The 115343-nt window shown below is 60.2% G+C and carries 109 protein-coding genes, 1 tRNA gene and 1 pseudogene (1 of these 111 running past the window's edge); 37 read left to right on the forward strand and 74 right to left on the reverse strand.

The window, feature by feature from the left end; genetic code table 11:
* Positions 1-123, forward strand: a 123-nt coding sequence (locus tag AC13F2_RS13625; protein WP_482963953.1) for an IS3 family transposase, incomplete at its 5' end; no start/stop codon positions are given.
* A 24-nt stretch (positions 124-147) separates the two neighbouring features.
* Positions 148-438 (forward strand): annotated as a pseudogene (locus tag AC13F2_RS13630) (EAL domain-containing protein); the annotation flags it as partial.
* Between the two features lie 80 nt (positions 439-518).
* On the opposite strand, the gene AC13F2_RS13635 reads toward AC13F2_RS13630, so the two are convergent.
* The 4 genes from AC13F2_RS13635 to grxC form a co-directional block, all read right to left on the reverse strand.
* Positions 519-595, reverse strand: a tRNA-Arg gene (locus AC13F2_RS13635).
* A 38-nt stretch (positions 596-633) separates the two neighbouring features.
* Positions 634-1095: a DUF1178 family protein gene (locus AC13F2_RS13640; RefSeq protein WP_103023792.1), complete on the reverse strand. Its 462-nt coding sequence runs from the start codon at positions 1093-1095 to the stop codon at positions 634-636.
* A 9-nt stretch (positions 1096-1104) separates the two neighbouring features.
* A complete protein-coding gene (locus AC13F2_RS13645; RefSeq protein WP_482965523.1) occupies positions 1105-1923 on the reverse strand; it encodes a carbon-nitrogen hydrolase family protein in 819 nt (272 codons plus the stop codon).
* Positions 1924-2187 (reverse strand): glutaredoxin 3, encoded by a 264-nt coding sequence (grxC, locus tag AC13F2_RS13650; RefSeq protein WP_482965524.1) that lies wholly within the window; start codon positions 2185-2187, stop codon positions 1924-1926.
* Between the two features lie 166 nt (positions 2188-2353).
* Between grxC and AC13F2_RS13655 the strand changes: the two genes are divergently transcribed.
* Positions 2354-2827: an Hsp20 family protein gene (locus tag AC13F2_RS13655; RefSeq protein WP_103023841.1), complete on the forward strand. Its 474-nt coding sequence runs from the start codon at positions 2354-2356 to the stop codon at positions 2825-2827.
* 320 nt (positions 2828-3147) lie between these two features.
* On the opposite strand, the gene AC13F2_RS13660 is transcribed toward AC13F2_RS13655, so the two are convergent.
* The 3 genes from AC13F2_RS13660 to tpiA form a co-directional block, all read right to left on the reverse strand.
* Positions 3148-4782: a CTP synthase gene (locus tag AC13F2_RS13660; RefSeq protein ID WP_196846095.1), complete on the reverse strand. Its 1635-nt coding sequence runs from the start codon at positions 4780-4782 to the stop codon at positions 3148-3150.
* A gap of 104 nt (positions 4783-4886) precedes the next feature.
* The gene (secG, locus tag AC13F2_RS13665; protein WP_482965525.1) at positions 4887-5261 is read right to left on the reverse strand and encodes a preprotein translocase subunit SecG; all 375 of its coding nucleotides are present in this window, start codon (positions 5259-5261) and stop codon (positions 4887-4889) included.
* A 78-nt stretch (positions 5262-5339) separates the two neighbouring features.
* Entirely contained in the window at positions 5340-6101 is a 762-nt protein-coding gene (gene tpiA, locus AC13F2_RS13670) for a triose-phosphate isomerase (RefSeq protein ID WP_272020104.1), read from the reverse strand.
* Positions 6102-6297: 196 nt separating this feature from the next.
* On the opposite strand from tpiA, the gene AC13F2_RS13675 reads away from it, so the two are divergent.
* From AC13F2_RS13675 to lexA, 8 genes are all read left to right on the forward strand, one after another.
* Positions 6298-8232 carry a peptidylprolyl isomerase gene (locus tag AC13F2_RS13675; RefSeq protein WP_482965526.1) on the forward strand — a complete coding sequence of 645 codons (1935 nt, stop codon included), beginning with the start codon at positions 6298-6300 and terminating at the stop codon, positions 8230-8232.
* A gap of 7 nt (positions 8233-8239) precedes the next feature.
* The gene (gene trpE, locus AC13F2_RS13680) at positions 8240-9739 is read left to right on the forward strand and encodes an anthranilate synthase component I (RefSeq protein WP_482965527.1); all 1500 of its coding nucleotides are present in this window, start codon (positions 8240-8242) and stop codon (positions 9737-9739) included.
* Entirely contained in the window at positions 9736-10569 is an 834-nt protein-coding gene (locus AC13F2_RS13685) for a phosphodiester glycosidase family protein (RefSeq protein WP_482965528.1), read from the forward strand. The genes trpE and AC13F2_RS13685 overlap by 4 nt, the downstream gene beginning before the upstream one ends.
* Positions 10566-11528: a prolyl aminopeptidase gene (pip, locus tag AC13F2_RS13690; protein ID WP_482965529.1), complete on the forward strand. Its 963-nt coding sequence runs from the start codon at positions 10566-10568 to the stop codon at positions 11526-11528. Before AC13F2_RS13685 ends, pip begins: the two co-directional genes overlap by 4 nt.
* A 75-nt stretch (positions 11529-11603) precedes the next feature.
* Positions 11604-12218 (forward strand): anthranilate synthase component II, encoded by a 615-nt coding sequence (locus AC13F2_RS13695; protein WP_482965530.1) that lies wholly within the window; start codon positions 11604-11606, stop codon positions 12216-12218.
* Positions 12215-13207, forward strand: coding sequence for an anthranilate phosphoribosyltransferase (gene trpD / locus AC13F2_RS13700; protein WP_482965531.1), 993 nt, complete (start codon positions 12215-12217; stop codon positions 13205-13207). The genes AC13F2_RS13695 and trpD overlap by 4 nt, the downstream gene beginning before the upstream one ends.
* 1 nt (position 13208) lies before the next feature.
* On the forward strand, positions 13209-13994 hold the full coding sequence (gene trpC / locus AC13F2_RS13705; RefSeq protein ID WP_482965532.1) for an indole-3-glycerol phosphate synthase TrpC: 786 nt from the start codon (positions 13209-13211) through the stop codon (positions 13992-13994).
* A gap of 308 nt (positions 13995-14302) precedes the next feature.
* Positions 14303-14992 (forward strand): transcriptional repressor LexA, encoded by a 690-nt coding sequence (gene lexA, locus AC13F2_RS13710; RefSeq protein WP_103023779.1) that lies wholly within the window; start codon positions 14303-14305, stop codon positions 14990-14992.
* A gap of 15 nt (positions 14993-15007) precedes the next feature.
* On the opposite strand, the gene AC13F2_RS13715 is transcribed toward lexA, so the two are convergent.
* On the reverse strand, positions 15008-17191 hold the full coding sequence (locus AC13F2_RS13715; RefSeq protein WP_482965533.1) for a ComEC/Rec2 family competence protein: 2184 nt from the start codon (positions 17189-17191) through the stop codon (positions 15008-15010).
* Positions 17192-17219: 28 nt separating this feature from the next.
* Between AC13F2_RS13715 and gltX the strand changes: the two genes are divergently transcribed.
* From gltX to AC13F2_RS13730, 3 genes are read left to right on the forward strand one after another with little or no spacing between them, the layout of a single operon-like run.
* Positions 17220-18668 (forward strand): glutamate--tRNA ligase, encoded by a 1449-nt coding sequence (gene gltX / locus AC13F2_RS13720; RefSeq protein ID WP_482965534.1) that lies wholly within the window; start codon positions 17220-17222, stop codon positions 18666-18668.
* A gap of 10 nt (positions 18669-18678) precedes the next feature.
* On the forward strand, positions 18679-19965 hold the full coding sequence (locus AC13F2_RS13725; protein WP_103023776.1) for a citrate synthase: 1287 nt from the start codon (positions 18679-18681) through the stop codon (positions 19963-19965).
* 1 nt (position 19966) lies between these two features.
* A complete protein-coding gene (locus AC13F2_RS13730; protein WP_103023775.1) occupies positions 19967-20158 on the forward strand; it encodes a hypothetical protein in 192 nt (63 codons plus the stop codon).
* Here AC13F2_RS13730 and AC13F2_RS13735 read toward each other — a convergent pair whose 3' ends face one another.
* Genes AC13F2_RS13735 through AC13F2_RS13745 form a run of 3 tightly spaced genes read right to left on the reverse strand, consistent with a single transcriptional unit; the run spans position 20159 to position 23738 of the window.
* Positions 20159-21559: a sensor histidine kinase gene (locus AC13F2_RS13735; protein ID WP_482965535.1), complete on the reverse strand. Its 1401-nt coding sequence runs from the start codon at positions 21557-21559 to the stop codon at positions 20159-20161.
* Between the two features lie 2 nt (positions 21560-21561).
* Entirely contained in the window at positions 21562-22515 is a 954-nt protein-coding gene (locus AC13F2_RS13740) for a hypothetical protein (RefSeq protein WP_482970473.1), read from the reverse strand.
* A gap of 41 nt (positions 22516-22556) precedes the next feature.
* Positions 22557-23738: a hypothetical protein gene (locus AC13F2_RS13745; protein WP_482965536.1), complete on the reverse strand. Its 1182-nt coding sequence runs from the start codon at positions 23736-23738 to the stop codon at positions 22557-22559.
* A gap of 199 nt (positions 23739-23937) precedes the next feature.
* On the opposite strand from AC13F2_RS13745, the gene AC13F2_RS13750 reads away from it, so the two are divergent.
* Positions 23938-26556: a coiled-coil domain-containing protein gene (locus AC13F2_RS13750; RefSeq protein ID WP_482965537.1), complete on the forward strand. Its 2619-nt coding sequence runs from the start codon at positions 23938-23940 to the stop codon at positions 26554-26556.
* A gap of 3 nt (positions 26557-26559) precedes the next feature.
* Here the strand turns inward: AC13F2_RS13750 and AC13F2_RS13755 are convergent, their stop codons facing one another.
* The 22 genes from AC13F2_RS13755 to AC13F2_RS13860 all read right to left on the reverse strand — a co-directional run bounded on the left by AC13F2_RS13755 (position 26560) and on the right by AC13F2_RS13860 (position 46960).
* A complete protein-coding gene (locus tag AC13F2_RS13755; RefSeq protein ID WP_482965538.1) occupies positions 26560-26832 on the reverse strand; it encodes a DUF1467 family protein in 273 nt (90 codons plus the stop codon).
* 11 nt (positions 26833-26843) lie between these two features.
* Positions 26844-28493: a ribonuclease J gene (locus tag AC13F2_RS13760; protein WP_482965539.1), complete on the reverse strand. Its 1650-nt coding sequence runs from the start codon at positions 28491-28493 to the stop codon at positions 26844-26846.
* Complete coding sequence (locus tag AC13F2_RS13765; protein ID WP_103023769.1) at positions 28490-29263, reverse strand: type III pantothenate kinase; 774 nt, start codon at positions 29261-29263, stop codon at positions 28490-28492. The genes AC13F2_RS13760 and AC13F2_RS13765 overlap by 4 nt, the downstream gene beginning before the upstream one ends.
* 3 nt (positions 29264-29266) lie before the next feature.
* Positions 29267-29989 (reverse strand): biotin--[acetyl-CoA-carboxylase] ligase, encoded by a 723-nt coding sequence (locus AC13F2_RS13770; protein WP_397490970.1) that lies wholly within the window; start codon positions 29987-29989, stop codon positions 29267-29269.
* Positions 29986-31449, reverse strand: coding sequence for an NADH-quinone oxidoreductase subunit NuoN (gene nuoN, locus AC13F2_RS13775; RefSeq protein ID WP_482965540.1), 1464 nt, complete (start codon positions 31447-31449; stop codon positions 29986-29988). Before nuoN ends, AC13F2_RS13770 begins: the two co-directional genes overlap by 4 nt.
* Positions 31449-32993: an NADH-quinone oxidoreductase subunit M gene (locus tag AC13F2_RS13780; protein ID WP_222828079.1), complete on the reverse strand. Its 1545-nt coding sequence runs from the start codon at positions 32991-32993 to the stop codon at positions 31449-31451. Before AC13F2_RS13780 ends, nuoN begins: the two co-directional genes overlap by 1 nt.
* Positions 32993-35053, reverse strand: a complete 2061-nt coding sequence (nuoL, locus tag AC13F2_RS13785) for an NADH-quinone oxidoreductase subunit L (protein WP_103023765.1) — start codon at positions 35051-35053, stop codon at positions 32993-32995. Before nuoL ends, AC13F2_RS13780 begins: the two co-directional genes overlap by 1 nt.
* Positions 35054-35059: 6 nt before the next feature.
* Positions 35060-35365: an NADH-quinone oxidoreductase subunit NuoK gene (gene nuoK / locus AC13F2_RS13790; RefSeq protein ID WP_103023764.1), complete on the reverse strand. Its 306-nt coding sequence runs from the start codon at positions 35363-35365 to the stop codon at positions 35060-35062.
* Positions 35362-35982 (reverse strand): NADH-quinone oxidoreductase subunit J, encoded by a 621-nt coding sequence (locus AC13F2_RS13795; RefSeq protein ID WP_103023763.1) that lies wholly within the window; start codon positions 35980-35982, stop codon positions 35362-35364. The genes nuoK and AC13F2_RS13795 overlap by 4 nt, the downstream gene beginning before the upstream one ends.
* Before the next feature lie 26 nt (positions 35983-36008).
* Positions 36009-36494 (reverse strand): NADH-quinone oxidoreductase subunit NuoI, encoded by a 486-nt coding sequence (nuoI, locus tag AC13F2_RS13800; RefSeq protein WP_050601230.1) that lies wholly within the window; start codon positions 36492-36494, stop codon positions 36009-36011.
* Positions 36491-37537, reverse strand: a complete 1047-nt coding sequence (gene nuoH, locus AC13F2_RS13805) for an NADH-quinone oxidoreductase subunit NuoH (protein ID WP_103023762.1) — start codon at positions 37535-37537, stop codon at positions 36491-36493. Before nuoH ends, nuoI begins: the two co-directional genes overlap by 4 nt.
* Entirely contained in the window at positions 37534-37698 is a 165-nt protein-coding gene (locus tag AC13F2_RS13810; protein ID WP_158246629.1) for a hypothetical protein, read from the reverse strand. The genes nuoH and AC13F2_RS13810 overlap by 4 nt, the downstream gene beginning before the upstream one ends.
* Positions 37698-39707: an NADH-quinone oxidoreductase subunit NuoG gene (gene nuoG / locus AC13F2_RS13815; protein WP_482965541.1), complete on the reverse strand. Its 2010-nt coding sequence runs from the start codon at positions 39705-39707 to the stop codon at positions 37698-37700. Before nuoG ends, AC13F2_RS13810 begins: the two co-directional genes overlap by 1 nt.
* Positions 39707-40999: an NADH-quinone oxidoreductase subunit NuoF gene (gene nuoF, locus AC13F2_RS13820; protein ID WP_196846070.1), complete on the reverse strand. Its 1293-nt coding sequence runs from the start codon at positions 40997-40999 to the stop codon at positions 39707-39709. Before nuoF ends, nuoG begins: the two co-directional genes overlap by 1 nt.
* Entirely contained in the window at positions 40999-41139 is a 141-nt protein-coding gene (locus AC13F2_RS13825) for a hypothetical protein (RefSeq protein WP_158246628.1), read from the reverse strand. Before AC13F2_RS13825 ends, nuoF begins: the two co-directional genes overlap by 1 nt.
* A complete protein-coding gene (gene nuoE / locus AC13F2_RS13830; protein ID WP_375245601.1) occupies positions 41139-41807 on the reverse strand; it encodes an NADH-quinone oxidoreductase subunit NuoE in 669 nt (222 codons plus the stop codon). Before nuoE ends, AC13F2_RS13825 begins: the two co-directional genes overlap by 1 nt.
* Positions 41807-43012 carry an NADH-quinone oxidoreductase subunit D gene (locus tag AC13F2_RS13835; protein ID WP_369828427.1) on the reverse strand — a complete coding sequence of 402 codons (1206 nt, stop codon included), beginning with the start codon at positions 43010-43012 and terminating at the stop codon, positions 41807-41809. Before AC13F2_RS13835 ends, nuoE begins: the two co-directional genes overlap by 1 nt.
* Positions 43013-43020: 8 nt before the next feature.
* Entirely contained in the window at positions 43021-43554 is a 534-nt protein-coding gene (locus tag AC13F2_RS13840; RefSeq protein WP_222828075.1) for a hypothetical protein, read from the reverse strand.
* On the reverse strand, positions 43554-44444 hold the full coding sequence (locus AC13F2_RS13845) for an NADH-quinone oxidoreductase subunit C (protein ID WP_482965542.1): 891 nt from the start codon (positions 44442-44444) through the stop codon (positions 43554-43556). The genes AC13F2_RS13840 and AC13F2_RS13845 overlap by 1 nt, the downstream gene beginning before the upstream one ends.
* 6 nt (positions 44445-44450) lie before the next feature.
* The gene (locus tag AC13F2_RS13850) at positions 44451-45017 is read right to left on the reverse strand and encodes a NuoB/complex I 20 kDa subunit family protein (RefSeq protein WP_173830024.1); all 567 of its coding nucleotides are present in this window, start codon (positions 45015-45017) and stop codon (positions 44451-44453) included.
* Between the two features lie 4 nt (positions 45018-45021).
* Positions 45022-45396, reverse strand: coding sequence for an NADH-quinone oxidoreductase subunit A (ndhC, locus tag AC13F2_RS13855; RefSeq protein WP_103023755.1), 375 nt, complete (start codon positions 45394-45396; stop codon positions 45022-45024).
* 133 nt (positions 45397-45529) lie between these two features.
* On the reverse strand, positions 45530-46960 hold the full coding sequence (locus AC13F2_RS13860; protein ID WP_482965543.1) for a coniferyl aldehyde dehydrogenase: 1431 nt from the start codon (positions 46958-46960) through the stop codon (positions 45530-45532).
* Between the two features lie 89 nt (positions 46961-47049).
* Between AC13F2_RS13860 and AC13F2_RS13865 the strand changes: the two genes are divergently transcribed.
* Genes AC13F2_RS13865 through AC13F2_RS13875 form a run of 3 tightly spaced genes read left to right on the forward strand, consistent with a single transcriptional unit; the run spans position 47050 to position 49170 of the window.
* Positions 47050-48246 carry an acetyl-CoA C-acyltransferase gene (locus tag AC13F2_RS13865; RefSeq protein ID WP_482965544.1) on the forward strand — a complete coding sequence of 399 codons (1197 nt, stop codon included), beginning with the start codon at positions 47050-47052 and terminating at the stop codon, positions 48244-48246.
* A 54-nt stretch (positions 48247-48300) separates the two neighbouring features.
* On the forward strand, positions 48301-48723 hold the full coding sequence (locus AC13F2_RS13870; protein WP_482965545.1) for a hypothetical protein: 423 nt from the start codon (positions 48301-48303) through the stop codon (positions 48721-48723).
* Positions 48724-49170 (forward strand): hypothetical protein, encoded by a 447-nt coding sequence (locus tag AC13F2_RS13875; RefSeq protein WP_482965546.1) that lies wholly within the window; start codon positions 48724-48726, stop codon positions 49168-49170.
* Between the two features lie 3 nt (positions 49171-49173).
* On the opposite strand, the gene AC13F2_RS13880 is transcribed toward AC13F2_RS13875, so the two are convergent.
* On the reverse strand, positions 49174-49635 hold the full coding sequence (locus tag AC13F2_RS13880; protein WP_248284378.1) for an SH3 domain-containing protein: 462 nt from the start codon (positions 49633-49635) through the stop codon (positions 49174-49176).
* 113 nt (positions 49636-49748) lie between these two features.
* On the opposite strand from AC13F2_RS13880, the gene AC13F2_RS13885 reads away from it, so the two are divergent.
* Positions 49749-50765: a 2-hydroxyacid dehydrogenase gene (locus AC13F2_RS13885; RefSeq protein ID WP_482965547.1), complete on the forward strand. Its 1017-nt coding sequence runs from the start codon at positions 49749-49751 to the stop codon at positions 50763-50765.
* A gap of 4 nt (positions 50766-50769) precedes the next feature.
* On the opposite strand, the gene AC13F2_RS13890 is transcribed toward AC13F2_RS13885, so the two are convergent.
* The 7 genes from AC13F2_RS13890 to AC13F2_RS13920 all read right to left on the reverse strand — a co-directional run bounded on the left by AC13F2_RS13890 (position 50770) and on the right by AC13F2_RS13920 (position 58606).
* On the reverse strand, positions 50770-51234 hold the full coding sequence (locus tag AC13F2_RS13890; protein ID WP_482965548.1) for a GNAT family N-acetyltransferase: 465 nt from the start codon (positions 51232-51234) through the stop codon (positions 50770-50772).
* Positions 51227-52633, reverse strand: coding sequence for an NAD(P)H-dependent flavin oxidoreductase (locus AC13F2_RS13895; RefSeq protein ID WP_482965549.1), 1407 nt, complete (start codon positions 52631-52633; stop codon positions 51227-51229). The genes AC13F2_RS13890 and AC13F2_RS13895 overlap by 8 nt, the downstream gene beginning before the upstream one ends.
* 4 nt (positions 52634-52637) lie before the next feature.
* Complete coding sequence (locus tag AC13F2_RS13900) at positions 52638-53357, reverse strand: class I SAM-dependent methyltransferase (protein ID WP_222828224.1); 720 nt, start codon at positions 53355-53357, stop codon at positions 52638-52640.
* Between the two features lie 32 nt (positions 53358-53389).
* Positions 53390-54517: a peptide chain release factor 2 gene (gene prfB / locus AC13F2_RS13905; RefSeq protein ID WP_196846060.1), complete on the reverse strand. Its 1128-nt coding sequence runs from the start codon at positions 54515-54517 to the stop codon at positions 53390-53392.
* 77 nt (positions 54518-54594) lie between these two features.
* Entirely contained in the window at positions 54595-55137 is a 543-nt protein-coding gene (locus AC13F2_RS13910; protein ID WP_103023746.1) for a peroxiredoxin, read from the reverse strand.
* A 43-nt stretch (positions 55138-55180) separates the two neighbouring features.
* Positions 55181-57679: a penicillin-binding protein 1A gene (locus AC13F2_RS13915; RefSeq protein ID WP_222828067.1), complete on the reverse strand. Its 2499-nt coding sequence runs from the start codon at positions 57677-57679 to the stop codon at positions 55181-55183.
* 63 nt (positions 57680-57742) lie between these two features.
* A complete protein-coding gene (locus AC13F2_RS13920; protein WP_482965737.1) occupies positions 57743-58606 on the reverse strand; it encodes an N-acetylmuramoyl-L-alanine amidase family protein in 864 nt (287 codons plus the stop codon).
* A 450-nt stretch (positions 58607-59056) separates the two neighbouring features.
* On the opposite strand from AC13F2_RS13920, the gene AC13F2_RS13925 reads away from it, so the two are divergent.
* On the forward strand, positions 59057-61747 hold the full coding sequence (locus tag AC13F2_RS13925; RefSeq protein ID WP_482965550.1) for an Rne/Rng family ribonuclease: 2691 nt from the start codon (positions 59057-59059) through the stop codon (positions 61745-61747).
* Between the two features lie 39 nt (positions 61748-61786).
* Here AC13F2_RS13925 and AC13F2_RS13930 read toward each other — a convergent pair whose 3' ends face one another.
* Positions 61787-62410, reverse strand: coding sequence for a class I SAM-dependent methyltransferase (locus AC13F2_RS13930; protein WP_247714433.1), 624 nt, complete (start codon positions 62408-62410; stop codon positions 61787-61789).
* A 153-nt stretch (positions 62411-62563) separates the two neighbouring features.
* On the reverse strand, positions 62564-63289 hold the full coding sequence (locus AC13F2_RS13935; RefSeq protein ID WP_482965551.1) for an SDR family NAD(P)-dependent oxidoreductase: 726 nt from the start codon (positions 63287-63289) through the stop codon (positions 62564-62566).
* Between the two features lie 154 nt (positions 63290-63443).
* On the opposite strand from AC13F2_RS13935, the gene AC13F2_RS13940 reads away from it, so the two are divergent.
* From AC13F2_RS13940 to AC13F2_RS13955, 4 genes are all read left to right on the forward strand, one after another.
* Positions 63444-64226, forward strand: coding sequence for a succinate dehydrogenase iron-sulfur subunit (locus tag AC13F2_RS13940; RefSeq protein ID WP_103023741.1), 783 nt, complete (start codon positions 63444-63446; stop codon positions 64224-64226).
* Positions 64227-64230: 4 nt separating this feature from the next.
* Positions 64231-64698 (forward strand): PaaI family thioesterase, encoded by a 468-nt coding sequence (locus AC13F2_RS13945; protein WP_482965552.1) that lies wholly within the window; start codon positions 64231-64233, stop codon positions 64696-64698.
* Positions 64695-65807 (forward strand): cell division protein ZapE, encoded by a 1113-nt coding sequence (gene zapE, locus AC13F2_RS13950; protein ID WP_482965553.1) that lies wholly within the window; start codon positions 64695-64697, stop codon positions 65805-65807. The genes AC13F2_RS13945 and zapE overlap by 4 nt, the downstream gene beginning before the upstream one ends.
* A gap of 102 nt (positions 65808-65909) precedes the next feature.
* Entirely contained in the window at positions 65910-66608 is a 699-nt protein-coding gene (locus AC13F2_RS13955) for a pirin family protein (protein WP_196846052.1), read from the forward strand.
* Here AC13F2_RS13955 and AC13F2_RS13960 read toward each other — a convergent pair.
* The 12 genes from AC13F2_RS13960 to AC13F2_RS14015 form a co-directional block, all read right to left on the reverse strand.
* Positions 66605-68503 carry an XrtA/PEP-CTERM system amidotransferase gene (locus tag AC13F2_RS13960; RefSeq protein ID WP_482965554.1) on the reverse strand — a complete coding sequence of 633 codons (1899 nt, stop codon included), beginning with the start codon at positions 68501-68503 and terminating at the stop codon, positions 66605-66607. The two genes, AC13F2_RS13955 and AC13F2_RS13960, sit on opposite strands and share 4 nt — an antisense overlap.
* A 12-nt stretch (positions 68504-68515) precedes the next feature.
* A complete protein-coding gene (gene xrtA / locus AC13F2_RS13965; RefSeq protein ID WP_482965555.1) occupies positions 68516-69505 on the reverse strand; it encodes an exosortase A in 990 nt (329 codons plus the stop codon).
* Positions 69495-70733: a TIGR03087 family PEP-CTERM/XrtA system glycosyltransferase gene (locus AC13F2_RS13970; protein WP_482965556.1), complete on the reverse strand. Its 1239-nt coding sequence runs from the start codon at positions 70731-70733 to the stop codon at positions 69495-69497. Before AC13F2_RS13970 ends, xrtA begins: the two co-directional genes overlap by 11 nt.
* A complete protein-coding gene (locus AC13F2_RS13975) occupies positions 70720-71781 on the reverse strand; it encodes a FemAB family XrtA/PEP-CTERM system-associated protein (RefSeq protein WP_482965557.1) in 1062 nt (353 codons plus the stop codon). Before AC13F2_RS13975 ends, AC13F2_RS13970 begins: the two co-directional genes overlap by 14 nt.
* Positions 71778-72635, reverse strand: a complete 858-nt coding sequence (locus AC13F2_RS13980; protein WP_482965738.1) for an XrtA system polysaccharide deacetylase — start codon at positions 72633-72635, stop codon at positions 71778-71780. Before AC13F2_RS13980 ends, AC13F2_RS13975 begins: the two co-directional genes overlap by 4 nt.
* A gap of 30 nt (positions 72636-72665) precedes the next feature.
* A complete protein-coding gene (locus AC13F2_RS13985) occupies positions 72666-73865 on the reverse strand; it encodes an XrtA/PEP-CTERM system-associated ATPase (protein ID WP_482965558.1) in 1200 nt (399 codons plus the stop codon).
* Between the two features lie 14 nt (positions 73866-73879).
* Complete coding sequence (locus AC13F2_RS13990) at positions 73880-75550, reverse strand: preprotein translocase subunit YajC (protein WP_196846047.1); 1671 nt, start codon at positions 75548-75550, stop codon at positions 73880-73882.
* Between the two features lie 4 nt (positions 75551-75554).
* Positions 75555-76592, reverse strand: a complete 1038-nt coding sequence (locus AC13F2_RS13995; protein ID WP_482965559.1) for a P-loop NTPase family protein — start codon at positions 76590-76592, stop codon at positions 75555-75557.
* A 13-nt stretch (positions 76593-76605) separates the two neighbouring features.
* Positions 76606-78123, reverse strand: a complete 1518-nt coding sequence (locus AC13F2_RS14000; protein ID WP_397490948.1) for an XrtA system polysaccharide chain length determinant — start codon at positions 78121-78123, stop codon at positions 76606-76608.
* Positions 78124-78137: 14 nt separating this feature from the next.
* Entirely contained in the window at positions 78138-78782 is a 645-nt protein-coding gene (locus AC13F2_RS14005; protein WP_103023730.1) for an XrtA/PEP-CTERM system exopolysaccharide export protein, read from the reverse strand.
* Between the two features lie 160 nt (positions 78783-78942).
* Positions 78943-80169: a pyridoxal-dependent decarboxylase, exosortase A system-associated gene (locus AC13F2_RS14010; protein ID WP_482965560.1), complete on the reverse strand. Its 1227-nt coding sequence runs from the start codon at positions 80167-80169 to the stop codon at positions 78943-78945.
* Positions 80166-81680, reverse strand: coding sequence for an acyl-CoA ligase (AMP-forming), exosortase A system-associated (locus AC13F2_RS14015; RefSeq protein ID WP_482965561.1), 1515 nt, complete (start codon positions 81678-81680; stop codon positions 80166-80168). The genes AC13F2_RS14010 and AC13F2_RS14015 overlap by 4 nt, the downstream gene beginning before the upstream one ends.
* Positions 81681-82028: 348 nt before the next feature.
* On the opposite strand from AC13F2_RS14015, the gene AC13F2_RS14020 reads away from it, so the two are divergent.
* Genes AC13F2_RS14020 through AC13F2_RS14035 form a run of 4 tightly spaced genes read left to right on the forward strand, consistent with a single transcriptional unit; the run spans position 82029 to position 84475 of the window.
* The gene (locus AC13F2_RS14020; RefSeq protein ID WP_375246475.1) at positions 82029-82667 is read left to right on the forward strand and encodes a GNAT family N-acetyltransferase; all 639 of its coding nucleotides are present in this window, start codon (positions 82029-82031) and stop codon (positions 82665-82667) included.
* Between the two features lie 46 nt (positions 82668-82713).
* Entirely contained in the window at positions 82714-83016 is a 303-nt protein-coding gene (locus tag AC13F2_RS14025; protein ID WP_103023727.1) for an acyl carrier protein, read from the forward strand.
* 8 nt (positions 83017-83024) lie between these two features.
* Entirely contained in the window at positions 83025-83702 is a 678-nt protein-coding gene (locus AC13F2_RS14030) for a hypothetical protein (RefSeq protein WP_482965562.1), read from the forward strand.
* Positions 83699-84475 (forward strand): hydrolase 1, exosortase A system-associated, encoded by a 777-nt coding sequence (locus AC13F2_RS14035; RefSeq protein WP_482965563.1) that lies wholly within the window; start codon positions 83699-83701, stop codon positions 84473-84475. Before AC13F2_RS14030 ends, AC13F2_RS14035 begins: the two co-directional genes overlap by 4 nt.
* On the opposite strand, the gene AC13F2_RS14040 is transcribed toward AC13F2_RS14035, so the two are convergent.
* The 7 genes from AC13F2_RS14040 to AC13F2_RS14070 form a co-directional block, all read right to left on the reverse strand.
* Positions 84472-85668, reverse strand: coding sequence for a class I SAM-dependent RNA methyltransferase (locus AC13F2_RS14040; RefSeq protein WP_482965564.1), 1197 nt, complete (start codon positions 85666-85668; stop codon positions 84472-84474). The two genes, AC13F2_RS14035 and AC13F2_RS14040, sit on opposite strands and share 4 nt — an antisense overlap.
* Positions 85665-87050, reverse strand: a complete 1386-nt coding sequence (locus AC13F2_RS14045) for an NAD(P)H-hydrate dehydratase (protein ID WP_482965565.1) — start codon at positions 87048-87050, stop codon at positions 85665-85667. The genes AC13F2_RS14040 and AC13F2_RS14045 overlap by 4 nt, the downstream gene beginning before the upstream one ends.
* Positions 87043-87399 (reverse strand): hypothetical protein, encoded by a 357-nt coding sequence (locus AC13F2_RS14050; protein ID WP_446117617.1) that lies wholly within the window; start codon positions 87397-87399, stop codon positions 87043-87045. The genes AC13F2_RS14045 and AC13F2_RS14050 overlap by 8 nt, the downstream gene beginning before the upstream one ends.
* A 38-nt stretch (positions 87400-87437) precedes the next feature.
* Positions 87438-89285 carry a dihydroxy-acid dehydratase gene (ilvD, locus tag AC13F2_RS14055; protein WP_482965566.1) on the reverse strand — a complete coding sequence of 616 codons (1848 nt, stop codon included), beginning with the start codon at positions 89283-89285 and terminating at the stop codon, positions 87438-87440.
* A gap of 90 nt (positions 89286-89375) precedes the next feature.
* A complete protein-coding gene (locus tag AC13F2_RS14060) occupies positions 89376-90101 on the reverse strand; it encodes an N-formylglutamate amidohydrolase (RefSeq protein ID WP_482965567.1) in 726 nt (241 codons plus the stop codon).
* Positions 90098-90928, reverse strand: a complete 831-nt coding sequence (locus AC13F2_RS14065) for a 4-(cytidine 5'-diphospho)-2-C-methyl-D-erythritol kinase (protein WP_482965568.1) — start codon at positions 90926-90928, stop codon at positions 90098-90100. Before AC13F2_RS14065 ends, AC13F2_RS14060 begins: the two co-directional genes overlap by 4 nt.
* A 90-nt stretch (positions 90929-91018) precedes the next feature.
* Complete coding sequence (locus AC13F2_RS14070) at positions 91019-92665, reverse strand: electron transfer flavoprotein-ubiquinone oxidoreductase (protein WP_482965569.1); 1647 nt, start codon at positions 92663-92665, stop codon at positions 91019-91021.
* 79 nt (positions 92666-92744) lie between these two features.
* Here AC13F2_RS14070 and AC13F2_RS14075 point away from each other — a divergent pair, with 79 nt between their 5' ends.
* The 5 genes from AC13F2_RS14075 (at position 92745) to AC13F2_RS14095 (ending at position 98070) form a co-directional block, all read left to right on the forward strand.
* A complete protein-coding gene (locus tag AC13F2_RS14075; RefSeq protein WP_482965570.1) occupies positions 92745-93527 on the forward strand; it encodes a uracil-DNA glycosylase family protein in 783 nt (260 codons plus the stop codon).
* Positions 93527-95245 (forward strand): lytic transglycosylase domain-containing protein, encoded by a 1719-nt coding sequence (locus AC13F2_RS14080; RefSeq protein WP_482600672.1) that lies wholly within the window; start codon positions 93527-93529, stop codon positions 95243-95245. Before AC13F2_RS14075 ends, AC13F2_RS14080 begins: the two co-directional genes overlap by 1 nt.
* Before the next feature lie 11 nt (positions 95246-95256).
* Positions 95257-95784: a molybdenum cofactor biosynthesis protein B gene (gene moaB, locus AC13F2_RS14085; RefSeq protein ID WP_482965571.1), complete on the forward strand. Its 528-nt coding sequence runs from the start codon at positions 95257-95259 to the stop codon at positions 95782-95784.
* 156 nt (positions 95785-95940) lie between these two features.
* Complete coding sequence (locus AC13F2_RS14090) at positions 95941-96912, forward strand: hypothetical protein (RefSeq protein WP_482965572.1); 972 nt, start codon at positions 95941-95943, stop codon at positions 96910-96912.
* 60 nt (positions 96913-96972) lie between these two features.
* Entirely contained in the window at positions 96973-98070 is a 1098-nt protein-coding gene (locus AC13F2_RS14095; protein WP_103023830.1) for a PA0069 family radical SAM protein, read from the forward strand.
* A gap of 21 nt (positions 98071-98091) precedes the next feature.
* Here AC13F2_RS14095 and AC13F2_RS14100 read toward each other — a convergent pair whose 3' ends face one another.
* The 7 genes from AC13F2_RS14100 to AC13F2_RS14130 form a co-directional block, all read right to left on the reverse strand.
* A complete protein-coding gene (locus AC13F2_RS14100) occupies positions 98092-98523 on the reverse strand; it encodes a DUF1330 domain-containing protein (protein ID WP_482965573.1) in 432 nt (143 codons plus the stop codon).
* A gap of 12 nt (positions 98524-98535) precedes the next feature.
* Entirely contained in the window at positions 98536-100134 is a 1599-nt protein-coding gene (locus AC13F2_RS14105; RefSeq protein ID WP_482965574.1) for a long-chain fatty acid--CoA ligase, read from the reverse strand.
* 30 nt (positions 100135-100164) lie between these two features.
* Positions 100165-103641 carry a DNA polymerase III subunit alpha gene (gene dnaE / locus AC13F2_RS14110; RefSeq protein WP_482965575.1) on the reverse strand — a complete coding sequence of 1159 codons (3477 nt, stop codon included), beginning with the start codon at positions 103639-103641 and terminating at the stop codon, positions 100165-100167.
* 75 nt (positions 103642-103716) lie between these two features.
* Positions 103717-104196, reverse strand: coding sequence for a glutathione peroxidase (locus tag AC13F2_RS14115; RefSeq protein WP_482965576.1), 480 nt, complete (start codon positions 104194-104196; stop codon positions 103717-103719).
* Between the two features lie 50 nt (positions 104197-104246).
* On the reverse strand, positions 104247-104522 hold the full coding sequence (locus AC13F2_RS14120; protein ID WP_196846024.1) for a hypothetical protein: 276 nt from the start codon (positions 104520-104522) through the stop codon (positions 104247-104249).
* Between the two features lie 46 nt (positions 104523-104568).
* The gene (locus AC13F2_RS14125) at positions 104569-105255 is read right to left on the reverse strand and encodes an ABC transporter ATP-binding protein (protein WP_482965577.1); all 687 of its coding nucleotides are present in this window, start codon (positions 105253-105255) and stop codon (positions 104569-104571) included.
* The gene (locus AC13F2_RS14130; RefSeq protein ID WP_103023708.1) at positions 105248-106489 is read right to left on the reverse strand and encodes a lipoprotein-releasing ABC transporter permease subunit; all 1242 of its coding nucleotides are present in this window, start codon (positions 106487-106489) and stop codon (positions 105248-105250) included. Before AC13F2_RS14130 ends, AC13F2_RS14125 begins: the two co-directional genes overlap by 8 nt.
* 169 nt (positions 106490-106658) lie before the next feature.
* On the opposite strand from AC13F2_RS14130, the gene purF reads away from it, so the two are divergent.
* From purF to AC13F2_RS14145, 3 genes are all read left to right on the forward strand, one after another.
* Positions 106659-108131 (forward strand): amidophosphoribosyltransferase, encoded by a 1473-nt coding sequence (purF, locus tag AC13F2_RS14135; RefSeq protein WP_482965578.1) that lies wholly within the window; start codon positions 106659-106661, stop codon positions 108129-108131.
* Entirely contained in the window at positions 108131-108841 is a 711-nt protein-coding gene (locus tag AC13F2_RS14140) for an SDR family NAD(P)-dependent oxidoreductase (RefSeq protein ID WP_482965579.1), read from the forward strand. Before purF ends, AC13F2_RS14140 begins: the two co-directional genes overlap by 1 nt.
* A 112-nt stretch (positions 108842-108953) precedes the next feature.
* Positions 108954-109301 carry a PilZ domain-containing protein gene (locus AC13F2_RS14145; RefSeq protein ID WP_221598312.1) on the forward strand — a complete coding sequence of 116 codons (348 nt, stop codon included), beginning with the start codon at positions 108954-108956 and terminating at the stop codon, positions 109299-109301.
* Between the two features lie 123 nt (positions 109302-109424).
* On the opposite strand, the gene AC13F2_RS14150 is transcribed toward AC13F2_RS14145, so the two are convergent.
* The 3 genes from AC13F2_RS14150 to AC13F2_RS14160 are packed head-to-tail and all read right to left on the reverse strand — an operon-like array spanning position 109425 to position 113305.
* Positions 109425-110627: a serine hydrolase domain-containing protein gene (locus tag AC13F2_RS14150; protein WP_397490927.1), complete on the reverse strand. Its 1203-nt coding sequence runs from the start codon at positions 110625-110627 to the stop codon at positions 109425-109427.
* Positions 110624-111874: a class I SAM-dependent methyltransferase gene (locus AC13F2_RS14155; RefSeq protein ID WP_482965580.1), complete on the reverse strand. Its 1251-nt coding sequence runs from the start codon at positions 111872-111874 to the stop codon at positions 110624-110626. Before AC13F2_RS14155 ends, AC13F2_RS14150 begins: the two co-directional genes overlap by 4 nt.
* A 39-nt stretch (positions 111875-111913) precedes the next feature.
* A complete protein-coding gene (locus AC13F2_RS14160; protein ID WP_482965581.1) occupies positions 111914-113305 on the reverse strand; it encodes a cryptochrome/photolyase family protein in 1392 nt (463 codons plus the stop codon).
* A gap of 41 nt (positions 113306-113346) precedes the next feature.
* Between AC13F2_RS14160 and AC13F2_RS14165 the strand changes: the two genes are divergently transcribed.
* The gene (locus tag AC13F2_RS14165; protein ID WP_196846018.1) at positions 113347-114102 is read left to right on the forward strand and encodes a phosphatase PAP2 family protein; all 756 of its coding nucleotides are present in this window, start codon (positions 113347-113349) and stop codon (positions 114100-114102) included.
* Here AC13F2_RS14165 and AC13F2_RS14170 read toward each other — a convergent pair.
* Both AC13F2_RS14170 and AC13F2_RS14175 read right to left on the reverse strand, forming a co-directional pair.
* Complete coding sequence (locus tag AC13F2_RS14170; protein WP_482965582.1) at positions 114017-115045, reverse strand: metal-dependent hydrolase; 1029 nt, start codon at positions 115043-115045, stop codon at positions 114017-114019. The genes AC13F2_RS14165 and AC13F2_RS14170 overlap by 86 nt on opposite strands.
* A gap of 247 nt (positions 115046-115292) precedes the next feature.
* Positions 115293-115343: the 3' end of a hypothetical protein gene (locus tag AC13F2_RS14175; protein ID WP_482965583.1), read on the reverse strand. 540 nt of this gene lie beyond the right edge of the window; only the last 51 of its 591 coding nucleotides appear in the window; its start codon lies off the right edge, out of view — the gene reads right to left on this strand; its stop codon occupies positions 115293-115295.

The following is a 115343-nucleotide window of genomic DNA, read 5'->3' on the forward strand; positions in this document are numbered from 1 at the left end:
AGACAGGATGTGTTCGATTACATCGAGATGTTCTACAACCCGATACGCAAGCATGTGAGAAACGGGATGCTGTCACCCGTAGAGTTCGAACGGCAGCAGATGATGAGCACCGAGGGCGTCTAGAAAACTAGGGGCTATTCACTTTCCACACTGGCACGTCTCCCTGTTACAAGGCTGAAAATCGACCGTTCCTTCGTTCAGGATCTTTGCAACCGACCTCAAGGCGCAGCGATTGTATCAGCCGTGATTTCACTCGGGCGCAGCCTCAACTTGGAGGTAACTGCCGAAGGCATCGAAACCGACGAGCAAAGAATTCGCCTGCTGGCTCTCGGTTGCCGGGAAGGACAGGGGTATCTATTCGGTAAACCTGTTAGGGCGAGCGATGATTCCTGGCTTGGTCGTAAGTGGCTCCCAGCAAGATCAGCTTCAAGAACGTAGTTTCGGCTGGAGACTCAACTGCCGGTTCACCGGTTCGCGCCTGAATCGACAAATCCGAGAATTCTGCAAGTTTTCGAGAATGGTGCGCCCGACAGGATTCGAACCTGTGGCCCCCAGATTAGGAATCTGATGCTCTATCCTACTGAGCTACGGGCGCGCCGATGCCTCGTATAGCGGCTCGAACCGCCGAGGCAATCAGTTGAGTTCTTCTGGTGGGGCTACTGGTACGAGAAGAGGTGCTACGGAAATTCCTTCGGCCATCATGTCTTCCGCCTCGTCTCTGGTGGCGCGACCGTGAATCGGGGCCTCATCGGCTTCGCCGTAATGCATTTCGCGGGCCTTCTCGGCGAATTTGTCGCCAACCCATGTGCTGCTCTCCAGCGCTTTCGCCTGAGCTTTCGCCAGCTTTTCCAGCGCTTTTTTCACCTCGACTGGCATTTCGCCTTTGACTACCTGAGTGGTTTCGACGGGCGCATGCGATCGGGTATTGCTCTTGGCTGGCACTGACGGGGCCATTGGCGCCTTACCGATTTCCTCGCTGCCGCACTGCGGGCAGACGAGCAAACCGCCTGCTTTTTGGTCGGCATAATCATCCGACGAGCCGAACCAGCCTTCGAACCGATGGCCTTCGCTACAAGAGAGATCGAACACTATCATTGAGGCGGCCTATTTCGCTATTTCTCGTCTATTGGCAAGGCTTGGCACCTGTGCGCGAACTTCAGCAATTCTGGCAAGATCGATATCGCAGTAAGCAAGCGCCGCGTCGTCGCCCTCCATTTCAACCAAGACGTCGCCCCAGGGGTCCACGACCATGCTATGGCCATAGGTCCGACGCCCGTCGGCGTGTTCACCCACTTGCGCCGCGGCAACGACGAAAGCGCTCGCTTCAATTGCCCGGGCCCTTTGGAGAACATTCCAATGGGCCCTTCCGGTCGGTACGGTAAAGGCGGCAGGGATGGCAATGCAATCGCACTGCGCCCTACCCAACTGCTCGTAAAGTGCTGGAAAACGAATGTCGTAGCAAACCGACAGTCCCAGTCGCCCAACCGGAGTTCCGGGGACCGTGACCACCTCTTGCCCAGGCTCATAAGCGTTCGATTCGCGCCAGCTTTCCCCGCTGTCGAGATCGACGTCGAACATATGTATCTTGTCGTAGCGGGCCGCGATGTCTCCGTTTGGATCGATCACGAATGCGCGGTTTGCCCACCTGTCATTTGGAGACTTTACGGCAAGCGATCCGAGCGCAACCCAAATGCCCGCCCGATGTGCAGCATCCTGCGCCCTGGCCAGCGCAGGAGTGTCGCTTTCCAAGACTATCGACTTCGCTGCCCGCTTTCGATCGCGATCGAGCAGGCCCGACATTTCCGGCGTGAATATCATGGCAGCGCCATTGTCCGCGGCGGAAACAATGGCGTTTTCAATGGCTGTGGCGTTCTCTTCAGGATCGATACCCGAAGTCATCTGCAAGATGGCAATGCGGGGCATTCAACCCGTCAGCATAGCGTCGAGTTTTCCATCACGCTCTAGCGCAGAGAGGTCGTCCGATCCACCCACATGGGTATCGCCGATAAATATCTGCGGCACGGTCGTGGCCCGCGGTGCCCGAGCCAGCATTTCGTCACGCTTTGACCCGCCCATGGTGATGTCGAATTCGTTATACTCGACACCTTTTTCATCGAGCAGGCGCTTGGCGCGAAAACAGAATCCGCAACCAAACTTGGTGTAGATATCGACTTGCGGCTGAATCATGAAATTCCTCTATCTTTCCAACGCCCGAAATAGCGTGCGCCTGGTCTACTTGAAAGCCCGATCCGTGAACCTATTTCGGAATCGTTGCCATGCCTCGCATGGCGACGACGGGGTGCCGAATGCGGGCCTCGTCTGGTTAAAATCGCTCACAAGAGGATTTGTTTCGATGAACCGTATGGACCTTACACCTTTCCGCCGCTCCACCGTAGGTTTCGATCGTGTATTCGACCTAATGGAACGACAGGCGCGCAACGCTGGCGGAGATAACTACCCCCCCTTCAATATCGAGCGCCGCGGCGATGACGATTATCGCATCACGTTGGCGGTGGCAGGATTCCGCTCGGGGGATCTCGACATCGTCGCGCAGCAAAATCTGCTGGTCGTAACCGGCAAGAAGCGTGACGAATTCAACGAAGGCGAAATGCTGCATATCGGCATTGCCAACCGTGGATTCGAACGCCGGTTCGAACTGGCGGATTACGTGCGGGTGGACAATGCGGATCTTGCTGATGGACTGCTTGTCATCGACCTCGTTCGCGAAGTCCCCGATGCGATGAAGCCGAAGAAGATCGCTATCGGCGGACAGCAACCGCTCGAAGTAGTCAAGACCGACAAGGAAGACGGCACCAAGGCCGCCTGATCATCTGGTCGATCTGGTGAAAATGTAGGGGGCGGAACATACGTTCCGCCCCCGCGACGCTTTACGCCGCCCAGCCCCGAAATCGGCCGTCCGGGTCGCAGAAGACGACCGTCATCGGGGCAAGCCCCACCGCTTGTTGGCGAAGCGCATCTCTCTACCCTCTGTCCTCTGATGCGGATCTGACAGGATTTTGCACCAGATGTATCAAAAGATAAAGCGTCGACGGCTGGGCGCGATGATTTTGTCGCCTCGTTACAAGCGCCCGAAAATCATTGATCTGCGATTTCAGTCAGTTGCCGGATCGGCTGCTTTTTACCCCGTCAGACCAGCCTGGCCTGTTCGAGCGCAGCGCCAACAAAACCGGCGAACAGCGGGTGCGGATCGAACGGCTTGGACTTCAGTTCCGGATGGAACTGTACGCCTACGAACCATGGGTGATCCGGCCGTTCTACGATCTCGGGAAGCAACCCGTCCGGCGACATTCCCGAAAACACGAGACCCTGACTTTCCAGGGAATCGATATAGGCGCTGTTGACCTCGTACCGATGACGATGGCGCTCGGAAATCATCGTATTGCCGCCGTAAATTTGCGACACATGGCTGTTCGCGGAAAGCTTAGCATCATACGCGCCCAAGCGCATCGTTCCGCCCAGATCGCCGCCTGCCTCACGCGTTTGCAGGCCTTCTTCTGTCATCCACTCGGTAATGATGCCGACGACCGGCTCGGCCGTTTCGCCGAATTCCGTTGAGCTGGCGCTGGCATAGCCTGCGGAACGCGCCGCTTCGATGCAGGCCATCTGCATACCCAGACAAATGCCGAGAAACGGCACCTTGCGTTCGCGTGCGAAACGGACCGCGGCGATCTTGCCTTCGCTGCCACGCTCGCCAAAGCCACCGGGCACCAGGATAGCGTGCATGGGCTCCAGCTTCGCGGCTATATCGGCGTCGTCGCCTTCAAATATTTCCGCATCGATCCACTTGGTGTTGACCTTCACCCGGTGGGCCATACCGCCGTGAACCAACGCTTCATTGAGCGACTTGTACGCGTCCTGCAGGCCGACATATTTCCCGACCACGCCGATCGTGACTTCGCCTTCCGGATTGGAATGGCGGTCCACTACATCGTACCAGCGCGACAGATCGGGGTCTGGCGCATCGGTAATGCCGAAGGCGCGCAGCACTTCGGCGTCCAAGCCTTCGCCGTGATATTGCAATGGCACGGAATAGATCGAGGGTGCGTCCAGTGCCGGAATCACGGCCTCCTGTCGCACATTGCAGAACTGCGCGATCTTGCGCCGTTCGCTGTCGGGGATTGGGTGTTCCGCCCGGCAAAGCAGGACATCGGGCTTGATCCCGAGGCTCGCCAGCTCGCGTACCGAATGCTGGGTCGGCTTCGTCTTCAACTCACCCGCAGCAGCGATATAGGGCACGAGGGTGACATGGACGCTCAGCGTCTGCCATGGCTCAAGCTCATTTCGAAGCTGGCGGATGGCTTCCATAAACGGCAGCCCTTCGATATCGCCGACAGTGCCGCCGATCTCACACAGGATGAAATCGTGATCGTCCTGCCCGGCAAGCGCGAAGGCCTTGATCTCGTCCGTGACGTGCGGAACCACCTGCACCGTCGCGCCGAGATAATCCCCCCGCCGCTCTTTGGCGATGATGTCCTGATAGATACGACCGGATGTAATGTTGTCGCCCTGATGCGCCGACACCCCGGTAAAGCGTTCGTAATGACCCAGATCCAGGTCCGTTTCCGCCCCATCGTCCGTCACATAGACTTCGCCATGCTGATACGGGGACATCGTCCCTGGATCGACATTGAGATAGGGGTCGAATTTTCGAATACGGACCTTGTAGCCACGCGCCTGGAGGAGAGCAGCAAGCGATGCTGCCATGAGACCTTTGCCGAGCGAGGAGACCACGCCGCCGGTGATAAATATATACCGCGCCATGGGAGTCGGGCCTTAAGCTTAGTGTTTGAGTCGGGGCAAGCGCAAACAGCTGCAAATCGCGCCGAGGATGCGGCGCAATCCACAAGCCTGCGATGTTCTGAAGATTATTCGGCTGGGGTTGCCAGCGGGTCGGGATTCGCGGGCGCGTCCTGTCCGGTGGCGGCAGGCTGATCAGTGGTTGCCGGGCCGAGCGGGTCGGCGGGCGCGACCGGAGCGACCGTACGATCAAGTGTCGATTCGATCGCATCGCCGCCCGTCGTCTCGACCGCAACTGCAGCAAGACCGATCGACAGGACGACAAAAAGAATGGCAAGCCACTTGGTGGACCGGGTCAGAAAGTCCGCAGCACCGCGGGCACTCAGCATGCCGGACGGGCTGCCTCCCACTCCGAGGCCGCCGCCTTCCGAACGTTGCATCAGGATGACGCCGACTAGCGCGGCTGCGACGATCGCCTGAACGACGGTAAGGAAGAGGAACATGCGAGTACTCTTGGAATGTGATTGGCTGGGCTCACGCGCATTTAGGCGCGCGAGCGGAAAACGGCAAGGCGGGCCTGCTTATACCTCTTCGGCTTCCGAGGCGCCCACAACGATGCCGAGGAAGTTTTCGGCCGAAAGGCTGGCACCGCCGACAAGCGCGCCACCCACTTCCGGCACCGCGAGAATTTCGCGCGCGTTATCCGGCTTCACCGAACCGCCATAAAGAATGCGGACCTTGGCAGAAACATCTTCGCCAAACGTCTCATCCAGTAGAGCGCGTATAGCGCGGTGCATGGCGGCAATGTCTTCGACCGTCGCGGTACGACCCGTGCCGATGGCCCAGATCGGCTCATACGCGATCGTGAGCCGGTCTGCCGGATCCTGAAATATCGGCAACGCCGCGCGAAGCTGACCCAGAACGAAGCTTTCCGCCTCTCCCGCATCGCGGGTTTCCAGCGATTCGCCACAGCAAAGTATCACGCGAAGGCCGGCTTCCAGCGCCGATTCGATCTTCGCGTTGATCAACTCGTTGGTTTCGGCATGGTCCTGGCGCCGTTCGCTATGTCCCAGTATGACGAACTTCGCGCCGGCATCGGCTACCATCGATGCGTTGATATCACCGGTGTGCGCGCCTTCGGCGCCGGAATGGCAATCCTGTGCACCGATCCCGATCTGTTCGGCTTCCTTATGAACCGCGTGAATCAGAGTGTAAGGTGGCGCCACGGCAACCTCGACCTTCATGTAGCGCTGGGCCGCACGATCGATGGCGCGCGCTTCCGAAAGCATGGCGCGCGTGCCGTTCATTTTCCAGTTTCCAACGATGTAGGGCCGTTCGGCCATAGGTACGTCCTGCAAATTGTCTGAGTGAGGGCCCCGCTATATGGGGCAAGAGTTGCGCTCCGCTAGACAAGGTTTCTTCCCGCGTCAAAACCCTTTGCAGCCTGTTGCTCATGGGTCGCAGGGCGGATAAAGCGCCCCAACCCGTTCCGGCCCCGCCAGAACGAAAGCAGCAACCCGATGGGATCGCCCGCAGATCATGTTCCAGTTCTTCCGCAACTTCTTCAAGACCAAACTCGGCCTTGCCATTTCTCTGGCATTCCTTGGACTTATAGCCCTCGCCTTTGCCAGCGCAGACGTTTCCAGCACCGGCACATTCGGTGGAATCGCAGGCGGTGATCGCGTCGCCGTGGTCGGCGATGAAAAGATTGGGACTGCCGATCTTGTAGTGGCTGCGAATAATGGCCTCGACCGTCTTCGGCAGGAAGATCCCACGCTTTCCATGCCGGAATTCGTTGGCAGCGGTCAGCTGGAACTGGTTCTGGAAGCCCTGATCGATCGCAACGCGATCCAGGGATACGCCAGAAAATATGGGTTCCGTGCCGGAGAGAATCTGCTGAATAGCGAAATTCGCATGATTCCCGCCTTTCGCGGCGCGGACGGCAATTTCGACGAACAGACATATCGCCAGGCGCTGGCCATGCAACGGATCAGCGATGCTCAGGTCCGCAGCGATCTCGGTGTCGGCCTGCTTTCGCAGCAATTGCTGATACCGGCCAGTTTCGGGGCTTCGGTGCCGAACAAGCTGGCCTACCGCTATGCACAGTTGTTCAAAGAACGCCGTCAGGGTTCCATCGCCCTTCTGCCCGCTGCAACATACGCCCCGTCGGGCGCCGCCGATCCTGAAGTTCTACGTGCTTATTACAACGCCAACCGGGAAGCTTTCGTCCGCCCCGAGCGCCGCGTCATCCGCTACGCAACGTTCGATTCTGATGCCTTGGGCGACCGCATCGAACCGACCGAGGCCGAGATCGCAGCCCGCTATAAGCGCGACGCCGAACAATATGCCGCAAGCGAAACACGGAACTTCACGCAATTGATCGTACCCACCGAAGCGGCGGCAAAGTCGATTCGCGACCGCGTTGCTGGCGGCGCATCCTTCGAACAGGTCGCACGGGAAGCGGGTCTGCGCGCGTCGCCTGTGGTGGACGTCACACGCAGTGCTTTGGCCGCGCAATCCTCTCCCGCCGTTGCCGCAGCATATTTCGCCGCGGCTGATGGCGCGATGACAACGCCCGCCCGCAGTTCGCTTGGCTGGCACGTTGCGAGCATTGATTCGGTGGATGCTACCCCGGCCCGCAGCCTTGCCGATGTCCGCGGAGAAATCTCCGACACGCTTCGCGAAGAAAAGCGCGTTCGCGGCCTCGCCGATCTCGCTACCGAGATTGAGGAGCAGTTGCGTGACGGTGCTACGCTCGCCGAAGTTGCCGACGATCTGGATCTTCAACTGTCGAACACCGGGCCGACGCTCGCCGACGGTCGCATGTTCGAAAATCCGGAACAGTCCGTGCCAGACGTCCTGCGCCCCGCACTTGCCACGGCTTTTCAGATGGAAGTGGAAGAGCCCGAGATTGCACCGGTCGATGGCGGACAGACCTATCTCGTCTATGAAGTAGGCGACATCGCCGGGGCCGCTGTCGCCCCCTACCAGGAAATCGAACAGCTCGTCGAAGCGCGCTGGCGTGCAACCGAGGGCATGAAGGCGGCCCAGGCCGCTGCCGATCGGGTGATGGCCCGGGTGCGTAAAGGCAATACGATGCAGGCAGCCCTTGCTGCAGAAGACCGCCGCGTGCCCCCGGCTCAATCGGTTGATATGACGCGCGAGGATCTCGCTCGCCAGCGCGAGCAGCGCGTACCGCCGCCTCTCGCCCTCCTGTTCAGCATGGCCGAAGGCACCACGAAAAAGCTCGATGCCGGCGGCAACACCGGGTTCTTCGTGGTCAAGGTCAACGACATTACCATGGACGACATCGCCAAGGACGACCCGCTGATCGAACAGGCGACCCGTCAGATGGGCCCCCTGATCGGCGAAGAATATGCCGAACAGCTCCGCCTCGCCATGCGTGAAGAGCTGGGTGTATCGCGCAATCCGTCGGCTATCGATGCTGTTCGCAAGCAGCTGATCGGCAACTGAGGCGCATTTGAGCACAAGTCTCAAAGGCGTCGACCAGGCGCGTAAAGCGCTGGCTGACGGCAGGCCTGCGCTGGTCTGGCGGCAGGTGGTCGCAGATACCGAAACGCCTGTCGGGGCGGCGCTCAAGCTATTTTGCGAAGGCCGCGGCGATTTTCTGCTCGAGTCGGTGGAAGGCGGCGACGTGCGCGGCCGTTACAGTCTCATGGGTCTCGATCCGGATCTCGTGTTCAGGGCGACCGGCGATCGGGCGGATATCAATCGCGACTGGCAGAACGATCACCATGCCTTTGACGCTTGTGAAGGTGGCACGCTCGAAAATCTTCGCGCATTGGTGGAATCCTGCCGCTGCGATGTGCCCGATGAATTGCCGCCAGCCCTCGCCTGCCTCGTCGGCCATTTTGGCTACGAAACGATCGGCCTCGTGGAGAAGCTGCCCCGCCCTCCCCACGGCGAACTCGATCTGCCGGACATGCTGTTTGTCCGGCCCACGGTCCTGCTTGTTTTCGACCGGCTGAGCGACGCGCTGTTCTGCGTCGCGCCCGTCTGGGACGAATTGGCGATGGAACTTGCTGGCGAACGGATCGACGACGTTCTGCGCAAACTTGCTCAGCAATTACCACCGTCTGCAAACACCGTAACGGACCATCCCGATCCTTCTCTGGCCCCGACCATGTCCGCCGCGGATTACGAAACGATGGTTCTCAAGGCTCAGGACTACATTTCGGCTGGCGACATTTTTCAGGTCGTCCTCTCTCAGCGCTTCACTTCGCCTTTCACACTCCCGCCGATGGACCTCTATCGTGCATTGCGGCGCGTGAACCCATCGCCTTTTCTCTATTTTCTCGACATGCCCGGCTTTGCCATTGTCGGCTCCAGTCCGGAAATCCTCGTGCGCGTGCGCGATGGCGAGGTCACCATTCGGCCGATTGCCGGCACACGGCCGCGCGGCGCCAATTCTGCGGCAGACCGGCTTGCCGAACAGGACCTGCTGGCCGATCCCAAGGAACGCGCCGAACATCTGATGCTGCTCGATCTCGGACGCAACGATGTCGGCCGCGTCGCCGCGTCCGGGACCGTTACCGTGACTGAGAGTTTCACTGTCGAACGCTACAGCCACGTCATGCATATCGTCAGCAATGTCACCGGGCGGCTCGATCCGTCGAAGGATGCGATCGATGCAATGTTCGCCGGCTTCCCTGCGGGCACCGTCAGCGGGGCGCCCAAGGTCCGCGCCTGCGAGATCATCGCCGAACTCGAACCGGCGACGCGCGGCCCCTACGCTGGTGGCGTCGGCTACTTCGCCCCTGACGGTTCGGTGGACAGCTGCATCGTATTGCGGACAGCCGTGGTGCAGGACGGCATGATGCATGTGCAGGCTGGCGCAGGTATAGTCGCCGACAGCGATCCCGCCTATGAACAGAAAGAATGCGAAGCGAAGGCGAGCGCCCTGCTCGCTGCGGCCAAGGAAGCCGTACGCCTCGCGAGGGAGCCCGGATTCGGTCAATGAGAATTACAATCGCCGCCCTCGCCCTCTTGGCATTGACTGCTTGCGAAGCGCAGCCCGAAGGCGAACCCGTCGCCCGCGCGCGCATCGATGGCCAAGCGCGGGTGGATCCCACGCCAGATCCGACCCCGACCGAAACGCTCGCAAGCCAGGTCGAAAGCGCCTGCCGTTCGATCATTTTCGAAGATACGCCGGTCACGCATTGCCTTGCCGTCCCGGCGCGTCACAGCATCAGCATGGCACTTGGGCGTGACGGCAAGTTCTATCGCAGCCTGACCGACTTCGCGGCGGCCGCCGATGCGCAGACCGTCGCCTTTGCCATGAATGCAGGCATGTTCGACGATGACGGCGAACCGATCGGGTATTTCGTGGAAGATTCGGAACGGCTGCATCCGCTCAATACCGCCGATGGCGAAGGCAACTTCCACATGAACCCCAACGGCGTTTTCTACGGCACCGATGGCGAATGGGCCGTGCGCGCCACGGATTGGTTTCTGGAAAATGTGACGGAGCGTCCTCAATTCGGGACGCAATCCGGCCCCATGCTGGTCGTCGATGGCAAGATTCACCCGGAAATCACGCGCGACGGACCGTCTAAATTCGTGCGTAACGCCGTGGGCGTGGACGATGAAGGCCGCGCGCATTTCGTGATCTCGAATGCGCCGATTTCGTTCGGCAAGCTCGCCCGTTTCTACAAGGACGAGCTGCACGTGAAGAACGCGCTGTATCTGGATGGGAATGTTTCTCAGCTCTGGAACCCCGCCACGGAACGGCTCGATACCGGGGCCCCGATCGGACCCATCGTCGTGGTTAGAAAGAAAGCTTCCGAATGACCGATACGCGCTGCGCCCTCTATCCCGAGATCGAACCCTATCAAACCGGGATGCTCGATGTCGGCGAAGGCCATTCGCTCTATTGGGAACGTGTCGGCACCAAGGGGGCAAAACCGGCCGTCTTCCTTCACGGCGGTCCGGGTGGCGGGATGTCGCCTGCCCATCGCCGCCAATGGGACCCCGAACTCTATGACGTGCTTCTGTTCGACCAGCGCGGCTGCGGCAAATCGCTTCCTTTCGCTGAAATCGAAAATAACGATACCTGGCGCATAGTCGAAGATATCGAACGTCTGCGCGAAATGTGCGGGCATGAAAAATGGCAGGCTTTCGGCGGTAGCTGGGGCTCCACCCTTGCCCTCGCCTACGCCCAGAAATATCCCGAGCGGGTAAGCGAGCTCGTATTGCGCGGTGTGTTCCTCGGCCGACAAAAGGAAAAGGACTGGCTCTATTCCTACGGCGCCAGCGAAATAATGGCCGAACAGTGGGACGACTTCACCGGCCTCATTCCAGAAGCCGAACGCGGCGACCTCGTGAAGGCGTATCACAAGCGTCTGACCAGCGATGACGAAGACACGCGCCTTGCCGCGGCAAGGGAATGGTCGCTGTGGGAAGGAACCGTCGCCACACTTCTTCCCGATCCCGCCCTGCTCGACAGTTTTGCCGATCCTTCCAAGGCCGTTCCCTTTGCCCGCATCTGTGCCAAGTTCTTCCTCGAGGATTTCTTCCTCGAAGAGGCGCAGTTGTTGACGAACGTCGACAGGCTCGCCGGCATTCCCGGTATCATCGTCCAGGGCCGCCACGACATCTGCACTCCGCCAGTCTCCGCGTGGGAGTTGAAAAAGGCCTGGCCGGAAGCCGACCTTTGGATCGTTCACGATGCCGGACACAGCGCGGGAGAAACCGGGATCGTCGACGGTTTGGTTAAGGCGACGGACAAGCTGGCAGGCAAGAAAGCCTGACGTCACGCCGACGTTTCGCATCCCGCAGCTTTCCTTGCTTGAAAGCCGCGCATCGCGCCTCCATTGACGCCACGAATGACCGACCGCCGATCAATCCTCGTAATCGACAATTACGACAGCTTTACCTTCAACCTGGTCCATTACCTGATGGAACTGGGGGCTGAGGTCGAAGTCGTGCGTAACGACGCCGTCACTGCCGATGAAGCTCTGTTGGCAGGTCACGCAGGTTATCTCATATCGCCGGGCCCCTGCACGCCCAATGAAGCCGGCGTCAGCCTTGATCTGGTGGCAGCATGTGCAGACGCCGGAAAGCCGTTGCTCGGTGTGTGCCTCGGCCATCAATCCATCGGCCAGTTTTTCGGCGGACGCGTGGTCCGCGGGGGGCTGATGCACGGCAAGACGTCACCCGTCACGCACGATGCCACTGGCGTATTTGCCGGACTGCCGTCTCCGTTCAGGGCAACGCGCTATCATTCACTCGTGGTCGAAGACATTCCCGCCTGCCTGGACGTGAATGCCACCAGCGAAACACCGGGTCTCGACGGCAGCAGCGTCATGGGGTTCCGCCACCGCGATCTGCCCATTCACGGGGTCCAGTTCCACCCGGAAAGTATCGCGACCGAACATGGTCACGCCCTGCTCGCCAACTTCCTCGAAATCTGCGGCATCGCCGCCAAGGTCCCGGCATGAAAACGCTTCCCGACGCAAAGCAACATCTTGGGGAAGCGGAAGCCGAAGAGGTTTTCGGCTGGATCCTCGACGGTGAAACCGATGACGATGCGATCGCACGGTTCCTGGTCGATATGTCCGCTCGCAGCGAAACATCTGACGAGATCGCCGGCGCTGCGCGCGCGCTGCGGCAAAGGCTCATTCCCGTCGACGCGCCCGAAGGCACGGTGGATTGCTGCGGAACCGGGGGTGACGGACACCACACCCTCAACGTCTCGACTGCTGTCAGCCTCGTCGTCGCAGCTTGCGGCGTGCCCGTCGCCAAGCACGGCAATCGGGCCGCCAGCAGCAAATCCGGCGCGGCCGATACGCTCGAGGTACTAGGCCTCGACATGGAAGCTGCAGGAAAAAGTGCCGAGAAGACGTTGGCGGAACTCGGGATCTGCTTCCTTTTCGCCAAGAACCACCACCCGGCCATGGGACGGATCCAGCCCATTCGCCAGAAGCTTGGCGTTCGTACGATCTTCAATCTGATGGGTCCGCTTTCGAATCCGGCCGGCGTGAAGCGGCAGCTTATCGGTATCGCGCGCCCGGCCTATGTCCCCATCTATGCCGCAGCCAAGGCAAAGCTGGGCACCGACCGCACTTTCATCGCCTCGGGCGACGAAGGGCTGGACGAACTGAGCCTTGCCGGCGGCAACGAACTGGCTGACGTTCAGGGCAACGATTTCGAGATGCGCCGGGTGCTCGCGGTACATGCCAATCTGCCCCACGCACCGGTCGAGGCTATTCGCGGTGGCGATCCCCGTCACAATGCCCGCGCGTTGGAAGCCCTGCTTGCGGGCACACCCGGACCTTATCGCGACGCGGTACTTTTCAACGCCGCGGCCACTATGATCGTCGCCGACCGTACAGACGACTGGACGGAAGGCGCCGAAATCGCCGCCGAAGCACTGGATTCCGGCAAAGCCAGGACCTTGCTCGAAAGCTGGATCGCAATGGCCGCCTGATATGAACAAGCTAGAACAAATCTGCGCCACCAAAAGAGAAGAAGTGGCCGCACGCAAGCGCATGCGGTCGCTGGCCGATCTCGACGCTTCCGCTCGCGAACAGACCGCCCCGCGTGGTTTCCGCTCTGCGCTCGAACGTGCGGAACGGTCCGGCTTCGGCCTCATCGCCGAAATCAAGAAGGCTTCACCCTCGAAGGGCGTGATCCGGGAAGATTTCCATCCCGCTGCCCATGCCCGCGCCTATGCTGCAGGGGGCGCTGCGTGCCTTTCGGTTCTCACCGACGCCCCGTATTTTCAGGGTCACGAAGATTATCTGGTCGAAGCGCGATCGGCCTGCGAATTGCCCGTCCTGCGCAAGGATTTCATGGTCGATACTTGGCAGGTGGCCGAAGCGCGCGCACTCGGCGCTGATGCGATCCTGATCATAGTCGCCGCACTCGATGATGGTGCGATGGTGGAGATCGAACGGGCCGCGGTGGAATATGGCATGGACGTATTGGTAGAAGTCCATGATCACGCAGAGATGGAACGTGCAGCATTGCTACAGTCGCGCCTCATTGGCGTGAACAACCGGGACCTGCGGACCTTCTCGACCGATCTCGTCACGACCGAAGCCTTGGCGCCTCTGGCACCTGAAGGTTCGCTTCTGGTCGGCGAAAGCGGCATTTCTCGGTTCGAAGACTGCCAGCGCTTGTCACACGCCGGGGTGAACAGCTTCCTGGTCGGCGAAAGCCTGATGCGCCAATGCGATGTCGAAGCGGCAACTCGCATGCTGCTCGGGAACTGATCTGTCCTACACGCTGCTGACCGGTTAAAGGTATCAGCTCCAGACCAAGCCCGCTGCGTTCTGGCACGATTTCGGCCTCGGTGCGGGGTGACTTTTTATCCCCTTGGACAGTGGTCCATGTGGTCCATGTCTCCCCTGCCCGTCCGAAAAGCTTAACGTCAGCGGTTTCTCAGCGTGCTGATCCGGATCGAACCATGAACGGTTGTTCCGCAAGGAACGGCTGAATTGCTTGACTTTGCAATTTTGGTTGCTTAATTGTTCCGCATTCGTTCACGGCTTTCGTGAACACGCGATACGGAGTTCGCACAATGCTGACCGCCAAGCAGCACGAATTGATCCGGTTCATCCAGCAACGTCTGGAAGACACCGGCATTTCCCCCAGCTTCGAAGAAATGAAGGAAGCGCTCGATCTGAAGAGCAAGTCGGGCGTACACCGCCTGATCTCGGCGCTCGAAGAACGTGGCTTCATCCGGCGCCTCCCCAATCGGGCGCGTGCGCTGGAAGTAGTCAAGCTTCCTGAAAATGCCGTGATGGGGTCGCCCGCTCCGGTGGCGGCAAATGATGCCGTATCGGCTGCTATCCCGGCAAAGGCGGTGGCGCCCGAACCGGCCAACGATATCATCGATGTTCCGCTTCATGGGCGGATTGCCGCCGGCGCCCCGATCGAAGCGATCGAAGGTCAGTCCAGCATGCCCGTGCCGGCCGCGCTGCTCGGTCCGGGCGAACATTATGCCTTGGAGGTTTCCGGAGATTCCATGATCGAAGCCGGGATCTTCGATGGCGACTTCGCTCTGGTAAAACGCACGGACACGGCCCGCGATGGCGAGATTGTCGTGGCGCTGGTCGACAACGAAGAAGCGACCCTGAAATACCTTCGCAAGGATGCAGGCCGCGTCGTGCTCGATCCGGCCAACGGCGCATACGAAGCGCAAGTTTATGAACCCCACCGGGTTCAGGTTCAGGGAAAACTGGCGGGCCTGCTCCGCCGCTACCACTGATTTGCTGGCGCGCGCCTACTCACGCGGCGCGCGCCACCATCCATGCTCGCCCTGATCCTGGGCGACCGTATCGATCCGTTGATCTGCCAGGTAGATCGAAGCGCCCCCTTCCCGGTCGAGAAATCTTCTGTCCGCTTTGAGCCAGCGCGGCCGACAACTGTACGGCAGATACCGGTCGGCAATGACGATGTCGGCCCGCATGCAAGCCGCGGCCAGTGCCCGCTCTTCCACGAGATCTCTATTGCGGGCGACGAGGACGGACCAGGGTCGCCCACCCCGTTCTAGGGAGAAGACGCAAAACTGGTCGCTGCACCGGCTGCGCAGCCAGTCGGCAATCTCGATAGGGATCTGATCCGTACCGGCCAGTTCGAGCAGATTGTCCTGAGCATATCCGCCTTCACGATCGTGCAGAACCAGCAACCGTTCGGCCTCGTTGGCAACGCCTATGTCGCGTCCGTCACGCGTAATGAGGATATCGGGTATCGGGGCGGTGATCATCAGCACGGCAGAGGCGATAATTGGCCCAAAACCCAGCAGGCGCGCCCTGCCGTGCCATAACGCCAGCCAGAGCGCCCCGCCCACGTATAACCCTATCGCTCCCATGCCGATACGCGGCGCAAGTTTGACCGACCCCGGCTGCTCGGCGAAGAAATGGGCAATGGCCAGCAGCAGGTCGAGCGACTTGCCCACCAGCCACCACGCCGGCGCGCCCGCTCCGATCAGATCGAGCGCCAAAGCAAGCGCCACCAGCGGCATCGATATGAATGTGACCAGCGGAATGGCGATCAGATTGGCCGCCGCTCCATAAACGCCGGCGCGATGGAAATGGAATAAGACGATTGGCATCAAGGCCAACTCGATGACCAGTCCGGTCAGGAACAGCATTGCCGCCCGTCTCGACATGCGACGCAGCCAGCTCTCCTGTCGCGGTGCGAGAAAGTCCCGTACCGCACGCACATTGTGGAGCGATACGATGGCGATGACTGCCGCAAAACTCATCTGGAAACTCGGCCCGACGAGCGATTCCGGCCACAACGCGAGCACGACTCCCGCCGCGACGGCGATCATCCGCATGGACAGTGGTTCTCGTCCTACAGCCAAAGCGACGAGTACGAGCAGAGCTCCGATACAGCTACGCACGGTCGGCACTTCGGCGCCGGTAAGCAGTGTATAGCCAATACCAGCGATAGCCGATGCCCCGGCGGCCACCAGCGGCAGCCGGATGCGCAGCGTCAGCCAAGGCCAGAAGGCCAACAGCTTCAGAACCAGGAAATAGGTCGCAGCTATGATCGCGCTCACGTGAAGGCCGCTGATAGACAGCAAATGGGTCAGCCCGGAATCTCGCATCGCCTCTTCGTCCGCTTCGGGAATGGCTCCGCGGTCGCCGCTCGCCAGGGTAGCTGCGATGGCGCCTGACGTTCCTTCGAGATTGGCTCGAACATATCGCGAGAGCTGTCTCTGAGCGGATGCTATGGACAGTCGGGATGCGCCAGGCGGCTCGATGATCTCAACATCGCCGACAGCCGATCCAGTTGCGGCAAGCCCATCGAACCAGGCTCGTCTGGCGAAGTTGTACGCACCGGGAACGATCGGCGGTGACGGAGGCATGAGGCGTGCCGACAGCCTGACCCTGGCACCTTCTCGCAATTCCGGGCTGTCCGCAGACAGCGGCACATTGACCCGATATGCGTGCGCTTTTCCCGTCTCGCCGTCGCGCGCGGCCAGGACCAGCCTAACCCTGTCTTCGGCCGGCTGCTCTTCCCGGCTCAGGACCCGCCCATCGATCCGCTCGAAACGTGGATAGGCAATCGGTTCTGCGCCCACCATCGCCGATCGGGCCCACACGACCGACGCGCCTGCAGCAACGGCCAGAGCCAATGAAATAACTGCGGCAAGAGTGAATGCGCGGCCGGGCTGATGGCGCCAACCCGCCCACGAGAGAACAGCCATTCCCAAGAATGCTGAAATCATCGCGACCCACTGCCACGGTGCGGCAAGATAGAACCACAGTCCGATCCCGCACCCGAACGCAACGGTAAGCCAGGGCCCGCGGTCGAACTCGGCGGCCTCCAGAAACGCTTCAAACTTGTGCGCGGAACTGGACAAGACACCGTGCGTACGCCAAGTGCGCGGCACTGTCTCGTGGGCCGTATCGCCCGCATCCCCCATAGGTATTGAAGGCGTCCCCTGCCTCGCCATGCAAGTGTTTGAAAGGAAATGAGAGAAAATGGCAAGCGATAGTGACCGCAAGGATTCCCCGGTCGTCACCCGCTTCGCTCCCTCTCCTACCGGTTATTTGCATATCGGAGGTGCGCGGACGGCACTGTTCAACTGGCTCTATGCGCGCCATCACGGCGGCCGCACGCTTCTGCGGATCGAGGATACCGACCAGAAACGCAGCACCCAAGACGCTATCGACAAGATTATCGAAGGCCTGGACTGGCTTGGTCTCAACTTCGACGATGCCCCCGTATTCCAGTCCGATCGGGCCGAACGCCATGCCGAAGTTGCCCACAAACTGCTGGAAGCCGGCCACGCCTATAAGTGCTTCGCCACTCCCGAAGAGCTGGAGCAAATGCGAGCCGAACAGCGGGCAAACAAGCAGCCCATGCGGTATGATCGCCGCTGGCGTGACCGCAGCGAAAGCGAGGCGCCGGACGGCGCGCCGTTCGTCGTCCGCCTGAAGGTTCCGACCGACGGGGAAACCACGATCCACGACGCGGTTCAGGGCGAGGTTACGGTCAAGAATGCCGAGATCGACGACTATGTCCTGCTGCGTGCCGACGGGACCCCGACCTATATGCTCGCCGTTGTGGTGGATGATCACGACATGGGTGTAACCCATGTGATCCGCGGCGACGATCATCTCAATAACGCATTCCGCCAGTTGCCGATCATCCGCGCCATGGATGAAATCGAGGGCGGTTGGCCCGATCCGGTCTATGGTCATGTTCCGCTGATCCACGGGCCCGACGGTGCGAAGATGTCCAAGCGCCACGGTGCTGTCGGCGTCGAAGGCTATCGGGACGAAGAAGGTGTCCTTCCCGAAGCGCTGTTCAATTATCTCCTTCGCCTCGGCTGGGGACATGGCGACCGTGAAGAAATCACCAAGTCGGAAGCGATAGAACTTTTCGATCTCGACGGCGTAGGCAAAGGCCCGGCGCGCTTTGACATCAAGAAGCTCCAGAACCTCAACGGCCATTATATCCGTGAGGCGGACGACGCGCGCCTTGCTAAAATCGTGGCTGCGAGAATGGACAGGCAGGCCGATCTCGATCTTCTGACCCAGGCCATGCCGGTCCTCAAGACGCGTGCGAAATCGATCAACGAACTGGTTGAGGGCGCGGCGTTTCTGTTTGCGGAACGGCCATTGGAAATGACCGACAAAGCCACTGGCCTGTTGGACGATGAAGCGCGCCAGCGCCTCGCCGGATTGTCGGAAATGCTGCATGTGCAAAATGACTGGACAAGCGAGGCTCTGGAAGCCACTACGAAATCGTATGCTGAGAAGCTCGAACTGGGCCTTGGCAAGCTCGCGCAGCCCATGCGCGCAGCGCTGACGGGGACTACCACGTCCCCCGGCATTTTCGATGTGCTGGTCCTGTTGGGCAAGGAAGAGTCGCTGCTTCGCATAGACGCGCAGGCCTCGCCCACAGGCACCGAAGAGAACGACTGAGGAGACACGCGTGGCCGATAAGCAGGCAACTCTTGATCTGGGTGGACAAACCCAGGAATTTCCCGTGCTGCAGGGCAGTGTTGGCCCGGATGTGGTCGATATCCGCAAGCTTTACGGAACGACGGGCAAGTTCACTTACGATCCCGGCTACAAGTCGACGGCAAGCTGCGAAAGCGCGCTGACCTATATCGATGGCGAAGAAGGGGTCCTGCTCCATCGCGGCTATCCGATCGGCCAGCTTGCCGAAAATTCCAGCTTCATGGAAGTCAGTTACCTCCTGCTCAACGGCGAACTGCCGTCGCAGGACGAGCTCGACGATTTCACCTACACGATCACCCGCCACACCATGGTGCACGATCAGCTGCGCCAGTTTTACCAGGGTTTCCGCCGCGACGCGCACCCCATGGCCATCATGTGCGGTGTGGTCGGCGCGCTGTCGGCGTTCTACCATGACAGCACCGACATTTCGGACCCCGAACAGCGCAAGATCGCAAGCCACCGCCTCATCGCGAAGATGCCGACGATTGCGGCAATGGCCTACAAATATTCGGTCGGCCAGCCCTTCATGCAGCCGAAGAATTCGCTGAGCTACACCGGCAACTTCCTGCGCATGACCTTTGGCGTTCCGGCTGAAGAATACGAAATCCATCCTGCAATCGAGCGCGCGATGGACCGAATTTTCATCCTTCACGCCGACCACGAGCAGAACGCGTCGACATCGACCGTACGTCTAGCCGGCTCCTCGGGTGCAAATCCCTTTGCCTGCATCGCGGCCGGCATTGCCTGTCTGTGGGGCCCTGCGCATGGCGGCGCGAACGAAGCCGCGCTCAACATGCTGCAGGAAATCGGCTCGCCGGACAAGATCCCGCATTATATCGAACGCGCCAAGGACAAGAACGACCCGTTCCGTCTCATGGGCTTCGGTCACCGCGTCTACAAGAACTACGATCCGCGTGCGACGGTCATGCAGAAAACGCTTCGCGAAGTGTTCGAAGCGCTCAACGTCAGCGATCCGGTTTTCGAGACCGCGCTCCGGCTCGAAGAGCTCGCGCTCAACGACGATTACTTCAAGGAAAAGAAGCTCTTCCCCAATGTGGACTTCTATTCCGGCATCATCCTGAACTCGATCGGCTTCCCGACCACCATGTTCACGGCCCTCTTCGCCCTTGCTCGCACGGTCGGCTGGGTCGCGCAGTGGAACGAGATGATTTCGGATCCCGCACAGGTTATCGGCCGTCCGCGCCAGCTCTATACCGGTCCGACCCAGCGCGACTATGTCGCCATCGGCGATCGTTAAGATGCGCTTCGTCCTCATGGTCTTCGGAGTAGCTCTCATGCTCTCCGGAGGCCTGTGGGCACTTCAGGGCCTCGGGATTGTCATGTGGCCTGCAGAAAGTTTCATGCTCGCCGAGCGGCAATGGGCCATCTACGGCAGCATCACCTTCCTGATCGGGTTGTTCTTGTTCTGGCGGGCGTCTGCCAGACGCTGATCAACGCGGTACTTCCCGCATTTCATCAGCCGCAGGTACCGACAGGGTAAAACGCGCGCCAAGACCCGGCGCGCTTTCGACCGTCAGGTCGCCATCCATCGCGCGCGCGATCCGGCGTGAGATATACAGCCCCAAACCGGAGCCCCCATCCCCGCTGCGGCCAAGGCGTTCGAATTTCTCGAAAACCTGCTCCTTTTGCGCATCTTCAAGACCGTGCCCCTGGTCGGCCACGGTGATCAGCGCGCGGTTTCCAATCCGATCGAGCCTGATCCAGACCTGGCTTTCCTCCGGCGAATACCGGATCGCATTGCCGACAAGGTTCAGCAGAATCTGCAGCACGCGGCGGAATTCGGCGATCGCCAACTGGCTTTCCCCTTCCGGAGGCGCCACGAGCGTGATCCCTTTTTCGCGCGCCCTCACCCCCAATATGCCGCAGGCTCTGCGAGCGACGTCGGCCAGTTCGATCCTGTCTGGTGCCGTGGCAAAATCGTCCGATTCGACGACTTCGAGATCGGACAGGTCGTCGATCAACGCCAGCAGGTGTTGGGCCGCAGTCGCGATGTCGGCAGCGTAGGAACTGTATTCGTCGGCCAGCGGTCCCGCCAGCTTCGTACGGATGGTTTCCGCATTGGCGATGATCCGGTTGATCGGTTGGCGCAGGACAGGTGTCAGATCTCGTCCGAAGGAGGGGCCGTCGGGACCTGCAGCCTGTTCGTTCGTCAGGCCTGCCGACAACGGGCTGTCGGCCGTCAGGTATAGGACGAAACCCGCGCTGCCCGGTTGTGGCTGCCCCAAGGGCTCGAGGTGTGCCGTCCAGCTACGGCTCGATCCCTCGACGGTGCACTTCGTACCGTCGAGCAGACGCCAATGGAGCGGCTGCTGATGGCTGTTGCCTGGTAAACTGACTAGCTCCGTCCAGGGCTTGCCGACATTAGCAAGGGCCGCATCGGCAAATTCGGTTAGATCGGGGGCCTGCGTATCGACGGAGAGCAGCCGCTGGCTGGAATCGAGCCTTGCGGTACAATCGGCAAGATAGCGGTTTATCTCGACACGCCTGCGCGCAGCCTCGATGTCGTTTTCCGGCGGAAGACCCTCGCTATGCCAGCTGACCACATCGATGGTACTGCCGGGGTCTCCATCCTCGTCACTCGACTGTGGCGCTATTTCGACCCACGCCGTGACCCGATTTTCACCGTCCACAGCCTCGAACTGACGGGCGAGGCGCAAACCATATCTCTGGGCCTTTTCGACAAGGGCGAGAAGCTCCGGAATGGCGATGCGGGAACCGATGGTCCCGCCACAGGCTTGCTGCAGCCGCGCCAGCACCTCGTCCGCTTCGATCAACCTTCCTTCGGCGTCGGCCTTGGCAGTTGCGATATACCGGCTTTCGACAGAGGCCATGATCACACGACTCCAGCGCTTGCAGATTCGGACAGGATCTGTCGGGCGGCTTCAGGTGGCATTTCGGCGATCTCGCGAGGGGGCACCGCCTTCGGATCGATCCGGAGAACCTGCCGCTCCACTTCCGCGCTGTCGAGACCGGCGCCGCGCAGTCCCAGGGCTAGACGCGCGGTCTGCTCGTGATTTGTCGAAAGCACGGCCGCCACCCTCGATTGTCCGGTTCGCGTTGCCAATGCTGTAAGATAGAAGGCTGCCCCGCCATGATCGATAACGAGCGCCCGCCTGCCCTCGCCGCCCATGCTGGCAATCACCCGGGACATCAGTGCGATCCTTCCGGCCCCTTCATCGAAGGCGTTGCGTAACTTCGCTTCGGCCCGGATCATGGCATCGGAACGAAGCTGCCCGCTATAGGCACGCCAGTTCATCAGCAAATCGTGAAAGATGTCCCCCGGCAGTTCCGCCAGCGGTAATTCCATTCGGCGCTGCGCCTGGGCGAAACGCGCCTGTGCCGTCAGCGATGCCATTGCCGAACTGGCCAGCCCGCTGTCTTCGGATGCGATCAGCTCCTGCACCAGCGGCGACAGTACAGGATCGATGCCGTATTGCGTTTCGAGCCGTTCCGTCAGCTGCCATTCCAGCGCCAGGGCGTGGCAATGCGCCAGCAGACCCGGAGTGGCTAGCATATGCTCCGCCAACGCCGCGCCATGTCGTTCGGCAAAAGCCTCGCGGCCTGCCTGACCTGCCGCCTCGGCCTGCGCTCGCAGGACCTGCCACGCGAGGTGGTGACACATTCCCCGGATACGCGCGATGATCTCGTCACTGAAAAGGGAGTGGTCCGGCGTCGCCATCAGGTGGGCAAGAATGGGACCGATACGCGCAAGGGTCGCATTCCCGCGAACGAGGGCATCGCGCAGGCTTTCGTGGTCGGCGGCGACCGGGGTGGATGCATCAGGCATCGGCATGGTTCGTCGGTAAAGCTAACATGGTTAAATCCGCGTTAGTCGCGCGGACCGGAAGTAAGAAAAAGTGTTACCAGAATGGCGAGGGAAAGAACCGCCACCACCGGTTGTGTCACACCCAGGATCACCGCGGGAAGCAACATTACCGTCAAAAGAACCCTGTCGGCATAACTGCGCCGCCAGCGCGGTACGCTGATCCGGTCGCCAAGATGCAGCAGGCCGAACAGCATTGCTGGCACGAAAAGCCGCAGCCAACCGGTGTCTTCAGGTGAAGCCAGAGCTATCAATATGACCAGCAACGGGTCGAACAGGATCGTGATCGCCTGAATTAACGGCGGCACGCGGGGTTTGACCTGCCCTGCATTGGATACGCGCCTCACCACTTCTTCCATCGCGAAAAGCAAGGCCGCCAGGATCGCCAGGCCGAAGGCAGGCAGCAGCCAGCCCCCGATCGCCGACGACAGCGCGAGAAGCCCGGAGAGCGCGGCACTTAGGGCGAGAATTCTCGGCAAGCGCCCGCCGATCGTGTCCTGCGCAAGCCGCACTCCCATGCGCTCGGCGATGGCGAGGCCGGGTGCGGTAAACGCAGCAACATCCGCATGGCCCGAAACCCAGCTTTTTTCGCGGAAGGCTAGCTCTTCGGGAGACGGATCCCGCAACCAGATATGTTCTTCCAGGAGCCGCGTTTCCAGCGGGACGGTCCTCATTCCGCTCTGCAACGCTATCCGCAAAAGAGCCGAAGGCGCATCAATGTCGCCAGGAAGCTGTGCGAGGGTTTCAACCGCATTGCCCTTCGTCAGCAATGCACCTGCCCAGGCGAAATGCGCATCGATGCGTTCGTAGCCCCGGTTGATTGCCGGATCTTCTGGAAAAGCGAGAATACACGGCTTCGCCAGGTGGCGCAGGATGACCTCGTCATCGGGCAGGATACCGGGCGCGATAACGAGCAACTCGTCGCTCGCAGTCACCAGTCCGGACAGTTTCCGCGGTTCGCGAATTGCTATGAACCGCGCCCCGGCGGCCTCTGCGCGGTGCTGCAGGTCCATCACCTCCCGGCCGACCACATTGACGAGGCACGCGATGCTCTCGCATCCGGCCGCCAGCGCGATGTCGAGCTGTCGTTCGACTAGCCGCGCGCCTGCCAGCCTGCGAAAAGGGGCTGGCACTTTGCGCGGATCGGATTGGCCATCAAGCACAGACAGCAGGGCGATGCGCAACATTAACTCCGGACAGGTTCTGAATGACGAAAGCCGCTTCTAGGGGCGGTAATGGGTGGTCGCCAACCCAGTCGTTACATTTTCTGTGAGAGCAAGCGACAGATAGTCTGGTAAGGGTAAGTGATACGTCGCGGTCACACTCCCCGGTAAAGAGGTTAATTAGAGTTTAAGGCTGTGCGGATTGGTGATAGATTTAACCTCGATGACAAAGCACCCATTGATACAGGCAGTCGATCACCCGGCTGAAGTAGATGCTCCGGAAATGGCTAATTCCCAGGGTGTTATTGATGAAACCTCCGTCGAAGATGAACCTCTCTTCGAAGAAGATTGGTCGGAAGACGAGCCTGGCCAGGCGAGACGGTGGGTTGCACCTGCCTTGGCAATTTTCGCCGTGCTTGGCTGGACTGCCTTCTTCCTCTGGGCACGTCAGGCCGAAATAATGGCCGGCACCGACCCCGCCGCTTGGACCGCACTCGTATCGCAATGGGCCGTGCCTGTATTGCTCGTAGTTGCGCTGTGGCTTGTCGCCATGAGGAACTCGACCCGGGAAGCGCGACGGTTTTCACAGGTCGCTTATTCCCTGTCGACCCAATCGGCAGAGCTTGAAGCTCGACTGGCCGTCATCAACCGGGAATTGAGCCTCGCGCGGGAATTCCTCACGAGCCAGACGCGGGACCTGGATTACCTTGGCCGCACTGCGACGGACCGTCTTTCGGAACATGCCGATCGCCTGCAAGCTCTGATCGTCGAAAACGGTGACCGGGTGGAAACGATCGCCACTGTCAGTGCCAACGCTTTGGACAATATGGACAAGTTGCGGAACAACCTGCCCGTCATAGCGAATTCGGCAAAGGATGTGTCCAACCAGATCGGCGGCGCCGGTCGTCAGGCGAGCGGCCATCTCGACGACCTGATCGAAGGCTTCCAGCGGCTCAACGAATTTGGCGCGGCCAGCGAAAGGCAGGTCGCGTCACTGCGCAAACGTGTCGATGCGTCTCTCGAAGCATTCGCGGCGCAGGCCGATCAGCTTGCCGATATTACGGAACAGCGGTTTAGCGAACTTCGTGAAAACAGTGAGATCTTCCGCGGCGAACTGGACAGCAGGGAAGTCGACGCACTGGCGTCGATCCGCAGTCGCTTCGAAAGCCTGCGGCATGAAATGGCCGATACGGAAGCCGCATCGGCTGCCGAACGCGAAGCGGCGATGGATGAACTCAACCACCGTCTGGAGAAGATTCGGCGCGAAAGCAGCGAATTTGCCGATGAAGTGCGCGATGGCGAAGCTGCTGCTCTTTCGGCTTGGGCAAGTCAAATCGAAGCCATGCAGAAGCGCCTCAGCGAAGCGGTTGCTGCCGTTGCCCGTATCGACCAGGAAGCGCTCGATTCTGCCAATTCCAAATTGCAGGAATTGTTCAGCGAAGCAGAAGCTGTCGACGGCAGGATTGCCGAGCGGAACCGGCTCTTCGCAGAAGAAACGGGTAAACGCCAAGCCGCATTCCGAGAGGCGGAAGAAGCCGCGCACGCCAGCCTGACCGACCATTTCGCCCGGCTCGACGAAGCGATCTCGGATCGTCGCGCCCAGCAGGCAGAACAGCTTTCGCTCCTGGCAGCGGAAGGCGAAGAGCTCGGTGACAGAATTGCAGCCCTCAGCACGACGTTCGAACGGGTTTCGTCGCACGGACGTGAAGCACGCGTCGAACTCTCCGAAGGGATCGAAGCGCTCAATGCGAAACTGGCCGAAAGCCGCGATGCGCTGGACGGAACGGACATGGCTGTTTCATCGCTGACCGATGCCAGCGTGCGCCTGCTCGAACTGATCCAGGCGAGCGCCAAGCATAGCCGCGAAGACCTTCCTGTCGCCATGGAAGCCAGCGAAACGCGCTTGGCCAACATCGAACACCGCGCCGACGAGGTTCGCAACCTGCTCGATCAGGCAAAAGCCTCTGGCGAGATGCTGACGTCCAGCATGGCAGCTGCCGAAGCCCGCAGCCGTGACGCGATGAACGGTGTCGATGAATTCCAGGCTCGCTTTGGCGAAACTGCCGCCGCTCAGGTCGATGGGATTGAGCGTTTGCGCGCAAGTGTTGCAGCTCTCAGCGACGAGAGCCGGGAACTCTCAGCCCATGCGCAGGGTGAACTGCGCGACGCGATCGCCTCACTGGAAAGCAGCGCGCGCAACGCGCTGACCGCGATCGAGGCCGAACAGGCTGAGCGGATCGCACGGATCGCTGAAAAGGTAGGCGAGCAGAGCGCCGAGGCGATCGACAGGTCCCTTCAGGAACACACCGAACAGGCCATCGCTTCGCTCGATGCTGCGACCGAACGGTCGGCAGAGACCGGGCGCGAGGTCATGCGTCAGCTCCGCGATCAGCTGGCGAAGGTCAACGAACTCACGGGCAATCTGGAAAGCCGCATAGCGCATGCCCGCGAACGGGCGACCGAGGATGTCGGCAACGACTTCTCGCGCCGCGTCGCGCTCATCAGCGAAAGCCTGAACTCGAATGCGATCGATATCGCCAAGGCGCTCTCCACCGAGATTACCGACACCGCCTGGGCCAGCTATCTGCGGGGCGATCGCGGGATATTCACCCGCCGTGCCGTGCGCCTCCTCGATAATGCCGAGGCACGCGAGATCGCCGATCTGTACGACAGCGACCACGACTTCCGCGAACACGTCAGTCGCTACATTCACGACTTCGAAGCCATGCTCCGCACCATGCTCTCCACCCGCGACGGCAACGCCGTCAGCGTTACGCTGCTCAGCAGCGATATGGGTAAGTTATACGTAGTTCTCGCCCAGGCGCTGGAGCGCTTGCGGTAGAGGTCAGTCCGCCCACGGCCCCCAGAACATGATGTCGTTCACGGTGATCCAACCGTAGATGTAGTTCAGCACATAGGCCGTCGTCACGAATGCCGCGAGGACCACTGCGCGCAGCAGCAAGCGTCCTCCGCGGAATTCAGCCGGTGCGCTGTCAGCCTGCCCCGGCACCATCTCGAGCCCCGCCTCGTCATGTGTCCGCACGCCGAAGGGCAGCAGGATGAACGCGCTGAACACGAAGAACAGGAAATAAATGGCGAGGACGCTCGTCCACTGCATCGCCTTGGCTCCTATAGATTGGGGACAATCACACGGACTTGCGGCCGCTTGCCCGACCACCGTTGCGCAGCCCGCCGTGCTGCAAGCCGTGCGGCTTCGTGCACGCTCTGTTCGTTGCGTCGATCCGCACCGCGCAATTTGCCGATGGCGCTTCTGATATCTGACGTCGCTTCGGTGACGAAATCGGCATAATCTTCGTCGAGCGGCAATCCGAGACTGTCGATCCTGGGATTGAGGTCGCCGTCCAGCGCGACGATCACGACGCCTTCGCGCATGATGCGCCGCCGCATGGCAATCGCCTCTCCGTCGGCCGGTACGATTATATCGCCGTCGAGGACGAGGCGGCCGGTGCGGACATCTCCGATTTTTCCGGGTGCGCCTGGAGCCAATCGAACCATGTCGCCATTTTGCTGGACGACCTGATCGGGGATGCCGCTGGCCTTCCCCAACCTACCCTGCTCCTGCATGTGCCGCATTTCGCCGTGAACGGGCACGAGGATATCGGGCCGAAGCCACCCATAAAGGGCTTCGAGTTCCGGACGTCCGGGATGGCCGGAAACGTGTATCATGCTCTGGCGATCGGTCACCATGGTGATGCCTCGTTCGGCCAGCTTGTTCTGCACTGCACCGATGGAAATCTCGTTGCCCGGAATCTGACGACTGGAAAATAGCACCACGTCGCCGCTGACAAGTTCGAGTGGGTGATTTTCATCGGCAATGCGGGCCAAGGCTGCGCGCGGTTCGCCCTGCCCGCCCGTGGCCAGTATCAACACTTCACCACGCGGAAGGCTCATGGCGCTATCGAAATCGATAAGCTCAGGCAGATCTTCGAGATAGCCGTTGTCCTGCGCCACTTCGATAATTCGGTCGAGCGACCGTCCCGCAACGCATAGCTGACGGCCAGTCTCGCGCGCTACATCGCCCAGCGTCTGGAGGCGGGCGACATTGCTGGCAAAAGTGGTGACCAGAACACGCTTCCCGCTGTGGCGTTGCACCTCTTCCAGCAGACCCTTGTGCACCGCGCCTTCAGATCCGCTCGGGGAAGGATTGAAAACGTTGGTGCTATCGCAAACCAGCGCAAGAACGCCCTCGTCTCCGATTGCGGCCAGTTCTTCTTCAGTGGTCGGCTCGCCGATGATCGGATCTTCGTCGAGCTTCCAGTCGCCCGTATGAAACACGCGGCCGTGCGGTGTCTCGATCAGCAAGGCGTTGCCTTCGGCAATAGAGTGCGCCAGCGGAATATATGTTATTTCGAAAGGGCCGACTGTGAAGCTGCCATGATCGGCGTCGATCACCCGCAATTCCACCCTGCCCACCAATCCAGCTTCTTCAAGCTTTCGCCGCACAAGGTCAGCCGTGAACGGCGTGGCGTAGATAGGCACGTTCAGTTCGGCAGCGAAATACGGTACCGCGCCGATATGATCTTCGTGTGCATGAGTCAGGACGATCGCATCAAGCTTGTCGGCACGATCCTCGATGAATTCCAGATCTGCAAAGACCAGATCCACACCGGGGTATTGATCTCCCGAGAAGGTCATGCCCAGATCGACCATCAACCATCGGCCCTGGCAACCATAGAGATTGACGTTCATTCCGATTTCGCCCGACCCGCCAAGTGCGAGGAAAAGCAGTTCGTCTTCGGGGGTGAAATCCTTCTTCAAGCCGCTCGCTCCGCTAATATGGCCAAACCTTCCAACGTAAGGTCGGCATCGACTGCATCGAACAAGTCGGTATGCTCGTCGAACAGAATGGCTAGTCCGCCTGTTGCAACTACTCTTGCAGGACGACCGATTTCTTTCTTCATTCGGGCAATCAGCCCTTCGATCAAGGCGACATAGCCCCAGAAGACACCGATAAGCATCTGGCTTTCGGTATTGCGCCCGATAACGCTGTCATTGGCGGGTTTTTCTATCGCAATGCGTGGAAGCTTAGCCGTGTTGCCGACCAAGGCATCGAGCGAAAGATTGATGCCGGGTGCAATGATGCCACCCTTGTAAGCACCGTTGAAATCGATGACATCAAACGTCGTCGCAGTACCGAAATCGACGAGGATCAGGTCACCGTCGTATTTCGCATGAGCAGCCAGCGTATTTAGCGCCCGATCGGCGCCCAGCGAACTGGGTTGTTCGATGTCCAGCTCGAAGCCCCATTGCGCCCCGTCCTGCCCAGCAATAAGCGGCGTTATGCCGAGATACTTCTCGGATAGGACAGTGAGATTGTGGATCGCGCGGGGGACGACCGAACCGATGATGACCTGTGTAATGTCGCTCTTGTCGAAGCCCTGAAATTCGGCGAGCTGGAGCAACCACACAGCATACTCGTCACCCGTTCGGCGCGGGTCGGTTGCTATACGCCAGCGCGACTTTATCTCTCGCCCTTCGATCAGCGCGAAAACAACATTCGTATTTCCGACATCGGCAGCGAGCAACATCGCTCAGTTCCCTTCATTCGCGAGCATTACGTCACCTGCGTGAATGGCACGCGTCGAGCCATCCTCCAAGCGCAGTAGCAGGGTGCCTTCTGCTGTGAGACCGTCGAATGCCCCTTCGATACGCTGCTCGCCCGGTACATTAACCGTGAGCGATGCTCCTCTTGGGTGTGCAACACTCTCCCAGCGCCGAATGAGAGGTTCGAGCCCGTAGGTCCGCCAACGATCAAGCTCCTGATCGAACGCATAGGATAATGAACGTGCGAAGATTTCACGGTCCGGAGGCGGCCCGAAGTTTGTCAACGCAATCGTTTTGCGATCGGGCAAATCCGGAGCGGCGACGAGATTGACCCCCATACCGACGATCACGGCATTCCCTTCCCGCTCGAGGAGGATGCCGGCGAGCTTTGCATTCCGTAGAAGAAGGTCGTTTGGCCACTTGAGCTTCAATAAGCTCGGATCGGCAAGAACGCCCGAAACAGCTTCATATGCGGCCACGCCAGCGACAAGGGCAAGCGTTGCCGGATTGGGATCACGGGGTGACAGGTGTACCACGGTCGAGCCCATGAAGTTGCCGTAACCATCGAACCAGGCGCGCCCCTGACGCCCGCGGCCCGACACCTGTCGGTCGGCTACCAACCACTCGCCTTCGGGCACTGCCATGCCCGCACGCAGTTCGCTAGCAAGGTCCGTATTGGTAGAACCGGTTTCGGTGACGAAGCGGATCACATCGCCGCGACGAAAGAGGCTGCAGCCTGCGCCGTCCAGTCACCAAGCGGCAAGGTAAGGAGGTAACCGAGCGGCGAGATGATTGCGACACAGATCGCAAGCACTGCCCAATGCGACACTGGACTCTCCGTTTCAATCTCGCGCAGTGGCTCATCGAAGAACATGACCTTGATGAACTTCAAATAATAGAAAGCGCCGATCACGCTCGCGGCTATGCCGATTGCAGCCAGAGCGACAAGATCAGCCTGTACCGCGGCCTGGAAGACGACAAATTTGCCCCAGAAGCCGAACAGGGGCGGTATACCGGCAAGGCTGAACATCAGCGCGAGCAAGGCCCAAGCCAGAGCCGGTCGCTTGGTCGAAAGACCGGATATGTCGGTAAACGTCTCGAGATTGTTGCCGGCGGGATCGCGCAGCATCAACAGCGCGGTGAAGCTTCCGAGAACCATCGCAACGTAGATAGCCAAATACGTAAGCGATGCAGCCACGCCTGCGGGGGTCGCAGCCGCAAGACCGATGAGAATGAAGCCAACGTTATTGATCGATGAATAGGCAAGCAGGCGCTTGAGGTTCTGCTGGCCAATTGCGCCCAGGGCACCGACCACGATCGAAGCGAGTGCTGCGAAAATGACGATCTGACGCCAACTGTCCACTTCGCCGCCAAACGGATCCATGGCCATGCGCAAAAGCATTGCCATGGCAGCTACTTTTGGCGCGGTAGCGAAGAAAGCCGTGACTGGCGTGGGTGCGCCTTCGTAGACGTCCGGCGTCCACATGTGGAACGGCACGGCGCTAACCTTGAAGGCCAGGCCGGCGAGCACGAAAACCACACCGAACAATGCGCCGGTCGAAAAACCTGCATCGAATGCGGCGCGGATACCTTCGTAATTCGTCGATCCGGTGAAGCCATAGACCAGGCTCACACCGTAAAGAATGATGCCGGATGCCAAGGCGCCGAGAACGAAATACTTCAGACCGGCTTCACTGGATCGGCTGTCTTCCTTGAGGAAGCTGGCGAGAACGTAGCTCGACAGGCTAGACATCTCGAGACCGATATACAGGGTCATCAAATCGGTGGCGGACACCATCATGCCCATGCCGACAGCATTGAACAGCATCAGCACCGGATATTCGGCCCGGTAGCTCGCCCGTTGTGTGAAGAAACGCGGTGTAATTACAAGAATGGCCGCAGCGGCTAAATAAATCAGGATCTTTGCAAAGCTGCCGAAAGCGTCAGCGCGATAGAGATCGCCATAGGCGCGGCCAGCGACTTCACCTGCGGCCCGATCAAACAAACCCATACTGAAGATCGCAGCACCGACCAGTGCCGCAACACTGAGGATAGTGACGATCCTGGCCGATTTCGTTCCAGTCCATGCCGCAACCAGCAGCAAAGCGAGTGCCGCGAGCGACAGGCCGATTTCCGCGCCCGTGAGGTAAAAAGACGTCGCGTAAGACATCAGTGCGCCCCCTCTTCGCCATGCGCAGCAGCGACGTAGTTCGCGTTATGCTCACGTGGGGTGCCGATCACATTGTCGGCGTCGAAGTGGGGTGCGGCGCGCGCGATACGCGCTTCTAGAGCGGCAATGTCCTGACGCATGGGGGCAAGAAAGCTTTCGGGGTAAACGCCCATCCACAGCACGGCGGCCGCGATTGGGGCTAACATGGCCCATTCGCGGGCATTGAGGTCGGGCATCCGCGCGGCATCTTCGTTGACTTGTTCGCCAAAAGCCACGCGGCGGTAAAGATAGAGCATGTAAGCAGCACCGAGAATGATGCCGGTGGTGCAAACGAGCGTCACCAGTGTCGAAACCTTGTAAAGGCCTGCCAGTGCAAGGAACTCGCCAACGAAGTTGCTTGTGCCCGGCAGTCCGACGGATGCCATCGTGAACAGCATGAAGAACAGCGCATATTTAGGCATGTTGATGGCAAGCCCGCCATACCGTGCAATCTCGCGAGTATGCAGCCGATCGTAGATTACACCCACGCACAGGAAGAGCGCGCCCGATACGAGACCGTGGCCGAGCATGACCATCATCGCACCTTCAAGCCCCTGCGCATTGAAGGCGAACAGACCGGCCGTAACGATCGCCATATGGGCGACCGAGGAATAGGCGATCAGCTTCTTCATGTCGTTCTGCACGAGAGCGACGAGCGAAGTGTAAATCACGGCAATCATCGACAGGATGAAAACCAGCCAGGTAAACTGAGCGCTGGCTTCCGGGAACATCGGCAGACTGAACCGGATAAACCCGTATCCACCGAGCTTCAGCAAAACGCCCGCCAGAATCACGGAACCGGCGGTCGGTGCCTGGACGTGTGCGTCAGGCAACCACGTGTGCACCGGCCACATCGGCATTTTCACGGCGAAACTGGCGAAAAAGGCAAGCCAGAGCCAGGTTTGCGCTTGTGGATCGAAATCGTAGTTCAGTAATGTGGGAATGTCGGTCGTGCCTGCCTCATTCACCATCCACATCATCGCGATCAGCATCAGCACCGACCCGAGAAGCGTATAGAGGAAGAATTTGTACGACGCGTAGATACGGTTATCGCCGCCCCAGACGCCGATGATAAGATACATCGGAATGAGGCCTGCTTCGAAAAAGATGTAGAACAGGAACATGTCCTGAGCGGCAAAGACGCCGATCATCAGGACTTCCATCAGCAGGAAGGCGCTCATGTATTCGCCCACGCGCTTGGTGATCGAATCCCAGCTCGCCAGGATGCAGATCGGCATGAGAAACACACTCAGCATGATCAGCATCAGTGCGATACCGTCGATGCCCAAAGCGTAGCTGAACCCGGCGAATATCTCGGCCCGTTCGACGAACTGCCACTGCGCGCCGCCGATGTCGTAGTTGAGCCACAGCACGACGCCCAGCGCGAGATTCGCGAGCGTGGCGACAAGCGCCACCATGCGCGCACTCTGCGCACCGAGGAACAGGCAAGCAATGGCGCCGACGAGCGGAACCGCGAGCATCAGAGAGAGGATGGGAAACTCCATCAGAACAGCACCCAGGTGATCGCCGCGACAAGTCCGAGGAGCATCACTAGCGCATAACTATAAAGATAACCGGTCTGGAACCTTTTGGCACCAACGGCGCCCTTCTCGACCACCCAGGCAACGCCGTTCGGGCCGAACCGGTCGATCGTGCCGACATCGCCGAGCTTCCAGAACTGGCGGCCAAGCCAGAAGGCCGGCACAACGAAAAGGTAGTGATATAGCTCGTCGAAATACCACTTGTTGTAGAGGAAACGGTAAACCGGGCCGAGCTGTTCGGCAGCTTTCGCCGGCACCGACGTATCCTTGATATAGGCATACCACGCGACAAGCAGTCCAAGTAGCATCACGATAAAGGCGGCATACTTTACGAGATACGGCACACCATGCATCGCATGGATCAGCGGTTCGTTATAGAAGATCGAGCTACCCCAGAACGCTGCATCGTCGAGGAATGTCGGTGCGAAAACCTGTCCGGCCAGCACTGCTCCCACCGAAAGGATGACGAGCGGGATAAGCATCGTCAGCGGGCTTTCGTGCGGATGATAGCCGGCCGTGCCTGCTTCGTAATCTTTGGACGGCACTGGATGATGTGCATCATGCCCGGCGTCTTCCTGGGATGCAGGATTGTGTTCGTCCGATGCATCATGGCCATGGTGGACGGCGTGCTGAATATGCTCACTTTCCGCCCAGCGCGGCTTGCCCCAGAACGTCAGGAACATGAGCCGCCAGCTGTAGAAACTGGTCAGCAGAGCTGCGAACGTACCCATCCAGAAAGCGAAGTTACCGAGCTCGGTGCCGCGCCCGTAGGCGACCTCGAGGATGGCATCCTTCGACCAGAAACCGGCAAAGCCTGCGCCGAGATGGTAGATGCCAACACCGGTGATCGCGAGCGTACCTGCCATCATCGCCCAGAATGTGAGCGGGATGTGCTTACGAAGCGCGCCGTAATAGCGCATATCCTGCTCGTGGTGCATCGCGTGGATGACGGAACCGGCGCCCAAGAACAGCAGCGCCTTGAAAAAAGCGTGTGTGAACAGGTGGAACATCGCCGCGCCATAAGCGCCGACGCCCGCAGCGAAGAACATGTAGCCGAGTTGCGAACAGGTCGAGTACGCGATCACCCGCTTGATGTCCCACTGCGTCGTACCGACTGTCGCTGCGAAAATGCAAGTAGCCGCACCGACAAAGGTGACCATACCGAGTGCCACTGGAGCCGCTTCGAACATCGGGGACAGACGACAAACCATGAATACGCCTGCCGTCACCATGGTGGCGGCGTGGATCAAAGCGGATACAGGCGTTGGGCCCTCCATCGCGTCGGGAAGCCAGGTGTGCAGGCCAAGCTGCGCAGACTTGCCCATCGCGCCAATGAAAAGGAGGATGCACAGAACGTCCATTGTTTGAACGGTGTATCCCAGGAAGCCGATAGTCGCTCCGCTCATGCCCGGCGCAGCGGCAAGGATTTCACTGATCGATACGGTGTCGAACACCAGGTAAGTGCCGAAGATTCCGAGCATGAAGCCAAGGTCGCCCACGCGGTTGACGACGAAAGCCTTGATAGCAGCCGCACCAGCGCTCGGCTTCCGGAACCAGAACCCGATCAGCAGATAGGACGCGAGGCCAACGCCTTCCCAACCGAAGAACATCTGAACCAGATTGTCTGCCGTCACCAACATCAGCATGGCGAAAGTAAACAGCGAGAGATAGGCGAAGAACCGCGGCTGGTCCGGGTCTTCGTCCATATAGCCCCAGCTATATAGGTGGACGAGAGCCGATACAGTGTTGATCACCACCAGCATGATCGCGGTCAGCGTGTCGACCCGAAGTGCCCAGTCGAACGTCAACGTGCCGGACTGAACCCATTTGAGCACCGGCACGACAGTAGGCTCATACGTACCACCCACGAAGCCCAGGAAAATGGGCCAGCTCAGCGCAGCACCGATGAAGAGCGCGCCAGTCGTGATCGCTTTTGCGAACACGCTCGGAGCAGACTTGTTGGTGAACCCTGCAACGATCGCCGCAATTAGCGGCAGAAAAACAATGATGAGTATCGAATGCACCGTGGCTTACCCCTTGAGCCGGTCGACATCGTCTACCGCGATGGTGCCGCGGCCACGGAAATAGATCACGAGAATGGCGAGCCCGATTGCGGCTTCGGCCGCTGCGACGGTCAAGACGAACATCGCAAATACCTGTCCGACCAGATCGCCAAGAAACGCGCTGAAGGCAACGAGTTGAATGTTAACGCTGAGCAGGATGAGCTCGATCGCCATCAGGATGACGATGATGTTCTTCCGATTGAGGAAGATGCCAAGCACACCGAGTACGAAGAGCATCGCACTCACCACGATATAATGCTCGATACCGATCACAGCTCGACCCCCTCGCCCACGGTGGGCTGCTTCATGACGGTTGCCTCGTTCGGATTACGACGAACCTGCTTGGTGATGTTCTGCTGTCCGCGCCCACCGGGGCGCTTGCGGTGCGTCAATACGATCGCGCCGATCATGGCGATTAGCAGCACAAGCCCGGCCGCTTCAAACAGGAAGAGATAGTCGCTGAACAGGACTGCACCGATGCTGGCGGTGTTCGACGCATCGAGGATCGGCGACGTCGCACCACTCGCAACGCCGAGTTCGATCCGTCCGGCCTGGTAGGCGCCGATGCCGAAAATCAGCTCCGCCGCCAGGATAAGCGCAATGATGATGCCGAGCGGGAAGTTCTTTACGAACCCAGCGCGCAGTTCGGCGAAATCGATGTCGAGCATCATCACCACGAAGAGGAACAGCACGGCTACCGCGCCGACATAAACGATGACCAGGAGTGCGGCGATGAACTCCGCACCGACCAGAACCATCAGGCCGGCCGCGTTGAAGAACGCGAGGATCAGCCAAAGCACCGAGTGCACCGGGTTGCGCGCCATGATGACCATGACGGCGCTGGCGATGACGAGCGCAGCGAAAAGATAAAAGGCGAGCGTCTGGATCACGATGTCATATCCCTTGGCGCGGGCCCCTAACGGTACGGCGCATCGGCTTCAAGGTTCGCGGCGATGGCCCGCTCCCACTTGTCCCCGTTCGCCAGCAGTTTCGCCTTGTCATAAAGCAGTTCTTCACGCGTTTCGGTGGCGTATTCGAAGTTCGGCCCTTCGACGACTGCATCGACCGGGCACGCTTCCTGACAGAAACCGCAATAGATGCACTTGGTCATGTCAATGTCGTAGCGCGTGGTGCGACGGCTGCCGTCCTCACGCGGTTCACTCTCGATGGTTATTGCCTGCGCGGGGCAGACAGCTTCGCACAGTTTGCAGGCGATGCAGCGCTCTTCACCATTGGGATAGCGACGCAGCGCGTGCTCACCGCGGAACCGCGGACTGATCGGGTTCTTCTCGAACGGATAGTTGATCGTCACCTTGGGCTTGAAGAAGTACTTCAGCGTGAGGGCATGCGCCTTCACGAACTCCCACAAGGTAAATGCTTTGATGGTTTGCGCGATACTCATCCGAAATGTCCCGTGGCCATTAGATAGCCCGAAATGACAACAACAAAACCGAGGCTGATAGGAAGAAACACCTTCCAGCCCAGGCGCATCAGCTGGTCGTAACGATAGCGCGGAACCGTCGCCATGACCCAACTGAACATGAAGAAGAAGAAGAAAGTCTTGAGCAGAAGCCAGACAATGCCGGGTACGTAATACAGCGGCGCCCAGTCGATCGGCGGCAGCCAGCCACCCCAGAACAGCAGGGCATTTAGAATGCACATCAGCAGGATGTTGGCATATTCCCCCAACCAGAAGAGCGCGAAGCTCATCGAGGAATATTCGGTCTGATAACCGGCAACGAGTTCGCTTTCGGCTTCGGTAAGATCGAAAGGAACGCGCTGCGTCTCGGCGAGCGAGCTAATGAAGAACATTACCCACATCGGGAACAGCAGCGGATGAATGACATAGGCATTGACGATGCCGAGGCCAAACCCTTGCTGAGAGCGGACGATATCATTCAAATTGAATGTACCTGCGAACAGCACCACACAAACCAGGATAAACCCGATCGAGACTTCGTACGAAATCATCTGAGCCGCAGCGCGCATGGCGGAAAAGAACGGATATTTGGAGTTACTGGCCCATCCGCTCATCACCACGCCGTAAACTGACAGGGAACTGATCGCCAGAATGTATAGCAATCCGATATTGATATCCGCGAGTACTGCGGTGGCACTGAAAGGAACAACGGCCCATGCAGCAAGCGCCACTGTGAAGGTAAGGATAGGCGCGAGCAGGAATATGCCCTTGTTCGCCGCGCTCGGAATAATGGTTTCCTGCAGGAAGACCTTCAGACCATCGGCAAAACTTTGCAACAGGCCGAAGGGGCCAACCACGTTCGGCCCGCGGCGCAGGTTGATCGCCGCCCAGACTTTGCGGTCGACATAGATGATCATCGCCACCGACAGCATCAGCGGCAGAGCAATCAACAGGATGCCGGCAATGGTGGCAACGAACCACGCCCATTCGTAGTTCATACCGAGGGATTGGAAGAATTCGGTCATTTGTGCTTCCTGCCCTTCCCTGCTTTCTCGCGCGTGGAATAGGCTTCGTTGCGCCAGCCATTGGCGGCGCTGGATTTGTTGCTGTTATCGCTGCGGAAGCCGCGCCAGACGGCAAGGCTGCTGGCACCGATGATGGCGAGTGGGATGATCGGGAATGCCATTATTCCGCTGCCTCCGCCAGTTCACCGCCGCCAAGCAGTTCAGCCGAACATTGCTGCATTACTGCGCTTGCCCGCGCAATCGCATTGGTCAGGTAGAAGTCCTTGATCGGATAGGCCGAGATGGTGCCTTCCGCCCTAGCCTTGGCGGATGCCTTGGGCATAGCACCGAAATCGGCAAGGCCTTCTTCACCAAGCGCGGGAACTTCGGCGATCATTGCGGCCTGAAGCTCGGCAAAACTGTCGAACCCGACCGAAACGCCCAGAGCGTCGGCAAGGGCGCGGAGAATCGTCCAGTCCTCGCGAGCATCACCTGGTGCGAACACGGCCTTCTCGGCGAACTGCACGCGACCTTCCGTATTGACGTAGGTTCCATCCTTCTCGGCGTAACTCGCGCCAGGCAGGATGATATCAGCCGCATGCGCGCCCTTGTCGCCATGATGGCCGACATAGACTTTCAGCGCATCGGCGAAGGGTTCGAAGTCCATTTCGTCTGCGCCGAGGCTGATGACTACCTTGGGCTTGGCCGCAACGACGTCCTTCATCCCGCCTTTCTGCGCAAAGCCGAGCATCAGCCCGCCCATCCGCGCAGCACTGAAATGCAGAACGTTGAAGCCGTTCCAGCCCTCGCGGACGAGATTGAACTGCTCAGCAAAAGCAAGACCAGCGCCCAACGCGCCGTGGGCCAGAGCCGCTCCCCCCATAATGATGGCGGGCCGTTCGGCCGAACTGAAAATTTCACCCACTGCTTCGGGCAGCTCACCCAGCGACGACAACTCGTCGCCGAGGAATACCGCCGGATACGTCGTGTCCCAGAACGCCCCGATGACGAAAACCTTGGCGCCGCGCTTCACTGCCTTGCGAATGCGCACATTCACCAAGGGTGCTTCCCAGCGAATATGGCTCCCCACGATCAGGATGGCGTCTGCAGTCTCAATACCAGCCAGCGTCGAATTGAAATTCACTGCGGCGAGGTTGGAAACGTCGTAATCCATTCCCGTCTGGCGACCTTCGAGCAGGGACGAACCACTGGCTTTCAACAGAGACTTGGCTGCGAACATCGTTTCGCAATCGACCATGTCGCCCGCAATAGCGGCAATGTCCTTGCCGGGTGTGGCCTTGGCGATCGCTTTGAAGGCCTCGTCCCAGGTCGCGGGCTTGAGTCCACCCTTCGTGCGCATGAAAACTTTGTCGAGGCGACGCCTCGACAGGCCATCGACCTGATAACGTGCCTTGTCGGAAATCCATTCTTCGTTCACGTCATCGTTGATGCGCGGGAGCGCGCGCATGACTTCCCGACCACGACTGTCGAGCCGAATGTTGGCACCGATCGCATCGGACACATCGATGCTCAGGGTCTTCTTGAGCTCCCACGGGCGCGCTTCGAACGCGTAAGGGCGCGACGTGAGTGCACCGACAGGACACAGATCGATCACATTGGCCGACAGCTCATGCTCAGCTGCCTGCTCGAGATAGGTGGTGATCTGCATGTCCTCGCCGCGACCGACTGCGCCGATCTCGTCAACCCCCGCGATCTCCTCGCTGAAGCGCACGCAGCGGGTACAGTGAATGCAGCGGGTCATGACCGTCTTGATCAGTGGCCCCATGTACTTCTCGGTTACCGCGCGCTTGTTTTCTTCATAGCGCGAACCACCACGGCCATAAGCAACCGACTGATCCTGAAGGTCGCACTCGCCGCCCTGATCGCAAATCGGGCAATCGAGCGGGTGATTGATCAGCAGGAATTCCATCACGCCTTCGCGCGCGGTCTTCACCATCGGCGTATCGGTGCGGATCTCCTGACCCTCGGTTGCCGGCAACGCGCAGCTTGCCTGCGGCTTCGGCGGTCCAGGCTTTACCTCGACCAGACACATGCGGCAGTTTCCAGCGATACTCAGCCGTTCGTGATAGCAGAAGCGCGGAATTTCCTTCCCGGCAAGCTCGCAGGCCTGCAGGACGGTCGCGCCGTCAGGAGCGTCAATTTCCTGTCCGTCTACGGTGACTTTGGGCATTATTCAGCTGCCTCGGCAAACTTGGCGTTGTGTTCTTCGATCCGGCGTTCAAGCTCGGGGCGGAAGTGGCGGATCAACCCTTGGATCGGCCACGCTGCCGCATCGCCCAATGCACAAATGGTGTGACCTTCAACCTGCTTGGTGACTTGCTGCAGCATGTCGATTTCCTCGATCGCAGCATCGCCTGTGCGCAGACGCTCCATCATGCGCCACATCCATCCCGTGCCTTCACGGCAAGGTGTACACTGACCGCAGCTTTCGTGCTTGTAGAAATAGCTGATCCGGGAAATCGCGCGGACGATATCGGTCGACTTGTCCATCACGATGATGCCGGCCGTACCAAGCCCCGACCCCAGATCCTTGAGCCCGTCGAAATCCATCGGCGCGTCCCAGATCTGATCGGCCGGAACGAGCGGAACTGATGATCCACCCGGAATCACAGCGAGCAAATTGTCCTTGCCACCAATGATGCCGCCACAATGCTTTTCGATCAATTCACTGAACGGGATGCTTAGCGCTTCTTCGACCACGCAGGGCTTGTTTACATGCCCGCTGATCTGGAACAGTTTGGTGCCCTTATTGTTCTCGCGACCGAAAGAGCTGAACCAGCTCGCTCCTCGACGCAGAATGGTCGGCACGACCGCAATGGATTCGACATTGTTGACTGTCGTCGGACAGCCATAAAGGCCCGCACCTGCAGGGAACGGCGGCTTGAGGCGCGGTTGGCCCTTCTTGCCTTCCAAGCTCTCGATCATCGCGGTTTCTTCGCCACAGATGTAGGCGCCTGCGCCGCGGTGCAGGAACACGTCGAAATCGTAACCCGACTTGCTCGCGTTTTTCCCGATCAGACCAGCATCGTACGCTTCGTCGATCGCAGCCTGCAGGGTTTCCGCTTCGCGGATATATTCGCCGCGGATGTAAATATATGCCGCCCTTGCCCGCATGGCATAACCAGCGACTAGCGCGCCCTCGATCAGCTTGTGCGGATCGTGGCGGATTATCTCGCGGTCCTTGCAGGATCCGGGTTCGGATTCGTCGGCGTTGATGACGAGAAAGCTAGGACGTCCGTCTTTGCTCTCTTTTGGCATGAAAGACCATTTGAGGCCGGTCGGGAAGCCAGCACCACCACGACCACGAAGACCGGAAGCCTTCATTTCCTCGATGATATCGTCATGCCCGCGCGCGATCAGCGACTTGGTGTCATCCCAGTCGCCACGCTGCTGCGCCGCTTTCAGGCCCCAGTCCTGAAAGCCATACAAATTGGTGAAGATGCGGTCCTTATCGGCAAGCATCAGAATGCGCCCCCTTGCGAGAGGAGATAGATTGCGGCGACTGCAATAATCGCGAGTGCGCCAAATTTAACGATACCGACGAGAACCTTCCACGCGATCCACGCGAGTACCAATGCAACGAGGATGGTGACGACTTCCATTACCATTCCCCCCGGTAATCGCGGTTTGCGCCGACCATGTCCTTCAATGTGGTGGGACCACCTTCAGGTTCGCTAGTGCGCTTGCCTTCGATTTGGGTGCCGGTCTTGGGCTGCTTGCCCGCGGCCAGTTCATCAAGAATGGCGTCGAGCCGTTCGGGCGTGAGATCCTCGTAATTGTCGTCGTTTATCTGGACCATGGGCGCGGTAGCGCAATTGCCCATGCATTCGACCTCGGTGAGGGTCCACAAGCCATCGTCAGAGACGTGACCCTTGCTCATGCCACGCTTCTTACAGGTTTCGAACAAGCCGTCGGAGCCGCGCAGCATACACGGTGTCGTTCCGCATACCTGCACGTGGTACTTACCCACGGGCTTCATATTATACATGAAATAGAAGCTGGCGACTTCGAGTACGCGGATGACCGGCATGTCGAGATAGTCGGCGACATATTCGATCACCGGCAGTGGCAGCCAGCCCTGCGTGTTGGTCTCTTCTCCGACCTGCCGCTGGGCAAGGTCGAGCAGTGGCATCACCGCCGAGCGCTGGCGCCCCTCGGGATAGCGTGCAATCGCTTTATCCGCTCGCTCACGGTAGCTTTCGGTAAACTCGAAAGCACCCCAGCGCTCACGCAGTTCGGGAGTGTCGGGTGCGGGGTTCCGGTCGGCCATTAGCGATCACACTCCCCAAAGACGACGTCGATGGCGCCGAGAATGGCAGTGGCGTCGGGCAGCATGTGACCTTTGCTCATAAAATCCATTGCCTGGAGGTGGCTGAAAGCCGTCGGACGTATCTTACAGCGGTAAGGTTTGTTCGAGCCATCGCTGACGAGATAGACGCCAAATTCACCCTTGGGGCTTTCGGTTGCAACGTAAACCTCACCGGCCGGCACGTGGAAGCCCTCTGTATACAGCTTGAAGTGGTGGATCAGCGCTTCCATCGACTGCTTCATTTCCGCGCGCTTGGGCGGCGAAACCTTGCGATCGTCAGAGCAGATCGGGCCGCCCGGCATTTGTGCCAGGCACTGCTTCATGATCTTGGCGCTTTCGTACACTTCCTTCACGCGGACCACGAAGCGGTCGTAACAATCCGAATTGGTGCCAACGGGAATGTCGAACTCCATACGGTCGTACACATCGTATGGCTGACTCTTACGCAGATCCCATGGAATGCCTGCTGCACGGATCATCGGGCCGGAGAAGCCCCAAGCCACCGCATCGTCCTTGCTCACCACCGCGATATCGACGTTCCGCTGCTTGAAAATGCGATTGTCGAGGACGAGGCTCATGGCATCACCGAACAGTTCGGGCAGCCGCGTGTCGATCCAGTTGCCGATATCGACGAGCAGTTTCTCGGGTACATCCTGATGGACGCCGCCTGGGCGGAACCACGCGCTGTGCATACGCGCTCCAGAAGCCCGCTCAAAAAAATTCAGACAGTCTTCGCGCAGTTCGAAAACCCAAAGGTTGGGCGTCATGGCGCCGACGTCCATGACGTGCGCACCGATGTTGAGCATGTGATTGCAGATGCGGGTCAATTCGGCGAACAGTACGCGCAGATATTGAGCGCGCTCCGGCACCTGGACGTTGAGCAGCTTCTCAATCGCAAGAACGTAGCTGTATTCCTGCGCGAGCGGGCTGCAATAATCGAGCCGATCAAAATAGGGCAGCGCCTGCAGATACGTCTTGTGCTCGATCAGCTTCTCGGTGCCGCGATGCAGCAGGCCGACATGCGGATCGACCCTCTCGATGATCTCACCGTCGAGTTCCATCACCATACGAAGAACTCCGTGCGCCGCAGGGTGCTGCGGTCCGAAATTGATCGTGTAGTTGGTGATCACCTCGTCGCCGGTAGTCGGCGACTCTTCTAAATGCATGGCGTGGCTCATCCGCAGATCCAATTGCCGCTGTAGCTTTGTGATTTGCCGGCTGCATCCCGTACGAGGACATTGGCAGGGCGGCGCTGCTGATCGCCCTCTGCCGGGGAAACAGTAACGGTAAAACCTTCACCTTCAAAGGTCGTGCCACTCTTGACCGCGTCAAGACCACCGACCGATGCGTCGACAGTCGTCAGGCTATCGCCGATCCTGACAACGGCTTTGCCAGGTATCGCACGGTCGTTGACGCCGCCTGCTATGATCATCTCATCCTTGCCAATCATCAAGGTGCAACCGCCTTCGCGTGTGCCAAGATTGACACCGCCGATATCGCCCAGCTTCTGAAGCTGAGTAAGATCGGCACCCTGGGGCGGTTGTGCATTGGCGGTATTGGGCTTGTCCGGATTGGCCATCCCGTCAACTGCCGCCGATTCATTCTGCCCGATACGATTGGCAAAATCATCGGCGCCCTCCTGCTGGGAAGGTTCTGAAGAACAGGCCGCAAGAGCCAATGGTAGTGCAACAAAAAGAAGCCTACTCATCACTTCGGATCCTTCTTGGCCGCAGCAGGCTTACGCTTCGCCGGGGCACGCTTCTTTTTTGGCTCGGTCGCTTCGGCAGTATCGCTTGTTTTGTCCTTGCGTTTTGGGCGCGCGGGTTGATCCTCGGTAGCCTCCGGCGCGGGAGCCTCTTCACCACCATCTTTCTCGGCGGGTGCTCCCGCAGTGACCTTTTCAGACGCCTGCTTGTCAGTCTTGGCCCCAGCACCGGTATCGGATGGCTTCTCGGTCGTCTTGGGCTCATCTACCGGGGACGTATCTGCCTTCTCATCGCCAGGAAGCACGTAATCCGCTCCTTCCCATGGACTCATGAAATCGAACTGTCGAAGATCCTGTGCGAGTTCGACAGGCTCATAGACAACGCGCTTTTCATCTTCCGAGTAGCGCAGTTCATGATAGCCCGTAAGAGGGAAGTCCTTGCGGAAGGGATGGCCTTCGAACCCATAATCGGTGAGGATGCGGCGAAGGTCCGAGTTGCCAGCGAAAAGCACCCCGTACATGTCGAATACTTCGCGCTCCAACCATCCCGCATTCGGCCACAGCGTCGTGACAGTAGGAACCGGAGTATCTTCCGAAGCCGAACACTTCACCATGATCCGGCTATTCGTCGTCAAGGAAAGCAGCATGTAGACCACTTCGAACCGTTCGGCACGGCTCGGGTAATCAACACCTGCGATCTCCATCAACTGCTGATATTTGTGCTCATCGCGCAGCATGCGAAGCACGTCCTCAACGCTGTCACGCTTTACGGTGAGCAACAACTCACCATGCTCTTCATGGGCGCCGAGCAGATGATCGCCCAACGCCTCGCTGAGCGCACTCTTCAGCCCGTCGATCATGGTAAAGCGGGGCGCGGAATGTAACGTTGCCATTCGGCCTTACCTTTCGATCGTTCCCGAGCGGCGAATCTTCCGCTGCAACTGCATGACACCGTACAAAAGCGCCTCTGCGGTCGGTGGGCACCCCGGGACGTAAATGTCGACCGGTACGATCCGGTCGCACCCACGCACGACGGAATAGCTGTAGTGGTAGTAGCCACCCCCATTGGCGCAGCTTCCCATCGAGATGACGTATTTGGGCTCCGACATCTGGTCGTAGACCTTGCGAAGGGCAGGCGCCATCTTGTTGCACAGCGTACCGGCAACGATCATCACGTCCGACTGGCGGGGTGAGGCACGCGGGGCGACACCAAAACGCTCCATGTCATATCGCGGCATGTTCACATGAATCATCTCGACCGCACAGCAGGCAAGGCCGAACGTCATCCACCATAGCGAACCGGTGCGCGCCCACTGGAACAGATCTTCGGTGCTGGTGACGAGGAATCCCTTGTCGTTCACCTCGGTCTGAAGCGCATTGAAATAGTCCGCTTCGGGCTGACGAACCTCGCCACCCTGGGCGGCAGGAACAGCGTTGGGCGGAGTGATAATGGTTGAATTGTTCATGGCGTTATTCCCAATCCAGGGCGCCCATCTTCCACTCGTAGGCGAGGCCTACGGCGAGGATGCCGAGAAAGATCATCATACCGATCCAGCCTTCCCACCCTGTGAACTGCAGACTGACTGCCCACGGGAAGAGAAAGGACGCTTCGAGGTCGAACAGCAGGAAGCTGATCGCAACGAGATAGAATTTAACATCGAACTGGCTGCGCGAATCCTCGAATGCGGGAAATCCGCATTCATATTCGCTGTTTTTCTCGGCATTGGGCTTGTGAGCCCCAGTTAGCCGCGAAACACCCATCGGGAGGAACACGAACAATGCCGAAAGACCAACGGCGATGAACAGGAAAATCAGGATGGGCAGGTATTGTTCGAGGTCGACCACGAATGATTCCTAGGCACGGGGAGCTTGTTTTCGCGCCCGCCTCTAGGCCCCTCACCCAGATGGTGCAAGGGTGGAGAAATGCGAACTATTCGCAATAAATCCGCAACATGCGCCGCGCTCCACACCCGGCCCGCTATTTCATCATGGTTTTGACGGCTTTTTCTGTGGCCGCTCCGTATGGCGGCTTGAAGCCGCCCAGTTTGGCAACGTCGATTTTTGGCTGTGTATAGATGCTGCGAGCATGGCTGAACTCGCGAAATCCCTCGACCCCGTGATAGCTGCCCATTCCAGACGGCCCCACTCCACCGAACGGTAGATCATCCATCGAAACGTGGAACAGAACATCATTCACGGTCACGCCACCACTGATGGTTTTGCTCAGCACCTTCTCGCGCTCGCTGCTGTCCTGTCCGAAATAGTACAGCCCCAGCGGACGGTCGTGCCGGTTCACGTAGTCAATAGCCTCATCGATATCGGCATAGGTCTTCACCGGCAGAACCGGTCCGAAGATTTCTTCCTGCATCGCCTTCATGTCTTCGCTGACATTCTTCAGGATCGTCAGCGGCATCTTGCGCGCATTGGTGTTGGAGAAATCCTCGTTAGCGGGATTGACCTCGATCACCTCCGCCCCCTTGTCGCGCGCATCTGCTACGATCGCCTGCAGGCGATCAAAATGCCTGTCTGTAACGATGCTGGAATAATCCTCGTTGTCGAGCAGTGAGGGGTACATGGCGGCAGTCCCCTCCCATACACCGTGGATTGCCTCATCTATCTTGCTTTCGGGCACGTATAGATAGTCCGGAGCAAGACATATCTGGCCTGCATTCATCATCTTGCCCAGGGCCACGCGTTCCCCAGCCTTTGCAAAATCGGCGCTTTCGCCCATGAATACAGGGGATTTGCCGCCTAACTCGAGCGTAACGGGTACGAGATTTTTAGACGCCGCCTCCATGACCTTGCGCCCCGTCGCGGTCGATCCGGTAAAAACCAGGTGATCGAACGCAAGTTCACTGAAAGCAGCGGCAACCTCCGGCCCGCCGGTGAAGACAGCACATTCGTCTGGCGTGAAATATTCCGCGATAAGTTCCTTGGTAAGCAAACTGGTCTTTTCAGTAAACTCGCTCGGCTTGATCATCGCGCGATTGCCGGCAGCAAATACCTGCATCAGGGGGCCGAAGCTGAGATTCACCGGGAAATTCCAAGGCGACAATATCCCGACGACGCCCTTGGGCTCGTAACGAACCTCTGCCTTTGCCCCGAGCAGGCCCAAGGGAAACTGGACGTGGCGCTTTTCTGCCCGCGCCCACTTGTCCATGTTCTTGAGGCAATATTTTCCGAAATTCGCAGTTCCCGCAATGTCGGTAATCATCGACTGAAGCGGCGAACGGTTTCCGAAATCGGCAGCCATCACCTTGCACAGATCATCGCCGTGCTTTTTCAACAAGGTTATAGTGCGTTTGATGCGATCCCTGCGCAGGTTCATGGGCTCGGGACGCATTTGATGGTGGGCGGAGCGCTGCTTCCTGAGCACGGCTTCCATTGCCGCTCTGCGATCTTCAACCATCCTAAACTCCCTCGGTCCATGTTGCGTCGCAGCGACGCACATCCTATCTCGTCAGCGAGATATTCCAGAACACAAGGACCAGCACAAGCATGCCCCAGTTCAGCGCATCCGATCCCGTCGTCATTCTGTCTTATGCCCGGACCCCAATGGGGGGAATGCAGGGCGCGCTCGCGGATGTTTCGGCAACCGATCTCGGCGCGACAGCGGTTAAAGCAGCGGTCGAGCGTTCGGGTGTTTCCGCCGATAAGTTTGATCGCACCTACATGGGCTGCGTTCTTCCGGCAGGTCTCGGTCAGGCCCCCGCTCGGCAAGCGTCCATCAAGGCCGGCCTCCCGACGTCTGTCCAGGCAACCACAGTCAACAAGGTCTGCGGCAGTGGCATGCAGACTGTTATCATGGGCGCAGAAGCGCTGGCGAGCGGCACCATCGATTATGTCGTGGCCGGTGGCATGGAAAGCATGACCAATGCGCCGTATCTGCTGAAGAAGCACCGTAGCGGTGCGCGCCTCGGACATGACACGGCTTACGATCACATGTTCCTCGACGGCCTGGAAGATGCGTACGAAGAAGGCCGTGCAATGGGCACTTTCGCGCAGGACACCGCAAACGATTACCAGCTCACCCGCGAAGAAATGGACGCATATTCGATTGAATCGCTCCGACGTGCGAACGCGGCCATCGAAAACGGCGCATTCGCTGGAGAAGTTGTGCCGGTCACCTTCTCCACCCGCGCCGGCGAAGTAACTGTCGAACACGACGAGCAGCCCGGAAAGGGCAAGCCCGACAAGATCCCTACCCTCCGCCCGGCTTTCGCCAAGGATGGGACGATTACGGCTGCGACTTCGTCCTCGATTTCGGACGGTGCCGCCGCCGTTGTGCTGACGCGTGAAAGTGTTGCAGAGAAAAATGGACAGACCCCCGTCGCCCGGATTGTTGCCATGGCAGCCCATGCCCAGGCACCATCCGAATTCACGGTTGCTCCGGTTGGCGCTATAAACAAGGTTCTCGAAAATGCCGGCTGGTCGGCTGACGAAGTTGAGTTGTGGGAAGTTAACGAAGCCTTTGCCTGCGTTGCAATGTTTGCCATGCGTGACATTGGCATCCCTCACGACAAGATCAACGTGAATGGCGGCGGCACGGCGCTTGGACACCCTATCGGGGCGAGCGGCACGCGGATTATCGTCACCCTTCTCAACGCACTCAAGGAACAGGGGAAGAAGCGCGGAATCGCATCTCTCTGCATCGGTGGCGGTGAAGCGACGGCAGTGGCGGTCGAACTCGTCTGATTTTCGGGACCCTCCCCCTTTCGCGCGCGTTGTGCCCGCGAAAGGGGAGAGCCGATGAAAAAGCTTATGGTCTTCGCCGCTTGCGCTGCGCTCGCCGCATGCGGTTCGAAAGAGGAAAAAACGCCGGAATCCACCAACACCGCGGCTGCAACCGCTAGCGGGACTGCTACGGGTGACGTAACCGGCACCTACGAAATCAAATTAGCCGATGGCAGTGTAGCGCTGCAAACCATCAACTCGGACGGGACATACGTCGAGACTACGCCGGACGGTGATCGAACCGGTGGCGGCAGATGGCGAACCGGTGATGACGGTGCGATGTGCTTCGATCCGGAAGGGAACGAAAGCGAAGAATGCTACACCGGCGCAGCCCCCGGGGAAGACGGCAGCTTTGCAATGCAGGATGAGGATGGCAACACGACTACGGTGCGCAAGGTCGATGGCGGCGCTACACCCACAAATACTCCGGCCACCTAGATGGCCGACAGAACAGGGCGTTTGCCATCGCGCTTTTCGACGGCCTTTACCCTGACGCTGGCGGGCCTGCTCGTGACGGCTTGCGGTCAGGAACCAGAAGCCCCCTACGCACACGACACCACCGAAAACGATGAAAAAGCTCCCTCGCCAGATGCTTATGTCTTGGCACCCGGAGTATACTCGATCGAGAGCAGCGATGGCAGTCTCTACTTCCAGATGGTGATAGAACAGGATGGTACCTATTCGACACGCAATCCGGATGGGGATACAATCGTAACAGGCAGATGGCGCGACGACCGCGGAAGAGCGTGCTTCGATCCGTCCGGTGCGGGAGAAGACAAGCAAGAACGCTGCTGGATCAATTCGTCCCTCTCCGAAGATGGAACGTTCACCACAACGGGTGCGGATGGCAGCGATAGCTACACCGTTCGTCCCGTAGCGAGCTGAGGGTTACGGAGGCCCCGCCCCCCAGAGGCGGGACGCAAGAATGTATCCCCGCCGTTCCCCGATGGAAAATTCACACCAGCCATCGTCGCAATCGCCAAGTACGCCCACGACGCCAGGTTCAACGCGCCATTTGATGTCCGACCCTGAAGACGCACCGTCGCGCAATTCGGTCGACGCGTCTCCTATCACGATGGCGCCCCGATCTGGACTCAACAGGCGGGCGACGACCCAGCCCCGCGCGCCGTCCGGATCTTCGATCAGACGCCAGCCCTCCATCAGCCTCACAACCTTCACTGGCAGGCCCGGACGATGGTAGACCCAATCAATACGATAGTCCGCGCTCGGCCCTACTCGCATGTTAAGCTCGCTAGCCCTTATGGTGGCCCAATAGGGCACATCGCGGTCCTGAGCCTGCACTGTGCTGGCCAAACCGAGAAGAACAAGAAAGGGAAGAAAAAGTCGCATGACCATGCAGCCACGAATTGAAGAAATTTGGCGAACAGTCAACGCGATTGGCAACAGCTTCCCCGCCCAAATCCTTGACCATCGACCCGGCGCCGTCCTAGCGATGCAATTCGATGGCACGCACGAACTCTACGCACTCCAAACGTCTCGAACGTAAGCCCCGGGTATTCGTCACGCGGCATCTCATGCCAAGCGTGGAAGATCGCATGGTCGACCTGTTCGATGTCGTGCTCAATGCGGACGACAACCCGCTGACACGTGATGATCTGACCGCAGCTATGAACGATTGCGATGTGCTGGTCCCAACCGTGACGGACCGGATCGACACCGATATGATAGCCTCCGCCGGAAAGGACCTCGGTCTGATCGCCAATTTTGGCGCAGGAACGGAGCATATCGACCTTGAAGCCGCAGCGGAGCACCATATTCTCGTCACCAATACGCCAGGCGTATTCACTGACGATACTGCTGATCTTACCATGGCAGGGATCATTGGCGTGCCGCGCCGTATCCGCGAAGGTGTCGAGCTCATCAGGAGTGGTGAATGGTCCGGCTGGACGCCGACGGCGCTGCTTGGCGCAAAGCTCGCCGGAAAGGTTCTGGGCATCGTCGGTATGGGCCGCATAGGCCAGGCTGTCGCGCATCGTGCCCGCGCTTTCGGATTGGAAATCGCTTACCACAATCGCAAACGGCTGCCCGAAGCGGTTGAGCGTATGTTCAGCGCCCGTTGGGTGGACAGCCTCGATGGACTGATGTCGGAGGCCGACATCCTGACGCTGCACTGTCCAGCAGGTCCGGATACGCATCACATGATCGACGCACAAAGGATCGGCCTGATGAAAGATGGGGCAAGCCTAATCAATACGGCGCGCGGCGACCTCGTCGATCAGGAAGCGCTCATCGCGGCTTTAGAGGCCGGGAAACTTGCGGGAGCAGGTCTCGATGTCTATCCGGACGAGCCGCATGTCGATGCCCGCCTGATCCGTCATCCGAATGTGATGACCCTTCCCCATATTGGAAGTGCCACCCTCGAAGGGCGCGAAGAAAGCGGCATGAAGGTCATCGCCAACATTCGTATGTGGGCGGATGGCCACCGACCGCCCGATCAGGTTCTGACCGGGCTGGCCTGACCAGTCAGAGACGTTTTTCGTAGAAGACGTTGAATTCCGTTTCGACATAATTGCCGAAGGCGCTTCGCCGAGCGAAGCCATTTCGCAGGTAGAGGCGGTTCGCCGGTTCGAAGACAGGTCCCGTTCCGGTTTCCAGCACCAAGAGTTTCAAAGACCTGTCTCGGGCGGCAAACGTGATCGCGTCCAGCAATGCCTGCCCCACACCGCGGCGAAGTGCCAGTTCCTTTGTACGCATGGACTTGATCTCGCCCATTGCCGACGAAAGCTGCATGAGCGCTCCAATGCCAAGCAACTCGCCGTTCTGCCTTGCATCGAAGACCGTCACATCGGGTCGTTCGAGGCCGCTGAGATCAAGGGCGAACGACGTTCCTGGCGGCGATGCATTATACATTTGCCGCTGATGCAGAGCGATTAGATCGCGAACATCGGCGTCGGCGAGGTTGGCGACGCCGACTTCCAAATCAGTCACCTGTCAGGATACGGTCGACCAGTTCCTTCACGGTCGGCGTGAAATTATTGGAATAGAACGGGTCTAGTTTGAAGCGATAGGCAGCATGCCCCGCAAAGGCGAGATTCTCGTCCGGATCGCCCCCATGGGCGATATCCTGGAGGGTCTTTTGAATACAGAAGCTTCGCGGATCGGCGAGCCGGCCGGTCGTGTGATTATCGTGATCTTTCCAGCTGCTGAACTGGCAGTGCGACAGACAGCCCATACAGGCTTGCTGGTCCTCGCGAATTTGCTCAGCGCTTTCGGGAGTCACGAAGACCACTGTATCGTCGGGAGTTTTGAGCGGCTCGGAAAATCCTTCATGCATCCACGAAAGCGCCTTGCGCTGGTCGCCCGGATGAACCCAAAAATACTTGGCTTTACCGTGATCCGACAGTGGAACGGTGCCATCTTCCTCATCGCGCTTGAAAATCGGAATTTGCCGATCCGACCGATGCATCAGGTCGTAGAGGAAGGGGGTCTTTACCGCACTGGAATAAAAGCCTGTCGGGCTGAATTTGTGCAGCAGCACATCACCCGGTTCCACCGTGCGAAGCATGTCCTTCCATATCTGCGGGATCGGGCTCTCATGCGTCAGCAACGGACGAGTTCCGAACTGGAACATGATCTTGCCGATTTCGGGATTGTCGATCCAGTCGTTCCATTCGCGCAGGAACCACACGCCGCCGGCCATGACGATGGCGGTATCTTCCGACACGCCTTCCTTGCGCATGGTCTCGCGCAGCGCAGCGACACGAGGGTATGGATCTTCAGGCTTGGTCGGATCTTCGGCGTTGGACAGGCCGTTATGTCCGCCAGCCAACCAGGGATCTTCATAGACCACGGCTGCCATGAGATCGGGAACCTTGGAGTAGCTGCGCTTCCACAATGCCCGAAAGGCACGGGCCGAGGAAACGATGGGCAGATAGTGCACGTTGTAACGCGCCGCGATTTCCGCAAGTTTATACGGCATACCTGCGCCGCAAGTGACGCCGGTGACCAATCCCGGGCAGTTTTCGAGCACACCTTCCAGAACCTGCTGCGCACCGCCCATTTCCCACAGCACGTTGATATTGATGGCGCCCTTGCCACCGGAAATTTCATGGGCGCGCTTCACCTGTTCGGTCGCGCCGTCTATGGCATAACGAACCAGTTGCTCGAACCGCTCCTTACGCGTCGCCTGCGGGTAAACTTGGGGGATTGGATTGCCATCGTCGTCGTAGCTGTCAGCATTGACTGCGCTGACAGTTCCAATGCCGTCAGCGGCTGCCCATGCGCCGGAGCTCAGATGGTTGGTTGCGGAAACGCCCTTGCCACCTTCGACCAGTGGCCAGACTTCCTTGCCGCCATAGCTTATCGGCTCCAGACCCTTGAAACTCATTGGATTACGCTTTCTTTTCTTTGCGGGCGCCCTGCGCCTCGTTGCCCAGCGCAGCACGTTCGCCGCGGCATGGCTGTATCTCTCCGGGTTCCGGCCTCGTAGCGGCTGCCTTGAACTGTGCATAGTACCCGGCCAGTTCAGGCGAATCCTTGAAGGTGACGAGTTCATACCCTGCGGCTTTGAACTCGCAGCTTAACAGCAAGGGATCGATCCCGTGCTTGTCCGTCGCACGATCGATGTCGACCACGATCACCTGCCCACCTTTTCTTAAGGCAGGCCACATGCGCCACAGGAATTCGTAAGGTTGTGCGATCTCATGATACATATGCACCATGAAGATGCGGTCGAAACTGTTTTCCGGCAGCTTGGGATCAGCCAGTTCGCCCTGCCGGATCGATACGTTTTCAAGCCTTTGCCGTTCGATCCGCCGGCCCAAATGGTTGAGAGCATCGCGATCGATATCCTGCGCCAACACCCGCCCATCCGCGCCAACCCGTTCCGCAAGTCGGACGGTGTAATAGCCGTTTCCAGCGCCAATATCGGCCACCGTCATTCCGTCTTCTATTTCGGCGAGATCCATCACCGTCTTCGCTTCGCCGCGACTGTCTCGCTGGTCTTCAGTCGAAAACTGGTTCGAACCCAAGTCGGACACAGCCCTGTCTGGCTCAGGAAAGCGCGGCTCGTCGTCATCGACGAGAACCTGCCCCTTGCACGCGCCAAGCATGGCAAGCGGAAGGATCAAGACCGCAACGGGTTTCAATCCTCATCCTCCACATCGACCGTCTCGCCAGTCACTCGCTGCGCCAACGCAGCCGAAATGAACTGATCAAGCGCACCATCCAATACGTCATCCGGCGTCGGAGACTGCACACCGGTGCGCAGATCTTTCACCATTTGATACGGCTGGAGAACATAGGACCGGATCTGATGCCCCCACCCGATCTCGCTCTTCTCCTGATATTCCCCCGAAGCCGCGGCCTCGCGCTCTGCCATCTCACGTTCGAAAAGGCGCGCTTTCAGCATGTTCATGGCGGTCGCACGGTTTTTGTGCTGGCTGCGATCGTTCTGGCTCGCGACGACGATGCCGGTGGGCTGGTGCGTGATTCGTACAGCTGAGTCGGTCGTGTTAACGTGCTGTCCGCCCGCTCCGGACGCGCGATAGGTATCGATCTTCAGATCCGATGGATTGATCTCGATGTCGATGTCGTCGTCGATCACGGGATATACCCATACCGAACTGAAGCTGGTGTGGCGCCGCGCGGAGCTGTCGTATGGGCTTATGCGAACGAGGCGGTGAACACCGCTCTCGGTCTTGGCATAACCATAGGCGTTCTCGCCCTTGATTAGCAGAGTCGCACTCTTGATCCCGGCCTGTTCGCCGGCCGCATATTCCACCGTTTCCACCTTGAAACCACGACGTTCGGCCCAGCGCGCATACATGCGCAGGAGCATATCCGCCCAATCCTGGCTTTCGGTACCGCCCGCGCCAGCGTTGATCTGGAGATAGGTATCGTTCCCGTCAGCCTCGCCTGAAAGCAAAGCCTGCACCTTGTCGCGATCGGCACGTTCGCCCAGACTCGCCAGAGTATCGAGCCCTTCGCGCTCCACTTCGGCATCGCCTTCGGCTTCGCCCATTTCGACGAACTCCATGGCATCCGCCATCTCGGCCTCGATCTCGCGGACAGTATTGATCGCCGTTTCGAGGCGCTTCTGCTCTTGTGTGACAGCCTGCGCCTGCTTGGGATCGTCCCACAGATTGGGGTCCTGAACGCGCGCATCGAGCTCGTCGAGACGGCGTAACGCCCGCTCCCAGTCGAGCGACTGGCGGACCAGCGCCAAAGCGGCTTCGATCCTTTCGATATGGGCCTGCCCTTCGGCACGCATGGAACTCTCCTGGCAAAAGATGTGCGGGCGCGCCGCCTAGCGCAGACGCGCGGCGCGGGGAAGATGCTGCAGGCGGCCTACTTGCGCGCGAGCGAACGCACCGCCGCGAGGCTGCGTGCCACATGTTCCTGTGGCTTCAGGTTCGAATAGGAAAAAGCCACCTTGCCATCGCGATCGATGACATAAGTCGTTCGGTCGCTCCATCCGGCTTTGTCTGCGCCAAGGCCCAGCGAAACGTCATAGCGCTCGATCAGGTCCTTAGACGCGGTAGCAACGGGAAACTGGCCTGCGCAATGCTTGGCGGAGAATTCGCGCAACTGATTGGTATTGCCACCGGTCATGCCGATCACGGTGGCCCCCGCCTTGCGGAAGTCATCCATTGCCTCGGCGAAAGCCTGGGCCTCCAGATTGCAGCCCGATGTGAAAGCTGCCGGGAAGAAGTAGAGGACGACCGGCCCCTTCTTGAGCGAGGTGGCGAGATCGACCCGGATCGGCTTGCCTGCCATCGCGCCCTGTGCGGTAAACCGCGGTGCCTCCGCGCCCTTATCCAGAGCAGCGAGAGCGGGCGAAGCGGAAAGGCCGAGGGCGGCCGCAACGATGACTGTGCGCAGTATCTTCATGACACCTATAATGGACCTTCGAAGCGCCCCTGCCAAGCCGCGATCAATATATTCCGCCCTGCTCCTCGACGAAGTCGTCGGCACGGACGCCATCCTGGTTGGCCTGTGCACGCTGCGCACCCTGCCTCGCCAGACGAATGAGCTCGAGAATCTCATTACGCTTGGCTGCAATTTCGTCCGACCGTGTTGCCCGCGGTGGCTCCGTATCGGGCTTGAAAGCTTCCCAGATGATTGACGCTGTCGGCTCGTCCGAAGGCGTTCCTTCGAACACGCGCTTGCCGCTGCGACGATCGATCTTGACCATGCGGACGCCCGGCGGTGCAACGAAATCCTCGGCCTGCCAACGATCCTTCGTCGCCTCGATAAAGCGCTTCATGATTGTCGCAGCCGTATTGCCGCCCTGTACCCAACCCCCAAGATTGCGGGGCTGATCGAAACCGACGTACATACCTGCGATAATGTCGGGCGAGCCCCCGACAAACCATGCGTTGGTAGGTCCGTTGGTAGTGCCGGTCTTTCCGAAGAGCGGCAGGTCGAGGCTGCGCAGACGCACGGCTGTCCCGCGGGTTACGACGCCCTGCAGCATGTGGACCATCTGGAATGCGGTTCGCGGATCGAGCACCTGCCGGCCTGAAACTTCGAAACGCGGCATCGGCTGTCCATCCCATTCAGCCATGTTGCAGCCGGTGCAATTCCGACGATCGGTCCGATAGATTACCTTGCCGTCGCGATCCTGGACGTAGTCGATGACAGAACCATCATTCTGGCGTCCCCAATTGGCCAGTGCGGCATAGGCATTCACCATCCGCGCAACGGTCGTATCGCCGGCACCCAGGGCGAAGGAATAATACGGTTCGTATTTGCCGATCCCCATGCGGTCGATCGTCTTGATCACATTGTCCATGCCGGTGTCGTCCGCGATATGGACCGTCATGAGGTTGCGGCTCTGTTCGAGACCCCACCTCAAAGTGTGGACACCGCCGCCCCCGCCACCGAAGTTGCGGAAGCATTTATCGCCAAGATTGGCGCCCTGCCACACGCAGAAGGTCTGGTCCGGGACCTGCGTGGCCGGCGTCATGCCGTGATCGAGCGCGGATGCATAGACGAACGGTTTGATGGTCGAACCGGGCTGTCGAAGCGCCTGGGTCGCGCGATTAAAGCTGCCAAGTCGGCTATCGAAGCCGCCCTGCATGGCAAGAATGCGTCCGGTTTGTGGGGCTTCTGCCAGAAATGCGCCCGATACTTCGGGCACGCCGCGGATCGCATAACCGCTACCGGATTTGACCGCAGCAACAACATCGCCGACGGCCAGCGAAGAAGGCCCGCCCGACAAGGCGAACTCTTCGCCATCGGAAAAGCCAATCCGCCCGGGGGCAGTCACCACGCCCACACGCCAGTCCTCGTAATTGATCGAAATGTTCGATGAAGCCAACTGCGACGTCAGATCGCCATTGTCGGGATTGAGTGTCGCGATAGGCTTCGTAAAGCCGCGATTGCCATGATAGCTGATCAGCTGCTTGCGCAGCGCGTCGCGTGCCGCAAGCTGAAGCTCGGTATCCAGCGAAGTGCGCACCCACAGCCCACCAGCATAAACGCTGTTGCGGCCATCGTCTGCCGTCTCGCCGAACTTATCGATCAGTTGGCGGCGGACTTCTTCGAGAAAATAGCCGGCATCGGCAGAACGCTCGCTGCGCTGCTGGACGAGGCCCAGATCCTGACGTTTGGCCGCAGCGGCTTCTTGGGCCGTGACGAAATTGTTGGCGACCATCTGGTCGAGCACGAAGTTGCGGCGGGTGATAGCAAGGTCGTGATAGCGGGCGCGGCCGTAACGCTCGGGTGCCTTGGGCAGGATGGCCAGAAACGCCATCTCGTTCAAATCGAGATCACCGACATCCTTGTCGAAGTAAGCGCGAGCGGCAGCCTGCACACCGAAGCTGCGTCGCCCAAGCGGGATCTCGTTCAAATACAGTTCGAGGATTTCCTGCTTGGTCAGCACGCTTTCGATGCGTGTGGCGAGGACCATTTCCTTGAGCTTGCGGGTAACCGAATATTCGTCGCCAAGCAGCAGGTTTTTGGCGACCTGCTGGGTAATGGTCGAGCCACCCACCGCGCGCTGGCCGGAACCAAACTTCGTGGCATAATCGATTACCGCGTTCGCCGTTCCGGTAATGTCTACCCCGCCGTGGCTGAAAAAGGTCTTGTCCTCGGCAGAAAGGAACGCGTCGATCAGTTTCTCCGGAAAATCCACATACTGGAGCTGGACGCGCCGTTCGCGGGCATAAGTGTTGACGATTTCGCCATCGATGCCGCGCACTACTGTGGGCAGCGGCGTTTCATACTCCAGAAGCGATTCGGCGTCGGGAAGATTGCGACCGAGCGTCGCCCATGCCAGCAGGAGCATGACGATGGCGAACCCGCCAAGGTAACATGCGAAGCGCAGCCTGCGGCTATGCGCCCAATTGTCATTGAACCAATCGATCAGGCGCTTGGGATCGCGCATGATACGATAGCGATAATATTGAAGGGCTGACTGCTCGGACATGGTATGGGATCGGCCTCTAGCACGCCAATTCTGTAATTCGCCAGAACGAAGAGTGTTGGCCGGTCAGCTTTCTTGCTGTCGCGCGAAATAAATGCGGATAGCCCGCGCCATGACTTCGGCGAACCGTGATCTACCTTCGGGAGAAGCGAGACGCTGCGCATCCTCTTCGTTAGTTATGAAGCCGCTTTCGAAAAGGATCGATGGCACGTCTGGCGCGCGTAAAACCTTCAGTGCTGCTGATCGGCGCGCCTGCGGATGAAAATCGATGACCCCGTCAGCCTCGCGAAGGATCAGCCGAGCCAGCTCGTCCGACTTTTCCTGCGTCCTGCGTTGCGATAATTCGACCAGTATGGTGCTTACAGCGTCGCTCTCACCGCCGACATCGACACCGTTCAATCGGTCGGATGCATTCTCCCGTTCAGCGAAACGAGCAGCCGCCTGGCTGGAAGCCTGGTTAGACAGCGTATAGATGCTGGCCCCAGTTACATCGGCAGCGTCTCCGGCACTATCGGCATGGATCGATATGAACAGATCGGCACCGAGCTTGCGAGCGATATCGACCCGCTCGGCGTGAACAAGATAGCGATCCTCGTCTCGCGTCAGTGCGACGCGCACCCCACCCCCTTTCTCGAGCTCATCGCGCAGTGCCCTCGCCAGATCGAGCACAATAGTCTTTTCTCGATAGCCTTGACCCGCCGCCCCGGGATCATGTCCTCCGTGGCCGGCATCTATCACAACCAGCGGTGCGCTGTTCGCCCCCTCCACGTCTGGGAGCGATCCTGGCGTATCCGCAACGGGAAGTTCGATATGAACGACGTAGCCCCGGCCTATCTCAGGAACGGGAATACGCACGGCTGTCATGGCGAGTACAGCCAGCACTGCGAGCGGCAGCAACGTCAGCAAAAGGATTTGCGCGCGCATCGTCATTACGGGCACGGTTACCGCCTTGTTATCCAATGACGCAATATGGTTGCCGTGCGAAACCCACGGTGCTAGCGATAGTTCATCGGTTACGAGGTGCCTCCGATCGGCGCGAATATTGCGCGACGAAGAGGGTCACCGAAAAAAGCCGTTCTTTTTCAGGCCACAACGGCTTCCGCCGTGAAGGCCCAAATTAATACAGGTTGATGCCGGACATGGCCCGTTTCTCCCCGATAACAGCAGCGCAGGCGATTGCCTTTGCCGCTATTTCGGGCCGGACAGCGCTGCAGATGCGCAAGGCATGCTCGGCACTCACAAATACCCGGCCCCATGCAGTTGCTGGACCTGGCCGGTTCACAAACACCGCGAAGCCCGGATCGGGCCGCGGACTTTCCAACATAATACGCCGCGCAGATTCAGGATCACACCTGTCCCGTCGCGGCTGGAGACATATCAATGGCAACGCGCATGCTAATCGATGCGCGCCACCAGGAAGAAACCCGGGTGGCGGTGCTCAAAGGCAACCGGATTGAGGAATTCGATTTCGAATCTGCCGATCACAAGCAGATCAAAGGAAACATCTATCTAGCTAAAGTAACCCGGGTCGAACCGTCGCTTCAGGCAGCGTTCGTCGATTTTGGCGGCAACCGTCACGGTTTCCTGGCTTTCAGCGAAATCCATCCCGATTATTACCAGATACCCAAGGAAGACCGCGAAGCCCTGCTCGCTGCGGAAGCCGAAGCTGCAGAAGAAGAGCAACGACTGCGCGATGAGGAAGAGCAACGCGGCGAAATGCCGGGCGACGAGTACGACGCGGATGATGAAAGCTCCGAAGCGCTCGCCGAAGACCTTGCCGAAGATGGCCTCGAAGAAGTCGATACGTCCGACAAGGACGATGTCGCTACGATCGAAGAAGGCCACATGGAAAATGGCGACGATGACGATGACGATTCGTCCGATGAGGATTCCGACGAAGACGGTCGATCGCGAGGTCGTGACCGCAACCGCCGCGGCCGTGGACGGCGACAGGGCAAAGGTGGCCGGAGCCGTGCCAAGGAAGTCGACGAAGCCCGCGCCAAGCGCATGGCGCTGCGCCGTCGCTACAAGATCCAGGATGTCATCCAGCGCCGCCAGGTTCTGCTTGTCCAGGTCGTCAAGGAAGAACGCGGCAACAAGGGTGCTGCATTAACGACATATCTCAGCCTGGCCGGGCGTTACACGGTCCTCATGCCGAACAGCAGTCATGGTGGCGGTATCTCCCGCAAGATCTCGTCGGCATCTGACCGCAAGCGGCTCAAGCAGGTCGTCTCCGATCTGAGCTTGCCCAAATCGATGGGCCTTATCGTCCGAACGGCTGGGCTCAGCCGCACCAAAACGGAAATCAAGCGCGACTTCGACTACCTCGCCCGCCTTTGGGATGAAATTCGCGAACGCACCTTGTCCTCCAGCGCGCCGGCACTGATCCATTCGGACAGCGACCTTATCAAGCGCGCAATACGCGACATCTACAATCGCGAAATCGAAGAAGTCGTGGTCGAAGGTGAACCCGGTTACAAATCGGCCAAGGAATTCATGAAGCTGCTGATGCCCAGCCACGCACGGCGGGTTAAACAGTATTCTGATCCGGTGCCTCTGTTCCAGCGCTACGGTGCGGAAGACGAACTGAAGGCCATGTACGATCCGGTCGTACAACTTAAGTCGGGCGGATATCTCGTAATCAATCCGACCGAAGCGCTGGTGTCGATCGACATCAACTCCGGACGCTCGACCAAAGAGCACAATATCGAGCAGACGGCACTTCACACCAATCTCGAGGCAGCGCGCGAAATCGCTCGCCAGCTGCGTCTGCGCGACATGGCTGGTCTGGTGGTCATCGATTTCATCGATCAGGAGCATCATTCGAACACCCGCAAGGTCGAAAAGGCGATGAAAGAAGCGCTCAAGAACGACCGTGCCCGTATCCAGGTCGGTCGTATCTCCAGCTTCGGCCTGATGGAAATGAGCCGCCAGCGTCTACGCACCGGCGTGCTCGAAGCGACCACCCGTGATTGTCCGCATTGCGATGGGACCGGCCTCGTCCGCACTGCATCTTCCGCAGGTCTGTCCGCCCTTCGCCTGATCGAAGACGAAGCGGCCAAGGGCAAGGGATCGATCATTCGCCTCGCCGCCAGCACCGAAGCGGCGATCTATCTCCTGAACGAAAAGCGCGCCGATCTCATGGAGATCGAACAGCGCTATGGCGTAACGGTCGAAGTCGTGCCCGAGGGTGAGGAAGAAGGCGCGAAGATGACCGTGTCGAGCCACGGGCCGAAGCCGAAAGATGCCCCGCGCTTCGAACCGATTGTTCAGGAAGACGACGAAGAAGAAGACCTGCCCGAGCAGGATGAGGAAACCGACGAGGACGAGAACGATGATGATCGTCCCCGCAAGAAGCGCCGCCGCCGGCGCGGGGGCCGTGGCCGCAACAAGAACCGTCAGCGCGACGACGAAGACGGCGACGATGATGACGATGGCGACGAAGCTTCAGACGAGACGCGCGACGAAAGCGATGATGAAGACGGCGACGACAAGCCGAAGAAGCGCCGTCGCCGCAGTGGCCGTCGCCGTGGCGGACGTGGTCGCGGAAAGAAGTCGGACGATATGACTTCGGAAGACACCGATGAACTCGGTGAAGTTTCCGAAGTGGTCGTAGAAGACATGGCTGTTGTCGCTGGCCCCGAAGACTCACCGGAAACGGCCGAGGCTGCTGCCGATACGGAAGCCGAAGAAAAACCGAAGCCGAAAAAGCGCGCGCCGCGCAAGAAGAAGGTCGAGCCCGAAGCGGCAGCGGAACCGGAAGAGGCCGAAAAGCCCAAGCCGAAGAAGCGCGCACCGCGCAAGAAAAAGGCCGACGCCGAAGCACCTGCTGTCGAAGCTGCGCCCGAGCAGTCTGAAGCGTCTATCGAGGAAGAAAAACCGAAGCGGACACGCCGGAAGGCTCCCGCCAAGAAGACGGCTGCCAAGGCCGAGGCTGACCCTGCGAGCGAAGCTTCGCAAGCACAGCCTGAAGCCGATCTGCCGGCAGCGCCGGACGCAGCCCCTGAACAGCCGAAAGAGGCCCCCGCGCCGAAGCGCGGCTGGTGGCAGCGGACTTTCGGAGACGACTAGGTTATTAGAAGGATCGGCGGGCCGATGGCTCGTCGATCCTTATGCCTTGCGCGCTACACCCCATTCCATCCACCCCATCACCTTGGGTGCTTTCTTAAGATAGGCCTGGCCGAGGGGTTCCACGGCAAAGCCTGCCGCTCGCAGGGCAGAGCCGATTGGGCGGGTCAGGTGACAGCCGCCCGCCAATGGTTTCCAAACCGGTTCGATCCGCTCCTGCCAGCGAGCGACCGCCGCATCAGGCGCACGCCCATGTTCCAGGAACAGAAGCCTTCCATTTTGAGCTAGAATCCGTCGCAATTCGGATAGCACACTCGTGGGATCATCGACCGAACACAGTGTGTAGGTGCAGACTACCGTATCGAAAGATCCGTCCGGAAAAGGGATGTCCTCCCCTACACCTTGGCGAATATCGACGCTCCAACCCTTCGCGCGGGCGCGGTTACGAGCGCCGTCTAAAAGTTTTGCATGGGGGTCTATGCCCGAGAACGATGTGACCGCGTCGGCGTCGTAAAGTGCCTGATTGAGCCCGCCACCACAGCCGATCTCGAAAACCCGGCCTCGGGCGAGTGGCACGATCTGGCGCCGCCGCTTCTCGATCCCTTCTTGCCCGCATGCAGCCGTGATCACTCGCGGCATCACGTGGTCATCGTACCAGGCTTTCATCCCCACAGCGCAATATCCTCCGGTTGCGCGACAAATCGAAGGCTACGCTGTTTCTTGACGGCGACAAGTCGTTTCTTCCTGTCCGTAAAGGGTTGGCAGGCTGACGAGGAAACGGTGCGATCGCCTGCTTACACCGTAAAATTCACCCTGCCCTCAGGCAGGAATTTCCGCTCCCTGCCAGTCGAACAGCTTCCCGCTATCGCCCGGTTCGAGACTATCGATCACAGCTAACAGGTTGGCCGCCGCTTGCGCAGGAGGGACCACCTGACCATCCGGCAAGTTGGACTGGAACGGCTTGGAAAGATCCGTATCGACAGTTCCGGGATGCAGGCCGACCACGACCGCACCCTTGTGCGTTCGTTTCATCTCGATCGCGAAATTCTTGATGAGCATGTTGAGCGCCGCCTTGCTGGCGCGGTAGCTGTGCCAGCCACCCAGTACATTGTCGGAAATGGATGCGACCCTGGCCGACAACGCGCCAAAGAACGCGCGCCCATCGCGCGGCAGCAGCGGCAGCATATGCTTGGCGATAAGCGCAGGTCCGATCGTATTGATGCGAAACGCTTCTTCCATGGCCTCTGCGCGGAGCTTGCGGAACGATCGCTCGGGCCCGGTCCCGTCGGCAAGTGTCAGAACACCGGTTACGACCAGTACCATGTCGGGCGGATTTTCGGCCATTTGCTCCGCCACAGCAGCAATCGAGTTCTCATCAGTCAGATCGAAACGGAACCCCCGAAACCGACCGTCGACCGCCCTGCCCGAGCGACTGCCCGCCCAGGCCTCCGTGCCGCGATCTGCCAGAGCCGTGGCAAGCGCGTTTCCGATGCCACCACTCGCGCCAAAGATCGCGGCCCGGCGCACTGTCTTTTCTGTCGCCATGATATCTGTTCAGACCATTGCCCGGCCAAGCGGTTCCCGGCGTCTCTGTACGGCAATTGCCGGGCCAGCTCGTCGAATTGTGCATGCGCACGCCCTTGCACCGCGCGCCACAAGCGCTAATGGGTTTCACCAAGCAACAGGACCGATACTGCACATGGCGACCTTCACCCTTCCCAAGAATTCGAAGATCACCGGCAAGAGCCGCGACCACAAGGCCGAGGGCGGCGCCCGCATCCGCAAGTTCAAGATTTATCGATACGATCCCGACAGCGGCGAAAACCCGCGTTACGACACGTTCGAGATCGATCTGGACGATTGCGGTCCGATGGTCCTCGACGCTCTGTTCAAGATCAAGAACGAAATCGATCCGACGCTGACCTTCCGCCGGTCCTGCCGCGAAGGGATCTGCGGATCGTGTTCAATGAACATGAACGGGAAGAACGGTCTCGCCTGCACTACCGCTATCGAAGATCTGAAAGGTGAAGTGCGGATCACGCCGCTTCCCAGCATGGACGTGATCAAGGATCTCGTTCCCGACTTCACGCATTTCTATGCCCAGTATGCCAGCATCCGCCCTTGGCTGCAGACGGTATCGACGACCCCATCGGGCAAGGAACGTCTGCAGACGCCGGAACAGCGTGAAAAGCTGGACGGGCTCTACGAATGCATCCTGTGCGCCTGCTGCTCGACCGCATGCCCGAGCTACTGGTGGAATTCCGACAAATTCCTCGGCCCTGCAATCCTTCTGCAGGCCTATCGCTGGCTGGCGGACAGCCGCGACGAGATGACCGGCGAACGTCTGGACCAGCTCGAAGACCCGTTCCGCCTGTATCGTTGCCACACGATCATGAACTGCGCGAACGTCTGCCCCAAGGGGCTAAGCCCAGCGAAGGCGATTGCCGAAACCAAGAAGATGATCGCCGAACGCGCGATCTGATCCCTTGGCACTACCCGACGACGTTTTCGAACACGGTCCAGATCCGGAAAATCCCGGCTGGCGGCATTGGAACCTGAAAGATCGGACGCTGTTCAACGGCGCGGTGATGGGCAAGCTCATCGCCCGTGTGGACGATGACGGGAAAGCCCGCCTGCGCATGTTTCCTGAACGGCGCCATGAAAACCTGCAGGGCATCGTTCATGGTGCGGTGACGCTGTCGCTGATCGACATCAGCCTGTTTACCACCATGCACACGATCGGATCCGGCAATGCCGGTCCATCGGTGACAGTGGAACTTTCCACCCAGTTCGTCGGCGGCGGGAAACCCGATCGCCCGCTCAATGCGGTGTGCGAAATCGTTCGGGAGACCGGCAGCATGGTATTCGTGCGCGGTATCGTGGAACAGGAAGAACATACCGTTGCCAGCTTCTCCGGTATCGTAAAGAAGATGAAGCGTCGCCCTGCCTCATGATCGGTATGCTCACCCGCTACGAGCGGCTGGTCGCCGCTGGCGAATTGCGTTCCGATCCCGACCAGCGCCGCGCTGCCGAACGGCTGGACCGGCTGCAGAAGGATCTGGAGGCGGAAAGTTCAGGCGGTCTGCTTTCGCAATTGTTCCGCGCCAGAAAGGCTAACCCGCAGGGCGTCTACATGTGGGGCGGCGTCGGTCGCGGCAAATCCATGCTCATGGACCTCTTCGTCGAAACTCTGGGCATCGATGAAAAGCGACGCGTGCATTTCCACGAATTCATGCTGGAGGTCGATCGCCGCATTCGCGAGCGCCGTGAATCCGATCCGGGCGATCCGACTGGCAAGGTCGCTCGTGATATCGCGCAGGATGTACGCTGCCTCGCATTCGACGAAATGGTCGTCAACAATACGGCCGATGCCGCGATCATGGCGCGCCTCTTCACGGCTCTTATCCGCGATCAGGGTGTTACGATCGTTACCACCAGCAACCGGCCTCCCCGCGATCTTTACAAGGACGGTCTGAACCGCTCCCTCTTCCTGCCCTTCATCGACCTGATAGAGGCAGATCTCCATGTCGTTTCGCTCAACGGGCCCACCGACTACCGAATGGACCGGCTGGGGGACATCGCAACCTGGCATTCCCCGCTCGGGGATGACGCCACTGCGCAGGTGCGCGAAGCCTTCTTCCGCCTGACCGATTACAAGCCGGAAGATGCCGCCAACGTGCCCAGCGCCGATCTCGATCTCGGTGGCGGGCGGACCTTGCACGTCCCCAAAAGCCTCAAGGGCGTGGGTGTTTTCAGCTTCAAGCGATTATGCGGCGAAAATCGCGGGGCGGCAGACTATCTCGCCATCGCACATGCCTACCATACCGTGATCGTTGTCGGAATTCCCGCCATGTCGCCCGACAACCGCAACGAGGCCATCCGGTTTACCAAGCTGGTCGATGCGCTCTACGAAAACAATGTGAAGCTGTTTGCCACGGCGGCCGCCGAACCGGAAAACCTATATACCGCCGGCGACGGTGCGTTCGAATTCGAACGGACCGTAAGTCGCCTGAAGGAAATGCAGAGCAGCGACTACATGGCTCGCGGTCACGGTGTCGCCTAAGCCTGCCGGGGCAGTTACAGCGGTGTTTCTTGACGGCTCTCTCGTCGGTCCCACATCAGGCGCATACCGGCGTTAACACCCCGCCGATGTGAGACTTTGACCATGATCGATATTCGTCCTTTCGCTTCCCTTGGGCACGCCAATCACGGCTGGCTCGATGCGCGTCATCATTTCAGCTTTGCCAATTATCATGATCCCGACCGTATGGGGTGGGGCAACATCCGGGTCTGGAACGATGACACGATCCAGGGTCAATCCGGGTTCCCCCCGCATCCGCACCGCGACATGGAGATTGTCACTTTCGTGCGCACCGGAGCGATCACTCATCGTGACAGCCTGGGTAACGAAGGCCGCACCGCCGCCGGCGATGTTCAGGTGATGAGCGCAGGCACTGGTATCACCCATGCCGAATATAATCTGGAAGGGGAAGACACCACGCTGTTTCAGATCTGGATCATCCCTGATCGTACGGGCGAAAAGCCGGGCTGGGGTCAGCGCGAATTTCCGAAAGCGACGCGCGAAGGCGGGTTTGCCGTTCTTGCGAGCGGCACGCCCGAAGCCGACGATGCCCTCCCCATTCGTACCGACGCCAAGGTTGCCGCAACGACACTCGCTGCTGGACAGACCGCCACATGGACCACGTCGGGCGAACGCCACCAGTATCTCGTCGCCCCCACGGGACGGGTAAAGGTCAACGGGATCGAGGCTCAACCACGTGATGGCATCGCTGTGACCGGCGAGACGGAGATCCTTGTCGAAGCGCTCGAAGACGCCGAAATCGTGCTGGTCGACGCGCGCTAAGCGCTCGGCTTGAGATGACGGAGTGACCGCTCTAGCATCAGCAATTGCCATAGGACGCGGCCATGATCGGACCGCCCCGAAATATGTTCGTCCGCAAGCCGTGCAAGCGCTTTGCGGGCGAACAGTCCGTTGCCCGTGAGCAGTTCGCTGGATGCAATCGCCCTCGCCTCGCTTGCCAGCGGTCCACGAAACCATTCCGCCAGTGGCGTGACGAAACCCTGCTTCTGCCGATACAATATGTCGTCGGGCAGGTAGCGCTCCATCGTGCGCTTCATGAGCCATTTGCCGCTCGTACCGCGTAGACGCTCGCGGTGCGGCAGACGCGCACCGAATTCGATCAGGCGATGATCCAGCAGTGGCTCGCGCGCCTCCAGTCCTACTGCCATACTCGTCCGGTCGGTCTTGGTCAGGATGTCTCCGGGCAGCCAGAACTTGAGATCGGCATATTGCGCCCGGTCGAGACCGCTTCGCGCAGGCGCATCTCGCATCAGCTCTTCCAGCGGTTGCTCCGCCCGATAATCGCCACGTTCGCGCAGGAACGCCGCATCATAAAGTAATTCGCGCTGCTCGGGCGAAAGGATCGCCAAGGCCCGTGCATAGCCAGCTTCACCGCTGCCCCCGAGAGACAGCAGGGTAGTTTTCGCGCGCAGCGGGCGCGGTGCCCAGTCCGCTTTCGGCCACAGACGTCCGAGCGTTCCGAACACCGGCTCGCGCAGCCCGCTCGGTAGAACAGATCGCACCTGCTCTTCGCGTGCATGGAATGCCTGACGTCGATATCCGGCGAACGCTTCATCGGCACCATCGCCCGACAATGCCACTGTCACATGTTCGCGCGCCAATTCGCATACCCGTAAGGTCGGCAGCGCGCTCGCATCCGCGAATGGCTCGTCGAAGATCGCGGCGATCCGGTCGATATCGCCGAACTGGTCGGAGGATACGATCCTTTCGTGGTGGTCGGTGGCGAACAGTTTGGCGACCTGTCGCGCGTAAGCCGTCTCATCGACACTTTCGACATCGAACCCGATCGAACAGCTGGTGACGGGCGCGGCGCTGCTCTCGCTCATCAAAGCGACGACGGATGAGCTGTCGACGCCTCCGGACAGAAACGCGCCCAGAGGGACGTCGGAAACCATTCTGCTCGTCACGCCTTCGCGCATCAGGTGGAGAAGCTGCGCGGAGAGGTCTTCGGTTCGCCCGTTCTCACGCCTGGTAAAATCCATGTCCCACCATTGCTTGGGCGGGCCAGGCTCGCGGCCATGATCCAGTAGCAGGAAATGTCCTGCCGGAAGCTTCTCAACCCCTTTCAGGATGGCGCGATGATCGGGCACATAGCCCCAAGTCATATAGTCTTCGATCGCCAGTGGATCGATCACTCGGCGCATCAGCGGATTGGCCAGAAGGCCCTTCATTTCGCTGGCGAAGGCGAGCGCGCCGCCCTCCAGTTGCGCCAGATAAAGCGGCTTCACCCCGAAACGGTCGCGGGCGAGGAAGAGCTGCCGCCGGTCGATGTCGTAGAGCGCAAATGCGAACATCCCATCGAGCCGGGACAGGCAATCCACGCCCCATTTCTGCCAGGCGGCAAGAATGGTCTCGGTATCGCCATCGGTCCGGAAATGTGCTCCGCCGCGCTCCAGTTCGCGGCGCAGTTCGCGATAATTATATATCTCGCCGTTGAACGCGATCACGGCGCGCCCGTCCGCCGAACGCATGGGCTGTGGAGATCCGTCGAGATCGATGATCGACAGGCGTCTGTGACCAAGTCCGACGCCCGGTGCAGTCCAGACGCCGCTACCGTCGGGACCGCGGTGCGCCAACGCGTCGGTCATCCGTTCGACCCGCTTGGGATCGACCGGCTTTACCGTCTCGTAATGGAAAATCCCGGCGATCCCGCACATATGCGAGCGGGCCTAGCCGAGCCGCGGCATTACGGCAAAGACCAAAGCGGCAGTAAGTGTCGCGCCAAGGACAAGCGCGGGACTGGCACCGTTCCTCTCCAGCCGTTGCAACATTGGTAGGGCCGAAACCTGCTGCGCGCTCCAGCCTGCCTCTTCCGGCTCGCGCTCGAACCAGCGCCACGCCACTCCCAGAACCAGGGCGATGACAATACCGAAGAAGAACCAGCCGTAGACGATATGGTCGAAACTGCCGGCGGCTTCCGCGCCGACATACTGAGCAATGAAAATCGTTGCCCATGCCCGAATGCCGTTGGCCACGATCGGCACGATCACGCAGGCCAGTAGGAACAGGATGCGGCGTTTCCAGCTCGCAAAGCAGCTGTATGCAACCAGCACCCCAAGCGCGACCATGGCAACGAGGAACTTCACCCCGGAGCATTCCTCCGCCACGATAAACAGTCCGGCAGGCGTGTCGATATGGATGCCATCTGCCACCGTTTCGACACCGCTGAACAGTGTGAGTGCGGTCGCCATTTCTGCGGTGACATACTGCAAAGGCGGAATGATCTCGTCTCCGAAAGGAACGAGGAAGAACATGTAGGCCAGAGGAAAGGCAAGGATGAGCCCAACTCTGAGGCCGACTATCCCGAAGGTCGCACCCTGGAATGCCACGATCACGCCCAGTTGCGCGATCAGATTGATGTCAGCCGACCTACCGACGAAGCAGATGGCAAGACCAAGCAGGCACCAAAGAAAGCCCGGCCACCAGCCCCGGGCCTCGACCCGTGCCACTTCATCCCGGCGTATCCAGACGAGCCATGCCAGTATGGGCAGGATCAGGAGGATATGGCTGTAGGTGTCGATGTTCCACCATTGATGGGCCATCGCCGACCATTCCCTCAGCGTAGCTGCGAACAGCCCCACCCAGCCCAACGCAAGCAGCGCCGCGCTGCGGCCGCGGCCCGCAATCGATTGTCCGGTAATGGCAAGGTCAGGCTGCATCGCGTCCAGTGTCGCCGCTCACGAGCAAACGCTCAAGTTCAATGTCGACGCTGTCCCAGCTCATGTTCGCCAACACAAAATCGCGGGCGGCCCTGCCCATCTCGGCGCGCTTTCCTTCATCCGCCAGCAGTGTCGCCATCCGCCGCAGCATTTCAGGCGCTTCGGGCCGTGCCACCGCAAAGTGAACATCGTCCTGTGCTTCTATTCCGGTGGCCGCCCCCGGTGTCAGCACAACCGCCTTCGCCATGGCCATGGCCTCCAGAACCTTGTTCTGCACCCCGCGTGCTATCAGCAGCGGCGCCACGACAAGATCGGCAGATTTCAGGAAAGGCCGAACGTCCGGCACCTCACCCCATACGCGCACGCCGTTTTCGCCATGCCGGCTCCTGAGACTCGCTACAGGTGCACGTCCGACGATATGAAAACGTGCCCGATCATGCATTTTGCGCAGTTCGGGCATGACATTCTCTATCATCCATTCCGCCCCAGCCACATTGGGGGGATAGTCCATCTGACCCGTAAACAGCAGTTGGGGCCCCTCCCCCTCTTTCAGGTCAGGCTGCACCGGCACATGTGCCGGATCGAAGAATTCGGCATCGATCCCATTGCCCAGCGCCCGAACATTGATCGCTTCCGACCCATCTAGGCGTGACCGGAAAAGGGCGGCCTCGCTATCGCTGATCAGCAAGGTGGTATCCGCGCGGTTCGCCAACCGCATCTCTTCTGTAGCAAGCAGCCGCCCCTCGCGGCGATTGATCCACCTGCGCTGGCCGGCGTCGGCATAGGCTTCGAACTTGGCGCTATCCACATCGCACAGATCGATCACGACCCTACCCGCGAAGTCGTCCGGAATGTACTGCCCCATCTGGCTCGAAAAGACGAAAATCGTGTCGATCCGGTGGTTGCCCAAAGTCTTGGCAACGTAGCGGCGCATGGCAGCGTGATCGAAGGCGGTGAGGCTTACCGGCTTCCCCTTCAACACCGCCTCAATACCCGCCTGCGGCAGTGGCTTGGTGCGTTCGATCAGCGCATGTGTTTTGGCAACCAACGCAAGCGCGCTCTTCTGCGCCATATCATGCGATGTTTCGCCAAAGGTGCCCACATGCACCGGCCCCAGCTTCGCCAACCCCTTGAGCAAGTGATGCGAGCGGATCTTGTCGCCGCGATCCGGCGGAAAGGGGGCGCGGTGCGCAAGGAACAGGATCTCTCCCATGTCAGCCCAGCCCACGCGCGATCCAGGGACCCAGCCGGTTCGCGATCGGCAAAGGCAACCGCTTCCAAAGAGCGATCTTGGCGGAATAGCCCTCATCAGTCGGATCGACATTTCGCGCTGCTGTGCCCGGTGCCGACCAGGTGAAATAGGTCAAGGGCTGCGGTTCGAACCCCCAGTTCTTCTTGAACGCGAACGGCCCGCTTCCGACTTTCGAGCGCCCGAAATCGAAACGAACGCATCCCCTCCTGCGGGCGTGACACATCAGTTCGTAATACATCCGCTCATTGGCGCGCAGGTGGCGCGCTGCCCAGGTTCCACCGCCCCAGAACGGCATGACCGTTTCGTCATGATAGAGAGACAGCACGCTTGCCACTGGAACGCCTTGCTGGCGAACCGTCAGAATGTCCGCATCATCTCCGAAGATATCCAGAACAGCATCGAAAAGACTGCGCGGGAATACCGGCGTCCCGAGATTGCGCACGCTCTCGGCGTAAACGGCGTAATGGGCGGATCGCTCCTGCTCGTCACGTCCGATGCTCACCGAAAGGTCATTTGCCAGCCCCTTGCGAACTTCAGCGCGTGCTTTCCGGGGAATGGCGAGCAATTGCGCATCATCGTCTTCCGCCAGATCCGCAGCGAAGTTTGCATGCTTGCCATCGATAACCAGCCAATCGGGTGGAGCGGTTCCGCTGCGCAATTCAACTGTTGTGGCGGAACGACGCTGGGCCATTTCCTGCGCCGCCCGGCACAATTTCTCGGCGTCTTCGGTACGCGCGGCTAATACCCCGCCTCCTACACCGAAACCGCTCGATACCAAGGCGCGCCCGAAGATCGCCGAATGAATCTCGGTTAGCGGCAACCAGCCTACGACGCCGCCGCCGCGCTCCAGCATCAGCCCCACCGCTGAATTGCCCGTGCCCCGCTCGACCGCTTGCAGCCATGCCGGACGGTGAAAGATGCTGCCGCCGCGTTCCGCTACAAAGCGTTCGATCCGTGCCACGTCGGCCTTGTCGCTCAAGTCCGCCTGCCGAATAGTCGCGGTGTGACTGATCGGCGCGTTCATGCGGCCCACTTCACGCTGCGTGATCTTTCCTTTGCCGCGAGTTCGTCCATTCTACCCCAGGCAAAATCGCCGAGCAGGTCGGACAACTTGCCAGCCATTCTGGATAGATTGGTGTAATGTCTCAATCGCGATCGCACCGAAGCGTTGGACACCCGCGGTTGGTCGGGATCGACCTCCCATGGATGGAAATAGAATACCGCGGGTCGGTGATCGGAATTGACCTGCCTGATCGCCCAGCGGGTGAAGCTATAGGGGAGCACGCGAAAGAAGCCGCCGCCGCCTGCTGCAAGGCGGCGTTTACCCAACAGCGCAGTTGTGACCGGAATTTCGACGAGATCACTGCCCGGCACCGGGTCGAATGCGAAACGCGGCGCTTCGCGCCAACCATAGTGATCGTGGACTACCGGAGCGACCGATGACGAATAGGCATAGCCATGCTCTGCAAGGACCTGATGCGCCCATGGATTGCGCGCATCGATAGAAAAGCTGGGCGCACGATACCCCGTAACAGCTTTTCCGCTGGCATCTTCCAGAATAGCGCGCGCCTTGGCGATGTCGGCAGAAAACTGGTTGCGCGTGAGGGTAAAAACCCGTGTGTGATCGTAACCGTGGCTCGCCAGTTCGTGGCCCCGGTTGACGATCGACTGCATCGCTGCACGGTTGCGCTCTGCCACCCAGCCCAAGGTGAAGAAGGTCGCTTTCACCTCGGCTTCGTCGAACAGATCGAGAATGCGTGCGACGTTGTCCCCCACACGCAATTCCAGCCCATCCCAATCTGCACGCGAGATGGTGTTTTCGAACGCGCCGACCTGAAACCAGTCTTCCACGTCGACCGAGAGGCCGTTGACGATCATATTGTCGCTCAACGCTCGCTCCTCGCCATCTCAGGCCGCTGCGCGCGAACCCTGCGTTTCGAAATAGTCGATCATCATGGTGAGGACATGGCGCAAGGACCGCTCCTGCTCGTCGAGCCTGGCCTCGATGGCGACGAGACGCTGGCCGAGATCGTCCGGCACTTCGCCCGACGATTTGCTCTGTCCCAATTTCTCCACTTCGCGGCGCAGTGCCATCATGTGCTTGTCACGGTGCGCGAAGGCCGCTTCAATCGCTTCGATCTGGTGGTCGAGCAAGCCCTTGTTGCGGGTGTCCGCATCACCCTGTGCATCGGCGGCCGGACGCCGCGCTTCGTCCTTTACCTTGGCGATCGCGTCTGCGGCGGGGAGATCCCGGTCAGGACGCGGTTTCGCAGCTGCATCTTCGGCAGCCGCAGCGGCATCACCAGTCATCTCTTCGACGACTGCGTCGAGCATGTCGGTGTCCAGCACGGATTTCTCTTCGACGGCTCCTAGCAGAAGGAGGCGCGTCATGACCTGGTTTACCTTGCGCGGTATCCCACCCGTCGTCTTGTGCAGCCTTACCCAGATGCTGCCATCGAATTCCGGAGAACCCGTCCAGTCTACATGCTGAAGGCGATGCATCACATAAGGTTCGATTTCGCCGGGCTGCATCGGCTCGAGATGATGTGAGGCGATGACCCGCTGGCGTAACTGCTCCAGTTCATCCGACTGGGCCAGAAGCTGTTTGAACTCTGGCTGCCCAAGCAGCAAAGTCTGAAGCAACGGGTGTGAGCCCAGCTGAAAATTCGACAGCATGCGCAGCTCTTCGAGGGCGCCAATCGAGAGGTTCTGGGCCTCGTCAACGATCAGCAGTACGCGGCGGCCATTGCGTGCTTCTTCGTGAAGGAATAATTCGATCGCCGCCAGCGCCGCCGCCTTGTCACCGCCGGCGATGTCAAGACCGAAACTTCGCGCTGCAACGTGGATCATCTCGTCATCGTCCAGGGCGCTTGTCACGACTTCGCCAACGGTCATCCGTTCGGCATCGAGCTTCTGCTTCAGATGCGCGACAAGCGTGGACTTGCCCGAACCCACCTCTCCGGTGATGACGACGAAACCCTCACCCTGATTGAGGCCGTAGCCGAGATAGCTCAGCGCTTTCTTGTGCGTGAGGCTCTCGAAATAGAAAGCCGGATCGGGCGTGAGCTGGAAGGGGCGCTCGCTGAAACCGTAGAACTCTTCGTACATGGCGCGCTGTCCTATCAGAAATCGTAACGCAGGCCGAGAAGGGCCGATGCAGTTGTGAAGTTATCGGGTGCAAGATCGCTGTCGAGCATCGAGATGGCGACGGCGGCACGTGCCGAAAGGTTGCGATATATCTCTTCGGTATAGCTTCCCGAGGCGCCGATGGCGCGCACGCTATCCGTTCCCAACGCACCGCTATCGAACCAGCTGGCGAAGGTGTTGATGGCGAAGGAAGCCCGCGAGCCCACCGGCCCGGACACGCCTGCAGTCACGTAATAGCTTTCGTCGACTACCCCATCCGCAAGCTCGAGCACGGTTCCCGGCGCACCGATAAACCTGCGGCGGTCGTATCCGGCCCCGATGCCGGCGGTCATCCGGCCGATTTGCCTGCTGTAACTTGCGACTACACCGCGTCCGCGAAAGACCGATGATCTCAGCGATCCGAACAGACCGTCAATGCAGCCGTTACCGTCGACCGTGTTAACGCACCCGGTCAACTCGCCCGTGATCGGATCGCGGATCACACTGAAATCGGTAGGTAAGGCTGCGATCGCGTTGTTGAGACGTCCACCGAAGCCCTGAATACCGTCATATACGGCAATCTGCAGATTGCTGCGGCGGTTCGGCTGCCAGCTAAAGCTGCCGTAGAATGTTTCACTGTCGTACCGATGCCCGAAATGCGCCTCGAGTTGGGTCCTGCTGCTGGGGCTCCAGACGACGCCGACATCCCAGATCAGCCCGCTTGCATCGTAAGCGATGACACGCGGGGCTGCGGGATCAGTGACGAAGCGTCCGTTTGTGTCGATCACAGGATTGCCATCCGCATCACGCAGGGCATCCCGGCTCGACACCTCTACATCCTCGACGCCGACCCCTGCCACGAAGGCCAGCGTCGGCGTGATTGGAACGGTCACATCGCCGCGTACATAAGCGTCGCGCACCCGCTGATCGAGGTTGGAAACGTCCTCCTGATAGAAGCCGGCACCTACGCCGACGCCGACCGGAAAAGGACGGTATGGGCGCGTTCCGGCTCTCACCGTTGCACTGTGGGTGATGCTGTCGTCGAAGAGGTCCGCGGGCGTTCCGCCTGCTGTCACGAAATCCGGACCATCCACGCGGGTATAGCCAATGCGGTAATTCGCGTTGATATCGACATCGCCGGCGCGTGTCTGAAGGTTGGGCCCGGCATAAACCGAATAGGTCTGGGTCGACAGATTGTCGTCCACGATCGGGTTGAACACCGAGCGCCCCTGCGCATCGACGCGCGTGCTGCTTGCCAGCGCACCTGCCTCGACGGTCAGCACCCGCGGAATGATCGAGGCGTAACCCCGGGCCAGACCCGTGATAGTATCCGAATCCGCACCGTCGGACTGATGGGCGAAATTGCGCTCGTAACGCAATGAAACGCTGCCGCCGTTGTTGCGGCCGTTAATCGTTGCATCAACGCCGGCAGCAAGCTGCGTATAGGTCACCACGTCGCTCACGGGCGAAATCTGCCAAGCGGCGATATTGTTGAATTCGATGTACGGATCGATGGACATGCGCCCGCGGCCATTCGAGGGGGCTTCGCTCTCGCTCGCGGTCGTATCCTCGCCCGAGTAAGTCTGCGCCTGCAACGGCGCCGCAATCATCATCCCAAGGAGCAGCAGACCACGCGCAAACCAGAACACCTTTTCGTTACAAGACATGGAGTTATTCCCCATATCCATAGTAACTTCCGAACTTTCGTCCGCTCGGGCTGAATGTCGCATCATTGAGCACCAGCTTGATGTCTGGACATGCCGACAGGAGATCGATGGCATCCTCCAGCGCAGCGCGGCTGCTCATGTCCGCGCGCGCGACAAGCAGCGCCTGGCCGACGTGCTTGGCAAGCTCGGCAGCAGGTGTAGCTGCCAATGTAGGCGGGCTGTCAAACACGATGATCCTGTTCGGGGCGCCGCGTGTCAGCCTGTTGAGGACGGACCAGGTGCGTTCGCTGGCAAGATATTCGCTATCGCGGCCTGTGCGCTGGCCGGCAGGCAACACCCAGAGCCCAGGAATATCGGTGCCGACGACGAAATCTTCGATGTGAGCCGCCGGATTGGCAAGAACGTCCATGAAGCCCTTGCCGGCGTCCAGGCCCAGCTTGCCCATGATCGACGGTTTGCCGAAATCGGCGTCGACCAGCAGCACTTCCAGATCGCGCTCGCCCGCCAGAGCGATGGCGAGGTTGAGCGCACAAAAGGTCTTCCCCTCGTTAGGATGCGGCGAACACACCAGCACCCGGCGCGCCTGAGGACTTCCCTCCGCCTTCGCAGCCGACAGAACCTGACGCTTAACGATGCGAAATTCTTCGAGCAGCGTCGATGCGCCGCCGTCGGGATCGATCAGGCCGTTCTCCCGCAGCAGCGACCGCACCACTTCGTGTTTGCGACCGGTGAACGTTATGGCCGGAGTTTCCGGCTCTACAGGCGCTACCACCGTCGGCGCAGCAACATCCACCGACTGCGCCGGCTCGCCGATCCAGTCGGATGCGCGCCGCTTGGGCGTCTCTGCAACAGGCTTTGAGGCCGGCTCTGGCTTGCGCTTTGGTGCAAACTTCTTCGCTTGCTCCCCGTCAAGCTCGCTAGGCACGGCTGCCGGAACGAGAGCATCCAGACCGAATGCACCGCTGGCGCGTTCGAACAGCGATGCGCTTTTCTCCTTACCCGCGTCTTCCTTGGGCGGTACGATATTCGTTGGCTTGTTCACTGACACGATCCCCTCAGGCCACCGATCCGACCTGGATCATCTCGACTGCCAGCAGCAGGAAGCAGACTGCCCCCAGCCCACCGGCGCCCGCCAGAAACTGTTTCAACCGCAATCTTTCGTGTCGCCGTGCGGCGTCGGTCATCGATCGGGAAATGGTCCCGATGACCGGCAGGTCCAGCGTGCGCTGCAATTTGTCGGATGTGGTGAAGCTCGACGTGAGCTGCCCCATGACGAAGGCGACGGCCGAACCGGCTCCGATGCCGAGGATCAGGACCACGAACAAGAGCAGCGGGCGGTTGGGTGCCGCTGGTCTGCGCGGAGCTGTTGGCTGGTCGATGACTTCGAACTTGAACGCACTACGCTCGGTTTCAACCTGACCACGCAGGCGCATTTCCTCACGGTTTCTCAACAGCTCATCGTACTTGTCTTTGAGTACCTGATAATCGCGGCTGATGCGGTTGGCCTCGGCGGCAACGGCTGGCTCATCCGCCTGTGCTGCGATCAGCGCCGAGATGTCCGATTGCAAGGCCGCCTTGCGTGCCTCCAGCGCCTGGACATTGGCTTGCCGTTCCGCGCGAATGGACTGAAGCGACGTGTAGGCCGGGTTGGGCGAACCGCCGGTTCCGGCAGGTTCGTTTGCGGCCTGTTCACGCAGCGCTTCCACCTGACGCTTTTGCGACTGGATATCGGGATGACTGTCCGTGAGGCCGCGCGCGCGCATGGCGGCAAGCTGCGACTGCGCCTGAGCCAGCGCGTTACGGGCACCGCCACTATCGGCAGTCATGATGCTGCGCGGCGTGCTGGCAAGCTGCCCGTTGATGGCGGCAAGCGCGCTTTGCGCCGCAGCGATATCGGCATCCACCCCTCGCATTTCGGTGCGCATGCCCTGCAGACGCCCCGCGACCGTTGCCGTGCCGCCCACCAGATCGGGGTTCTGCGCCTCGAACGTCAGACGGCGCTGCTCCGCCGATTCCAGTTCGGCCTTGCGATCGTTCAACTGCTCGTCGAGGAATGCGATCGTGCTCGCAACTTCACCGCGATTGCCGGCTACGTTCGATTCCCGAAAAATGTCGATGAGGCTTTGAACCACGTCCTTGGCGAGCGCGGCGTTTTCAGCATCGCTCAGGTTCGATTTGCCAATGGTGGCGGTAATTTCGAACAGATTGTCCTGCTCGCTTTTGACGACGATGCTTTCCGTCAGGCTCTTGACCGCGGCCTGCATCTCCGCATCCGTCACCACTTTCTCGCCCAGCTTCGTGGTGCGGATCACCCGTTCCAGATTGACCCCGCTTACCAGGGTCTGGCGAACCTTGGTAATGGCCTGCTTGCCATCGCCGGATATGTCGAGCTGTTCGGACAGGACATCTTCCAGTTCGACGTAGATCCGCGCCCTGCTTTCATAGCTGTTGGGGATGAATGCGATCGCCAGCCAGCCAAGGACGCAAATGACCCAGGCCACGCCGAGCGCGACCCAGCGGCGGTTCCAAACCGTATGCAGCGCGCTGCGGATCTCGTCGAAGACTTCCTGCATGCCCCGGCTGATCCCTAGAAGGTGCTTTCGGGAATGATGATCACATCACCCGGCTGCAGGAGAACATTGGCCTTGCTGTCGCCGCGCTTCAAAAGATCGGTCAGGCGCAGCGCATATTCGCGCTGGTTTCCAACCTGCTTGTCGAAGCGGATCAGTTTCGCACGATTGCCGGCAGCGAATTCCGAAAGGCCGCCCACCGCGATCATCGCGTCGAGCACGGTCATGTTGGCCCGGTACGGCAGCGAAGCCGGTTTCTCCGTCGCGCCCACGATGCGGATCTGCTGGCTGAATGTACCGGCGAATTCATTGACGATGACCGACACCAGCGGATCTTCGATGTACTGGCTCAGCTGCAGGCGGATATCCTCCTCCAGCATGGACGGCGTCTTGCCCACTGCCGGCATGTCTTTCACAAGCGGTATGGTAATTCGGCCGTCGGGGCGCACCTGAATTTTTTCTGCACCCAGTTCCGGATTGCGCCAGACGTGAATGGTCAACTCATCGAGAGGACCGATCACATATTCCTCGCCCGGACCTTCCTGCATGGCGACGAAGGTTGCCGGAGGAAGCTCGGTTTCAGGCCCGCTCGCGCAGCCGCCCAGAACAAGCGTAGCGGCAACGCATCCGGCTGTAAGCGAAGCAATTCGGGTTAAGCGCATTAATCATTTCCCTGGCATCGTCCTGGAAAGCATCGAACGAGTTGCGCGCCCGATACTCCCCGTTATGGAACAGCTAATGCCCGAAATAGGTGAACAGACTGTTAGCCATAGGCCGTCGAAACCGCAGATTTCACGGCGATTTTGCATTAGTCGGTTTTGATCAGACCAGCATCTCTATTGCAGGACCCTGTCCCAAAAAGGCACTGGGTGATGCACTGGCACCGTAAGCGCCCGCGCAGAACACCGCGATCAGATCTCCTACCTCGGCCCGTGGCAGGTGCGCCTTGTCCGCCAGACGGTCCAGCGGGGTGCACAGACACCCCACGACATTGGCTTCTTCCTCCGGCTGCACGTCGAACCGGCTCGCGATTGCCACCGGATAGTTTCGTCGTACCACAGTGCCGAAATTGCCGGAGGCTGCCAGCTGGTGATGAAGGCCCCCATCGGTCACGAGATAGGTTTCGCCGTAACTCACCTTGCGGTCGACAATGCGTGTGAGATAAACTCCTGCTTCGCCAACAAGATAGCGACCGAGTTCAATAAAAAGTTCAGCATCCGCCAGAGTGTCGGGCAATGCGGCAAACTGCGCCTCGAGCGCCTGCCCCACAGCGTGGACGTCGAGCGGTTCGTCACCTGGAAAATATGGAATGCCGAAACCGCCACCCATGTTCAGCTTGGGCAATGAAACGTCTGCTTCCCGCGCAAGGCGATCCGCGCAATCGAGGACTTTGGCCTGCATGTCTATTACCGCTTCGGCGGAAAGGGCCTGACTTCCGGTGAAGATATGCAGTCCGCGAAAATTGCACCCCGCGTCCACAATCTTTCCGATGAGGGCTGGAACCCGCTCCGCATCGATGCCGAACGGTTTCGCCCCGCCCCCCATCTTCATGCCCGAACCTTTAAGTTCGAAATCGGGGTTCACCCGAACCGCCAGCGATGGGGTCAAGCCCAGGCGTTCGGCGATGGCAATTGCGCGACCGGCTTCCGCCTCGCTTTCCAGATTTAATGTCACGCCGGCCGTAATAGCGGCTTCCAGTTCGACATCGCGCTTGCCGGGACCGGCGAAACTCACGCGAGAGAGATCGAAACCCGTCGCCCGAACCATTTCCAGTTCACCGCCGGAGGCGATATCCAGTCCATCGGACAGGTTCGACACGAGTGAAAGCAATGGCGCAAAGCTATTTGCTTTTATGGCATAATTTATCTTCAATCGATCTGGCATCGCTTCGCGAAGTTCGGCGAACCGCTGCTCTATCCGTGTCTGCGAATACACAAACAGCGGGGTTCTGCCGGCCTGCCCGGTCCAATGGCTCACCGGCTTTCCGCCAATGGCCAGTTCACCGTCGATCGCCTGGAAACCAGGCGGAATGGGGCCCAGCGGCTTCATGCGCCGATTTCCGCAGCCAAGGCTGTCCGGTCGATCTTTCCGTTGGGGTTTACCGGCATCACGTCGCGCCAGTGAATGACATGCGGTTGCATGAAGTTGGGCAGTTCCTTTTTAAGCTCTTTCACGAGCGCTTCCTCGCCGTCGAGCGCAGTCGGCGTCGGCCTGACGATCAGATGGATGGCATGCCCGAGCCGCTCGTCCCTGACTCCCAGAGCCACGGCTTCTGCGACCAATCCGGTCGCCAGCGCAGCACTTTCCAGCTCTTGCGGACTGATGCGATTGCCCGAACTCTTGATCATGGCGTCACGCCGCCCGACGAAATAAAGAAATCCGTCCTCATCCCGCCGGACACGATCGCCAGACCATACGGCTGTTCCGCCATATCTGGAGCCAGCGGGCGCGGGTTTGAAGCGTTCCGCAGTCCGCGCCGCATCTTGCCAATATCCTTGCGCCACCAGTGGCCCGCAGTGCACCAGCTCGCCTTCCTCGTTAGCCGCGCAGATTTTGCCTTCGTCATCGACCACAAGGATTTCCGCGAAGGGTATCGCCTTGCCCATCGAAGTTGGGTGCGTGTCCACCAGTTCTGGATCGAGATAGGTCGAGCGAAAAGCCTCGGTCAGGCCATACATTGGAAACAGGCGTGCCTCCGGGAAGAGTGCGCGTAGCTCACGTACCAATTCGCGCGTCAGGGCCCCACCGGTATTGGTGAGCCTCCGGATCCCGGCGATTGCCTCGGCAGGCCATTCGATCTCGGTTAGCTGGACCCACAGTGGTGGGACAGCGGCAAGCGTCGTGACACCATATTTTGCGCAGGCCTTGGCCACATCTCGGGGGAAGAGATAGTCGAGCGGAACGGCGCAAGCTCCGGCATACCATGTCGAAAGCAACTGGTTCTGGCCATAATCGAAGCTCAACGGAAGGACTGCCAGCACGACGTCATCCGCTGCAAGGTCGAGATAGTTCGCCACACTGACGGCACCCAGCCACATATTCGCGTGGCTCAGCATCACGCCTTTGGGCTTGCCGGTGGAACCGCTTGTGTAAAGGATCGCAGCCAATTCGTCGGGATCGTGGCGCGACGGGGGCAACTCGGCACCTTCAGCCTCTGCCAACCCGCATATTTCGCTTTCATCAAGGGCCTCGCAGCCCGGCGGTAGATCTTCATCTTCCAGAGACGTCAGACGCGCCTTCGTGCCCATCAACATGGTCGAGCCGCTATCGGCCAGAATATGCGCAACCTGGGCCCGTTTGAGCAGTGGGTTGATTGGCACATGCACCAGCCCCGCCCGCGCCGCCGCCAATGGCAGCAGACAAGTCAGCTCGCCTTTTGCTGCCCAGCTTGCCACTCTATCGCCCTTGGCCGCACGACTTGCCAGCCATCCGGCCAGAAGCGAGACACGTTTCCTCAACTCCTCAAAGGTAAGAGTGCGATCACGCAGCACCAGCGCAGGTGCCTGTGCACTCCCGCGCTCGGCCAGTTGATCGAGCGGATGGGGCGTGGGATCAGGCATTAACGCTCCGAGGGAAAGCCGTTGGACATCGCAGTCAGCTATCACGACACGGTTACCAAACTGCAAGGGCTTGATCTGTCGGCCAGCAGCCCTTTCGACAGGCTCGAATGGTACGCCCTGCTTGAACACCCGCTGTTCGCGATGGCGGAACGGAGCGACGACCGAGTAGTGGTTCCGCTCCAACGGCACGCAAATGGTCTTTCTTCGTTAACGAATTGGTTCAGCTTTACGTGGCGACCTATTGGAAAGTCGCAAGAATTAATTCGCGAATTAGCACGCGATCTACGGTCGCGAACGCATCGTGTCATACTCTCCCCTCTTCCCGATGAGGACGGAACGGCCGAACAGATGGAGCAAACTTTCCGGGAGGCGGGTTGGTTTGTGCTGCATGATCAATGCGATGAAAATCACGTCCTGCCCGTAGCTGGGCGAACATTTGCCGAATATTGGGCCGGACGCCCTGGCAAAATGCGCACCACGCTCAAACGCAAGGCGAAGAAGGTCGACGTCGATATCCTCACACAGTTCGACCAAACGGCCTGGGCCGCTTATAAGGCGATCTATTCGGAAAGCTGGAAACCGGAAGAAGAGCGGGCCGATATTCTCGAAGCTTTCGCAGCGGCTGAAGGCGCAGCCGGTCGCATCCGGCTGGGCATTGCGCGCGCGGACGGCGTCCCTGTCGCCGCGCAGTTCTGGACGGTCGAAAACGGCACTGCCTATATTCACAAGCTCGCGCACATTGAAGCCGCGACACCTTTATCGGCCGGCACGACGCTCAGTGCCGCTCTATTCGAATATGTCATCGATACCGACGGGGTCGAACTGGTCGATTTCGGGACGGGCAGCGATGCCTACAAACGCGACTGGATGGAACAGGTGCGACCCCGTTTCAGGCTCACCTGCCTCGACTGGCGCCAGCCGCGAGCCTGGCCTGCCATCGCCAAGGCGTTTGTACGCCACCTTGCACCGCACAATCGCCCCAGCTAAGGCCTTCGCCTCGAGTGGAAGGCCAACGACAGGGAACGCCGAAGCAATGATTGCCGAAACCGCACAAGCCGAGCCTACCGGGCCGAGCCGCAGCGATATCGACCAGACGCTCCGCGCGATCCTGCGCGATGTTCTCGGGCTCGATCAGGATCAGGTAGACAGCTTTACTGGAGACACGGGCCTGTTCGGTCATCTGCCAGAGCTCGATTCTATGGCTGTGGCCGGATTGCTGACCGAAATGGAAGACCGGCTCGACATTGTAATCGAGGATGACGATGTCGACGGAGAGATGCTGGAAAACTTCGGCGGCCTCCTTGCCTTCGCCGAAGCGAAGGTGATCGAGGGCTGACCTCCGCCATGTATTCAGTCTGGCCTTGCCCATTGCCCGATGGCGGCGTGGGTGAGGAAATGGTGCTTGGTTTCGACGAAGCGCGCGAAAAACGGATATTGATTATCCCTGCCCTGTTCGAAGAAGCGAACAGATTTCGCCACCAAATCGTTGAATCAATGCGGAAACTCCATTCGCGCGGTGTAGACTGCTTTCTACCTGACCTGCCGGGATGGAACGAGAGTCTGGCGGACTTCGACAACCAGTCGCTCGCCCATTGGCGGGTCGGCATCGCCGCTGCGGTGGAGACTTTCTCCACGACCGCTATTCTCGCCGTGCGGTCTGGATGCTGGCTGGTGCCGGAGGACGGTAAAGGCTGGCTCTATGCCCCGCCGAAACCTCAGCAGATCCTGCGCAACATGCTCCGGGCACGCATCCTGAGCGCGCGGGAAGCCGGACGGGAAGAAATCACGGAAGACCTCCGGAAAACCGGCCGGGAGCGCGGAATCACGCTTGGCGGGTGGCCGCTCGGCCCTGAATTGTTTGCAGAGCTCGAAACCGAAGATTTCGCTGCTCCGCCGGGCTATTCAGTCGTCGAACAAGCGGATGTGGGCGGAACGCCGCTCTGGCTGCGCGCCGAAAACGATTTCGATCTCGCACAGGCCACAGCGCTTGCCTCCATCGTCGCAACCGACCCTAGCAAATGAAACGGCTCGCGTTCTCTTTCGAGTGCCAGGACGCGCGCTGCGGCGCGACACTCGACAGTGCGCCCGGAACGACCGGGCTGCTCCTCGTCAGCGGCGGCAATGAAGTTCGTGCAGGGGCATTCAATTCTCAAGCTCGCCTTGCTGCCGCCATCGCCCGTGCGGGTTTTCCGGTGTTTCGCTTCGACAGGCGAGGGATTGGGGACAGCGAAGGTCAAAACCGCGGATTTCGCAATTCACGCAAAGACATAGAAGCCGCTCTTCTTGCATTTCGTGCACTGGCACCGCAGGTCGAACGCGTCGTCGGTTTCGGGAATTGCGACGCGGCAAGCGCACTCATGCTAAATGCCGGCGCCGAATGCGACGCCCTCGTGCTCAGCAATCCGTGGACGATCGAGAACGACGGCGACAACATACCGCCGCCTGCTGCAGTGCGTTCGCGCTATGTCGAAAAGCTGAAAAACCCCAAGGAACTGCTGCGCCTGGCGTCTGGCCAGGTCGATCTGAAGAAACTCGCGCGCGGATTGCGCCAGGCTTCGAAGAAACAATCCGCGCCTTCTTCGCTTGCCAATCAGATGCGCTCGGGCATAGCGGGCTTCACGGGACCCGTTCGTATCCTCCTGGCCGAGACCGACAGGACGGCCCAGTTGTTCGATGAACGATGGGACGCTGCGGACGCACGCATTAGGCGCTGCGCAGGTGCCGACCATGCCTATTCGACGCCGCAGGCAAGCGAGTGGCTGCGCGCGCAAATCCTCGAGGTTCTGCGCCGCTAGCGCGTGAAGTAACTGGTCAGTTCGACATGCGTCGACCAGCGGAATTGCCCGACTGGCCGCAGTTTCTCGAGCCGGAAACCCGCATCTACAAGGACTCTGGAATCGCGCGACCAACTGACAGGGTTGCAACTGATGTATGCCACGCGCGTGGCCTCGCTCGCCGCAATCTGAACCACCTGCTCCCGCGCGCCCGCCCGGGGTGGATCGAGAACCAATGCCCCGAACCGGCTCGCCTCTTCTGCCTGCAGCGGATTGCGAAACAAGTCACGATGAAGCGTGTGCACCGGTATCTGCCGCCCATTCGCAGCCGCCTTGCAGGCGAGATGCGCATCGCGCGCAGCCTCCACTGCCAGCACCTTCCGCGGCCCCGCCAAAGCAAAGGCGAACGTGCCGAGGCCTGAAAAAAGATCGGCCACGGTCGTTGCGCCATCGAGAAAGTCCAACGCATCGGCGACCAGCGCACGCTCACCATCGACTGTGGGCTGGAGGAAGCTACCGTGAGGAAAGGGCACCGCAATGCCGCCCAGCCCAACGGTAAGCGGCTCGGGTTCCCAGCTTGTCTCCGGACCAAACCCACGATCCACAGAAAGGCGAGCCAGGGAATTCTCACGCGCAAAGTCCAGCAGAGCTTCAGTCGCAGCCAGCCCATCGGCCTCGATACCCTTCAGCGTACAATCGACGCCCTGATCGACCAGCGTCAATTCCACATCGACCGCTTGCCGGCCGCCATAACGACCGATCAGTTTTCTCAGTGGCTCGACCAGGGCGAAAAGCTCGGGCACGAGGATATGGCATTCCTGCATGTTCACAATTCGGTGCGATCCGCTTTCGCGGAAACCCAGCGCGGCGCCCTGCGCGGTCTTCAGCGCATGCAAGGTGGCGCGTCGGCGCGACCGTGGCGGCGATAGCTGCGTCGCGAGTACTTCTCCAACCGCGAGATCCTGTGCCTTGGCAGCACCGACGACGCGGTCTGTCACGAACTGCCGTAGCGCCTCTTCATCGACATGCTGCAACTGGCACCCACCGCAGACCGGGAAATGTCGGCACGGCGGGTCGGCGTGATGCGGGCCTGTCGTCAGTGTGCCATCTTCGCCCACGGTGTCGCCCGGAACGCCGCCGGAGATGTGCCTCCCCGACGCGGTGACGCCATCGCCGCGCGCAGCAATGCGGATGATTTCTTCGGTTTCACTCACAGGAAGGACGCCATGGCCGGTTTTACCGCGTGAGCAAGTTCCCCTGCAGAAAATGCCGGGGATGCAAGGCGCGCCGCTTCGTGATGCAGCCATATGCTCTCGTCGGCTGCACGCCGCGGATCACCATGGGTTGCGAGCCGCGAACCCAGGATCCCCGCCAGTACATCGCCGGACCCTGCCACGGATAACCAGCTCGAGCCTCTAGGGAAAAATGACGTCATGCCGTCATGCACAAGAACGGTGTCGGGCCCCTTTGCCAGCACGGTGAGGCCGGTGACATCCGCCAATGCGCGAGCCCGATCGAGTTTGCTTTCCGCCGTGACGCCAAACGTCTCGCAGAGTTTTGCCAGCTCTCCTTCGTGAGGCGTCACGCACAAGGTCTTGGCGTGGGCCATCGCCAGAAGTTCCGGATCGAGAAGATGCAGCGCATCCGCATCCAGCACTGCCGGTTTTCCGCTTTCCAGAACCTTGGCCAGCCTTTCACGAGCCGCGTCGTCGCGGCCTAGTCCCGGTCCGATCAGCAAAGCCGAAATCCGCCCGTCGGAAAGCACATCGGCGAGGCTGCCCTGCTCGATCACGAGTTCGGCCGGCGCATCGGGATGAGAATGATCGCTGAACAGCTTCACATAGCCCGCCCCCGCGCGCATGGCTGCCTCCGCGGCAAGCAGTGGCGCGCCGGGCATTGCCCCTGCCACGATGGCCAGCAGCCCGCGATTGTATTTATGGGCATCGGGCTTGGGCGAAGTTATTGTCGGCGCAGCGGAAACCGTCGATGAAACATCTTCGAACTCCAGCCCGATGGTAACCAGTCGCTTTTCGCCCATCGCTGCCATAGCCGGCATGAGAAAATGGGCCTGCTTCCACGCGCCAAGAGCCAGCGTCAGGTCATACCGAGGAAGCGGGCCAAGCACACGCGCAGCGTCACTCTGAACTGCACTCGGGACATCGATAGCTATTTTATAACAGGGTGATGCTGCCATTTTCTCCAGTATTCTCGAGAACGGCTCCTCGACCTTTCTATCCAGGCCGTACCCGAACAGACAATCGACCACCACGCCTGTGCGCAGAGCGCCATGAAGAGTGACCTTGCCCTGAAAGGCCGACCGCGCCTTGCGAGCGGTCTCGCTTTTTGGCTCCACGGGCGCAATCACGTCCACTTCGTACCCCGCCCGGCTCAACACGTCCGCGATCACATAACCGTCACCGCCATTGTTCCCGGGTCCGCAAAGCACCGTGACCGGTCGTCCTGCAGCCATGCGGATGACCCATTGCGCTGCGTTGGTCCCGGCACGCTGCATCAGCTCCCACTCGCTGGTCCCGCGATCCATTGCGGCTTTCTCCGCGTCGCGCATCTCGGCGACGGTGAGCACAGGCTCAGTCACGTACGGGCTGGCCCCAGCGATAGCGATCCTCTCCGATCGCGAGCACGACCGCGTCCCCTTCGCGCCAGCTTTCCGCCTTCTGTGCGCCGTCGAACTCGGCCAGGCCGGACACCGTTTCAGCGCGTGCGAGCCTGCGGAAACCGCCATCCGGGTGCCGCATGATGAGGTAGTTCGCACTGCCATCGCTTACTTCGACGAGACGGCATTCGCCGGTGAAATCGGTTGCCCCACCCAGCGCGCAGGAAATCGTTGATCCACCTTCGCTCGCAATCTCGGGCGAAACCTCGCACGCTCCAAGACCGAGCGATGCAACCAGAAGAACCCAGAGGGATCGTTGCGGAAAAGTCATGCGTAGCCGCTGCCACGCACGGCGCTCGGGGGCAAGTCTCAGCGCGTTTTCAACTGGCCCACATCCCGGATTGCCCCGCGCGCCGCAGAGGTCGTCATCGCGGCATAGGCTTCGAGCGCTGGCGAGACCCGCCGTTCTCGCGGTTGGGCAGGAAGCCAGCCCTTCTTCTCCATGACGGCGCGCCGCTCCGCCAGAACTTCATCGGACACGGCTAGATTGATCGTGCGATCGGGTATGGAAATTTCGATCCTGTCCCCCTCCTCGACCAAAGCGATCGCGCCGCCTTCCGCGGCTTCGGGCGACACGTGGCCGATCGACAGGCCTGACGTTCCTCCCGAAAACCTGCCGTCGGTCAGCAGGGCACAGGCTGCGCCCAGCCCCTTCGATTTCAGATAGCTCGTGGGATAAAGCATTTCCTGCATGCCGGGTCCGCCCCGCGGCCCTTCGTAGCGGATGACGACGACATCGCCCTCGACGACCTGCCCCGTCAGGATCGCCGTCACCGCGTCGTCCTGGCTCTCGTAAACCTTGGCTGGGCCCGAGAAGTTCAGAATGCTCTCATCGACCCCCGCGGTCTTAACGATGCAGCCATCGCGCGCGATATTGCCATAGAGCACGGCCAGCCCGCCATCCTTGCTGAACGCGTGTTCAGCGCTCCGGATAACCCCGTTTTCGCGGTCCGTATCGAGCTCTTCCCACCTGCGCGACTGGCTGAAAGCGGTCTGCGTCGGCACCCCGCCCGGCGCCGCCGCGAAAAATTCGCGGACCTTGTTGTTCTGCGTGCGGCCAATGTCCCAGTCATCCAGCGCATCGGCCATGGTCGGGCTGTGTACGGTCGGCAACGCGGTGTGAAGCAGGCCTGCCTTTTCCAGCTCGCCGAGGATCGCCATGATGCCGCCTGCCCGGTGGACGTCCTCCATATGGACATCGCTTTTCGCCGGTGCGACCTTCGACAGGCAGGGAACCTGGCGGCTCAACCTGTCGATGTCCTTCATGGTGAAATCGACCCCCGCCTCATGCGCGGCGGCAAGCAGGTGCAGCACGGTATTCGTCGAGCCACCCATTGCGATATCGAGGCTCATCGCGTTCTCGAACGCTTCGAAGCTGGCGATGGAACGTGGCAGGACGCTCTCGTCATCCTCCTCGTAATATCGCTTCGCCAGCGTTACCACCAGCCGCCCTGCCCGTTCGAACAGGCCTTTGCGGTCGGCATGCGTGGCGAGCTGCGAACCATTGCCGGGAAGCGAGAGACCGAGTGCCTCGGTCAGGCAATTCATCGAATTGGCCGTGAACATGCCGCTGCAACTTCCGCAGGTCGGGCATGCGTTCTGCTCTATGGCCGTCACTTCCTCGTCCGAATAGGCTTCGTCCGCCGCGGCGACCATGGCATCCACAAGGTCGAGGGCGACCTCCTTGCCTTTCACCACAACCTTGCCTGCCTCCATCGGACCGCCGCTCACGAACACGGCGGGAATGTTCAGGCGCATCGCGGCCATCAGCATGCCCGGCGTGATCTTGTCGCAGTTCGAAATGCACACCATCGCATCGGCGCAGTGGGCGTTGACCATGTATTCGGCGCTGTCGGCAATCAGGTCGCGGCTCGGCAACGAATAGAGCATGCCGTCGTGCCCCATGGCGATCCCGTCATCGACCGCGATGGTGTTGAATTCCTTGGCCACGCCGCCCGCGGCCTCGATTTCGCGTGCGACCAGCTGCCCCAGATCCTTGAGATGCACGTGCCCCGGCACGAACTGGGTAAAGCTGTTGACCACCGCGATGATCGGTTTGCCGAAATCGCCATCTTTCATACCCGTCGCGCGCCACAATCCGCGCGCGCCGGCCATGTTGCGGCCGTGGGTGGTGGTGCGGGAACGATAGGCGGGCATGGCAGGTCTCTCTTGGCTTCCAGGCGAAGCCTAGCAGACAGCAAAGCCTACGCTAACGGAAGAATGCCCGTGGTCCGGCCAAGCTCGGCTTTACACCTCCAGCGAGACGCGACCCATGATGTCTGCCAGCATTACCGCCCAGCGCGCCTGCCCTGCGGCCGTATCGATCTGATCCTGTCGTATCTCGACCGTGCAGTAGGGAATGCCATTGGCCTCGGCATGGCGATCCATCGTGGCGTTGAGCTGCTTGCCCGAATAGGGCTGGTTGTCGCCCACTGTCAGACCCTGTTCGCGAAACAGCCGAATGGCATGTTGCGCCGCTCTCTCATCCTGATTGTACAGCAGGGCGACTTCCCAGGGTCGCTCTTCATCACTGGTCGCCAGGCTGGGCGTGAAGCTGTGAACTGCAACCAGCATACGCGGCCGGGCGCGTTCGATCAGCGCCGCCAAAGCGTTGTGATATGGTCGATGATAACGTGCGAGCCGCATCTCCACATCTGCGCCGATATTACCGGGGATCAGGTGCCCGTCGCTGGTCGTTGGAACAACGGCCGGTTCGTTCTCCTTGCGGTGAAAATCGCAAACGAGACGGCTCACGGTGGCGATGTGCACAGGTAGATCGTGGCGGCGGGCAAGACGATCCGCAACGCCTTCCACCCCGATATCGATCGCAATATGATCGTTCATCAGCCTGGGATCGATCCCCAGTTCGATGCCTGCTGGAACATGGTTCGATGCGTGATCGGCCACTACCAGCAATCCGCCGGGTCGAATGTCGTCCACATTCACCTGGCGATAGGGCCGACCGTCGATCATCTGAGCTTTCCTCGCATCTGCCACCAGCCGGGATGGTCGGCGGCCATGCGATCCGCCGCCTCGTCCCGCGCTGCCTTGTCATCGAACAGCGCGAAACAGGTCGCGCCCGAACCGGACATACGGGCGAGAAAGGGCGAAGTTCCGCGCAAGGCGGCAAGCACCCCGCCGATCTGCGGGCACAGCGAAAGGGCGGGTGCTTCGAGATCGTTTCGCCCGTCGAGAGTGATCGTGCGGGCATCGCCATCGGGCAAGGCGCCGCGATCCTTCTCGTCCCAATGCTTGAACACCGGCCCTGTCGAGAGCGGGACGCGCGGATTGACTAGCAAGACGGGTGTACCCGCCAGAGTGTCATCTGCCGCTTCGAGTTCGGTGCCGGTGCCGCGCCCGATACAGGTACGACTTTCGACACAAGCGGGTACATCCGCGCCCAGTGCAGTTGCGCGCTCGTGCCAGTCGTCCGGCAATCCATGAAGTTCTTTCACGATGCGAAAAACGGCGCCGGCATCCGCCGAGCCCCCACCGAGCCCCGCCGCAACAGGGAGGTTTTTCTCCAGCGTGATTCTGAGCCCGTCGGCGCGCGGCACCTTGCCCAGCGCCTTTGCCACCAGATTGTCGAACGGGTTGTCGAGACCGCCCGCGAACTCGCCCATGACCGTCACGGCATCCTGCGCCGCGCTGGTGGCTGTCAGCACGTCCCCCGCATCGACGAAGGCAAACAGCGTCTCGAGCTCATGATAGCCATCGTCCCGCCGCCTGCGAACATGCAGCGCCAGGTTGATCTTGGCATATGCGGTTTCGACATGGGCCACGCCACAATTCCCCGTCATTGCGAGCGAAGCCAAACAATCCCTGGCGTTGGCGCCTGGATTGCCGCGTCGCTTTCCCCCTCGCAATGATGGAGAAAGCAACGCTGACGATTACATATTCGGGTAGTTCGGCCCGCCGCCGCCTTCGGGCGTGACCCAGGTAATGTTCTGGTTCGGATCCTTGATGTCGCAGGTCTTGCAGTGGATGCAGTTCTGCGAATTGATCTGGAACTTGGGCTCCGCGCCTTCCTCCAGTATCCACTCGTACACGCCCGCCGGGCAGTACCGGGCGGATGGGCCCGCAAAGACTTCCAGCTCGCTCTCGCGCTGCAGTTCCATGTCCGCGACCTTAAGGTGGCAAGGCTGGTCTTCGGCGTGGTTGGTGTAGCTGAAGCTGACATTGGTAAGCCGGTCGAAACTCAGTACGCCGTCGGGCTTGGGATAGGCGATCGGCTTGAAGTTGTCGGCCCGCTCCAGCATCTCGTAATCGCGATGATGCTTCATCGTGATCGGCAGTCCGATCTTCAGCGTGCGCATCCACATGTCGATGCCCGCGATGACCGTACCCAGATCCTCGCCCCACTTGGCGACGGCGGGCTGCGCGTTCTTCACCTTCTTGAGCTCGTCTGCGATCCAGCTGTCGCGCACGGCGGCATCGTAATCCATCAGCTCGGTATGCTCGCTACCGGCGGCGATCGCCGCAGCGATGCTCTCCGCGGCCAGCATCCCGCTCTTCATCGCGGTGTGGCTGCCCTTGATGCGCGGGACGTTCACGAAACCGGCCGAACAGCCGATCAGCGCGCCGCCGGGGAAGGCCAGCTTGGGCACGGATTGCCAGCCGCCTTCGTTGATCACGCGCCCGCCATAGGACACGCGCTTGCCACCTTCGAGGATCGCGGCGATGTCCGGATGGTGCTTCCAGCGCTGGAATTCCTGATAGGGCGACACATAGGGATTGGCGTAATCGAGCGCGGTCACGAAGCCGAGCGCCACCTGACCGTGGGCCTGGTGATAGAGGAAGCCCCCGCCCCAGGTGCCGGTTTCGCTCAGTGGCCAGCCTTGCGTATGGATCACGCGGCCGGGCTCGTGCTTGGCCGGATCGATGTCCCACAATTCCTTGACGCCGAGACCGTAGACCTGCGGTTCGCAATCGGCCTCGAGGTCGAATTTCGCCTTCATCTGCTTGGTCAGATTGCCACGCGCCCCTTCGGCGAAGAGGGTGTATTTCGCATGGATTTCCATGCCCGGCTGGTAATCGGCCTTGTGGCTGCCATCCTCGGCGATGCCCATGTCCTGCGTGACGATACCGGTCACTGCACCCTTGTCGTCGAACAGCACTTCTGCGGCGGGAAAGCCGGGGAAGACCATCACGCCCAGACCTTCGGCCTGCTCGGCCAGCCAGCGACACATATTGCCCAGCGATCCGGTATAATTGCCGTGATTGCTCATGAAAGGCGGCAGCAACATCTCGGGAAGGTCGGATTTTCCGCTTTCGGACAGCACCCAGTGGTGGTTCTCCGTCACGAGGGTTTCCGCCATCGGGCAGCCCTGGTCGCGCCATTCGGGCAGCAGTTCGTCCAGCGCACGCGGATCGACCACCGCGCCCGACAGGATATGCGCGCCGATTTCGCTGCCCTTTTCGAGCACCACGACTTCGAGTTCCGCGTTCACTTGCTTCAGCCGGATCGCCGCGGCGAGGCCTGCCGGGCCTCCGCCGATGATCACGACATCGCAGGGCATGGATTCGCGTTCGCTCATGTCTCTCTCTTTTCGTCGCTTTACTGTTGCGAATGCCTTGATTGGTGGCGCTTTAGAGGTCAAGACCCGCGCCCAAGTAATGATGCATGCCGACCCCCCGAATTCGCGCGATGTCACGGCGCTCGAAAGCCTGGAAGGCGCGCTCGACTGGTGGCGCGAGGCTGGCGTCGATGCCGATTTTCTGGACGAGCCGAGTGGCTGGCTGATCGAGCCGGAGGCCGACGATGCCGTAACGGCTCCTCCTCCGCCCGCACCGCCGCCGGTACAGCGCAAGACCCCGCTGCAACGCGCGCTCGAACAGGGCGAAGGTGCGGCCATGCAGATCGATCGCTCCGCCCTTCCCGATACGCTCGAAAAATTTCGCGCATGGTGGATGTCGGAAGCTTCGCTGGCGGATGGCGCGCTCGATCGGCGCGTTCCCCCGCGGGGCGTTGCAGGCGCGAAGCTGATGCTGCTTTTGCCCCAGCCCTTCGATGACGATGCCGAAGGACTGCTGACGGGCGGCGCCGCCAAATTCGTCGATGCCATGCTCGCGGCAATGGGCATGGGCCAGCACGAAGCCTACATCGCCAGCGCCCTTCCGGCCCCAATGGCCCTGCCCGATTGGGGTCAGCTTGCAGGTGCCGGTCTGGGCGAAATCGTCAGGGCCCATATCGCGCTCGCCGCCCCGCAGCGCGTGATCCTGTTCGGACGCGCGCAACTCGCGCTGTTCGGCAAGACGCCCGAAGATGCGCGCGACCCCCTCTCGCTGGACTGTGACGGCAAGACCTACCCCCTGCTCGCCGCCCCTGACCTGCGCAACCTTGCCCGCTCGGCCGCCCGGCGGGAAACTTTCTGGAACCGATGGCTGGACTGGACTTGATGACGCTTCGCATTTTCGCCGCCGCCGCTTTGGCCGCCACCACCTCCCTCCACGCGGCCCCGGCCCTTGCGCAGGGCAGCGTGGAATATTTCACCCGTTCGCACGCGGCTTCCCTCCCGCAGCTCCTCTCGCAGGACGACCGCGCCTATTACGGCTCGCTGTTCGAAGCGATCGACAGCCAGAACTGGGACAGGGTCGAGGTCATGCTGGCCAGTCGCGATGACGGCCCGCTCCACGGCGCGGCACTGGCGACCTATTACCTCCATCCGCAAAGTCCGCGCATCGAACTGCCGCGCATCGAAAGCTGGCTGTCGCGCTATTCCGCGCTGCCGCAAGCGGAATCCATCGTCCGCCTTGGCCAGACGCGCGGGCTCGTGAACCCGCCCTATCTGCGCCCGGCCCGCGATCTCGTCCGCCAGCCCGGGTCGACCAAGCGTATCCGGCCCAGTTCGGTCAACGACGGTACGATGCCTGAAAGCGTAAAGGCCGCGATCCTCGAACGCATCACCAATGACGATCCGAATGGTGCCCGCCTGCTGCTGGACGGCGTGGATGCCACGCTGTCGCGCGATGCGCGGGCGGAATGGCGCTACCGCGTCGCTTTCAGCTACTACATCGAAAATCAGGACGCGCAGGCCTGGGCCATGGCGGATACGACCCGCGATGGCGGCAGTGGTGCCTGGGTCGCGGAAGGCGATTGGGTCGCCGGGCTCGCCGCATGGCGGCTGGGCGATTGCGACAAGGCCGCAGAAGCCTTCCAGCGCAGCGCGTCCGGCTCCGCCAATCCCGAACTGACCGCAGCGGCGCATTACTGGGCCAGCCGGTCTTTCATCCGCTGCCGCTTCCCTGAAAAGGCTGCCGAACAATTGCGCGGCGCCGCGCGTTTCCCGGAAACCCTCTACGGCATGCTGGCCCACGAACAGATGGGGCGCGACCTTCCGCGGACCCACGCCTTGCCCGACCTGACACAGGCCGATTGGGAACATCTGCGCCAGGAAGACGCGGTCCGGCAGGCCGTCATGCTGGCGGAAGTCGGGCGGCGCGATGCGGCGGCGGACGATCTCGTCTGGCTGGTCCGCACGGGCGACCCGAAGGATTACGGCGCATTGTCGCGGCTATCGCGTGCGCTGGGCCTCACGGGGGCGCAGACCTTCATGGCCTATAATGCCCCGCGCGGCGAAGGGGCACATCCCAGCCTGCGCTATCCGGTCACCTTCCGCGCACCGGTGGGTGGATGGCGCGTGGACCCTGCCCTCGCCTTCGCCCATGCCTTGCAGGAATCGAACTTCCGCGAAACCGTGGTCAGCCCGGCAGGTGCCATCGGGTTGATGCAGATCATGCCGATCACGCAGCGGGAATATGCCGCATCGATCAACATGAGTTCGGGCGCGGATCTGAAGGACCCGGCCGTCAATCTCGCCTTCGGCCAGCGCACGCTGGAATCCCTCAATTCGTCCAATTTTACGCAGGGCAAGCTGCCCAAGGTGATGGCGGCGTACAATGCCGGGCCCACGCCCGTTTCGCGCTGGGAAAGTGAAATCCGCGATCAGGGCGATCCGCTGCTCTACATGGAAAGCATCCCCTATTGGGAAACGCGCGGCTACGTCGCCATCGTGATGCGCAATTACTGGATGTATCTGCGCCAGGCGGATGCCGATGCGCCAAGCAGGGTCGATCTGGCCGAAAACGACTGGCCCATGTTTCCGCGGGCCAGGTAAGGAACACGCTTATGCCAATCGACGAAAGCCGCACCTTCAAGCCAGTGCGTATCGCGCTGCTGACCGTATCCGACACGCGCACCTCGGCCGATGACACTTCGGGCGATATTCTTGCCCAACGCATCGCAGATGCTGGCCACGAACTCGCCGATCGCGATATCAGCCGCGACGATGTGAACCAGCTCGCCGCGCACCTTCATCGCTGGATCGACGACGAACAGATCGATTGCATCATCACCACCGGCGGCACCGGCCTCACCGGCCGCGACGTCACGCCGGAAGCGCTCGACAAGGTCAAGAGCAAGGACATTCCCGGTTTCGGCGAACTATTCCGCTGGATCAGTTACGAAACCATCGGCACCAGCACCGTCCAGAGCCGCGCCTGCGCCGTGCTCGCCCGCGGCACCTATATCTTCGCCCTGCCCGGCTCGAACGGCGCAGTGAAAGACGGCTGGGACCGCATCCTTGCGCACCAGCTCGACAGTCGCCACCGTCCCTGCAACTTCGTCGAACTGATGCCCCGCCTCCGGGAAAGATAGCCTTCGCCTTTATTGCAAGGAGCCGGAGGCGACCCGGCCGCCCATGATGCCGCCACCGATCGGCAAGCCGAACCTCTGCTAGAATTCATTTTCCTACTCGGCTCCGCCTGCATAACAGACCTGATTCGCTTCCATTCCCGACAGGAGACGCGGATCATGACCGACATTACCGAACCCTTTGCCCATGTCCCGGCGCGTGGCTGGACACCCGAACTGAAGGCGCGCTTTCTCGACCGGCTGGCGGCTCACGGGAATGCCCGCGCCGCCTGCCGCGCGGTCGATCTGTCCGCCGAAGCGGCCTATCGCCTGCGTCGCCGCGATCCGTTCTTCGCTCGTGGCTGGGCCGCTGCGCTCGTCTTGGCGCGGGAAAACGGGGTCCAGGCTCTGGCAGAACGCGCCATCGAAGGGGTGGAAGAACAGATCTATTATCGCGGGGAGCTCGTCGGCACGCGCCGGCGCTACGATGCGCGGCTTTTGCTGGCACATCTGGCACGCCTCGATGCGATGGTCGGTGACAATGCCGCCTGCGCCGATGCCGGTCGCTTCGACGAATTGCTGAACTGTGTTGCCACCGGCAAACTGGCCCTGCCGCCCGTGCGCAAGGATGCTGTCGCCGCGGCAGGCGAAGAAGCTCGCCGCAATCATCGCGAGAAAGAGCTCGAGGTGTTCTACGGCGCGGCGGAGGACGACGTTCAGGACGACGACGACAGCGGCTGGACCGTCAGCGAAAGCAGCGCCGAATTCCTGGGTGGTCTCGATGACGAATGCGACGAAGTGGCTGCACAGGCCCGGGAAGACGCGGGGCACGAATGGGATCGCCGCCTTGCCGACACCTTCGACACTGTCGATGCCTTGTGTGGATGGCCCGCATCGCCGACCGCTCCCGGACTGCCCATCAGGGTCCGGCCGCCACGCGTTGATCCTTCCGCGCTTGCGCAGCTGATGACGCTGGCATGCCAGACGGTCGATCGACCCGCTAGCGAACCGCTGGCCTCGGGACGGCCCAGGACCCTGTCAACTGTGTCAACCTGCGCCGTCTCGCGAATGCTTGTGCGCAGCTCATCGCACCGGGCCGCACCGCACCCCCGCTCACCCTTCGGAGCGCCGCGGACAGATGCGCGGCGATAGCTGCCAAGGCTTGCGAAAACAGACTGGCAAAGCTTTTTTGTTCGCTGTATGTTCTGCCTCATGGAACGTCGTCTCGAACCAGCGATTCCCGGACGCGGCGCACAGGGCGCCGATGTGCCGACACGCTTCGGCCTCGCCACGCGCGAGGTGGATGGCGACTGGCGCGATCATATGGAAACGCTGGACGGGCCGCCGGTCAAGCTGCGTACTCAGGTGACCGAAGAACGCCCCCGCACGATACTCAGCTTCAATCAATCGCCCGATATTGCGTTCGATCGGTCCGTGAACGCTTACCGGGGTTGTGAACATGGCTGCGTCTATTGTTTTGCCAGGCCGACGCATGCCTATCACGATCTGTCTCCCGGTCTGGACTTCGAAACGAAGCTGTTCGCCAAGCCCAATGCCGCCGAAATCCTGCGGGCCACTCTGGCCAAGGCGAAATATCGGCCGCGGCCCATCGCCATGGGGACGAATACCGATCCCTACCAGCCGATCGAGCGGGATTATCGCATCACGCGCGAGGTGCTCGAAGTCTGTCTCGATGCGCGTCACCCCGTGACGATAACAACCAAATCGGATCGTGTTTGCGACGATCTGGATCTGCTTCGTGCTATGGCCGAACAGAGGCTGGTTGCGGTCGCAATATCGGTGACCAGCCTCGACCCCAGGCTATCGGCCAAACTGGAACCCCGTGCGGCTGCCCCGGCGAAGCGTCTGGCCGCCCTCGCCAAACTCGCCGAAGCGGGCATACCCGTCCATTGTTCGATAGCTCCCGTGATCCCGGCGATCACCGATGAATTCATGGAAGACATCGTTCAGCGCGCGGGCCAGCTCGGGATCGGCAGCGTCGGCTGGATACCCCTGCGCCTCCCGCACGAAGTCGCGCCCCTCTTCCGGGAATGGCTCTCGGTCCATTTTCCGGAACGCGGCGACAAGGTCATGAACATCGTCCGCTCGATCCGTGCCAAGGACGGGCAGGCGCGGGACAACGATCCCGACTTCTTCACCCGCATGAAACCCACCGGTGTCTGGGCCGATCTCTTCCGCGCAAGGTTCCGCCTCGCCTGCAAGCGCGCAGGCGTGGGCAAATCGAAATTCGAACTGGACTGCACCCGGTTCCGCCCGCCGGCCGTCGGCGGTCAGTTGCGGCTACTGTGAAAATTTTCGCAGACTTAGAGGCTAGAACCCCTCGCCCATCGCTCCCGGCTTGAAGCGAACCAGCCTGCTGTCGGCCAGTGCGGCAGTGCGATTGACCACGGCCTTCTGATACTCGGGATCCGTGATCATCTCGAAGAACGCGGCCGCACTGGGATATTGCGCGATAAAGCCATCGTGCCAATGCATCGCTCCCGGCCCGGTCAGCACCGCCTCGAATGCCCCGCGCCAGACGATTTCGCCGCCGACCCGGCGGAAAATCGGGCCGCTGGTCTTGCCATACTCCTTGTAGGCCCGGCGTCCGCTCCAGTCCTTGCCGGCATTGTCATGGCCCTCGGGATATTCCGCCTGGTCCCGGTACTGCAGCAGGTTCAGCATATGGATCGGCTGATCGCGCGGCAGATCCTTGAATGCTTCGAAATTGGTCTTGCTTGGGTCGATATAGCTTTGTGTCATGGTGCGTCCTCCTCAGCCCAGCGTATAGTCGCTGAAGCGTTCGCGCAGGTCTTTCTTGCTGATCTTGCCGGTGGCGGTGTGCGGGATGTCGTCGACGAATTCGACCGCGTCGGGCAGCCACCATTTGGCGACCTTGTCCGTAAGGAATGCGGTCACGTCCTCGGCACTGCACTCCGTCCCGGATTTCCTGACCACGAACAGAACGGGTCGCTCGTCCCACTTGGGATGGGGCATGCCGATAGCCGCCGCTTCCGCCACGGCCGGATGGCCCACCGCTGCATTTTCGAGTTCCACCGAGCTGATCCATTCGCCGCCGGACTTGATGACGTCCTTTGTGCGGTCGGTAATCTGCATCGTCCCATCAGGATGCAGGATCGCCACATCGCCAGTGTCGAACCAGCCGTCCGCATCGGTCGCGTCCTCTTCCGCCTTGAAATAGCGTTTGATGATCCACGGCCCGCGTATCTGAAGCGCACCGCTTGCCTCGCCATCGCGCGGAAGGACCGTCGACCGGTCGTCCAGATCGACCGTACGCAGTTCGACGCCGAAGATCGGCCGCCCCTGCTTCATCGTCTTTTCCACCTTCTCTTCAAAGGTCAGTTCGTCCCAGTTCGCCGTTGGACCGCCGACCGTCCCGATGGGCGAAGTCTCGGTCATTCCCCATGCGTGCTGCACGCGCGTACCGTTCTTCATCAGCCGTTCGATCATGAACCTCGGCGCAGCGGAACCGCCGATCGTCGCCGATTTGAGCTTGGGCAGATCCTTGCCCTCCGCATCGCAATACTGGAATGTCGCCAGCCAGACGGTCGGCACACCTGCGCTGTCGGTCACCCCCTCACGATCCATCAGGTCGCACAGCACCGCGGGGTCGTTCACGGCGGAGAAGACGAACTTGATCCCCGCCATCGCCCCCGAATAGGGCAGGCCCCAGCTGGCGGCGTGAAACATCGGGACCACCGGCAGCATGACGGAAGAACCGCTGAAATTGAATGCGCTGGTCTGCAGCCCGGCCATCGCGTGCAGCAGGGTGGAACGATGTTCGTACTGCACACCCTTGGGATTGCCGGTCGTGCCGCTGGTGTAACAGATCATGCAGGGATCGCGTTCGTCCCCCTCGACCCATTCGAACTCGCCGTCCTGCTCGCCAATCCAGTCTTCGAAACTGGTCGTATGCTCGCCGCTGTCGAAGCAGATGTAATGTTCGACCGTCGGCCATTTGTCGCGCATCTTGTCGATGATCGGCTGGAACGCCGCGTCATAGATCATGACTTTGTCTTCGGCGTGATTGACGATGTATTCGAGCTGGTCTTCGAACAGACGTGGATTGCAGGTGTGGAGCACCCCGCCCATGCCCGCCACGCCGAACCAGCTCACCAGATGGCGGGAATGGTTCATCGCGAGGCTTGCCACCCGATCGCCCTTTGTCAGGCCAAGCGCCAACAGCGCCTGAGCCATCTTCCGCGCGTCCAGATGGATGCCCGCCCAGTCCGTCCGCGTTTCGGTGCCATCGGCCCAGTGGGTCACGATTTCGCGACCGGATGCTTCCCGAGCCGCATGATCGATCACATGCGAAATTCGCATGTTCCAGTCCTGCATCGCACCAAACGCCATAAACTCTCCTCTCACCCGTCGGTTCGACCGTCAGGCAACGAGGCGCAAGTTTGCCTTTCCTCGTCGCGCGGTCAGTTGCACCTTGGCAAGGCCGGGCACACTTGCCAAGCGTTCGGCGAGGTCCCCATCGATAGAAAATGCCCGTCCCAGGCGCATGACGGGCGGCGCCACATCGCCGGTGAGCAGCGTGGCCATTACTTCATCGCCCCCTGCGCCGTCTTCACCGAGTTCGATTGCCAACTGGTTCAGCGCGTCGACGCTTTCTACCTCGAGCGTCAGCAACATTGCCATGCTGCCCCGAACGGCATCGAGCGGGACGGCATGCCGCACGGTTATGCGAGGCGGCTCATCGGGGCTCGGACTGTCGAGCTCCACGTCGAGCTTCACGCAGGTTTGCTTGTCCGCCCATTCGAGGAATCTGTCGACCAGACCTTCTTCGAAGCAGGCGGCGCTGAACTGGCCCGAGCTATCGGAAAAGTCCGCGCGTATAAACGGCTTGCCACGCTTGGTAGTGCCTTTGCTGGCTCCTTCGACCTGCACCGCCATCACGGCGGTCATCCGTCCGCCACCGGGAACGCCCCCTGCGATCAGAGATGCGTGCGAGCGGGCGCCCTGCGCGCTGGAAATTTCCCGATAAACCGCCGTGGCATGTTCCTTGAACGAAAACCCCATGTTCTCTTTCTCACGGTGACGCGCTTCACTGAGCGACCACTCCTCGACTTCCTTGAGGCGCAATGTATCTTCGACCGGCGCGGCCTCGCCTCCGAACAATCCACCCTGTCCGCTCGACCGCTCGCGCTCTGCGGCATCGGCCACGGCCATAAGCATGTCGGCATTGGCGAACAGCTTGGCGCGGTTCGGTTCGAATTCGTCGAGTGCCCCGGCACTGATCAACGCCTCCAGCTGGCGAGAATTCATGGAGCCCTTGGGCAGACGCTCGAACAAATCTTTGAGGCTTTTGAAACGCCCTGCAGCCTCGCGCTCGTCGACGATCGCTTCCATAGCTCGCTCGCCGACGTTGCGTATGCCAGCCAATGCATAACGCACTGCATAACCGTCATCGGTTTGCTCGACCGAATACTCCGCTTCCGAATAGTTCAGCGACGGCGGCAACACCTTGATGCCGCTACGCCGAGCATCGTCGACGAAGATCGCCAGCTTTTCGGATTGATGCATGTCGAAGCACATCGAGGCGGCGTAGAATTCTTCAGGATAGTGCGCCTTCAGCCAAGCCGTCTGATAGGCAAGCAATGCGTAAGCTGCGGCGTGAGACTTGTTGAAACCATAGCCCGCGAACTTGTCGATCAGGTCGAACAGCGCGTTGGCCTCGCCCTTGTCGATACCGGATACTCTCTTGCAGCCATCAACGAAGCGTTCGCGCTGCGCATCCATTTCTGCCTGGACCTTCTTACCCATTGCGCGGCGCAGAAGGTCGGCGTCGCCCAAGGAGTAACCTGCAAGGATCTGCGCGGCCTGCATAACCTGTTCCTGGTAAACGAAGATCCCGTAGGTTTCGGCCAGAATGCCTTCCAGCTTGGCATGCGGATATTCGATTTCCACCTGACCGGCCTTGCGCTTGCCGAACAGCGGAATGTTATCCATCGGGCCCGGACGATAAAGCGAAACAAGCGCGATGATGTCGCCGAAATTGGTCGGCTTTACCGCCGTCAGCGTACGGCGCATGCCTTCCGATTCAAGCTGGAAAACCCCCACCGTATTGCCGCTCTTCATGAGCTCGTAGACCTTGGCGTCATCGAGCGGCAGAAGCGAAAGATCGATCTCGATGTCACGCCGTTTGAGCAGGTCGGTGGCCTTCTTGAGAACCGACAGCGTCTTGAGACCGAGAAAGTCGAATTTGACGAGGCCGGAGCTTTCGACATTTTTCATGTCGTATTGCGTAACCGGCATGTCCGACCGCGGGTCGCGATAAAGCGGCACAAGCTGGGCAAGCGGTCGATCACCGATCACCACGCCTGCGGCATGGGTCGAACTGTTACGAGGAAAGCCCTCGAGCTGCATCGCGAGATCGACGAGGCGCTTCACCTCATTGTCGTTGTCGTATTCCCGTTTGAAATCGGCGGCCCCGTTCAGCGCCCTGGGCAGCGTCCAAGGGTCGGTCGGATGGTTCGGCACCATCTTGCAGAGGCGATCCACGTGCCCATAGCTCATCTGCAGGATGCGGCCGGTATCGCGCAGAACGGCGCGCGCCTTCAGTTTACCGAAAGTGATGATCTGAGCGACGTGATCGTGGCCGTATTTCTGCTGGACATAACGGATCACCTCGCCCCGCCGCGTTTCGCAGAAGTCGATATCGAAGTCGGGCATCGAAACGCGTTCGGGGTTGAGAAAACGTTCAAACAGCAGACCGAGCTGGATTGGATCGAGATCCGTGATGGTCAAAGCCCATGCGACGAGGCTACCCGCACCCGAACCACGTCCCGGGCCCACAGGAATATCGTGGTCCTTGGCCCATTTTATGAAGTCGGCAACGATCAGGAAGTAGCCCGGAAAGCCCATCTGATTGATGATATCGACTTCGAATTTCAGGCGATCAAAATAAATCCCTCGCTGGTCTTCGGACATCTCGCCATACGGTTCGAGACGCGCTTCTAGCCCCCTGTGGGCATCTTCCGCCAACATGCGCGCCTCGCCTTCGAGGTCACCTGCAAGGCTGGGCAGGATCGGCTTGCGGTATGGCGGGGCATAGGCACAGCGTTGCGCCACGACGAGCGTGTTCTGAACAGCCTCCGGCAGATCGTCGAAAGCCTCGTCCATCATGTGGTAGGTTTTTACATAGCTTTCCGGGTTCGACTTCGCTCGCTCGTCGGCGTCGATATGCGTGGATCCGGCAATGCACAGCATGGCATCATGCGCCTTATGCATGTGCGGCTCTGCAAAATTTGCAGGGTTTGTGGCGACGAGAGGGAGGTCACGGTCGTAGGCCAACTCGACCAGCGCGGCCTCTGCCCGCTGTTCCACCTCGTTACCACGGCGAGCCAACTCGATGTAAAGCCGTCCGGGAAACAACTCCTGAAGTTTTTGCAGCAGGATCTCTGCGTGGCTCTGCTGTCCCTCGGCCAGAAGCTTCGTCAGCGCGCCCTCGCTTGCCCCGCTGAATGCAATGAGTCCACCGGTGCGGCCATCAAGATCGTTCAGGCGGACATGGGGTTCGAACTCGAGCGGACGTTCCAGATGGGCGCGGCTGACGAGATGACAGAGATTGTCGTAGCCCTGCTCGTCCTGCGCGTAGAGCGGCAGGTAGTCGACCTGCTTCCCTTCGCCATCCCGCGCAACACCAAGAAGGGTCCCGATGATCGGCTGGATGCCTTCCGCCTTGCAGGCGTTCGCGAACATGACTGAGCCGTAAAGGCCGTTGCGATCGGCAATGGCGATTGCGGGAAAGCCGCGTTCTTTGGCCAATTTGGCCATCGCCTTCGGGTCGATCGCACCTTCCAGCATGGTGTAGGCGGAGAGGATGCGGAAAGGGACGAAGGGCTTGAACGACATGCACTGCAATATGCGTATTGCACGCGCGATTCACCAGTCACTTCCGGCCTCACTTCTCCACAGCTCTTCGGAAGATCAGAGGAGCTTCTCGATATCCTTCGAAATCGACTTGGGTGCGTCGGTCGGGGCATATCGTTTCACCACATTGCCCTTTCTGTCGATCAGGAACTTGGTAAAATTCCATTTGATCGCCTTCGACCCCATGAGACCGGGTTTTTCGGCCTTCATCCAGTCGAACAAGGGGCTCGCGTCGTCGCCATTCACGTCGACTTTCTCCATTAGGGGAAAGGTCAGCCCGAAGTTCATTTTACAGAATTCTGCAATCTCACTTGCGTTGCCCGGTTCCTGTGCACCAAACTGGTTGCACGGAAAGGCGAGCACTTCGAAACCCTGCTCCCGGTACTGCTGAAATAGTTCTTCGAGCCCCTCGTACTGTGGTGTGAACCCGCACTTACTCGCGGTGTTCACGACCAAAATGATCTTACCCAGCTTTTGCTTCAGATCGATCTGTTCGCCCTTGTTATTTACGACGGTGAAGTCCGCGATGGTTGTCATGGCAGGTCAGTCCCTCGAATCTGAGCTCATGGTAAGGCCGGGGTAAAGCATCAACCCGGGAAGTCGTCCCGCGCGGCGAGCGCCTCTATCTCAGCCAAATCGAGCCGATGGTCTCCGGCCTTTTGAATGACGAAGCGGCCCCGCTCAGCGGGTGGATAGGCCATCACTTGCGCGACCATCTGGGCCAGAGTGCCTCCGCGAAGTCCCTTGCCGCCGTCCAGAATACCCTGGCCGTCTTCAGCGGAATGAATCTCTGCGCGGTCGTCCCACTGCACGCCCTCGCGGTGGGTATCCTCGCCCTTGAATGTACTGGGATGGTCGGTCATCAAAATCTCCTTTCCCGATCAACGAGCAAAGAGCGATGTGGGTCCTCTATTCGAGCAACCCTTCGTGCAATCGAACCACGCGGTCCATCTTCCGGGCCAGGCGTTCGTTATGCGTCGCGATCAGGGCCGCGCTGCCTTCGCCGCGAACGAGCGACAGAAATTCAGCCAAAACCTTGTCCGACGTCTTTTCATCCAGATTGCCGGTTGGCTCATCAGCCAGCACCAGATCCGGCTTGTTCGCAAGACCTCTGGCTACGGCCACGCGCTGCTGCTCCCCGCCCGAAAGCTGGCTGGGGCGATGGTCGAGCCGATGGCCCAGTCCAAGCGCAATCAACAATTGTTCCGAGCGCGCTTCTGCTTCGGCGCGCGGGGTGCCCGCAACCAGCTGCGGCAAGATCACATTTTCGCGCGCATCGAAATCGGGCAGCAAATGGTGGAACTGATAGACGAACCCCAGATGTTCGCGGCGAAGCACGGTGCGCGCGCGCGAATCTGATTTCTCGGCAGATTGACCGCCGATCACGATCTCGCCGCCAAAGCCGCCTTCGAGCAAGCCAACAGCCTGCAACAGGGTCGACTTACCCGAACCCGAAGGGCCGAGAAGGGCTACTATCTCGCCGGGCATAATTGCCAAATCGACCCCGCACAGAACGTCGATCTTTACGCCGCCCTGCTGGAAGCTGCGTGTCAGGCCTTTCAGTTCGACAACTGGTTCCACACCGCGCCTATTCATAACGGAGCACCTGTACCGGATCGGTACTTGCGGCCTTCCATGCAGGGTAAAGGGTAGCAAGGAAGCTGAGCAGAAGCGCGAGCAACACGATCATGCCGACCTCCATACCGTCTATCTTGGAAGGGATTGTCGTCAGAAAACGATACTGCGGGTCCCAGAGGTTCTGCCCGGTCAGCGCGCCGATGACCTCGACGATCTGCTTGCGTCCGGCGAGTATCAGGAAACCGAATGCAAGTCCGGCCAATGTCCCGATGGCACCGATCGTGAAGCCGGTTGTCACGAAAATCTTCATCAGGCTCTGCCTGGTCGCGCCCATGGTGCGCATGATAGCGATGTCCCGGGTCTTTGCGCGAACCAGCATGACGAGGCTGGAAAGAATGTTGAATGCCGCAACCAAGACCATGAAACTCAAGGCGAACGCCATTGCGGCTCGCTCCACCTGCAAGGCCTCGAACAGCGTCGCGTTTATGGTCTTCCAGTCCGATACCACCGCACGTCCCTGGAGCGAACGCTGTACAGGGGCAAGGATTTCGCCGACCTTGTCGGCATCGTTGACGGTGACCTCGATCATCTGAACGGTATCGCCGAGTAGCAGGAGCGTTTGCGCGTCCTGCATCGGCATGACTACAAACGCCCCATCATAGTCGTAAACGCCGACTTCGAAGATTGCCGCGACTTCGTAACCAACCTGTCTGGGCAGTGTGCCAAATGGAGTGGAACGTCCTTGCGGATTGATAACGGTAATGGTGTCGCCGACGCGCGCACCGATATTTTCCGCGAGGCGAATGCCGATGGCGACCTTCCGGGCTCCAGGCGCAAGCTCATCGATATTGCCGCTCACGACCTTGGACGACAGATTGCGGATGTCCTGCGGGGTGTTGCCCCGCACCAGAATCGCCTCAACCCTTCCGTTGAAACTGGTCAAGAGGGGCTGTTCGATAAGAGGCGAGGCGCGAACCACGCCGGGTGTCTGCCGCACTTCCTGAAGGATGTTTTCCCAATCGTCCATGCGCCCGCCGTAGGCCTGAACGATGGCATGGCCATTGAGGCCTACGATCTTGTCCAGCAGTTCTGCGCGAAAGCCGTTCATGACGCTCATCACCACGACCAGCATGGCAACAGACAGCATCACGACGCCGATGGAGATGCTCGCGACAAGCGCAATAAATGCCTCGCCCTTGCCCGGAAGCAAGTAGCGTTTGGCGATGGTCCATTCGAAAGGAGAGAGGATCAAGACGTCCCTTGTCTTTGCCTGCAGGTAACAGGCCTGTAGGCAGACGAACCTTTCCGCGCAATGAAATCATGCGGCGGGACAGGTCAACCGTCGCACTGCCCTTGTAATCGACGCGTAACATCGCCATTGGAGCGCGCATCCCGATCAGCCGCGGCAGACAGGCCTTCCGATGAATATTACCCACCCGTTTCTCGACGAGGATGGCGACAAGCTGCGCGAAGAGTGTGGCGTCTTTGGTGCCATCAATGCGACCGATGCCGCTGCCGCTACCGCGCTCGGCCTGCATGCACTTCAGCACCGTGGTCAGGAAGCTGCTGGCATAACAAGCTTCGACGGCGCCGAATTCTACACGCGCCGCGGCCTCGGCCACGTGGCGGAGAATTTCTCCTCTCAGGAAGCAATCGCCGAATTGCCCGGTACGATGGCCGCAGGGCATGTGCGGTATTCGACGACCGGTGGCTCCGGCCTGCGCAACATTCAGCCGCTGTATGCCGATCTTGCGAGCGGCGGTTTCGCTGTGGCGCATAACGGCAATATTTCCAATGCGGGCATGCTCCGCGAAGATCTCGTCCGGCGTGGGTCGATTTTCCAATCGACCAGCGATACCGAAGTGATCATCCATCTCGTGGCAACCAGTCGTTATCCGACGACGATGGACCGGCTGATCGATGCCCTGCGTCTGCTTGAAGGCGCTTACGCGCTTATCGTTATGACTCCGGAAGGAATGATCGCCTGTCGCGACCCGCTCGGCATCCGTCCTTTGCAGATGGGCCGGATGGGCGATGCGACCGTCTTCGCTTCCGAAACAGTCGCCTTCGACGTCGTCGGTGCGCAATTCGTCCGCCAGGTCGAGCCGGGCGAAGTGATCAAGGTGGGTTTCGATGGCAACGTCGATTCGCTGCATCCCTTTGGCAATTACGCCCCACGGCCCTGCATTTTCGAGCATGTCTACTTCAGCCGTCCGGACTCAGTGTTCGACGGGCGCAGCATCTACGAAGCGCGCAAGGCCATCGGCGCAGAGCTGGCTCGGGAAAAGCCGATCGAAGCTGATCTCGTCATTCCCGTGCCCGACAGCGGCGTTCCGGCAGCCATCGGTTATGCGCAGGAATCTGGAATTCCTTTCGAGCTTGGCATCATCCGTTCGCACTACGTTGGACGCACCTTCATCCAGCCTAGCGACGGCGCCCGCCATGCCGGGGTCAAACGCAAGCACAATGCCAACCGGGCTCTTGTAGAAGGCAAGCGGATCGTGCTCATCGACGACAGCATCGTTCGTGGCACCACCAGCCTGCAGATCGTGGAGATGATGCGCGATGCCGGAGCTACGGAAGTTCACTTCCGCGTGGCCAGCCCGCCGACTGCACACAGCTGCTTCTATGGTGTCGATACGCCTGAACGCAGCAAGTTGCTGGCAGCCCGCATGGATGTCGAACCCATGCGCGAATTTATCAAGGCCGATAGCCTGGCCTTCGTGTCGATCGACGGGCTTTACCGTGCGGTGGGTGAAAAGCCGCGTAATTCCGCCTGCCCGCAATTCTGCGATGCTTGTTTCACGGGCGATTATCCGACCTCGTTGACCGATCTGTCGCGGCGCGAGGATCGACAGCAGCAACTTGCGTTCGCGGCGGAGCAGGTCGCCTGATGACCAAACCGATGGAAAACCGCCTCGCGCTGGTAACGGGGGCCAGCAAAGGCATCGGCGCTGCGACTGCCACTGCACTCGCTTCAGCCGGGGCGCATGTGGTCCTTACGGGACGCGATGTCCGCGCTTTGGAAAAGGTGGAAGACTCAATTCACGAAGCCGGTGGCGCTTCGACAATCGCGCCGGTCGATCTGGCTGAAAGCGACGGAATCGCGCGCCTTGCCTCGGCGATCGGCAGTCGGTGGGATAGGCTCGACTATCTTGTTCTGTCAGCAGCTTATCTGCCAACCCTGACACCGGTTACGCAAATCGATGGGAAGCAGTTGAGCCAGGCGCTGACAGTGAACTTCCTTGCCTCCCAAGCACTACTCGCCAATTTCGATCCGCTGTTGAAGCGCGCCGACGCAGGGCGGGTTATAGGCCTGACAAGCAGCGTCGGTGCATCCCCGCGCGCGTACTGGTCCGCCTACGCATCCACCAAGGCCGCGTTCGACAATCTGCTCGAAAGCTATGCGCAGGAGGTCGAGAAGATTTCGAAGGTACGCGTGGCCATGCTCGATCCTGGCGCGACCCGTACGGAAATGCGCGCGAAGGCTTATCCGGGTGAGGATCCGAAAACGGTAAAGGCGCCCGAAGAGGTTGCAAAGCGCTTGGTCGAGTTACTCGTTAACGATTTCGAGGACTTCCACCGAGAGCGCGTCGAAGGCTGAATTAACCAGCCGTCCTAACGAATTTGCAACCCTGAAACGCGATATTCGATAGTGCGCGTCGCGTATACGCGAGACGTTTCGATTTCGAATTTACCGCGGAAGGGCGAAAGCCATGATCCACCATACACACGACCGCTACTCCTTCGTAGCGCAGGAAGATCGCTGTGCTCCGCGTACGAAGCTCACCATCCCGGGCCAGTTGCGTGCTAGCGGCGGGCGGGCGTTTCAGACCGTTGTGCACGACCTCTCGATTTCGGGGTTTTCGGCGGCAGCACTCAATCGCATGCACGAAGGGCAGCTTTGCTGGCTTACCCTTCCCGGTCTGGAATCGCTGCAGGCGCAGGTTGTCTGGTGGGAGAGCTGCATGGTCGGCTGCGCTTTCAGCGAGCTGCTGAGCCCGATTGTCCATGAGTCCATTCTTGCCCGGTATAGCGGCGACGGAGCTTACCGCTCCTACTGACATTCCGCTGCGAGTATAGGGAGGAGCACGTTGGGCGCCCCATCCGATGATCGGACAGGGATCTATCCGAATGGCGAGCGATGACGGCGCGCCCCGAGGCCACCGTCATCATTCTTCGCCGATCTATTCCTCAAGTGCTTCGGTGATTTTTCCAACCAGCTCCCGAAATCCTTCTCGGTCGGTTCTGCTGGTCGCGGTCTCCCAGTTGCTCACAACCGCAACGACCAGCTTCTCTTTTGGTACGATCGTAATGGCCTGACCAAAAATACCCTGTGCGCCGTAATTGCCGCCTGGATAAGTCCACCACTGATATCCGTAGCCGAAACCTGGAGCTTGGGGACCAAAGTTGACCAGCGGCGATCCGGCGGTGACAAACCAGCCTTCGGGCACCACTCCTTTGCCTCCCTCGAGTGCAAACTGGCCCATTCGCGCATAATCGGCGAGCCGCAACGAAAGGCAACAACCGCCGATATTTCCGCCGGTCAGATCCTGCATCCAGAATAGGCCACCTTCGAAACCGGCCGGCTCAACGATCTTTTCCGCTGCATAGGCCGCGAGGGACTTGCCAGTCGCCTCTTCCACGATCAGCCCAAGAAGGTTGGTTTCGAGGGTCTTGTAGACCCATTTCTCGCCCGCAGGCGCTTCGCGCTGGAGTGTGCGGGCGTAGGTAACAGCCTGCGATTCGCCAGCTACGGGCGTGATGCCGAGCATCTTTGCAACATCGCTATCGGGGTCGCTGTAGTCCTCGTTCCACGCCACCCCCGACGTCATCGTCGCGATCTGGCCGACGGTTACGCCTTCATACGCCGTGCCAGCGAGGGCCGGAATGATCTGGGTAACGGGAGTATCGATGCTTTCGATAAAGCCATCCTTGATCGCCGCCCCAAGCAGAGTCGATGTGAAGCTCTTTGCCACCGAAAAGCTGGTCCAGCGCCCGCTTGGACCGAAACCAAGACCGTAATCTTCGAACACGATCTTTCCATCTTTCAGCACCATAAACCCGGCAGCGTGACTGCTCGTCATATAGGTTCGGATCGAACTCTGAAGCGTGTCCGGCAAGGTCTGTGTCGAACGTGGCAAAGGGCGTGGGACAGATGCCGGAGCAACTTCGAGACCGGGGAAGTGCGCCTCCATGTCGCGAAAGGCTTCGGATCGGCGGTCGTCGCTCCAGAACAGTATGGAATCGCTTGGATCCAGGCTCGCCATATCCTCGGGCGTCGACTGCGTAACTGTTGGCGTTTGTGCTGCCGAGCCAAGCGTATCGGTATTAGTCGAAACGCAGCCGGCCAGCGCCAATGCGGCAGTCGAGATCAAGAGCCGTTTCATTTGTCTTCTCCCTGTTTGACTAGCGTGACCTGGTGCACGTCGATCCCGCCACCGCGAAAACCACCTTCGCAATATTGCAGATAATACCGCCACAGATCGCAGAACCCATCGTCAAACCCCTGCGGCAACCGCCCTTCTGCCTGCGCGGCATCGAAGTTGTGACGCCACGCCTTCAGCGTGTCGGCGTAGTCCAGACCGAAGTCTTTCTGATCCCGCCACGACAAGCCTCGCTGTTCGGCAAGTTGCCGGAACTCGCTGGTTCTGATGAGAAGCCCGCCGGGGAATATATAGGCCTGAATGAAGTCCGCGCTTTTCGCATAATCTTCGAACAGGTCGTCGCGCATCGAAATGTACTGGATGGCCGCCCGGCCACGCGGTTTCAGATTCCGCGCCACGCAATCCATGAATGTGGGCCAGTATTCACGCCCAAGCGCTTCGACCATTTCGACGCTGACGATGGCGTCATATTGCCCGGCGGTATCGCGATAGTCCTGCTTGCGGAAATCCACTGCGACGTCGTGATGGTCGCGCGCCCATGTCAGTTGCTCATCGGACAAACTGATCGCGTTGACAGAAGCGCCTCGAGAGGCAAGATGCGCGGCGAGCGCACCCCATCCACACCCTATCTCAAGCACTTTCGGAGCGTCGTTGATGCGCGACGCCAGTGCATCCCATTTACGCCGCTGCGCCGGTTCAAGCCCGTCGTCGCGCAACTCTAGAGCGGATGAGTAACTCATCGTCGCGTCGAGCCATGCCTGGTAGAAGTCGTTCCCCAGATCGTAATGCGCACTGATGTTTTTCTGCGCGCCTTCATGGGTGTTTCGATTGATCAGATGGGCCAGCTTAAGCGCATGGCGAAAAGGGCCCTTGGCGCGCGCCGTATCGCCCAGACGCCCTGCATGCTGCATGAAAAGCGCGAAGAGCGGAACCGGATCCGGGCTCCACCATTCACCCGCTTCCCAAGCTTGGTACCAGCCGACCGAGCCGTTGCTGGCGAGACGAACGAGAGCGTTCCAGCTGCGCAGCTGGACTTCGCATTCGAAGCCTGGAGCACGGCCGCCGAGTACGCGACTAGTTCCATCCGGCAAAACACCGTAAATTGCACCGGAAATCAGCGCGGCGTCTATCCGGTCCAGGATCTTGCCGAAACCCGGCGCGGTGATCCTGGCAAGCCAACCGGGCTTGCGCGCAAAACGCTGGGATCCGGAGAGCAGCTCGCGGCCGCGCTGGGTTGTCGGCATGTCCATCGCCGGTCCTATGGCGCGTCCGGCCGTCCCGCTCAAGCATCACTTGGCCGCGCGATATGCCTCCAGTGCCCGTTCGCGCGCCTCCTTGTGACCAATCATCTTGGCCGGATAATCTCTGCGCTTTTCATCGGGCGGATCGTGAATACAATCGTCGGACAGGTCGGCCAGTTCGGGCACATACTCGCGGATATAATCTGCAGAGTTGAATTTCTCGCTTTGCGTGAGCGGCGCCATGATCCGCACGAACATATTGCTGTCCACCCCGGTACCGGAAATCCACTGCCAGTTGACGCCGTTGTTGCCGTAATCCGCATCGACGAGGCAGTCCCAGAACCATTGTTCTCCGTACCGCCAATCGATCAGCAGGTGTTTCACCAGAAAGCTTGCCGCGATCATCCGGACACGGTTGTGCATCCAGCCGGTCTGCCAAAGCTGTCGCATGCCGGCATCGACGATCGGATAACCGGTCATGCCCTTCTGCCAGCATTCCAGATCCTCATTGATCAGGTGCCCCGCGTCCGGGTTGCGCCACAATTTCCGCTCGTCGTAATCGCGGTAACTTTCGCGCGGATAGTCGGGGAATTGATCGATCACGTTCTGCGCATAATCGCGCCAGATCAGTTCCTTCGCAAATGTACGCCATCCGTCGGAGCGCTTATCTTTGAGCTTGTGCCACACCTGCGCCGGACTGATCTCGCCCCAGTGAAGGTGCGGCGACAGGCGGGAGGTAATGTCCTGTGAAGGCAGGTTCCGCCCCTCGTCGTAGTCGGCCACTTCGTCGGCCCACCAATCGAGCCGATCGTGCGCTGCGGCCTCTCCAAAATCCCAGAAATCGCTGATCCCGCCCGCCCAGTCTGGCTTTGCGGGCAGCAACTTCCAGTCTTGCAGATCGGCACTGTCCGGCCAGCTATCGGGCGAATGAATCGTGCCTGGTTCCGGCAACGGATCGCGCGGCGGCATGACGTCAAGCATCGCCTTCGAAAAGGGCGTATAGATCTTGTACGGGCTCCCCGAACCGGTTGTCACACTACCAGGGGGAAGAAGATAGTTGCCGTCGTAGAGACAGAGCTTGCAATCGTCTCCTAGCGCATCGCGCAGTTCGTCCTCTGCCTCTTTCCACCAGGGTTCGTAATGGCGCATTGCATGGATGCAGGCCGCGCCCCCTTCGTCGGCCAACGCGGCGAGCACCTGCGGTGCATCACCCCGGCGCAGCACGATGCGCGAACGATGCGCTCCCAAGCTGCGCGCCAAGCTATCGAGCGAGTGATGCAGCCAGACCCTGCTCGCCCCGCCATAGGCATGGTCCCCGGCCCGATCGTCATCCAGAACATAGACCGGGACGACCGGACCGGCCTGGGCGGCGGCGTGGAAAGCGGGCTGATCGGCCAGACGCAAGTCGCGCCGAAGCCACACAATCTGAACAGAACTCATGCCTGCGGAACCCGGATCACGGCGCGCTTGTTCCTGACTGCATGAGCGACATCATTCACGATTCCGAGCATCTGGCCGCCGAAACTGTTGTTCTGCCGGAGCGCGGCTTCACGATCGACCGTGGCAAAGCCTTGTTGGCGGCAGCAATACTGTGGGTCGGTTGGGCGCTCATGGTCTATCTGGTCACACATGCACAAACCGGCGCATTCGATGAGTGGGGCCTTCATCTGTATCGTACCGGCGCCGCACTGGAACCCGTCGGCAGTCCACGCATCCACGAGGCAGTCCGCGACGTGACTTCCCTGGGCGGCATCTTCCTGAGCACTCTGATAGTGATCGGCGCGGTGACGGCATTGCTGTTCCTGAGCTTGCGACGCGAGGCGTTCCTGTTCGCGGCGACCGTCTTTCTTGGCTGGATGCTCAACAATGTCATGAAATGGCTGATCGGGCGGCCACGCCCGGAAATCGTGCCACACCTGACCGAGGCTGGCGGCAACAGTTTCCCGAGCGGGCACAGCTTCGGATCGGCCATGATCTATATCGGTATGGCGCTGGCCTTCGCGTCGCTCAGCAACCGGCATTCGGTGCGCTATACACTGGTTGGCGCCGCGATGATCATATCTGCCATGATCGCCTGGAGCCGCGTGATGCTTGGCGTGCACTATCCGAGCGATGTCGTTGCTGGATGGATGGGCGGTGCTGCCTGGGCGTTCACGGCTGCCGCGCTGCTATATCGTCCGGTACGGGCAGTGGCGGATCACGAGTTGGGGGAGCCGAGCCCCCAAACCGTTCGTTGAAATAGCTGCTGCATACCTCCTGCGGCAGCGGAACGGAAAAGCGACCGGCGGCGCGCGGGTCCGTGAACCTTGCATCACGTAAGGTCAGAGAGCCGTCGCTGCCCTGCTCGATAAAAGGGGCGCGCGACCAGAACAGAAATGCACCGACCTGGCTGTCGGTCTTCGCCAGTTCCGCCAGTTGACAGGACGGAAGGTATACATCACCCAGACGTTCCACCTTCTGGCTGGCGGACGGCCCCGAAAATTGCGGCAGGATTTCATATCTGCCAGTGGGATCGGGAAAGATGATATCCCTTTGCCAGAATGCGAACGGGACCGGTGAAGCGATCGGCTTGCCATAAGCGACGTTGAGATTGCCGAGTTCGCTCATGGAACGCGACGTAGCCCAGTTGCCGCCGATATAGGCCAGTGCGATCACTATCCCCAATTGGGCGGGCCGCATCCAGTTTCCACAGCGCTTCTCACGGCGAAGCGAAAACCACAGGGTGAAGCCCATAAGAGCCCACAACCACACATCGATGATGAACAGCGTATCGCCGTAAAACCAGCGGTGGCTGAAGGGTTCGAGCAGGCGAATGCCGTATGAGTTCAGCCAGTCGAACGCCGGATGCGTCAAGCAACCGATAAGACTGAGCAGATAAAGCCATGTGAAATTCACCGGTCGCCGCGCGGCTGGCCGACTGCCACGCTTTGCCTGCCAGCGATCAAAGCCCCAGAGCAATCCGGCGAGGATAAGTGGCAGAAGTACCAAGGCGGGCGGACCGTGGGTGATACCACGGCGAAAGCCGAGATGTTCGACACCATCGAGCCAGAAAAAACAGGCCGCATCCACATCAGGCAGGTTCGCGCCGATGATCAGTGCGGGCATGGCCAGACCCGTCTTCTTCTTGAGACCTGCCTGACCGAGCAATGCCCCGACCAGGCTGTGCGTCAGATTATCCATCGGCGTTCAGATCAAGATTCGCGGACATTTTCCCGCCACAGGTTGACGGAGTTGACACAGTCCTGATGCAGGAATGCCCCCCACCGAATTTGGACGCACGAGCCCTCCCCTGACGGACATATTCGCCAGAACATGATTGAAAGAAAACCATATCCAAGCGCGTAACTGGTACGCTGCAAGTAGGAAAGATACAAAACGGGGCGACGAAATATCGCCGCCCCGCAGTAAATCGGCTTCGATTCAATATTTACATGCTGGAAGAACCCGGCGTGCGCGAACTGTCCCGGGCAGCCGAGAA

The organism is Qipengyuania sp. L-5Y (genome assembly GCF_056859455.1).

Bases quoted from the DNA above. Each gene is read 5' to 3' on its own strand.
- AC13F2_RS13640 (WP_103023792.1), bottom strand. From the start codon at position 1,095: ATGATAGTGTTCGATCTCTCTTGTAGCGAAGGCCATCGGTTCGAAGGC.
- AC13F2_RS13645 (WP_482965523.1), bottom strand. From the start codon at position 1,923: ATGCCCCGCATTGCCATCTTGCAGATGACTTCGGGTATCGATCCTGAA.
- grxC (WP_482965524.1), bottom strand. From the start codon at position 2,187: ATGATTCAGCCGCAAGTCGATATCTACACCAAGTTTGGTTGCGGATTC.
- AC13F2_RS13655 (WP_103023841.1), top strand. From the start codon at position 2,354: ATGAACCGTATGGACCTTACACCTTTCCGCCGCTCCACCGTAGGTTTC.
- AC13F2_RS13660 (WP_196846095.1), bottom strand. From the start codon at position 4,782: ATGGCGCGGTATATATTTATCACCGGCGGCGTGGTCTCCTCGCTCGGC.
- secG (WP_482965525.1), bottom strand. From the start codon at position 5,261: ATGTTCCTCTTCCTTACCGTCGTTCAGGCGATCGTCGCAGCCGCGCTA.
- tpiA (WP_272020104.1), bottom strand. From the start codon at position 6,101: ATGGCCGAACGGCCCTACATCGTTGGAAACTGGAAAATGAACGGCACG.
- AC13F2_RS13675 (WP_482965526.1), top strand. From the start codon at position 6,298: ATGTTCCAGTTCTTCCGCAACTTCTTCAAGACCAAACTCGGCCTTGCC.
- AC13F2_RS13685 (WP_482965528.1), top strand. From the start codon at position 9,736: ATGAGAATTACAATCGCCGCCCTCGCCCTCTTGGCATTGACTGCTTGC.
- pip (WP_482965529.1), top strand. From the start codon at position 10,566: ATGACCGATACGCGCTGCGCCCTCTATCCCGAGATCGAACCCTATCAA.
- AC13F2_RS13695 (WP_482965530.1), top strand. From the start codon at position 11,604: ATGACCGACCGCCGATCAATCCTCGTAATCGACAATTACGACAGCTTT.
- trpD (WP_482965531.1), top strand. From the start codon at position 12,215: ATGAAAACGCTTCCCGACGCAAAGCAACATCTTGGGGAAGCGGAAGCC.
- trpC (WP_482965532.1), top strand. From the start codon at position 13,209: ATGAACAAGCTAGAACAAATCTGCGCCACCAAAAGAGAAGAAGTGGCC.
- lexA (WP_103023779.1), top strand. From the start codon at position 14,303: ATGCTGACCGCCAAGCAGCACGAATTGATCCGGTTCATCCAGCAACGT.
- AC13F2_RS13715 (WP_482965533.1), bottom strand. From the start codon at position 17,191: ATGGCGAGGCAGGGGACGCCTTCAATACCTATGGGGGATGCGGGCGAT.
- gltX (WP_482965534.1), top strand. From the start codon at position 17,220: ATGGCAAGCGATAGTGACCGCAAGGATTCCCCGGTCGTCACCCGCTTC.
- AC13F2_RS13730 (WP_103023775.1), top strand. From the start codon at position 19,967: ATGCGCTTCGTCCTCATGGTCTTCGGAGTAGCTCTCATGCTCTCCGGA.
- AC13F2_RS13735 (WP_482965535.1), bottom strand. From the start codon at position 21,559: ATGGCCTCTGTCGAAAGCCGGTATATCGCAACTGCCAAGGCCGACGCC.
- AC13F2_RS13740 (WP_482970473.1), bottom strand. From the start codon at position 22,515: ATGCCTGATGCATCCACCCCGGTCGCCGCCGACCACGAAAGCCTGCGC.
- AC13F2_RS13745 (WP_482965536.1), bottom strand. From the start codon at position 23,738: ATGTTGCGCATCGCCCTGCTGTCTGTGCTTGATGGCCAATCCGATCCG.
- AC13F2_RS13750 (WP_482965537.1), top strand. From the start codon at position 23,938: ATGACAAAGCACCCATTGATACAGGCAGTCGATCACCCGGCTGAAGTA.
- AC13F2_RS13755 (WP_482965538.1), bottom strand. From the start codon at position 26,832: ATGCAGTGGACGAGCGTCCTCGCCATTTATTTCCTGTTCTTCGTGTTC.
- AC13F2_RS13765 (WP_103023769.1), bottom strand. From the start codon at position 29,263: ATGTTGCTCGCTGCCGATGTCGGAAATACGAATGTTGTTTTCGCGCTG.
- nuoN (WP_482965540.1), bottom strand. From the start codon at position 31,449: ATGTCTTACGCGACGTCTTTTTACCTCACGGGCGCGGAAATCGGCCTG.
- AC13F2_RS13780 (WP_222828079.1), bottom strand. From the start codon at position 32,993: ATGGAGTTTCCCATCCTCTCTCTGATGCTCGCGGTTCCGCTCGTCGGC.
- nuoI (WP_050601230.1), bottom strand. From the start codon at position 36,494: ATGAGTATCGCGCAAACCATCAAAGCATTTACCTTGTGGGAGTTCGTG.
- nuoH (WP_103023762.1), bottom strand. From the start codon at position 37,537: ATGACCGAATTCTTCCAATCCCTCGGTATGAACTACGAATGGGCGTGG.
- AC13F2_RS13810 (WP_158246629.1), bottom strand. From the start codon at position 37,698: ATGGCATTCCCGATCATCCCACTCGCCATCATCGGTGCCAGCAGCCTT.
- nuoG (WP_482965541.1), bottom strand. From the start codon at position 39,707: ATGCCCAAAGTCACCGTAGACGGACAGGAAATTGACGCTCCTGACGGC.
- nuoF (WP_196846070.1), bottom strand. From the start codon at position 40,999: ATGCTTGCCGATAAGGACCGCATCTTCACCAATTTGTATGGCTTTCAG.
- AC13F2_RS13825 (WP_158246628.1), bottom strand. From the start codon at position 41,139: ATGGAAGTCGTCACCATCCTCGTTGCATTGGTACTCGCGTGGATCGCG.
- nuoE (WP_375245601.1), bottom strand. From the start codon at position 41,807: ATGGCCGACCGGAACCCCGCACCCGACACTCCCGAACTGCGTGAGCGC.
- AC13F2_RS13835 (WP_369828427.1), bottom strand. From the start codon at position 43,012: ATGCATTTAGAAGAGTCGCCGACTACCGGCGACGAGGTGATCACCAAC.
- AC13F2_RS13840 (WP_222828075.1), bottom strand. From the start codon at position 43,554: ATGAGTAGGCTTCTTTTTGTTGCACTACCATTGGCTCTTGCGGCCTGT.
- AC13F2_RS13845 (WP_482965542.1), bottom strand. From the start codon at position 44,444: ATGGCAACGTTACATTCCGCGCCCCGCTTTACCATGATCGACGGGCTG.
- AC13F2_RS13850 (WP_173830024.1), bottom strand. From the start codon at position 45,017: ATGAACAATTCAACCATTATCACTCCGCCCAACGCTGTTCCTGCCGCC.
- AC13F2_RS13860 (WP_482965543.1), bottom strand. From the start codon at position 46,960: ATGGTTGAAGATCGCAGAGCGGCAATGGAAGCCGTGCTCAGGAAGCAG.
- AC13F2_RS13865 (WP_482965544.1), top strand. From the start codon at position 47,050: ATGCCCCAGTTCAGCGCATCCGATCCCGTCGTCATTCTGTCTTATGCC.
- AC13F2_RS13870 (WP_482965545.1), top strand. From the start codon at position 48,301: ATGAAAAAGCTTATGGTCTTCGCCGCTTGCGCTGCGCTCGCCGCATGC.
- AC13F2_RS13875 (WP_482965546.1), top strand. From the start codon at position 48,724: ATGGCCGACAGAACAGGGCGTTTGCCATCGCGCTTTTCGACGGCCTTT.
- AC13F2_RS13880 (WP_248284378.1), bottom strand. From the start codon at position 49,635: ATGCGACTTTTTCTTCCCTTTCTTGTTCTTCTCGGTTTGGCCAGCACA.
- AC13F2_RS13885 (WP_482965547.1), top strand. From the start codon at position 49,749: ATGGCACGCACGAACTCTACGCACTCCAAACGTCTCGAACGTAAGCCC.
- AC13F2_RS13895 (WP_482965549.1), bottom strand. From the start codon at position 52,633: ATGAGTTTCAAGGGTCTGGAGCCGATAAGCTATGGCGGCAAGGAAGTC.
- AC13F2_RS13900 (WP_222828224.1), bottom strand. From the start codon at position 53,357: ATGCTTGGCGCGTGCAAGGGGCAGGTTCTCGTCGATGACGACGAGCCG.
- prfB (WP_196846060.1), bottom strand. From the start codon at position 54,517: ATGCGTGCCGAAGGGCAGGCCCATATCGAAAGGATCGAAGCCGCTTTG.
- AC13F2_RS13910 (WP_103023746.1), bottom strand. From the start codon at position 55,137: ATGAAGATACTGCGCACAGTCATCGTTGCGGCCGCCCTCGGCCTTTCC.
- AC13F2_RS13915 (WP_222828067.1), bottom strand. From the start codon at position 57,679: ATGTCCGAGCAGTCAGCCCTTCAATATTATCGCTATCGTATCATGCGC.
- AC13F2_RS13920 (WP_482965737.1), bottom strand. From the start codon at position 58,606: ATGACGATGCGCGCGCAAATCCTTTTGCTGACGTTGCTGCCGCTCGCA.
- AC13F2_RS13925 (WP_482965550.1), top strand. From the start codon at position 59,057: ATGGCAACGCGCATGCTAATCGATGCGCGCCACCAGGAAGAAACCCGG.
- AC13F2_RS13930 (WP_247714433.1), bottom strand. From the start codon at position 62,410: ATGAAAGCCTGGTACGATGACCACGTGATGCCGCGAGTGATCACGGCT.
- AC13F2_RS13935 (WP_482965551.1), bottom strand. From the start codon at position 63,289: ATGGCGACAGAAAAGACAGTGCGCCGGGCCGCGATCTTTGGCGCGAGT.
- AC13F2_RS13940 (WP_103023741.1), top strand. From the start codon at position 63,444: ATGGCGACCTTCACCCTTCCCAAGAATTCGAAGATCACCGGCAAGAGC.
- zapE (WP_482965553.1), top strand. From the start codon at position 64,695: ATGATCGGTATGCTCACCCGCTACGAGCGGCTGGTCGCCGCTGGCGAA.
- AC13F2_RS13955 (WP_196846052.1), top strand. From the start codon at position 65,910: ATGATCGATATTCGTCCTTTCGCTTCCCTTGGGCACGCCAATCACGGC.
- AC13F2_RS13960 (WP_482965554.1), bottom strand. From the start codon at position 68,503: ATGTGCGGGATCGCCGGGATTTTCCATTACGAGACGGTAAAGCCGGTC.
- xrtA (WP_482965555.1), bottom strand. From the start codon at position 69,505: ATGCAGCCTGACCTTGCCATTACCGGACAATCGATTGCGGGCCGCGGC.
- AC13F2_RS13975 (WP_482965557.1), bottom strand. From the start codon at position 71,781: ATGAACGCGCCGATCAGTCACACCGCGACTATTCGGCAGGCGGACTTG.
- AC13F2_RS13980 (WP_482965738.1), bottom strand. From the start codon at position 72,635: ATGATCGTCAACGGCCTCTCGGTCGACGTGGAAGACTGGTTTCAGGTC.
- AC13F2_RS13985 (WP_482965558.1), bottom strand. From the start codon at position 73,865: ATGTACGAAGAGTTCTACGGTTTCAGCGAGCGCCCCTTCCAGCTCACG.
- AC13F2_RS13990 (WP_196846047.1), bottom strand. From the start codon at position 75,550: ATGTCTTGTAACGAAAAGGTGTTCTGGTTTGCGCGTGGTCTGCTGCTC.
- AC13F2_RS14000 (WP_397490948.1), bottom strand. From the start codon at position 78,123: ATGCAGGAAGTCTTCGACGAGATCCGCAGCGCGCTGCATACGGTTTGG.
- AC13F2_RS14005 (WP_103023730.1), bottom strand. From the start codon at position 78,782: ATGCGCTTAACCCGAATTGCTTCGCTTACAGCCGGATGCGTTGCCGCT.
- AC13F2_RS14010 (WP_482965560.1), bottom strand. From the start codon at position 80,169: ATGAAGCCGCTGGGCCCCATTCCGCCTGGTTTCCAGGCGATCGACGGT.
- AC13F2_RS14015 (WP_482965561.1), bottom strand. From the start codon at position 81,680: ATGCCTGATCCCACGCCCCATCCGCTCGATCAACTGGCCGAGCGCGGG.
- AC13F2_RS14020 (WP_375246475.1), top strand. From the start codon at position 82,029: ATGGAGCAAACTTTCCGGGAGGCGGGTTGGTTTGTGCTGCATGATCAA.
- AC13F2_RS14025 (WP_103023727.1), top strand. From the start codon at position 82,714: ATGATTGCCGAAACCGCACAAGCCGAGCCTACCGGGCCGAGCCGCAGC.
- AC13F2_RS14030 (WP_482965562.1), top strand. From the start codon at position 83,025: ATGTATTCAGTCTGGCCTTGCCCATTGCCCGATGGCGGCGTGGGTGAG.
- AC13F2_RS14035 (WP_482965563.1), top strand. From the start codon at position 83,699: ATGAAACGGCTCGCGTTCTCTTTCGAGTGCCAGGACGCGCGCTGCGGC.
- AC13F2_RS14050 (WP_446117617.1), bottom strand. From the start codon at position 87,399: ATGACTTTTCCGCAACGATCCCTCTGGGTTCTTCTGGTTGCATCGCTC.
- ilvD (WP_482965566.1), bottom strand. From the start codon at position 89,285: ATGCCCGCCTATCGTTCCCGCACCACCACCCACGGCCGCAACATGGCC.
- AC13F2_RS14060 (WP_482965567.1), bottom strand. From the start codon at position 90,101: ATGATCGACGGTCGGCCCTATCGCCAGGTGAATGTGGACGACATTCGA.
- AC13F2_RS14065 (WP_482965568.1), bottom strand. From the start codon at position 90,928: ATGACGGGGAATTGTGGCGTGGCCCATGTCGAAACCGCATATGCCAAG.
- AC13F2_RS14070 (WP_482965569.1), bottom strand. From the start codon at position 92,665: ATGAGCGAACGCGAATCCATGCCCTGCGATGTCGTGATCATCGGCGGA.
- AC13F2_RS14075 (WP_482965570.1), top strand. From the start codon at position 92,745: ATGATGCATGCCGACCCCCCGAATTCGCGCGATGTCACGGCGCTCGAA.
- AC13F2_RS14080 (WP_482600672.1), top strand. From the start codon at position 93,527: ATGACGCTTCGCATTTTCGCCGCCGCCGCTTTGGCCGCCACCACCTCC.
- moaB (WP_482965571.1), top strand. From the start codon at position 95,257: ATGCCAATCGACGAAAGCCGCACCTTCAAGCCAGTGCGTATCGCGCTG.
- AC13F2_RS14090 (WP_482965572.1), top strand. From the start codon at position 95,941: ATGACCGACATTACCGAACCCTTTGCCCATGTCCCGGCGCGTGGCTGG.
- AC13F2_RS14095 (WP_103023830.1), top strand. From the start codon at position 96,973: ATGGAACGTCGTCTCGAACCAGCGATTCCCGGACGCGGCGCACAGGGC.
- AC13F2_RS14100 (WP_482965573.1), bottom strand. From the start codon at position 98,523: ATGACACAAAGCTATATCGACCCAAGCAAGACCAATTTCGAAGCATTC.
- AC13F2_RS14105 (WP_482965574.1), bottom strand. From the start codon at position 100,134: ATGGCGTTTGGTGCGATGCAGGACTGGAACATGCGAATTTCGCATGTG.
- dnaE (WP_482965575.1), bottom strand. From the start codon at position 103,641: ATGTCGTTCAAGCCCTTCGTCCCTTTCCGCATCCTCTCCGCCTACACC.
- AC13F2_RS14115 (WP_482965576.1), bottom strand. From the start codon at position 104,196: ATGACAACCATCGCGGACTTCACCGTCGTAAATAACAAGGGCGAACAG.
- AC13F2_RS14120 (WP_196846024.1), bottom strand. From the start codon at position 104,522: ATGACCGACCATCCCAGTACATTCAAGGGCGAGGATACCCACCGCGAG.
- AC13F2_RS14125 (WP_482965577.1), bottom strand. From the start codon at position 105,255: ATGAATAGGCGCGGTGTGGAACCAGTTGTCGAACTGAAAGGCCTGACA.
- purF (WP_482965578.1), top strand. From the start codon at position 106,659: ATGAATATTACCCACCCGTTTCTCGACGAGGATGGCGACAAGCTGCGC.
- AC13F2_RS14140 (WP_482965579.1), top strand. From the start codon at position 108,131: ATGACCAAACCGATGGAAAACCGCCTCGCGCTGGTAACGGGGGCCAGC.
- AC13F2_RS14145 (WP_221598312.1), top strand. From the start codon at position 108,954: ATGATCCACCATACACACGACCGCTACTCCTTCGTAGCGCAGGAAGAT.
- AC13F2_RS14150 (WP_397490927.1), bottom strand. From the start codon at position 110,627: ATGAAACGGCTCTTGATCTCGACTGCCGCATTGGCGCTGGCCGGCTGC.
- AC13F2_RS14155 (WP_482965580.1), bottom strand. From the start codon at position 111,874: ATGGACATGCCGACAACCCAGCGCGGCCGCGAGCTGCTCTCCGGATCC.
- AC13F2_RS14160 (WP_482965581.1), bottom strand. From the start codon at position 113,305: ATGAGTTCTGTTCAGATTGTGTGGCTTCGGCGCGACTTGCGTCTGGCC.
- AC13F2_RS14165 (WP_196846018.1), top strand. From the start codon at position 113,347: ATGAGCGACATCATTCACGATTCCGAGCATCTGGCCGCCGAAACTGTT.
- AC13F2_RS14170 (WP_482965582.1), bottom strand. From the start codon at position 115,045: ATGGATAATCTGACGCACAGCCTGGTCGGGGCATTGCTCGGTCAGGCA.